General features: G+C 56.2%; 106 protein-coding genes, 1 tRNA gene and 2 pseudogenes (1 of these 109 only partly in view). 31 read left to right on the top strand and 78 right to left on the bottom strand.

The window, feature by feature from the left end; all coding sequences use genetic code 11:
- Positions 1–1436 carry the 5' portion of a DNA topoisomerase (ATP-hydrolyzing) subunit A gene (gyrA, locus tag F0319_RS05815; protein ID WP_111965289.1) on the bottom strand. It extends 1201 nt beyond the left edge of the window, so only the first 1436 of its 2637 coding nucleotides appear in the window; it begins with the start codon at positions 1434–1436; its stop codon lies off the left edge, out of view.
- A 146-nt stretch (positions 1437–1582) separates the two neighbouring features.
- Between gyrA and ubiG the strand changes: the two genes are divergently transcribed.
- The 4 genes from ubiG to yfaE all read left to right on the top strand — a co-directional run bounded on the left by ubiG (position 1583) and on the right by yfaE (position 6378).
- Positions 1583–2311, top strand: coding sequence for a bifunctional 2-polyprenyl-6-hydroxyphenol methylase/3-demethylubiquinol 3-O-methyltransferase UbiG (ubiG, locus tag F0319_RS05810; protein WP_021241539.1), 729 nt, complete (start codon positions 1583–1585; stop codon positions 2309–2311).
- A 347-nt stretch (positions 2312–2658) separates the two neighbouring features.
- Complete coding sequence (gene nrdA / locus F0319_RS05805; RefSeq protein WP_149366454.1) at positions 2659–4944, top strand: class 1a ribonucleoside-diphosphate reductase subunit alpha; 2286 nt, start codon at positions 2659–2661, stop codon at positions 4942–4944.
- A 49-nt stretch (positions 4945–4993) separates the two neighbouring features.
- A complete protein-coding gene (nrdB, locus tag F0319_RS05800) occupies positions 4994–6124 on the top strand; it encodes a class Ia ribonucleoside-diphosphate reductase subunit beta (RefSeq protein ID WP_047074992.1) in 1131 nt (376 codons plus the stop codon).
- Positions 6124–6378, top strand: a complete 255-nt coding sequence (gene yfaE, locus F0319_RS05795; protein WP_008500234.1) for a class I ribonucleotide reductase maintenance protein YfaE — start codon at positions 6124–6126, stop codon at positions 6376–6378. The genes nrdB and yfaE overlap by 1 nt, the downstream gene beginning before the upstream one ends.
- A gap of 24 nt (positions 6379–6402) precedes the next feature.
- Here the strand turns inward: yfaE and glpQ are convergent, their stop codons facing one another.
- Positions 6403–7455 (bottom strand): glycerophosphodiester phosphodiesterase, encoded by a 1053-nt coding sequence (gene glpQ / locus F0319_RS05790; protein ID WP_149366453.1) that lies wholly within the window; start codon positions 7453–7455, stop codon positions 6403–6405.
- A gap of 11 nt (positions 7456–7466) precedes the next feature.
- Positions 7467–8819 carry a glycerol-3-phosphate transporter gene (gene glpT / locus F0319_RS05785; protein ID WP_045354273.1) on the bottom strand — a complete coding sequence of 451 codons (1353 nt, stop codon included), beginning with the start codon at positions 8817–8819 and terminating at the stop codon, positions 7467–7469.
- 251 nt (positions 8820–9070) lie between these two features.
- Between glpT and glpA the strand changes: the two genes are divergently transcribed.
- Genes glpA through glpC form a run of 3 tightly spaced genes read left to right on the top strand, consistent with a single transcriptional unit; the run spans position 9071 to position 13093 of the window.
- Positions 9071–10699 (top strand): anaerobic glycerol-3-phosphate dehydrogenase subunit A, encoded by a 1629-nt coding sequence (gene glpA / locus F0319_RS05780; RefSeq protein WP_149366452.1) that lies wholly within the window; start codon positions 9071–9073, stop codon positions 10697–10699.
- The gene (gene glpB, locus F0319_RS05775; protein WP_149366451.1) at positions 10689–11906 is read left to right on the top strand and encodes a glycerol-3-phosphate dehydrogenase subunit GlpB; all 1218 of its coding nucleotides are present in this window, start codon (positions 10689–10691) and stop codon (positions 11904–11906) included. Before glpA ends, glpB begins: the two co-directional genes overlap by 11 nt.
- The gene (glpC, locus tag F0319_RS05770; protein WP_149366450.1) at positions 11903–13093 is read left to right on the top strand and encodes an anaerobic glycerol-3-phosphate dehydrogenase subunit GlpC; all 1191 of its coding nucleotides are present in this window, start codon (positions 11903–11905) and stop codon (positions 13091–13093) included. Before glpB ends, glpC begins: the two co-directional genes overlap by 4 nt.
- Positions 13094–13126: 33 nt before the next feature.
- On the opposite strand, the gene F0319_RS05765 is transcribed toward glpC, so the two are convergent.
- From F0319_RS05765 to F0319_RS05720, 10 genes are all read right to left on the bottom strand, one after another.
- On the bottom strand, positions 13127–14326 hold the full coding sequence (locus tag F0319_RS05765) for a nicotinamide mononucleotide deamidase-related protein YfaY (RefSeq protein WP_111965283.1): 1200 nt from the start codon (positions 14324–14326) through the stop codon (positions 13127–13129).
- 93 nt (positions 14327–14419) lie between these two features.
- The gene (locus F0319_RS05760) at positions 14420–14959 is read right to left on the bottom strand and encodes a YfaZ family outer membrane protein (RefSeq protein ID WP_111965282.1); all 540 of its coding nucleotides are present in this window, start codon (positions 14957–14959) and stop codon (positions 14420–14422) included.
- Positions 14960–15083: 124 nt separating this feature from the next.
- Positions 15084–16445: an o-succinylbenzoate--CoA ligase gene (gene menE, locus F0319_RS05755; protein WP_149366449.1), complete on the bottom strand. Its 1362-nt coding sequence runs from the start codon at positions 16443–16445 to the stop codon at positions 15084–15086.
- Positions 16442–17407: an o-succinylbenzoate synthase gene (menC, locus tag F0319_RS05750; RefSeq protein ID WP_149366448.1), complete on the bottom strand. Its 966-nt coding sequence runs from the start codon at positions 17405–17407 to the stop codon at positions 16442–16444. Before menC ends, menE begins: the two co-directional genes overlap by 4 nt.
- A complete protein-coding gene (gene menB / locus F0319_RS05745) occupies positions 17407–18264 on the bottom strand; it encodes a 1,4-dihydroxy-2-naphthoyl-CoA synthase (protein WP_045402731.1) in 858 nt (285 codons plus the stop codon). Before menB ends, menC begins: the two co-directional genes overlap by 1 nt.
- The gene (gene menH, locus F0319_RS05740) at positions 18261–19037 is read right to left on the bottom strand and encodes a 2-succinyl-6-hydroxy-2,4-cyclohexadiene-1-carboxylate synthase (RefSeq protein ID WP_149366447.1); all 777 of its coding nucleotides are present in this window, start codon (positions 19035–19037) and stop codon (positions 18261–18263) included. Before menH ends, menB begins: the two co-directional genes overlap by 4 nt.
- Positions 19034–20704, bottom strand: coding sequence for a 2-succinyl-5-enolpyruvyl-6-hydroxy-3-cyclohexene-1-carboxylic-acid synthase (gene menD / locus F0319_RS05735; protein ID WP_111965278.1), 1671 nt, complete (start codon positions 20702–20704; stop codon positions 19034–19036). The genes menH and menD overlap by 4 nt, the downstream gene beginning before the upstream one ends.
- Positions 20705–20792: 88 nt before the next feature.
- Positions 20793–22088 carry an isochorismate synthase MenF gene (menF, locus tag F0319_RS05730; protein WP_149366446.1) on the bottom strand — a complete coding sequence of 432 codons (1296 nt, stop codon included), beginning with the start codon at positions 22086–22088 and terminating at the stop codon, positions 20793–20795.
- Positions 22089–22174: 86 nt separating this feature from the next.
- Positions 22175–22480: a stress response protein ElaB gene (elaB, locus tag F0319_RS05725; protein WP_008500219.1), complete on the bottom strand. Its 306-nt coding sequence runs from the start codon at positions 22478–22480 to the stop codon at positions 22175–22177.
- Positions 22481–22533: 53 nt separating this feature from the next.
- Positions 22534–22995 carry a GNAT family N-acetyltransferase gene (locus F0319_RS05720; protein ID WP_111965276.1) on the bottom strand — a complete coding sequence of 154 codons (462 nt, stop codon included), beginning with the start codon at positions 22993–22995 and terminating at the stop codon, positions 22534–22536.
- 71 nt (positions 22996–23066) lie between these two features.
- On the opposite strand from F0319_RS05720, the gene rbn reads away from it, so the two are divergent.
- Positions 23067–23984 carry a ribonuclease BN gene (gene rbn / locus F0319_RS05715; protein WP_149366445.1) on the top strand — a complete coding sequence of 306 codons (918 nt, stop codon included), beginning with the start codon at positions 23067–23069 and terminating at the stop codon, positions 23982–23984.
- A gap of 64 nt (positions 23985–24048) precedes the next feature.
- Positions 24049–25053 (top strand): chemotaxis protein, encoded by a 1005-nt coding sequence (locus tag F0319_RS05710; RefSeq protein ID WP_023312530.1) that lies wholly within the window; start codon positions 24049–24051, stop codon positions 25051–25053.
- Between the two features lie 103 nt (positions 25054–25156).
- Here the strand turns inward: F0319_RS05710 and nuoN are convergent, their stop codons facing one another.
- The 14 genes from nuoN to lrhA all read right to left on the bottom strand — a co-directional run bounded on the left by nuoN (position 25157) and on the right by lrhA (position 41666).
- A complete protein-coding gene (nuoN, locus tag F0319_RS05705) occupies positions 25157–26614 on the bottom strand; it encodes an NADH-quinone oxidoreductase subunit NuoN (RefSeq protein ID WP_023312531.1) in 1458 nt (485 codons plus the stop codon).
- 6 nt (positions 26615–26620) lie between these two features.
- A complete protein-coding gene (gene nuoM, locus F0319_RS05700; RefSeq protein ID WP_149366444.1) occupies positions 26621–28150 on the bottom strand; it encodes an NADH-quinone oxidoreductase subunit M in 1530 nt (509 codons plus the stop codon).
- A 76-nt stretch (positions 28151–28226) separates the two neighbouring features.
- A complete protein-coding gene (gene nuoL / locus F0319_RS05695) occupies positions 28227–30068 on the bottom strand; it encodes an NADH-quinone oxidoreductase subunit L (protein WP_023325763.1) in 1842 nt (613 codons plus the stop codon).
- Positions 30065–30367 (bottom strand): NADH-quinone oxidoreductase subunit NuoK, encoded by a 303-nt coding sequence (gene nuoK / locus F0319_RS05690; protein ID WP_003861496.1) that lies wholly within the window; start codon positions 30365–30367, stop codon positions 30065–30067. The genes nuoL and nuoK overlap by 4 nt, the downstream gene beginning before the upstream one ends.
- Positions 30364–30918: an NADH-quinone oxidoreductase subunit J gene (gene nuoJ, locus F0319_RS05685; RefSeq protein WP_008500212.1), complete on the bottom strand. Its 555-nt coding sequence runs from the start codon at positions 30916–30918 to the stop codon at positions 30364–30366. Before nuoJ ends, nuoK begins: the two co-directional genes overlap by 4 nt.
- Positions 30919–30928: 10 nt before the next feature.
- Positions 30929–31471, bottom strand: coding sequence for an NADH-quinone oxidoreductase subunit NuoI (gene nuoI / locus F0319_RS05680; protein ID WP_003861491.1), 543 nt, complete (start codon positions 31469–31471; stop codon positions 30929–30931).
- 13 nt (positions 31472–31484) lie between these two features.
- Positions 31485–32462, bottom strand: a complete 978-nt coding sequence (gene nuoH / locus F0319_RS05675) for an NADH-quinone oxidoreductase subunit NuoH (protein WP_008500211.1) — start codon at positions 32460–32462, stop codon at positions 31485–31487.
- A complete protein-coding gene (gene nuoG, locus F0319_RS05670; RefSeq protein ID WP_149366443.1) occupies positions 32459–35182 on the bottom strand; it encodes an NADH-quinone oxidoreductase subunit NuoG in 2724 nt (907 codons plus the stop codon). Before nuoG ends, nuoH begins: the two co-directional genes overlap by 4 nt.
- Positions 35183–35237: 55 nt before the next feature.
- On the bottom strand, positions 35238–36575 hold the full coding sequence (nuoF, locus tag F0319_RS05665; protein ID WP_023312536.1) for an NADH-quinone oxidoreductase subunit NuoF: 1338 nt from the start codon (positions 36573–36575) through the stop codon (positions 35238–35240).
- Positions 36572–37072 carry an NADH-quinone oxidoreductase subunit NuoE gene (nuoE, locus tag F0319_RS05660; RefSeq protein WP_006176513.1) on the bottom strand — a complete coding sequence of 167 codons (501 nt, stop codon included), beginning with the start codon at positions 37070–37072 and terminating at the stop codon, positions 36572–36574. Before nuoE ends, nuoF begins: the two co-directional genes overlap by 4 nt.
- Positions 37073–37074: 2 nt before the next feature.
- The gene (gene nuoC, locus F0319_RS05655) at positions 37075–38877 is read right to left on the bottom strand and encodes an NADH-quinone oxidoreductase subunit C/D (RefSeq protein WP_149366442.1); all 1803 of its coding nucleotides are present in this window, start codon (positions 38875–38877) and stop codon (positions 37075–37077) included.
- Positions 38878–38966: 89 nt separating this feature from the next.
- A complete protein-coding gene (nuoB, locus tag F0319_RS05650; RefSeq protein ID WP_003861482.1) occupies positions 38967–39641 on the bottom strand; it encodes an NADH-quinone oxidoreductase subunit NuoB in 675 nt (224 codons plus the stop codon).
- Positions 39642–39656: 15 nt separating this feature from the next.
- The gene (gene nuoA / locus F0319_RS05645) at positions 39657–40097 is read right to left on the bottom strand and encodes an NADH-quinone oxidoreductase subunit NuoA (protein WP_014171000.1); all 441 of its coding nucleotides are present in this window, start codon (positions 40095–40097) and stop codon (positions 39657–39659) included.
- Between the two features lie 630 nt (positions 40098–40727).
- A complete protein-coding gene (gene lrhA / locus F0319_RS05640) occupies positions 40728–41666 on the bottom strand; it encodes a transcriptional regulator LrhA (RefSeq protein ID WP_111965271.1) in 939 nt (312 codons plus the stop codon).
- Between the two features lie 937 nt (positions 41667–42603).
- Here lrhA and alaA point away from each other — a divergent pair.
- Together alaA and yfbR are read left to right on the top strand one after the other, a co-directional pair.
- Positions 42604–43818: an alanine transaminase AlaA gene (alaA, locus tag F0319_RS05635; protein WP_008500204.1), complete on the top strand. Its 1215-nt coding sequence runs from the start codon at positions 42604–42606 to the stop codon at positions 43816–43818.
- 94 nt (positions 43819–43912) lie between these two features.
- A complete protein-coding gene (yfbR, locus tag F0319_RS05630) occupies positions 43913–44512 on the top strand; it encodes a 5'-deoxynucleotidase (protein WP_010433329.1) in 600 nt (199 codons plus the stop codon).
- 54 nt (positions 44513–44566) lie between these two features.
- Here yfbR and F0319_RS05625 read toward each other — a convergent pair whose 3' ends face one another.
- The 4 genes from F0319_RS05625 to yfbV form a co-directional block, all read right to left on the bottom strand.
- The gene (locus F0319_RS05625) at positions 44567–46399 is read right to left on the bottom strand and encodes an SLC13 family permease (RefSeq protein ID WP_149366441.1); all 1833 of its coding nucleotides are present in this window, start codon (positions 46397–46399) and stop codon (positions 44567–44569) included.
- Between the two features lie 75 nt (positions 46400–46474).
- On the bottom strand, positions 46475–47134 hold the full coding sequence (locus F0319_RS05620) for a sugar phosphatase (protein ID WP_115875897.1): 660 nt from the start codon (positions 47132–47134) through the stop codon (positions 46475–46477).
- 11 nt (positions 47135–47145) lie between these two features.
- On the bottom strand, positions 47146–47640 hold the full coding sequence (locus F0319_RS05615; protein ID WP_023617380.1) for a YfbU family protein: 495 nt from the start codon (positions 47638–47640) through the stop codon (positions 47146–47148).
- A 91-nt stretch (positions 47641–47731) separates the two neighbouring features.
- Positions 47732–48187, bottom strand: a complete 456-nt coding sequence (gene yfbV / locus F0319_RS05610; protein ID WP_023312543.1) for a terminus macrodomain insulation protein YfbV — start codon at positions 48185–48187, stop codon at positions 47732–47734.
- Positions 48188–48524: 337 nt separating this feature from the next.
- Between yfbV and ackA the strand changes: the two genes are divergently transcribed.
- Both ackA and pta read left to right on the top strand, forming a co-directional pair.
- On the top strand, positions 48525–49727 hold the full coding sequence (ackA, locus tag F0319_RS05605) for an acetate kinase (RefSeq protein WP_063145415.1): 1203 nt from the start codon (positions 48525–48527) through the stop codon (positions 49725–49727).
- Positions 49728–49803: 76 nt separating this feature from the next.
- A complete protein-coding gene (pta, locus tag F0319_RS05600; protein WP_047174245.1) occupies positions 49804–51945 on the top strand; it encodes a phosphate acetyltransferase in 2142 nt (713 codons plus the stop codon).
- Positions 51946–52017: 72 nt separating this feature from the next.
- Here the strand turns inward: pta and F0319_RS05595 are convergent, their stop codons facing one another.
- The 5 genes from F0319_RS05595 to F0319_RS05575 form a co-directional block, all read right to left on the bottom strand.
- Positions 52018–52971, bottom strand: coding sequence for a transketolase family protein (locus F0319_RS05595; RefSeq protein WP_149366440.1), 954 nt, complete (start codon positions 52969–52971; stop codon positions 52018–52020).
- Positions 52964–53794 (bottom strand): transketolase, encoded by an 831-nt coding sequence (locus F0319_RS05590; RefSeq protein WP_111965266.1) that lies wholly within the window; start codon positions 53792–53794, stop codon positions 52964–52966. The genes F0319_RS05595 and F0319_RS05590 overlap by 8 nt, the downstream gene beginning before the upstream one ends.
- Complete coding sequence (locus F0319_RS05585) at positions 53791–55182, bottom strand: PTS ascorbate transporter subunit IIC (protein ID WP_149366439.1); 1392 nt, start codon at positions 55180–55182, stop codon at positions 53791–53793. Before F0319_RS05585 ends, F0319_RS05590 begins: the two co-directional genes overlap by 4 nt.
- A 21-nt stretch (positions 55183–55203) precedes the next feature.
- On the bottom strand, positions 55204–55476 hold the full coding sequence (locus F0319_RS05580) for a PTS sugar transporter subunit IIB (protein ID WP_003861447.1): 273 nt from the start codon (positions 55474–55476) through the stop codon (positions 55204–55206).
- Between the two features lie 80 nt (positions 55477–55556).
- Positions 55557–56000: a PTS sugar transporter subunit IIA gene (locus tag F0319_RS05575; RefSeq protein WP_111965265.1), complete on the bottom strand. Its 444-nt coding sequence runs from the start codon at positions 55998–56000 to the stop codon at positions 55557–55559.
- A gap of 234 nt (positions 56001–56234) precedes the next feature.
- Here F0319_RS05575 and F0319_RS05570 point away from each other — a divergent pair, with 234 nt between their 5' ends.
- Positions 56235–57254, top strand: coding sequence for a LacI family DNA-binding transcriptional regulator (locus F0319_RS05570; protein WP_029741925.1), 1020 nt, complete (start codon positions 56235–56237; stop codon positions 57252–57254).
- A gap of 3 nt (positions 57255–57257) precedes the next feature.
- Here F0319_RS05570 and yfcD read toward each other — a convergent pair whose 3' ends face one another.
- The 3 genes from yfcD to yfcF are packed head-to-tail and all read right to left on the bottom strand — an operon-like array spanning position 57258 to position 59120.
- Complete coding sequence (gene yfcD / locus F0319_RS05565; protein ID WP_032641987.1) at positions 57258–57812, bottom strand: NUDIX hydrolase YfcD; 555 nt, start codon at positions 57810–57812, stop codon at positions 57258–57260.
- 55 nt (positions 57813–57867) lie between these two features.
- Positions 57868–58419, bottom strand: a complete 552-nt coding sequence (yfcE, locus tag F0319_RS05560) for a phosphodiesterase (protein WP_149366438.1) — start codon at positions 58417–58419, stop codon at positions 57868–57870.
- A gap of 56 nt (positions 58420–58475) precedes the next feature.
- The gene (gene yfcF / locus F0319_RS05555; protein WP_149366437.1) at positions 58476–59120 is read right to left on the bottom strand and encodes a glutathione transferase; all 645 of its coding nucleotides are present in this window, start codon (positions 59118–59120) and stop codon (positions 58476–58478) included.
- 141 nt (positions 59121–59261) lie between these two features.
- Here yfcF and yfcG point away from each other — a divergent pair, with 141 nt between their 5' ends.
- From yfcG to F0319_RS05535, 4 genes are all read left to right on the top strand, one after another.
- On the top strand, positions 59262–59891 hold the full coding sequence (gene yfcG / locus F0319_RS05550; protein ID WP_023312554.1) for a GSH-dependent disulfide bond oxidoreductase: 630 nt from the start codon (positions 59262–59264) through the stop codon (positions 59889–59891).
- Between the two features lie 75 nt (positions 59892–59966).
- Positions 59967–60335, top strand: coding sequence for a dihydroneopterin triphosphate 2'-epimerase (folX, locus tag F0319_RS05545; protein ID WP_023312555.1), 369 nt, complete (start codon positions 59967–59969; stop codon positions 60333–60335).
- Positions 60336–60348: 13 nt separating this feature from the next.
- Positions 60349–61242: a TIGR01777 family oxidoreductase gene (locus F0319_RS05540; RefSeq protein ID WP_149366436.1), complete on the top strand. Its 894-nt coding sequence runs from the start codon at positions 60349–60351 to the stop codon at positions 61240–61242.
- 44 nt (positions 61243–61286) lie between these two features.
- On the top strand, positions 61287–61796 hold the full coding sequence (locus F0319_RS05535) for a GNAT family N-acetyltransferase (protein ID WP_149366435.1): 510 nt from the start codon (positions 61287–61289) through the stop codon (positions 61794–61796).
- Positions 61797–61843: 47 nt separating this feature from the next.
- On the opposite strand, the gene hisP is transcribed toward F0319_RS05535, so the two are convergent.
- The 15 genes from hisP to pdxB all read right to left on the bottom strand — a co-directional run bounded on the left by hisP (position 61844) and on the right by pdxB (position 75865).
- Entirely contained in the window at positions 61844–62617 is a 774-nt protein-coding gene (gene hisP, locus F0319_RS05530) for a histidine ABC transporter ATP-binding protein HisP (RefSeq protein WP_149366520.1), read from the bottom strand.
- Between the two features lie 8 nt (positions 62618–62625).
- Entirely contained in the window at positions 62626–63342 is a 717-nt protein-coding gene (locus tag F0319_RS05525; RefSeq protein WP_008502590.1) for an ABC transporter permease, read from the bottom strand.
- A complete protein-coding gene (locus F0319_RS05520; RefSeq protein WP_014832782.1) occupies positions 63339–64025 on the bottom strand; it encodes a histidine ABC transporter permease HisQ in 687 nt (228 codons plus the stop codon). The genes F0319_RS05525 and F0319_RS05520 overlap by 4 nt, the downstream gene beginning before the upstream one ends.
- Before the next feature lie 88 nt (positions 64026–64113).
- Positions 64114–64896 carry a histidine ABC transporter substrate-binding protein HisJ gene (hisJ, locus tag F0319_RS05515; RefSeq protein ID WP_023336423.1) on the bottom strand — a complete coding sequence of 261 codons (783 nt, stop codon included), beginning with the start codon at positions 64894–64896 and terminating at the stop codon, positions 64114–64116.
- Positions 64897–65122: 226 nt separating this feature from the next.
- A complete protein-coding gene (gene argT / locus F0319_RS05510) occupies positions 65123–65905 on the bottom strand; it encodes a lysine/arginine/ornithine ABC transporter substrate-binding protein ArgT (protein WP_023616063.1) in 783 nt (260 codons plus the stop codon).
- Positions 65906–66196: 291 nt separating this feature from the next.
- Complete coding sequence (locus tag F0319_RS05505; RefSeq protein ID WP_149366434.1) at positions 66197–66766, bottom strand: UbiX family flavin prenyltransferase; 570 nt, start codon at positions 66764–66766, stop codon at positions 66197–66199.
- An 89-nt stretch (positions 66767–66855) separates the two neighbouring features.
- Entirely contained in the window at positions 66856–68373 is a 1518-nt protein-coding gene (gene purF, locus F0319_RS05500) for an amidophosphoribosyltransferase (protein ID WP_021241570.1), read from the bottom strand.
- Between the two features lie 33 nt (positions 68374–68406).
- The gene (cvpA, locus tag F0319_RS05495) at positions 68407–68895 is read right to left on the bottom strand and encodes a colicin V production protein (protein ID WP_000262116.1); all 489 of its coding nucleotides are present in this window, start codon (positions 68893–68895) and stop codon (positions 68407–68409) included.
- 165 nt (positions 68896–69060) lie between these two features.
- Positions 69061–69759, bottom strand: coding sequence for a cell division protein DedD (gene dedD / locus F0319_RS05490; RefSeq protein ID WP_149366433.1), 699 nt, complete (start codon positions 69757–69759; stop codon positions 69061–69063).
- Complete coding sequence (gene folC, locus F0319_RS05485) at positions 69749–71017, bottom strand: bifunctional tetrahydrofolate synthase/dihydrofolate synthase (RefSeq protein WP_149366432.1); 1269 nt, start codon at positions 71015–71017, stop codon at positions 69749–69751. Before folC ends, dedD begins: the two co-directional genes overlap by 11 nt.
- 70 nt (positions 71018–71087) lie before the next feature.
- The gene (accD, locus tag F0319_RS05480; protein ID WP_111965256.1) at positions 71088–71993 is read right to left on the bottom strand and encodes an acetyl-CoA carboxylase, carboxyltransferase subunit beta; all 906 of its coding nucleotides are present in this window, start codon (positions 71991–71993) and stop codon (positions 71088–71090) included.
- A 154-nt stretch (positions 71994–72147) separates the two neighbouring features.
- A complete protein-coding gene (locus tag F0319_RS05475; RefSeq protein ID WP_008502599.1) occupies positions 72148–72807 on the bottom strand; it encodes a DedA family protein in 660 nt (219 codons plus the stop codon).
- Between the two features lie 28 nt (positions 72808–72835).
- A complete protein-coding gene (gene truA / locus F0319_RS05470; RefSeq protein WP_115875908.1) occupies positions 72836–73648 on the bottom strand; it encodes a tRNA pseudouridine(38-40) synthase TruA in 813 nt (270 codons plus the stop codon).
- Positions 73648–74661 (bottom strand): aspartate-semialdehyde dehydrogenase, encoded by a 1014-nt coding sequence (locus F0319_RS05465; RefSeq protein WP_024908943.1) that lies wholly within the window; start codon positions 74659–74661, stop codon positions 73648–73650. The genes truA and F0319_RS05465 overlap by 1 nt, the downstream gene beginning before the upstream one ends.
- Positions 74662–74728: 67 nt before the next feature.
- Positions 74729–75865 carry a 4-phosphoerythronate dehydrogenase PdxB gene (gene pdxB / locus F0319_RS05460; RefSeq protein WP_149366431.1) on the bottom strand — a complete coding sequence of 379 codons (1137 nt, stop codon included), beginning with the start codon at positions 75863–75865 and terminating at the stop codon, positions 74729–74731.
- Positions 75866–75978: 113 nt separating this feature from the next.
- Between pdxB and flk the strand changes: the two genes are divergently transcribed.
- Positions 75979–76983 carry a flagella biosynthesis regulator Flk gene (gene flk, locus F0319_RS05455; RefSeq protein ID WP_111965252.1) on the top strand — a complete coding sequence of 335 codons (1005 nt, stop codon included), beginning with the start codon at positions 75979–75981 and terminating at the stop codon, positions 76981–76983.
- Positions 76984–77025: 42 nt separating this feature from the next.
- On the opposite strand, the gene F0319_RS05450 is transcribed toward flk, so the two are convergent.
- Entirely contained in the window at positions 77026–78204 is a 1179-nt protein-coding gene (locus tag F0319_RS05450; protein WP_111965251.1) for an MFS transporter, read from the bottom strand.
- Positions 78205–78411: 207 nt separating this feature from the next.
- Positions 78412–79629 (bottom strand): beta-ketoacyl-ACP synthase I, encoded by a 1218-nt coding sequence (fabB, locus tag F0319_RS05445; protein ID WP_014832795.1) that lies wholly within the window; start codon positions 79627–79629, stop codon positions 78412–78414.
- 158 nt (positions 79630–79787) lie between these two features.
- On the opposite strand from fabB, the gene mnmC reads away from it, so the two are divergent.
- Positions 79788–81785 (top strand): bifunctional tRNA (5-methylaminomethyl-2-thiouridine)(34)-methyltransferase MnmC2/FAD-dependent 5-carboxymethylaminomethyl-2-thiouridine(34) oxidoreductase MnmC1, encoded by a 1998-nt coding sequence (mnmC, locus tag F0319_RS05440; protein WP_149366430.1) that lies wholly within the window; start codon positions 79788–79790, stop codon positions 81783–81785.
- A 58-nt stretch (positions 81786–81843) separates the two neighbouring features.
- Here mnmC and F0319_RS05435 read toward each other — a convergent pair whose 3' ends face one another.
- Genes F0319_RS05435 through prmB form a run of 6 tightly spaced genes read right to left on the bottom strand, consistent with a single transcriptional unit; the run spans position 81844 to position 86395 of the window.
- The gene (locus F0319_RS05435) at positions 81844–82122 is read right to left on the bottom strand and encodes a YfcL family protein (RefSeq protein WP_048029667.1); all 279 of its coding nucleotides are present in this window, start codon (positions 82120–82122) and stop codon (positions 81844–81846) included.
- A gap of 13 nt (positions 82123–82135) precedes the next feature.
- Positions 82136–82681, bottom strand: coding sequence for an elongation factor P hydroxylase (locus tag F0319_RS05430; protein ID WP_149366429.1), 546 nt, complete (start codon positions 82679–82681; stop codon positions 82136–82138).
- Positions 82681–83490: a sulfite exporter TauE/SafE family protein gene (locus F0319_RS05425; protein WP_045908744.1), complete on the bottom strand. Its 810-nt coding sequence runs from the start codon at positions 83488–83490 to the stop codon at positions 82681–82683. Before F0319_RS05425 ends, F0319_RS05430 begins: the two co-directional genes overlap by 1 nt.
- Entirely contained in the window at positions 83490–84314 is an 825-nt protein-coding gene (gene mepA / locus F0319_RS05420) for a penicillin-insensitive murein endopeptidase (RefSeq protein ID WP_111965247.1), read from the bottom strand. The genes F0319_RS05425 and mepA overlap by 1 nt, the downstream gene beginning before the upstream one ends.
- Positions 84315–84316: 2 nt before the next feature.
- Positions 84317–85402 carry a chorismate synthase gene (gene aroC, locus F0319_RS05415; RefSeq protein ID WP_149366428.1) on the bottom strand — a complete coding sequence of 362 codons (1086 nt, stop codon included), beginning with the start codon at positions 85400–85402 and terminating at the stop codon, positions 84317–84319.
- Positions 85403–85462: 60 nt separating this feature from the next.
- Positions 85463–86395, bottom strand: a complete 933-nt coding sequence (gene prmB, locus F0319_RS05410) for a 50S ribosomal protein L3 N(5)-glutamine methyltransferase (protein WP_008502612.1) — start codon at positions 86393–86395, stop codon at positions 85463–85465.
- A 145-nt stretch (positions 86396–86540) separates the two neighbouring features.
- Here prmB and smrB point away from each other — a divergent pair, with 145 nt between their 5' ends.
- Positions 86541–87092, top strand: a complete 552-nt coding sequence (gene smrB, locus F0319_RS05405; RefSeq protein ID WP_149366427.1) for an endonuclease SmrB — start codon at positions 86541–86543, stop codon at positions 87090–87092.
- 46 nt (positions 87093–87138) lie between these two features.
- On the opposite strand, the gene sixA is transcribed toward smrB, so the two are convergent.
- From sixA to F0319_RS05385, 4 genes are all read right to left on the bottom strand, one after another.
- The gene (sixA, locus tag F0319_RS05400; protein ID WP_045330962.1) at positions 87139–87624 is read right to left on the bottom strand and encodes a phosphohistidine phosphatase SixA; all 486 of its coding nucleotides are present in this window, start codon (positions 87622–87624) and stop codon (positions 87139–87141) included.
- A 209-nt stretch (positions 87625–87833) separates the two neighbouring features.
- Complete coding sequence (gene fadJ / locus F0319_RS05395; RefSeq protein WP_149366426.1) at positions 87834–89981, bottom strand: fatty acid oxidation complex subunit alpha FadJ; 2148 nt, start codon at positions 89979–89981, stop codon at positions 87834–87836.
- Positions 89981–91291 (bottom strand): acetyl-CoA C-acyltransferase FadI, encoded by a 1311-nt coding sequence (fadI, locus tag F0319_RS05390; protein WP_149366425.1) that lies wholly within the window; start codon positions 91289–91291, stop codon positions 89981–89983. The genes fadJ and fadI overlap by 1 nt, the downstream gene beginning before the upstream one ends.
- A gap of 278 nt (positions 91292–91569) precedes the next feature.
- Entirely contained in the window at positions 91570–91854 is a 285-nt protein-coding gene (locus F0319_RS05385) for a YfcZ/YiiS family protein (protein WP_149366424.1), read from the bottom strand.
- A gap of 372 nt (positions 91855–92226) precedes the next feature.
- On the opposite strand from F0319_RS05385, the gene fadL reads away from it, so the two are divergent.
- Positions 92227–93510: a long-chain fatty acid transporter FadL gene (gene fadL / locus F0319_RS05380; RefSeq protein WP_115875916.1), complete on the top strand. Its 1284-nt coding sequence runs from the start codon at positions 92227–92229 to the stop codon at positions 93508–93510.
- 44 nt (positions 93511–93554) lie between these two features.
- On the opposite strand, the gene mlaA is transcribed toward fadL, so the two are convergent.
- Positions 93555–94307 (bottom strand): phospholipid-binding lipoprotein MlaA, encoded by a 753-nt coding sequence (gene mlaA, locus F0319_RS05375; RefSeq protein ID WP_023336447.1) that lies wholly within the window; start codon positions 94305–94307, stop codon positions 93555–93557.
- A gap of 313 nt (positions 94308–94620) precedes the next feature.
- Between mlaA and F0319_RS05370 the strand changes: the two genes are divergently transcribed.
- On the top strand, positions 94621–95550 hold the full coding sequence (locus F0319_RS05370) for a formate/nitrite transporter family protein (RefSeq protein ID WP_149366423.1): 930 nt from the start codon (positions 94621–94623) through the stop codon (positions 95548–95550).
- A gap of 75 nt (positions 95551–95625) precedes the next feature.
- Positions 95626–95697: transfer RNA gene (locus F0319_RS05365), tRNA-Arg, on the top strand.
- A gap of 48 nt (positions 95698–95745) precedes the next feature.
- Here the strand turns inward: F0319_RS05365 and F0319_RS22325 are convergent.
- From F0319_RS22325 to F0319_RS22230, 7 genes and pseudogenes are all read right to left on the bottom strand, one after another.
- Positions 95746–96189 (bottom strand): annotated as a pseudogene (locus F0319_RS22325) (VasL domain-containing protein); the annotation flags it as partial.
- A gap of 81 nt (positions 96190–96270) precedes the next feature.
- Positions 96271–97899, bottom strand: a pseudogene (locus F0319_RS05360) (OmpA family protein); the annotation flags it as partial.
- Positions 97896–98585, bottom strand: a complete 690-nt coding sequence (tssL, locus tag F0319_RS05355; RefSeq protein WP_149366422.1) for a type VI secretion system protein TssL, short form — start codon at positions 98583–98585, stop codon at positions 97896–97898. The gene tssL and the pseudogene F0319_RS05360, both read right to left, overlap by 4 nt.
- Positions 98582–99922 (bottom strand): type VI secretion system baseplate subunit TssK, encoded by a 1341-nt coding sequence (gene tssK / locus F0319_RS05350; protein ID WP_149366421.1) that lies wholly within the window; start codon positions 99920–99922, stop codon positions 98582–98584. The genes tssL and tssK overlap by 4 nt, the downstream gene beginning before the upstream one ends.
- Positions 99923–99939: 17 nt before the next feature.
- Positions 99940–101484 carry a type VI secretion system contractile sheath large subunit gene (gene tssC / locus F0319_RS05345; RefSeq protein WP_127731863.1) on the bottom strand — a complete coding sequence of 515 codons (1545 nt, stop codon included), beginning with the start codon at positions 101482–101484 and terminating at the stop codon, positions 99940–99942.
- A 32-nt stretch (positions 101485–101516) separates the two neighbouring features.
- On the bottom strand, positions 101517–102014 hold the full coding sequence (tssB, locus tag F0319_RS05340; protein ID WP_111965220.1) for a type VI secretion system contractile sheath small subunit: 498 nt from the start codon (positions 102012–102014) through the stop codon (positions 101517–101519).
- Positions 102015–102653: 639 nt separating this feature from the next.
- Positions 102654–102791, bottom strand: coding sequence for a hypothetical protein (locus F0319_RS22230; RefSeq protein WP_159427010.1), 138 nt, complete (start codon positions 102789–102791; stop codon positions 102654–102656).
- A 12-nt stretch (positions 102792–102803) separates the two neighbouring features.
- Here F0319_RS22230 and lpxP point away from each other — a divergent pair, with 12 nt between their 5' ends.
- Complete coding sequence (gene lpxP / locus F0319_RS05335; RefSeq protein WP_024907634.1) at positions 102804–103724, top strand: kdo(2)-lipid IV(A) palmitoleoyltransferase; 921 nt, start codon at positions 102804–102806, stop codon at positions 103722–103724.
- Between the two features lie 358 nt (positions 103725–104082).
- Entirely contained in the window at positions 104083–104154 is a 72-nt protein-coding gene (gene ypdK / locus F0319_RS05330; protein ID WP_099458937.1) for a membrane protein YpdK, read from the top strand.
- Between the two features lie 52 nt (positions 104155–104206).
- Here ypdK and alaC read toward each other — a convergent pair whose 3' ends face one another.
- On the bottom strand, positions 104207–105445 hold the full coding sequence (gene alaC, locus F0319_RS05325; RefSeq protein ID WP_023308710.1) for an alanine transaminase: 1239 nt from the start codon (positions 105443–105445) through the stop codon (positions 104207–104209).
- A gap of 386 nt (positions 105446–105831) precedes the next feature.
- On the opposite strand from alaC, the gene F0319_RS05320 reads away from it, so the two are divergent.
- Positions 105832–107538, top strand: coding sequence for a sensor histidine kinase (locus F0319_RS05320; RefSeq protein WP_115875940.1), 1707 nt, complete (start codon positions 105832–105834; stop codon positions 107536–107538).
- A gap of 3 nt (positions 107539–107541) precedes the next feature.
- The gene (locus tag F0319_RS05315) at positions 107542–108273 is read left to right on the top strand and encodes a LytR/AlgR family response regulator transcription factor (protein WP_149366420.1); all 732 of its coding nucleotides are present in this window, start codon (positions 107542–107544) and stop codon (positions 108271–108273) included.
- Positions 108274–108308: 35 nt separating this feature from the next.
- Here the strand turns inward: F0319_RS05315 and glk are convergent, their stop codons facing one another.
- Positions 108309–109274, bottom strand: coding sequence for a glucokinase (gene glk / locus F0319_RS05310; RefSeq protein WP_149366419.1), 966 nt, complete (start codon positions 109272–109274; stop codon positions 108309–108311).
- A gap of 205 nt (positions 109275–109479) precedes the next feature.
- Between glk and F0319_RS05305 the strand changes: the two genes are divergently transcribed.
- A complete protein-coding gene (locus F0319_RS05305) occupies positions 109480–110715 on the top strand; it encodes an ion channel protein (protein WP_127731869.1) in 1236 nt (411 codons plus the stop codon).
- On the opposite strand, the gene ipdC is transcribed toward F0319_RS05305, so the two are convergent.
- On the bottom strand, positions 110716–112374 hold the full coding sequence (gene ipdC, locus F0319_RS05300; RefSeq protein WP_111965215.1) for an indolepyruvate decarboxylase: 1659 nt from the start codon (positions 112372–112374) through the stop codon (positions 110716–110718).
- Between the two features lie 185 nt (positions 112375–112559).
- Here ipdC and mgrA point away from each other — a divergent pair, with 185 nt between their 5' ends.
- Positions 112560–113558, top strand: coding sequence for an L-glyceraldehyde 3-phosphate reductase (gene mgrA / locus F0319_RS05295; RefSeq protein WP_149366418.1), 999 nt, complete (start codon positions 112560–112562; stop codon positions 113556–113558).
- A 128-nt stretch (positions 113559–113686) separates the two neighbouring features.
- Positions 113687–114028, top strand: coding sequence for a DUF2502 domain-containing protein (locus tag F0319_RS05290; RefSeq protein ID WP_111965213.1), 342 nt, complete (start codon positions 113687–113689; stop codon positions 114026–114028).
- A 33-nt stretch (positions 114029–114061) separates the two neighbouring features.
- On the opposite strand, the gene F0319_RS05285 is transcribed toward F0319_RS05290, so the two are convergent.
- Positions 114062–115300: an Nramp family divalent metal transporter gene (locus F0319_RS05285; RefSeq protein WP_149366417.1), complete on the bottom strand. Its 1239-nt coding sequence runs from the start codon at positions 115298–115300 to the stop codon at positions 114062–114064.
- Between the last annotated feature and the right edge of the window lie 43 nt (positions 115301–115343).

Genomic DNA, 115343 nt, shown 5'->3' with positions numbered 1-115343 from the left:
TTGTATTCGTCGAGCAGTTTTTCATGCTCAAGGCCGGTCAGTTTCTGCAGACGCAGATCCAGAATCGCCTGGGCCTGCTGTTCAGTCAGGTAGTACTGACCGTCACGTACGCCGAATTCAGGTTCCAGCCACTCAGGACGCGCTGCGTCATCGCCCGCACGTTCCAGCATCGCAGCGACGTTGCCCAGATCCCACGGACGGGAAATCAGCGCAGTTTTCGCTTCTGCCGGGGTTGGCGCACGACGGATCAGTTCGATAATCGGGTCGATGTTGGCCAGCGCAACCGCCAGCGCTTCAAGGATGTGCGCACGATCGCGCGCTTTGCGCAGTTCGAAGATGGTACGACGGGTCACCACTTCACGACGGTGACGAACGAACGCGCTCAGGATCTCTTTCAGGTTCATGATCTTCGGCTGACCATGGTGCAGCGCAACCATGTTGATACCGAAGGAGACCTGAAGCTGAGTCTGGGAGTACAGGTTGTTCAGCACAACCTCACCCACCGCGTCGCGTTTGATCTCAATCACGATGCGCATACCGTCTTTGTCAGACTCGTCACGCAGCGCGCTGATGCCTTCAACACGTTTTTCTTTTACCAGCTCGGCGATTTTTTCAATCAGACGCGCTTTGTTCACCTGATACGGGATCTCGTGAACAATAATGGTTTCACGGCCGGTTTTGGCGTCCGCTTCCACTTCGGCGCGGGCACGGATGTAAATCTTGCCGCGGCCGGTACGGTACGCTTCTTCAATACCGCGACGACCATTGATGATCGCCGCCGTCGGGAAGTCCGGGCCCGGAATGTGTGTCATCAGCCCTTCAATGCTGATGTCTTCATCGTCGATATAGGCCAGGCAGCCGTTGATCACTTCCGTGATGTTGTGCGGCGGAATGTTGGTTGCCATACCGACCGCGATACCGGAAGAACCGTTAACCAACAGGTTCGGGATCTTGGTTGGCATCACATCTGGGATGCGCTCGGTGCCGTCGTAGTTATCGACGAAATCAACGGTCTCTTTTTCCAGGTCGGCCATCAGCTCATGAGCGATTTTCGACATACGGATTTCCGTATAACGCATCGCCGCAGCGGAGTCGCCGTCGACTGAACCAAAGTTACCCTGACCATCTACCAGCATGTAGCGCAAGGAGAATGGCTGCGCCATACGAACGATGGTGTCATAAACGGCGGTATCACCATGCGGGTGATATTTACCGATGACGTCACCGACGACGCGGGCAGATTTTTTATAGGCTTTATTCCAGTCATTGCCCAATACGTTCATGGCGTATAGTACGCGACGGTGTACCGGCTTCAGGCCATCGCGGACGTCCGGCAGCGCACGGCCAACAATGACCGACATCGCATAGTCCAGATAGGAGCTCTTCAGCTCTTCCTCGATGTTAACCGGTGTAATTTCTCTCGCAAGGTCGCTCATCTAACCGCTATCCCTCTACTGTATCCCGGATTCAAAGGTCGCAAATTATAACACAGCCGAGGTGATTGAGGTAAACCTATACGCTTTATTCACGGGGATTGCCTGATATACTCCTTTGTCTTGCTAAATAAGGAGTAAAAGCGCCCATGAATGCCGAAAAATCCCCGGTGGCTCACAACGTCGACCACGAAGAGATTGCCAAATTTGAAGCGGTGGCGTCCCGCTGGTGGGATCTCGAAGGTGAGTTCAAACCGCTGCATCGCATTAATCCGCTGCGTCTGGGCTATATCGCGGAGCGTTCCGGCGGCCTGTTCGGTAAGAAAGTGCTCGACGTCGGCTGCGGCGGCGGCATCCTCGCGGAAAGCATGGCGCGCGAAGGGGCGAACGTCACGGGCCTGGATATGGGCTTTGAACCTCTGCAGGTTGCCCGTCTTCATGCGCTGGAGTCTGGCATACAGGTAGACTACGTGCAGGAAACCGTGGAAGAACACGCGGCAAAACACGCCCATCAGTACGATGTGGTGACCTGCATGGAGATGCTGGAGCACGTACCCGATCCGCAGTCGGTGGTACATGCCTGTGCAAAACTGGTGAAGCCGGGCGGCCAGGTCTTCTTCTCAACCATCAACCGTAACGGTAAAGCGTGGCTGATGGCCGTCGTTGGCGCGGAGTATGTACTGCGCATGGTGCCGAAAGGGACGCACGACGTGAAGAAATTCATCAAGCCTGCGGAGCTGTTAAGCTGGGTTGACCAGACGTGGCTCAAAGAGCAGCACATCACCGGCCTGCACTACAATCCGCTAACCAATAAATTCAAACTCGCACCGGGCGTTGATGTTAACTATATGTTGCACACAACCGCCAAAAACGACTAACGTCATTCGTTATTCTTATAAAGATTGCGCGACATCATGTTGCGCAATTCTGACCTCCCGTTGAAGAAATCAGCACTCGATCAAATTTTGAATTTTTTTTCTTAATTATTGACATGTCTTCCAGGCCTTACGGTACGAGGACTTAGCCTTTTTTACCCTTTCACAACCTCAATTTAACGCCAAAATCAACCCTTGTGCTGAAAAGATTCGATACTAGAATACTCACCATATAGCGTTTTTCTTATCGCAAACCCCCTACATGTAGTATTTATCCACAGAGTTAGTCACAAGACGGATCTGTGGATAAACGGGGGATATTTTTTATTTCACGGACAGGTAAAACCCACATGAATCAGAGTCTGCTGGTGACAAAGCGCGACGGTACTACCGAGCGTATCAATCTGGACAAAATCCATCGAGTTCTCGACTGGGCAGCAGAAGGACTGAACAACGTATCTATCTCCCAGGTTGAACTGCGCTCCCACATTCAGTTCTACGACGGCATCAAAACGTCTGATATCCACGAAACGATCATTAAAGCAGCGGCAGACCTCATCTCCCGCGAAGCACCGGATTATCAGTACCTCGCTGCACGTCTGGCGATTTTCCACCTGCGTAAAAAAGCCTACGGCCAGTTTGAGCCGCCGAAGCTTTACGATCACGTGGTGAAAATGGTTGAGCTGGGCAAATACGACACGCATCTGCTGGAAGACTATACGGAAGAAGAGTTCGAGCAGATGAACGGGTTTATCGATCACTGGCGCGACATGAACTTCTCCTACGCGGCGGTGAAGCAGCTCGAAGGCAAATACCTGGTTCAGAACCGTGTAACCGGTGAGATCTACGAAAGCGCCCAGTTCCTCTACATTCTGGTGGCAGCCTGCCTGTTCTCTAACTACCCGCGTGACACCCGTCTGGATTACGTGAAGCGTTTCTACGATGCGGTATCCACGTTCAAGATTTCTCTGCCGACGCCGATCATGTCTGGCGTGCGTACCCCAACCCGTCAGTTCAGCTCCTGCGTACTGATCGAGTGTGGTGACAGCCTGGATTCAATCAACGCCACCTCCAGCGCCATCGTGAAATACGTCTCCCAGCGTGCCGGTATCGGCATCAACGCCGGTCGCATCCGTGCGCTGGGCAGCCCGATTCGCGGCGGTGAAGCGTTCCACACCGGCTGTATCCCGTTCTATAAACACTTCCAGACGGCCGTAAAATCCTGCTCACAGGGCGGCGTGCGCGGCGGTGCTGCGACCCTGTTCTACCCGATGTGGCACCTGGAAGTGGAAAGCCTGCTGGTTCTGAAAAACAACCGAGGCGTGGAAGGCAACCGCGTGCGTCACATGGACTACGGCGTGCAGATCAACAAGCTGATGTACACCCGTCTGCTGAAAGGCGAAGACATCACCCTGTTCAGCCCGTCCGACGTCCCGGGCCTGTATGACGCGTTCTTTGCCGATCAGGACGAGTTCGAGTGTCTGTACACCAAATACGAAAAAGACGACAGCATCCGTAAGCAGCGCGTGAAGGCGGTAGACCTGTTCTCCCTGATGATGCAGGAACGTGCCTCTACCGGCCGTATCTACATCCAGAACGTTGACCACTGCAACACCCACAGCCCGTTTGATCCGGTGGTTGCGCCAGTGCGCCAGTCTAACCTGTGCCTGGAGATCGCCCTGCCGACCAAACCGCTGGAAGACGTGAACGACGAAAACGGCGAAATCGCGCTGTGTACGCTGTCCGCGTTCAACCTGGGCGCGATTAAGAGCCTGGACGAGCTGGAAGAGCTGGCCGTGCTGGCGGTTCGTGCGCTCGACGCCCTTCTGGACTACCAGGATTACCCAATCCCGGCCGCTAAACGCGGTGCGATGGGCCGCCGTACCCTGGGTATCGGCGTGATCAACTTCGCCTACTGGCTGGCGAAAAACGGCAAGCGTTACTCTGACGGCAGCGCCAACAACCTGACGCACCAGACGTTCGAAGCGATTCAGTACTACCTGATGAAAGCGTCCAACGAGCTGGCGAAAGAGCAAGGCGCGTGCCCGTGGTTCAACGAAACCACCTACGCGAAAGGCATTCTGCCAATCGACACCTACAAGAAAGACCTGGATGCGATTGTCAGCGAGCCGCTGCACCTCGACTGGGAAGGCCTGCGCGAGTCCATCAAGACTCACGGCCTGCGTAACTCCACGCTCTCTGCCCTGATGCCGTCTGAGACCTCTTCGCAGATCTCTAACGCCACCAACGGTATTGAGCCACCGCGCGGCCACGTCAGCATTAAAGCGTCGAAAGACGGCGTGCTGCGTCAGGTGGTACCGGATTACGAGACGCTGGGTGACAACTACGAGCTGCTGTGGGAAATGCCAAACAACGACGGCTACCTGCAGCTGGTGGGTATCATGCAGAAGTTTATCGACCAGTCGATCTCTGCCAATACAAACTATGACCCGACGCGCTTCCCGTCAGGCAAGGTCCCGATGCAGCAACTGCTGAAAGACCTGCTCACCGCCTACAAATTTGGCGTGAAAACCCTGTACTATCACAACACCCGTGATGGTGCGGAAGACGCGCAGGACGACCTGGTACCGTCAATTCAGGACGATGGCTGCGAAAGCGGCGCATGTAAGATCTAATGAAGGGCGGGGATATCCCCGCCTTTATTTCGTAAGACAGGACACACTCATGGCATATACCACCTTTTCACAGACGAAAAACGACCAGCTCAAAGAACCGATGTTCTTCGGCCAGCCGGTCAACGTGGCACGCTACGATCAGCAAAAATATGACATCTTCGAAAAGCTGATTGAAAAGCAACTCTCCTTCTTCTGGCGTCCGGAAGAAGTGGACGTATCCCGCGACCGTATTGACTACCAGTCGCTGCCGGATCACGAAAAACATATCTTCATCAGCAACCTGAAGTACCAGACGCTGCTGGACTCCATTCAGGGACGTAGCCCTAACGTGGCGCTGCTGCCGCTGATCTCGATTCCTGAGCTGGAGACCTGGGTGGAAACCTGGGCATTCTCCGAGACCATTCACTCCCGCTCTTACACGCACATTATCCGCAACATCGTGAACGATCCGGCGGTTGTGTTTGACGATATCGTCACCAACGAGCAGATCCAGAAGCGCGCGGAAGGCATTGCTCACTACTACGACGAGCTGATCGAGATGACCAGCTACTGGCACCTGCTGGGCGAAGGCACCCACCACGTGAACGGTAAAACCATCACCGTGAACCTGCGCGCGCTGAAAAAGCAGCTGTACCTGTGCCTGATGAGCGTCAACGCGCTGGAAGCGATCCGCTTCTATGTCAGCTTCGCCTGCTCCTTCGCCTTTGCCGAGCGCAAGCTGATGGAAGGCAACGCCAAAATCATCCGTCTGATTGCCCGTGATGAAGCCCTGCACCTGACCGGCACCCAGCACATGCTGAACCTGCTGCGCAGCGGTACGGACGATCCGGAGATGGCGGAAATCGCTGAAGAGTGCAAGCAGGAGTGCTACGACCTGTTCGTGCTGGCCGCTCAGCAGGAGAAAGAGTGGGCAGACTACCTGTTCCGCGACGGCTCCATGATTGGCCTGAACAAAGACATCCTGTGCCAGTACGTTGAGTACATCACCAACATCCGCATGCAGGCTGTTGGTCTCGACCTTCCGTTCCAGACGCGCTCTAACCCGATTCCGTGGATCAACACCTGGCTGGTGTCCGATAACGTGCAGGTTGCGCCGCAGGAAGTGGAAGTCAGCTCTTATCTGGTCGGTCAGATTGATTCTGAAGTCAACACCGACGACCTGAGCAACTTCCAGCTCTGATGTCACGCGTCACGTTAAGTCTTTCCGGCACTGAGGTACTGTGTCGGGAGGAGCACCCTTCTCTGCTGGTGGCGCTTGAGGCGCATCAGGTAGAAGTAGAGTACCAGTGTCGTTCCGGCTACTGCGGCTCCTGCCGTTGCCGTCTGGTCGCCGGCCAGGTGGACTGGCTGACCGAGCCGCTGGCCTTTATCAACGAAGGGGAAATTTTGCCCTGCTGCTGCCGGGCAAAAGGCGATATAGAGATCGAGATGTAAAAAAGGGCCTTACGGCCCTTTTTTCTATTTTAAGAACGTCACCGCTTTATCCGGGAAATCCGTAAACAGTCCGTCCACGCCCGCCTGCTTATACAACACTTCATAAAGCTGATTCACGTCCGTGGCATATTCCGGCAGCTGGTCTGCACGCACGGTATACGGGTGCACCTGCATCCTGCTGGCGTGCGCCTCTTTCACCATCGCAGTCAGCTTCACGTGACCCGGCGTTGAACCTTCCGCCACCAGCATGTGGTAATCCGGCCCGATGCCGTCGGCGTACTGCGCAATCTGCTTCATCGCGCCCGGCTTAAACATCCAGTCGTAGCTGTAGTTAACCCACTTCCCGTCCGGCTGCTTCTCCTGGGTTTCATTCCAGTCGGTATAGGCAATCAGCTGCACCAGATTGAGATCCATCCCCATCTTCGGCTCCAGCTCGGTTTTGATGCGTTTCAGCTCGGCGGCATCAAAACACTGCAGGTAGACCTTGTCCTTCTTGCCGGTGTAGCCGTACTGCTTCAGCACCTCGAGCGTCTTCGCGGCAATATCTTTTCCTTCCTGATGGTGGAACCACGGCGCTTTGATTTCCGGATAGATGCCGATGTTTTTACCGGTTGAGTGGTTCAGCCCCTGAACAAACTCAATCTCTTCCTGGAAGGTATGAATGCGAAAGTCAGATTTGCCCATCGGGAAACGTCCCGGATAGACCTGCACCTTCTTGCCGTTTTCAATCTCAAAGCCCTCGGTAAACTTCAGGGAACGGATCTCCGCCAGCGTGAAGTCGATGGCATAGAAGCGGCCATCTTTGCGCGCGCGGTCCGGGAAACGATCCGCCACGTCCGTCACGCGGTCAAGATAGTGATCGTGCAGGACGACCAGCTGGTCGTCCTTCGTCATCACCAGATCCTGCTCCAGGTAATCCGCACCCTGGGCATAGGCCATCGCTTTCGCCGGGAGCGTATGCTCCGGCAGATAGCCGCTGGCGCCGCGGTGGGCAATAACAATTTTATCCGCCGCCAGCGCGGAGCCTGTCATCAGGCCCGCCAGCAGCAGGCCGGTTGTTACGTAAGATAATTTCATCGCAATGCTCCTTATTGACGACGCGCCAGCACTTCCGCGTGGTGACGTTTCTCACCGATCATCACAACAATCAGCAGCAGTACCGCCAGCACGCTACCGCCGATCATCACCATAAAGCCGCCGTCCCAGCCGAAGAAGTCAACGGTGTAGCCCACGATGGCGCTCGCCGCGACCGAACCGCCCAGGTAGCCGAACAGGCCGGTAAAGCCCGCCGCCGTGCCCGCCGCTTTTTTCGGCGCCAGCTCCAGGGCATGCAGACCGATCAGCATCACCGGACCGTAAATCAGGAAGCCGATGACGATCATGCAGGCCATATCTACTGATGGGTTGCCCGGCGGGTTGAGCCAGTACACCACGGTAGCAATGGTCACCAGGGTCATAAAGAAGACGCCCGTCGCGCCGCGGTTGCCTTTAAACACCTTATCTGACATCCAGCCGCAAAGCAGCGTGCCCGGGATCCCGGCATATTCATACAGGAAGTACGCCCAGGAGGATTTATCCAGCGCGAAGTGCTTCACCTCTTTCAGGTAGGTTGGCGACCAGTCGAGGATGCCGTAGCGCAGCAGGTAAACGAACACGTTCGCCACCGCGATGTACCACAGCAGCTTGTTCGGCAGCACGTACTTCATGAAGATCTGTTTAGCGGTCAGCTCTTCTTCGTGCTCCTTGCTGTAATCATCCGGATAGTCGTTTTTGTACTCTTCAATCGGCGGCAGGCCGCAGGACTGCGGCGTGTCGCGCATCAGGGCGAAGGCAATAATCGCCACCAGAATGGCGCCAAAGGCAGGCATATAGAGCGCCGCATGCCAGTCGTTGAACCAGGCCATCCCCAGCAGGAACAGCAGAGGCGGAATACCGCCGCCCACGTTATGCGCGCAGTTCCACACCGACACGATGCCGCCGCGTTCCTTCTGCGACCACCAGTGCACCATGGTACGCCCGCACGGCGGCCACCCCATCCCCTGGAACCAGCCGCAGAGGAACAGCAGCACGAACATGATGGCAATGCTGGAGGTAGCCCACGGCACAAAGCCCATGAACAGCATGACCGCAGCCGCCAGGATCAGACCGGCGGGCAGGAACACGCGCGGATTCGAGCGATCCGACACGGAACCCATGATGAATTTGGAAAAACCGTAGGCGATGGAGATCCCCGACAGCGCGAACCCCAGATCGCCACGGGAAAAGCCCTGCTCCACCAGATACGGCATGGCGAGCGCGAAGTTTTTACGTACAAGGTAGTACGCCGCGTACCCGAAGAAGATCCCCAGGAAGATTTGCCAACGCAGACGGCGATAGAGCGGATCTATTTCTGCCTCTGGCAGACGCGCCCTGTGCGGCGCAGGTTTGAAGATACTGAGCATAACAGCCTCCGTGGCCTTGAAATGAATGAGCAGGTGGCTCGCACCTGAATTCCAGAGGCGGGGATGTTAAGAAATCACGGTGATTGTTACTGTGAATCAACGCACAGATTGTTACAGAAATATGACAGAATGCGCAAAAAAGCGCATGAAATCACGTTTCACTTTCGAATTCCGCGCGTTTATGTTCGAAATCAAACAAACCACAAAATTAATATGGCTAAATGATAAAAAACGAACATAGAGGGTAAACAATGACCAGTCACGATCCTCGTTATAGTGATGTGATAATCATTGGTGGTGGCGCGACCGGCGCCGGGATCGCGCGCGATTGCGCCCTTCGCGGCTTAAGCGTCACGCTTCTGGAACGCCATGATATCGCCACGGGCGCAACCGGACGTAACCACGGCCTGCTGCACAGCGGCGCCCGGTATGCAGTCACCGACGCTGAATCCGCGCGCGAATGTATTGCTGAAAACCAGATCCTCAAGCGTATCGCCCGCCACTGCATTGAGCCGACTGACGGCCTGTTTATCACTCTTCCCGAAGATGACCTCACCTTTCAGGACACCTTTATTACCGCCTGCTGTGCAGCGGGCATTCAGGCTGAGGCCATGGATCCGGCTCTGGCGCGGCGGCTGGAACCGTCGGTTAACCCGGCGCTTATCGGCGCGGTCAAAGTGCCTGACGGCACCGTTGACCCCTTCCGCCTGACTGCCGCCAACATGCTGGACGCCCGCGAACATGGCGCTCACATCCTGACCGGACACGAAGTGACCGGGCTTATCCGCGAGGGAAACCGCATCTGCGGCGTACGGATCGTTGATACGCAATATAACGAACACAGCGAGCTGTATGCCGCCGTGGTGGTTAACGCGGCGGGGATATGGGGGCAGCGCATCGCGGAATACGCGGACCTGTCGGTGCGCATGTTCCCGGCGAAAGGCTCGCTGCTGATCCTCGACCACCGCATCAATAACCACGTAATTAACCGCTGCCGCAAACCGTCAGATGCCGATATTCTGGTGCCGGGTGACACCATCTCATTAATCGGTACGACCTCAACCCACGTGGACTATAGCGAGATTGACTACAACCACGTTACCGCTGAAGAGGTCGATGTCCTGCTGCGCGAAGGGGAAAAACTGGCCCCGGTGATGGCGCAGACGCGTATTCTGCGCGCCTACGCAGGCGTGCGTCCGCTGGTCGCCAGCGATAACGATCCGAGCGGGCGTAACGTCAGCCGGGGCATTGTGCTGCTCGATCACGCCGAGCGTGACGGGCTGGACGGGTTTATCACCATCACCGGCGGCAAGCTGATGACCTACCGCCTGATGGCCGAGTGGGCGACCGATGCCGTCGCCCGCAAGCTGGGCAATACCGAACGGTGCGTGACGGCAGAACAACCCCTGCCCGGCTCGCGTCAGTCCACCGAAAAAACGCTGCAAAAAATCATCTCCCTGCCCGCGCCACTGCGCGGATCCGCTATTTACCGCCACGGCGACAGAACGCCGCAGTGGCTCGGTGAAGGGCGCCTGAGCCGCAGCCTGGTGTGCGAGTGCGAAGCCGTCACCGCCGGTGAGGTGCAGTACGCGGTGGAAAGTCTGACGGTTAACAGCCTGCTCGATCTTCGCCGCCGCACCCGCGTCGGAATGGGGACCTGTCAGGGCGAGCTGTGCGCCTGTCGTGCCGCCGGACTGCTGCAGCGCTTCCATACCACCACCGCCACCCAGTCGCTCGATCAGCTCAGCGCGTTTTTAAACGAGCGCTGGAAAGGCATTCAGCCTGTCGCCTGGGGCGATGCCCTGCGCGAAAGCGAATTTACCCGCTGGGTCTACCAGGGGCTTTGCGGTCTTGAGAAGGAGCAACGCGATGAAATTTGATACCGTAATCGTCGGCGGCGGGCTGGCAGGCCTGCTCTGCGGCATCAGGCTCACCAGGCAGGGGCTGCGCTGCGCCATTATCACACGGGGCCAGAGCGCCCTGCACTTCTCGTCGGGCTCGCTGGATCTGGTGGACGAAACGTACCGCGATAAGATGCCGCCGGAGCACCCCTATCACCTGATTGGCGCGCACAACGTTGACCGCTTTGCGCTGGAAACCGAAGCGCTGCTGGCGGACTGCGGCGCGCGTCTGAAGGGGAGCGCCCGGCTCAATCACCAGCGCGTCACGCCGCTCGGTACCTTACGCTCTGCCTGGCTCAGCCCGGAGGAGGTGCCCGTTGCCCCCTTCAATGCCGCGCGCGTTCGGGTCGTGGGTATTAGTGGTTTTCTGGATTTTCAGCCCCATCTCGCGGCGGCGTCGCTTTGCCGCCAGGGGATCAATGCCGAAACGGCAGAGATAGAGCTACCTGAGCTTGATGTCCTGCGCGATAACCCGAGCGAGTTTCGCGCGGTGAATATCGCCCGATTTCTGGATAACGAGGACAAATGGCCGCTGCTGTATGACGCGCTCAGGCCCCTCAGCGACAGCTGTGACGCCCTGCTGATGCCCGCCTGCTTTGGCTTACGCGACAACCGGCTCTGGCGCTGGCTATCGGATCGTCTGCCCTGCTCGCTCGGCCTGCTGCCAACGCTGCCTCCGTCCGTACCCGGCATTCGTCTGCATACCCAGCTCCAGCGCCAGTTTGTCGCGCAGGGCGGCGTGTGGATGGCGGGTGATGAGGTGAAAAAAATCACTCTGACCGGCGGCGCGGTGAGCGAAATCTGGACGCGCAACCACGACGATATTCCGCTTCGTGCGCGCTATACGGTGCTGGCAAGCGGCAGCTTCTTCAGCAACGGGCTCCTGAGCAGCCGGGAGGGTATCCGGGAAGCTATTATGGGACTGGATGTTCGCCAGCATGCCTCCCGCGCGGACTGGTATCAAAGTGATTTCTTCTCGCCGCAGCCCTGGCAGCAGTTCGGCGTGATTGTCGATAACCGGTTACACCCGCAGCTTGCCGGTAAACCTGTCAGTAATCTCTTTGCCATCGGCTCGCTGCTGGGCGGGTACGATCCTATTGCTCAGGGGTGCGGTGGCGGAGTCTGCGCCGTCACGGCGCTGTATGTGGCAGAGCAGATTAGCCAGCGCACGGAGGCTGAACAATGAACGATACCCGTTTTGAAAGCTGCATCAAATGCACGGTGTGTACCACCGTCTGCCCGGTCAGCGGCGTGAACCCACGCTATCCCGGACCAAAGCAGGCCGGACCGGACGGCGAGCGTCTGCGGCTGAAGGACGGCAAGCTGTACGACGAGGCGCTAAAATACTGCATCAACTGCAAACGCTGCGAAGTCGCCTGCCCGTCTGATGTGAAAATTGGCGACATTATCCAGCGCGCCCGGGCACGCTACAGCGCGCAAAAGCCGTCGCTGCGTGACGCGATCCTGAGCCATACCGATCTGATGGGCAGCGTCTCTACGCCGTTTGCCCCGCTGGTGAATGCCGCGACCTCCCTCAAACCGGTGCGCCAGCTGCTGGATGCCACGCTGAAGATAGACCATCACCGCAGCCTGCCGAAATATTCTCACGGTACGTTCCGCCGCTGGTATAAATCCGTCGCGGCGAAACAGGCGCAGTACGCCGAGCAGGTGGCCTTTTTCCACGGCTGCTACGTGAATTACAACCACCCGCAGCTGGGTAAAGACCTGCTGAAGGTGCTGAACGCCATGGGAACGGGCGTTCAGCTACTGAATAAAGAGAAGTGCTGCGGCGTACCGCTGATCGCCAACGGGTTTACCGATAAAGCGCGCAGGCAGGCTCAGAGCAATGTCACGTCACTGCGCGAAGCGATTGTTGATAAAGGTATTCCGGTGCTGGCGACCTCGTCCACCTGTACCTTTACCCTGCGCGATGAGTACCCGCATCTACTGGACGTGGACAACACCGGACTGCGCGAGCACATCGAGCTGGCGACACGTTTCCTGTGGCGCAAGCTGGATAGCGGGCAGACGTTGCCGCTGAGGGAATTATCCCTGAAGGTGGTGTATCACACACCTTGTCATATGGAGAAGATGGGCTGGTCGCTCTATACGCTGGAGCTGCTGCGGCTAATCCCGGGGCTGGAGCTGACGGTGCTGGACTCGCGCTGCTGCGGGATTGCGGGAACCTACGGCTTTAAGCGTGAAAACTACGAAACGTCACAGGCGATTGGCGCCCCGCTGTTTCGTCAGATTGAGGAGAGCGGCGCAGATATCGTAGTAACGGACTGCGAAACCTGCAAATGGCAGATTGAGATGTCCACCAGCAAGCGCTGCGAACATCCGATTACGCTGCTGGCAAAGGCGCTCGGCTGAACATGGCCGGGGCGAAAGGCCCCGGCGCAGGTGTTACTCCACGAACAACGACTCAACCACGTTAATCCAGCCGTGCTCGCTGGCCACCTCTTTGCCATTCAGCCAGCGGCGCAGCATATTCAACGCCATCATGGCGCACACCTCCTGACGCACCGCCAGGCTGTGGCGGGTAATGCTCATTTTTACCCGCAGGGCGTGGGTGCCCTCGGGCGTCGCCAGCGCGAAGTTGAGATGTTCTTCATCCAACCCGCCGACAAACAACGCCAGACCGGCAAAATGCTTCACCCTTCTCTCGGACGCCCAGCGGGCGGTCTGCGCCAGGGTCTCCTGCTGGAACGGCACAACTTCGCTGGCCAGCAGCGGCGCGTTGACGCGCGACAGCTGCAGCGCCAGCAGGCCACCGGTGAACTGCTCGCTTAAGGTCACGCTGAGCTGACGCGCCTGCAGATGCTTCGCAATCTGCGCGGGCAACCCTTCCGTACCTTCAAAGATCAGGCTTTCACCAGCCACGCGCTGCACCTCGGGCCACAACGCCAGCATCGCCTCTTTCTGCTCGGCCGGGCCTGTCAGCTTAAGTTCAATGATCGGCATGGAGGAGCGATAGCCCATGGACACGCCAGGCGGCAGCGGAAGGTGATCGAGGCTCTGGGCCAGATCGCTTTCCGAGCGGCCAAAGGTGGTCAGACGCAGGCACAGCGGCGGTTCCGGCAGGGTAAAACGCTGGCGAAGGCGCGGCAGGATCTGCTGCTCGACCATCACTTTAAATTCTGAGGGCACGCCCGGCGTGAAGAACATCAGGCAGCGGTTCAGCTGCATGGCAAATCCACACGCGGTACCCACCGGGTTATCGACCAGCTCGGCGCTGGCGGGAATTTCAGCCTGTTTGCGATTGCTGGGGGCCATGACGCGGCCACGTTCGGAGAAAAAGCGCTCCATCTGCGAGAGCCACGCCTCATGCAGCACCAGCCCTTCGCCTTTTGCGGTCGCGGCGGCCAGCGCGCTGAGATCGTCACTGGTAGGGCCGAGCCCACCGTTCACAATCAGCACGTCACAGTGCTCACTGCGTTCACGCAGAATAGCGACCAGTGACTCAAGATTGTCGCCCACCGTATTGCGGCGCGTTAACGGTAATCCTTGCTCAAAGAAAAGATCGGCAAGCCAGGCAGCATTGGTATCAATAATTTGTCCATGCAGCACTTCGTCGCCGGTGGATAACATCTCCACGTTAATCATTATGTTCTCCCGCTTATTTGGTCAAAACACTATAACGCAAACGCGGGGTGGATAAGAGAGAAACTGGCGCGACAGATTGCCGCGCCGGAGTGATTAAAAGCCTGCGCTGACGCCCACGTACGGGCCGTCGGCCAGCGCGTTGTCGCGGTTGCCGTCTTTACCGGCCAGGTTCAGATAGCGATAGCCCGCTTCGATGGTAATCGGACGCATGATGGTCCAGCGCGCGCCGGCGTTAGCCTCTTCATAGCTTTCGATACCGCTTGAGAGGGAGTCCGGCGAATAGTAGTACTCACCAAACAGGCCGAAGCTGTCGCCAATTTTCCACTGCAGGCCGCCGCCCACTGCCGCCGCGTACCCTTCGTCACCGTCATTTGGGTTGGTATAGATACCTTTACCGCCGACGGTGGCCAGGAACGGGCCAAGAGGAACGTTGAGACCCAGGCCGAGGCTGGCCGCGTCGCCGTCATCATCGTTATGCGTCCAGCCGCCGGTCATCGCCAGACCCGAAGTCTCGGTACCCATGCCAAAGCCAAGGTGGGTATAATCCTGACCCGCCGATCCGTTAATGCTGATGGCGTTAGCCGCCGCAGATACAACCATCAGGCCTAAGCCCACTAATGCCACTTTTTTCATTGTCGTGATCCCGCACAATTATTATAAAGAAGTCCCAAAACCGCGAGATTTTAACCGGAGTCTCCCGGGGATCAAGCACTCTGCGTGCGGCAGGTCATTAGATTGTAACTATTTGAAACGGCTATTATCCCTTCAGCGATGCGTTCACCCATTGCTGCAACGCGCGGCGCGAGACTTTAATACCGCCATTTTTGAGTTCGGTCGGCAACAGCAGCCAGCGGACGGGTTGCTCAAAACGCGCCACCTTATCCCTCACCCAGTCAGGTAAACAGGTGATATCCGTTCCCGGCTCACACTCCACCACCGCCACCGGACGCTGCCCAAACTCGGCGTCGTCCAGCGGAACAATAAATACCTGGTTAACCTGCGGGTGCGTGGCGATAACGCGTTCCAGCGATTCCGGCTGGATCCCTTCTCCGCCGCTAAAAAAGAGGTTGTCCATGCGGCCCAGGATCGTCAGACGTCCGTTATGCCATTCGCCGCTATCGCGTGTGGCGAACCATCCCTGCGCGTTGGTCAGCGGAATCAGTTCGCCATCCCGCCAGTAGCCAGAGGCCATGCTTTGCGCCCTGATCCAGACTTCCCCGTTAACCACCTGAACCTCTCTGCCCGGCAGCGCATAGCCCACGTCCGGCTCGCCGTCCGCCTCTTTCGCGCAGACGGTAGAGGCAAACTCGGTCAGGCCGTAGCCGCAGAAGGTGCGAATATCCTGCTCTCTCGCCTGTTCGGTCAATTCAACAGGGATGGCCGCCCCACCCAGCAGCACCGCTTTCAGTGCAAAATGCTGGTGTGCATTAAGCAGACGCCAGAGCTGGGTTGGCACCAGCGAGGCGTGGGTGCAGCCGCACAGCGCCTCCGCCAGCGGCTGTTTCTCGCGCACGGTTAACCGCGCGCCGGCCTGCAGCCAGCGCCATAAAATCCCCTGGCCGGAAACGTGAAACAGCGGCAGCGAAAGCAGCCAGTCGTCGTCTTCACCGTAGGGGATCAGCGACAAAACGCCGCGCGCGCTGGCAAGATGGGCCTCGCAGGTATGGACCGCCGCTTTCGGCAGCCCGGTGGAGCCGGAGGTCAGCGTCATGGACGCCAGCCGCGCCGGTTGCCACGCAGCGCTATACGCATCGGTGGTCTCGCGCATGCACAGGGCAGGAAGAGCGTCGTAGCTGCCGTCCAGCACCAGCGCAAAGCGCAACGTCATCTGCGGGAGCAGCACGTCCAGCAGCGGGCGCGGCAGCTGCGGATTCACGGGAAGAATACGCGCCCCGCACTGGAGCAGCGCCAGCCACGCCAGCAGGGTGTGCGGATGATTATGGGCCAGCAGCAGCACGCCGTCGCCCTCCTCCACGCCCTGACGGTGAAAGCCCGCCGCAAGGCGGTCAATGCGCGCGCACAGCTGTTGCCAGCTGAGCACCTCGTCGTTCAGACTCAGGGCCGGTTTATCGGCAAACTGCGCACACCAGTGCCGCCACGGCCAGTCGGTAAAACTCATTGCAGCGGCTCCAGCGCCGTAACGTCGAGGCACGGCAGCGCGCTGTCCGGCCACGGGCGGAGAAGCTGAGCCTGCATCAGGTTCAGCGTGTCGAGACCAGGGACCGTGTCAGGCGTTAACCAGGCGGCAATGCGCGCCAGCTGGGTTAACCCAAGGCTGGACTCAATCGACGAGCTGATGACCGCCGTCAGCCCTGAGGCGTGCGCCGCCGCGACCTGCTCGCGCACTTTCGCCAGGCTGCCGGTCAGCGTCGGTTTAATCACCACCGCGCTGACGCCGGGTTCGGCGACAAATTCAAAATCGGCCTCGCGCAGGCTTTCATCCCAGGCGATGGCAATTCCCGTTTCGCGGGCAAACGCGCGCGAATCCTCCCGCGTCTTGCACGGTTCTTCGAGGAAGGCAATGCGGCTGCGGTACGCCGGATTGACGTACTTCGCAAACTGCTGCGCCTTAAGCGGCGTCCAGGCGCGGTTGGCGTCCAGACGCAGATGAAGGTCGGGGATCGCTTCCAGCAGCAGGTTGGCGACCATGCCGTCGCGCACCGCCTCATAGAGCCCAACTTTGATTTTCGCGACCTTCTCGCCCGGCATAGCGGAGAGCAGCGCGAAGAGTTCGTCCGGATCGCCCGTGCAGAGCGGTGCCGCGCGGTAATTTCCCGCTTCCGGCAGGCTGCCGTCCAGCTCCGCGAGCGCGCAGCTGATACCAAAAGCCGCGGAAGGCACATCCGGCAATGCCGGATCCGCGCCCTCACGCCACGCATCTGCCCAGGTCAGCAATACTGACTGCGCGTCTTCCAGCGACTCGAGGCTAAAGCCCGGCAGCGGTGAAATCTCGCCCCAGCCTTCCCGCTCGTCCTGCTGCAGATGCACGAAGAAGCCGTCACGGGTTTTTAACCGCCGTTCACGCAGCACCACGCCCGCGTCCATCGGTATCTGCCAGCGGTAAACCTGCGCGCGACGCATTACGGGTTCCGTTTGTATTTGCTGAAGTCCGGCTGGCGTTTTTCGTTAAACGCGTTGCGCCCTTCCTGACCCTCTTCGGTCATGTAGAACAGCATGGTGGCGTTGCCCGCCAGCTCCTGCAGACCCGCCTGACCGTCACAGTCGGCGTTAAGTGCCGCTTTCAGGCAGCGCAGCGCCATCGGGCTGTTTTGCAGCATTTCACGGCACCAGCGCACGGTCTCTTTTTCGAGATCGGCAAGCGGCACCACGGTGTTCACCAGGCCCATATCCAGCGCTTCCTGCGCGTTGTACTGGCGGCACAGGAACCAGATTTCGCGGGCCTTTTTCTGCCCGACGATGCGCGCCATGTAGGAGGCACCCCAGCCGCCGTCGAAGGATCCCACTTTCGGGCCCGTCTGGCCGAAGATGGCATTCTCGGCGGCAATAGTCAGGTCACACATCATGTGCAGCACGTGGCCGCCGCCGATGGAGTAGCCCGCCACCATCGCCACCACCGGTTTTGGACAGGTGCGGATCTGACGCTGGAAATCGAGGACGTTCAGGTGATGCGTACCCGCGTCGTCCTGGTATCCGCCGTAGTCACCGCGCACTTTCTGATCGCCGCCGGAGCAGAACGCTTTATCGCCTTCGCCGGTCAGGACAATCACGCCGATGTTATCGTCGTAGCGCGCATCCGCCAGGGCCTGAATCATCTCTTTCACGGTCAGCGGACGGAAGGCATTACGCACCTGCGGACGGTTAATGGTGATTTTAGCAATACCGTCGGTGGACTTGTGGTAACGAATGTCGGTGTAGCCTTCGGAGCAGTCTTGCCATTCAACCGGTGCATAGAGCATGTTTTCATCAGGGTAGATCATAGAGTGTCCTTTATGCGAAGACGCAGTATCTGAGCCAGACTTGCGGTAACCGCATCGGGATTTTCCCGGTGGGCGTTGTGTCCGGCGTTGGGAATTGCATGGCGAACGGCGTTCAGCTCAGCGGCCAGGGCCGCAAACTTCTCATCACGTTCGCCATAGAGATAATCAAAAGAGAAATCGCGCGCGCTCAGGGCAGCACGCAGGTCGGGCTGCACGGCCAGCGACGTTGCCTCGAGCATCATCGCCAGCGTCGCGCCGCTGTTCTGGCTGCGCAGGGTAATCAGCGCATCGCGCTGGGTGTCCGTAAGGGAGGCGAAAACGGGCTGTTGGTACCAGTCAGCGAATACTTTCTCCAGCGGTTCGGTACGAAAACGCGTTGCCCAGCGGCGGTCGGATGCCAGCCGCGCATTTCGCGCATCGGCATCCTGCAGGCCCGGATGCCCTCCCTCCACCAGCACGCCATGCAGCCCCTTCGGCTGCTGGCAGGCATGGAACATCGCAATGCGGCCGCCGAGGGAGTACCCGACAAGCCAGAATTTAAGTATGTTGTAACTAAGCAGGGTTCGGGTGAGCAACGCGCTCATCTCGTCAAACCCCTTCACACCCAGATTCCGGGATCCACCGTGCCCCGGCAGATCCAGATATAGCCTGGGATAATCGCTAAGTCCTTCACCGACCCTCTGCCACTCGCGACAGTCACCCGAAAAACCGTGCAAAAAGACCAGCCAGGGATAGCCTGGTTTTCCGGCCTGCAGCACACCCGAGAGGATCACAGCTGGCTCACCTGCGCCAGCAGGCTTTGCAGGGCCTGCGCACCGTCAGCATCGTTCACCACAAGCTCAATCAGCGTCGCGCCCGGCTGTTTCCATGCGCTGTTTAACGCCGCGTCCAGCTGTTCCCAACTTTCCGGGCGATGGTATTTCAGGCTAAACATCGCCGCGGCGTGTTCGAACTGCACGTTCTGCGGCATCAGATAGAAACGCTCGCGCTCGCTCTGCGGCGTAGGCAGCAGGGAGAAAATCTGCCCACCGTTGTTGTTGACCACAATCAGCACAAACGGGGCTGACGCCTGACGCAGCAGCGCCAGCGCGTTGAGATCGTAGAGAGCGGAGAGATCGCCCACGATCGCCAGCGTCGATTTCGCGCTGGCGCGCTGCACGCCCGCCGCCGTGGAGATCAGCCCGTCGATGCCGCTGGCACCACGGTTGCTGTACACCGGGTAGCCCGCGGGCAGCTTCGAAAAAGCATCAATCAGCCGCACGACCAGGCTGTTGCCGACAAACAGCTGCCCCTGCTCGGGCAGGTACTGGCGAATACGGTGCGCCAGCCCGGCTTCGCTAAACGCTTCACAGTGCGCTTTGGTTAATTCCCACGCCTGGCGCGAAAGGTCCGGAATGGCCACCGCCCAGGGCTTGCGTTTCTCAGCCGGATGAAGCGTCAGCCAGGCGTCGATACTGCTCACCAGACGACGGCCGCGGTGGTGCGCCGGGTCAAGCCGCCCTTCCAGCGCGTCCACCAGCCAGTACTCGTCCGGTGTGCAGGTCGCCTGCCACTGCAGTAACCGTTTGCCGGTCAAGCTCGATCCAAGCTGGACCACAATCTGCGCCTGCGCCAGTTCGGTGACCGCTTTGGCATTACCCAGCCAGAGATCGGCGCACGGCAGCGGCTGACCGGTCTGGGAAAGCACGTCGCCTATCAGCGGCCAGCCCAGGGTTTGCGCCCATTCGGCAACCAGCTTGCCTTCAGAGGCGCTCATGCGCCCGGCGATAACCACGCCGCGCTTCTGCCGCCAGAAGAACCAGTCGCGCTGCTTCGCGCTCTCAAGATGCGTCTGCTCGCGCAGCCACGGTTTTTCACTCTCCCACCAGTCGCCGAGGGTCTGCTGCCAGTCAAGACCCGTGTCGTCCAGCTCACCGTACAGCGGCTCGGCAAACGGGCAGTTGATATGCAACGATCCGCTACGCAACGTCTCCATGGCGTGATCGACGGTGGAGACCAGCCAGCTCGCCGGAATATCCTGGGTGGGACGGGGCAGCGAAATCGTCTGCGAAGGATGCGAAGAAAAGAGTCCCGGCTGGCGAATGGCCTGATTGGCGCCGCAGTCGATAAGCTCAGGGGGACGATCGGCCGTCAGCAGAATCAGTTTTTCACCGGTTAACCCGGCTTCAATCAGCGCCGGATAGAGGTTCGCCACGGCGGTACCGGAAGTGACAATCACCGCCACGGGTTCTTTGCTGACCTTCGCCAGACCCAGCGCAAGATGGCCGAGGCCGCGCTCATCAAAGTGGGTGTGGTGAATTAACGCCCGGTTTTCGGCGGCCGCCAGCGTCAGCGGCGTTGAGCGAGAACCCGGTGCAATACACACGTGCCTGACGCCATGGCGCGTCAGGGCTTCAAGGATCACCGCCGCCCAGCGTCGGTTAAAAGAACTTACTGACATGAGATTGTCCGGTATCAAGAATGCGACACAGTATAAATAATAGAAAAAAATGGAATTTTGATATGAATCGGGATTGCGCGAATCAGTATTAATCCCTAAGGAGCAGAGAGCGCAATCCGGCCGCTTTGTTTTCGATCTCCTGCCACTCCTGTTCCGGGTCAGACCCGCTGACGATACCGGCGCCGGCGTAGAGCCGCAGGGAGTCCTCCTGAACGCGCGCGGAGCGCAGCGCCACGCAGAACTCACTCTGCTCGGGGGATAAATACCCGGCCGAACCGGCGTACCATTCGCGGTTAAAGGGTTCAACCTTCTGAATAAACTCGCGCGCAGGCTGTCGGGGTAATCCGGCAACGGCCGCGGTCGGCTGCAACATGAGCAGACACTGCTCGTCATCAGCCTGTTTAAGCTCGGTCCAGATACAGCGGCGCAAATGCTGCACTTTACGCAGGCGTACCACCTGGGGGGGCAGTACCTCGAGCGTCTGCGTAGAGTGCTGAAGACGCTGACAGATATCCTCCACAACCAGCATATTTTCACGCTGGTTTTTATCATCGTTCAGCAGCCACTCGCCGAGACGCTGCGCCTGGCTATCATCGCTATGGCTGGCGACGGTGCCCGCCAGCGCTTCCGTGCGCAGCAGCTTGCCTCGCCGCCGCCACAGACGCTCGGGGGTCGAGCCGAGAAACGCGTTGCTGGCGTCGAAAATCATGCAGAAATGGTAGCAATGTAAATTCAGGGCCCGGCTGGCTGCCATCAGCGCGACGGGGTTTACGCGCTGTGTAAAACGAATATCGGTTGCCCGGGCGAGAACCACTTTTTCAAATTCACCGCACGCAATGGTCTCTGTCGCCCTGCGGATAAGCGTCAGCCATTCGGCCTGCTGCGGCAGATGGGTTTCGTGCTCTACCTGAACGGACAGCGGGCGGATAGGCCTTGCAGGACGGAGCTGCTGTAAAAAATCCAGCGCGGCGCGGGCATCTTCCTGAAGAGAATAATTGCTCCACAACTGCAGGCGCAGCGTGGCGTTGCCGGCGGTACGTCGCCAGAGCAGCCGCGGTAAAAAGAGGCTCCCCTGCTCCGGATTAAAAGCGTTCAGGCCGCAGATACGGGTATCTTGTGCCGCATTTTGCTCGCGCAAAAACTGCGTGGCTAACGCCAGAGAGGAAAATTGGGTAACCGCCCCCAGCGCAGCCAGCTCTTCATCGCCGTTACGCTGTTGCCAGTAAAACTGCGGATAGCACTGCTGAGCCCCAAGCCAGGCGAGAGGGTCGAAGGCGTCGTTTAACGGGAAAGAGACGTCGAAATGACGTAAGCCGGGTGTTGCGGGTAACGCTTGCGAAAGCTGGGTACGCAATTGCTCCAGCGCGAGGAAAATCGAATTCACGCGAACCTCTCCCTGTTAAAACCTCGTATTATACGGGGTACTGACGATAAATAGCAGTACCCACGTATAGGGAGTGGTTAAGCGGTTTAGCGACGGGCCAGCAGCAGCCCCAGTACCAGCCCTACGGCAGCCCCCACGCCAATACCCTGCCATGGTTTTTCATGCACGTAATCATCGGCACGATACACTGCTTTTTTGGCCCGGTAGTAGTAGGTATCAGACGCATGGCTGACGCGGTTTTTCACTTCATGTAGCGCCTGCTCGGCGCGGGCTTTTAGCTCAATATATTTCTGATCGGCAGGGTCGCCCGAGGAACGTAACACCTCTTCCAGCGTTTCGCTCAGTAAAGCCAGGTCGTCGTCGATACGGGTATCCCAGGATTGAAATGACATATTTTTCTCCATGTTAGTACACCAGTCCGCTAACTATAGCCAACGACTCGCTATTACGCCTGCTTCGCTTCTCGCGCCATGCCGACGTGGGGAATGCCATCTTCATCGTACACATCGGTGACCGGCACGAAACCAAAGTGGCCGTAGAAGGACTGCAGGTGTGCCTGCGCGCCCAGGTATAACGCCTTGTCAGGCCACTGTTTCCGGCACGCCTCCAGCGTTTTTTCCATCAGCTGATAGCCCAGCTTTTCGCCGCGCGCTTTGCCGCTGATGATGACGCGGCCAATGACGACAGGCTCAAAATCGTCTTCGCTTTTCAGAATCCTCGCATACGCCACCAGCTCGTTATCCCGCCAGCCAAGAATATGGCGGTTCTCGCCGACAAGATCGTCGCCGTCGATGTCCTGATACGGGCAGGTCTGTTCAACCACAAACACTTCGCAGCGCAGTTTCAGCAGGGCGTAAAGTGAATGAACGGTGAGGTCACTATGGTGTAAATCTTGCCACTGGATCATGTCAGTCTCCTTCCTGGGGTTCATCACGTTATACTAAACCCCTCCCCGTTCGGCAAAGGGCTGATTGCGTTATGGAACTGATTTTTCTGGGTACGTCCGCTGGCGTGCCAACCCGCTCACGGAACGTGACGGCGATCCTTCTGGATCTTAAACATCCCACCCGCGGCGGGCTGTGGCTATTTGACTGTGGTGAAGGGACGCAGCATCAGCTGTTACACACTGCTTATCACCCCGGCAAGCTGGATAAAATTTTTATCACCCATCTGCATGGCGACCACCTGTTTGGCCTTCCCGGCCTGCTGTGCAGCCGCTCGATGGCCGGTAACGCCAACCCGCTGACGATTTACGGGCCTGCGGGTATTCGTGAATTTGTTGAAACCACGCTGCGCCTTAGCGGGTCATGGACGGATTATCCGCTGGAGGTCGTTGAAATTAGCGAAGGCCTGGTTTTCGATGACGGCGAATATAAGGTGAGCGCTCAGCCGCTCAGTCACCCTGTCGAGTGCTATGGATACCGCATTGACGCGCATGACAAACCCGGCGCGCTGGACGCCGCCGCGCTGATGGCCGATGGCGTAAAACCCGGACCGCTGTTCCAGCGCCTGAAGCACGGTGAGACCGTCACGCTGGAGGATGGGCGCGTCATCAACGGCCAGGATTATCTCGCCGCACCGCAGCCCGGCAAAAAGCTGGCGATATTTGGCGACACGGCCCCGTGCCCGGCAGCGCTTCAGCTTGCCCAGGGCGTGGATGTGATGGTGCATGAAGCAACGCTTGAAACAGCGATGGAAGAAAAAGCCAACGGCCGGGGCCATAGCTCTACGCGTCAGGCGGCGCAGCTTGCCCGTGACGCTGGCGTCGGGAGACTCATCGTCACCCATGTCAGCTCGCGCTACGACGCGCGGGGCTGTGAAAAGCTGCTGGCAGAGTGCCGCGCGCTGTTCCCGGAATGTGAGCTGGCCGAAGATTTCGCTCAGGTCAGCGTTTAGTCCTTCATTTTTCCCTCAGGATGCCGATAACGATTAAAAGGTCAGCATTTCTCTCGAGGGTAGAATGGATAATTTCCAGAAAGATATTGATGACAGGGCGAATCTGACCCTGTCGAACCGTTTTGAACTGTTGCTGTTCCGTCTTGGCACTTCTCTTAACGAAAATAAATCTGAGCTGTTTGGCATTAACGTTTTTAAGCTGCGTGAAATTGTGCCGATGCCGGAGTTCACGAAACCTGCCGGGATGAAATCACCGCTGATGGGAATGGTGAATATTCGCGATCAGGTGATCCCGGTGATCGACCTGGCCGCCGTGGCGGGCTGTAAGCCCACCACCGGGCTGAATATCCTGCTGATCACCGAATACGCGCGCAGCGTGCAGGCGTTTGCCGTGGAGTCGGTTGAGAACATCATGCGTCTGGACTGGAAGCAGGTGCACGCGGCGGAAACCGCCGTCAGCGGTCGCTACATCACCAGCATCGCCTGCCTGGATGAGAAAACGGATACCAACGATCTGGCGATGGTGCTGGACGTTGAGCAGATCCTGTACGACATCACTCCGGCCAATCACGATCTGCACGCCACGAATCTGAAGACCACCAAATTCCATATTAAGCCGGGCGCTGTCGCCATCGTTGCGGAAGATTCCAAGGTGGCGCGCTCGATGCTGGAGAAAGGTCTGCAGGCGATGGAGATCCCCGCGCAGCTGCATATCACCGGCAAAGATGCGTGGGAGAAAATTGGCGTACTGGCCGCTCAGGCGCAGGCTGAGGGAGTTCCCATCACCGATAAGATCGCGCTTGTGCTGACCGATCTTGAAATGCCGGAGATGGACGGCTTTACGCTGACGCGCAAAATCAAAACCGACCCGGTATTAAAGGACATTCCGGTGGTGATCCACTCTTCCCTTTCCGGTAACGCCAACGAAGATCATATTCGTAAGGTGAAGGCGGACGGTTACGTGGCGAAGTTTGAGCTGAACGAGCTGTCGTCGGTGATTGAGGAAGTGCTGGACCGCTCGATGAAGAAGATTGACGGGCCGCTTATAAGCAGGAAGCAGCTGGCTTAGTCGGGTGGCGCTTCGCTTACCCGACCTACAAAAATCGTAGGCCCTGCAAGCGTAGCGCCGCTGGGCAAACCATAAAAAAACCCGCCGAGGCGGGTTTTTTGTTTTACATCAGCGGCATCGCTCGCTGCACGATATCAATCAGCGGCTGCGGATAGATACCGAAGATCAGCACCAGCAGCGCCGAGATAAGCACTACGATACCACCGGCGCTGTACTGCCAGTTGGTTGGGGCATCACGGTTGAGCTGCTGAGGCGCACTCAGGTACAGGCTCACGGCCACGCGCAGGTAGTAGTAGAGACCAATCGCGGAACCGATCACCACGCCCGCGGTCAGCCACCACAGGTGCGCCTGCACACCGACGGCCAGCACGTAGAATTTACCGATAAAGCCAAGCGTCATCGGGATACCTGCCAGAGAGAGCATCATCACGGTCATCACCGCAGACAGGATCGGACGGTGCCAGAACAGGCCACGGTAGGAGAACAGTGAATCGGCATCCGGACCACGGTACGGGCTGGACATCAGGCTCACCACGCCGAAGGCGCCGAGGCTGCTGAACAGATAACCGGCCAGATACACGCCCACGGTTTCCATCGACATCTCGCCACTCTGCAGCGCAATCAGTGCCACCATCAGGTAGCCCAGATGAGAGATAGACGAGTAGCCCAGCAGACGCTTGATGTTGGTCTGGCTCAGCGCCATCAGGTTACCGAAGATGATGGAGACGAACGCGATAATGCCCAGCACCACGCGAACCGCTTCGCTGTCACCTACCGGCGCGTACAGGAACAGACGCATGACCACACCGAAGATAGCGATTTTGCTCGCCGTCGCCAGGAAGGTCGACACCGGAGCCGGAGCGCCCTGGTATACGTCTGGCGTCCACAGGTGGAACGGCACCAGAGAGAGTTTGAAGCCGAGGCCAACAATCATCATGCCCAGACCCGCCAGCAGCAGCGGCTCATGCAGCATGCCGTCGCCTAGGCTCTTGCCGAGCGCCATGAAGGAGAGATTACCGGACTGTGCGTACAGCAGCGCAATACCAAACAGCAGGAACGAGGATGCAGCAGCAGACAGAATAGTGTACTTGATGCTTGCTTCCAGGGAGCGCTTCTGACGGAAGGCGTAACCAATCAGGCCGAACAGCGGCAGAGATATCAGCTCAATGCCGAGGAACAGCGCGGCCAGGTGGTTCGCATTCGCCAGCAGAATGCCGCCCAGCGCGGCAATCAGAACCAGCAGGTAAAACTCTTCTTTATTGTCGTTGTAGCCTTCGAGCCACGGATACGCAAAGGTACAGGTTGCCAGGCTTGCCAGCAGCACCAGTCCGGTATACAGCATGGCGTAACCGTCAACGCGCATCAGCGGGGTGACGTCCATCGCCCCACCCTGACCAACAAACCAGAGAGAGACTAACGCGGCGTTCAGGCCGATGACCGACAGCGTGGCATTCAGGAAGTGATTGCGTCGCCACGCAATGGAGAGCATCACAACCACCACCGTCAATCCGACGATCAGCAGCGGTAGCAGCGCGATCAGTTGTTGTGGAGTTATTGTCATGGCGAATTACGGCCTTGTAGTAGAAGCAGAATTAACAAACCACTGCTGGATGTTATCCATCGCGCTGTGCGAGGTATCCAGAATTGGCTGCGGGAAGAAGCCCAGCAGCACCAGCAGTACGACCAGCAGCAGGATGATGAACAGCTCACGCAGCGACATCCCCGGCAGTTCTTGTGCAGCAATTTCGCTCTTCGCTTTACCGAAGTAAGCGCGGTGCAGCATCGCCAGCGAGTATACGGAAGCGAACACCAGACCAAACGTGGAGATCACGGTAATCACCGGTACCACTTTGAAGCTGCCGAACAGAATCATAAATTCGCCGACGAAGTTACCGGTACCCGGCATCCCCAAAGTAGCCACCGCGAAGAACATGGACAGCGCTGGCAACCACTTAATTTTGCTCCACAGACCGCCCATCATACGCATGTCGCGGGTATGCAGACGTTCGTACAGCTGGCCGCACAGAATGAAGAGACCGGCTGCGGACAGACCGTGCGCAATCATCTGGATCACCGCGCCCTGGTACGCCAGCTGGCTGCCGGTGTAGATAGCGATCAGCACGAAGCCCATGTGGGAAACGGAGGTGTAGGCAATCAGTCGCTTGATGTCGTACTGCGTGAAGGCCATCCAGGCACCGTAGAAGATACCGATCACACCCAGCCACATGGCAATCGGTGCGAACTCTGCGGAGGCGTTCGGGAACAGCGGCAGAGCGAAACGCAGCAGACCGTAGGCCGCCGTTTTCAGCAAGATGCCCGCCAGGTCAACGGAACCCGCCGTTGGTGCCTGAGAGTGCGCGTCTGGCAGCCAGCCGTGCAGCGGAACGACCGGCATTTTCACCGCGAACGCGATGAAGAAGCCCAGCATCAGCAGATATTCAACGCCGTGCGACATTGGGGTCTTCAGCAGGTCTTCGTAGTTAAAGGTCCAGGTGCCGGTCGCGTTGTGGTGAACAAACACCAGCGCCAGAATGGCAATCAACATCACCAGACCACTCGCCTGGGTATAGATGAAGAACTTGGTTGCCGCCGTGATACGCGTTTTACCGTCGGACGCCTTGTGGCCCCACAGCGCGATCAGGAAGTACATCGGCACCAGCATCATCTCCCAGAAGAAGAAGAACAGGAACATGTCGATGGCAAGGAACACGCCGATTACGCCGCCCAGGATCCACATCAGGTTCAGGTGGAAGAAGCCCTGGTATTTTTCGATTTCTCGCCAGGAGCAGAGTACCGCCAGAACGCCGAGCAGACCGGTCAGCACCACCATCAGGAGAGACAGACCGTCAATCGCCAGGTGGATCGTAATGCCGAAACGTGGGATCCACGGCAGGATGAACTCAGACTGCCACTGCGGAATGCCCGCAGACTGGGTCAGTGAGTAACCGCCCTGCAACCACAGTTGCAGGCCAAGCGCGAGCGTCAATCCCATGGTGATCAGCGCGATCCAGCGCGGCATCTTCACGCCAAAGCGTTCAGTCTGCCAGCACAGGAAGCCGCCGATGAAGGGAATTAATATTAGCCAGGGTAGTAACATGGCGATTTACATTCCTTTTTAAGGCCCCCAGCAGGGGCCTGATTTTCAACGAATTCGAATAAAATTCACTTAACGATCAACGCAACACCATCAGCAGCGCCAGCACGACAACCGCACCGATGCTCATGGACGCCACATACCAGCGCAGGTAACCGTTCTCGCTGTACAGCAGGCCTTTACCTGCAAAGCGGGAAAGGATCGCCGGGATGTTCATCAGGCTGTTCAGCGGGTCGCGCTTCAGCAGCCACGCGATGCCCAGGAACGGCTTAACGAAGATCATGTCGTACAGCCAGTCGAAGCCCCACGCGTTGTACCACCAGGTGCCCAGCAGGCGGCCCGGCGCACTGTTGGCCACGGCAGTGACCAGCGTACGTTTGCCCAGCCACAGCCATGCAGCGATCAGGATGCCCGCGATAGCGACCACACCGGAGGTGATTTCAAGCGTCAGAACGCGACCGTGCTCAAGCTCGGTGGTGTCTGGCAATACGCCCTGCAGCGGTGGCACAATCATCGCGCCAACGAAGGTGGACAGTACCAGCAGCACAATCAGCGGCAGGTGATGGGTAATCCCCTTCCCTGCGTGAGCGTGAATTTGTTCTTTACCGTGGAATACGATGAAAATCATACGGAAGGTATACAGGGAGGTCATGAACGCACCGACCAGACCTGCAACCATCAGATTGATATGACCATTCGCCATGGCACCCGCAAGGATTTCGTCCTTACTGAAGAAGCCCGCGGTGATCAGCGGCAGTGCCGCCAGCGCCGCGCCGCCCACCAGGAAGCAGACATAAACCAGCGGAATGGACTTACGCAGTCCGCCCATCTTGAAGATGTTCTGCTCGTGGTGGCAGGCCAGAATCACGGAACCGGATGAGAGGAACAGCAGCGCTTTAAAGAACGCGTGCGTCATCAGGTGGAAAATGGCCGCGTCCCACGCCTGAACGCCCAGCGCCAGGAACATGTAACCAATCTGGCTCATGGTGGAATACGCGAGAACGCGCTTGATGTCGGTCTGCACCAGCGCGGCAAAGCCTGCCAGCACCAGCGTGACCGCACCGACGATACCCACCAGATGCAGAATTTCCGGGGTCATCAGGAACAGGCCATGGGTACGCGCAATCAGGTAAACACCGGCAGTTACCATGGTCGCAGCGTGGATCAGCGCGGAGACAGGGGTTGGACCCGCCATCGCGTCGGCCAGCCACGTCTGCAACGGCAGCTGCGCGGATTTACCCACGGCACCACCCAGCAGCATCAGAGTTGCCCACCACAGCATGTTGTTGCCTGCCGCGAAGTGCGCCGGCGCCAGTTCCACCATTTCGCGGAAGTTCAGCGTGCCCAGTTCGTTATAAAGAATGAACAGCGCGAAAGCGAGGAAGACGTCACCCACGCGGGTCACGACGAACGCTTTCATGGCCGCTGCGCCATTCTTCGGATCGGTATAGTAGAAACCGATCAGCAGGTAAGAACACAGACCTACACCTTCCCAGCCCAGATACATCAGCAGCAGGTTATCGGCCAGCACCAGAACCACCATGCTGGCGATAAACAGGTTGGTGTAGGCGAAGAAGCGGGAGTAACCCTCTTCACCGCGCATATACCAGGAGGCGAACATGTGGATCAGAAAGCCGACGCCGGTGACCACGGAGAGCATGGTCAGCGAGAGGCCGTCCAGCACCAGGTTGAAGCCGATGTTAAAATCACCGACCGACATCCAGGTCCACAGCGGTACGCTGAAAGGCTGACGCCCGTTGTTAAAGAAGTCGATACCCGCATACGCTGTCACCAGCGCGGCCAGGCCAACAGAGCCCATGCCGACGGTCGCAGACAGATTCTCAGACCAGCGGCCGCGAGAAAACGCCAGCAGCACGAAGCCAATCAGCGGAAAAATAATGGTTAAGGCAAGCATGTTCATCCACGCAACTCACTTACTGAATCGATGTTCAGATTCTGGCGGCGACGATGGAGCTGCAGCAACAGCGCCAGGCCAATACTCGCTTCGGCAGCCGCGAGGCTGATGGCGAGAATGTACATCACCTGACCATCGGTCTGGCCCCAGTAGCTTCCGGCGACCACGAAGGCCAGCGCGGAGGCGTTAATCATGATTTCCAGCCCGATCAGCATAAACAGCAGATTGCGGCGGATAACCAGACCGGTCAGACCCAGAACGAATAAAATCGCAGCGAGGATCAGTCCATGTGTTAAGGGGATCATGCGCGCTCCTCCGTTTTTCTTTTCGCGCGGTCGTCAGTGCGGTTGCTCAGCACCTCGCCAGCACGCTCTTCGCGGCCAACGTGGAAAGCAACAACCAGACCTGCCAGCAGCAGCATTGAGGCCAGTTCAACCGCCAGAACGTATGGGCCAAAGAGCGTGATACCTACCTCTTTCGCGCCAATTGGCGTGCCGTCGATGCCCTGATCGTTAACACCCAGAATGGCGTACACGATCACCACCAGCATGATGGCCGACAAAATTGCCGGGCCGATCCACACCTGCGGTTTTAACCACTGACGTTCCTGCTCAATTTCAGAGCCGCCCAGGTTCAGCATCATCACCACGAACACGAAGAGCACCATGATGGCCCCGGCGTAGACGATGATTTCCAGCGCACCGGCGAAGTGCGCGCCCAGTGCGAAGAACACCCCGGAAATGGCCAGCAGCGAGATGATTAAGTACAGCAGCGCATGCACCGGATTGGTGTGCGTAATCACTCGCAGCGTAGCCAGGATGGCGATAAGGCCACAGATATAAAAAGCGAATTCCATTGCCCTCTCCTTACGGTAACAGGCTCTTGACGTCGATAGGCTTAGCTTCGTTCTCTGCTTCACCCTTATCTTTGCCGTCGATTGCCATACCCGCCATCCGGTAGAAGTTATATTCCGGGTATTTGCCCGGACCGGAAATCAGCAGATCCTCTTTCTCGTACACCAGGTCCTGACGCTTGTACTCACCCAGCTCGAAGTCTGGAGTCAGCTGAATCGCCGTGGTTGGGCACGCTTCTTCACACAGACCGCAGAAGATGCAGCGCGAGAAGTTGATGCGGAAGAACTCAGGGTACCAGCGGCCGTCTACCGTCTCGGCTTTCTGCAGAGAGATACAGCCTACCGGACACGCTACCGCACACAGGTTACAGGCAACGCAGCGCTCGGAACCGTCCGGGTCGCGCGTCAGCACGATACGGCCACGGTAGCGCGGCGGCAGATATACCGGCTCTTCCGGGTACATCCGGGTTTCGCGTTTGGCAAACGCGTGCAGGCCGATCATCCAGATACTGCGTACCTGGGTACCGAAGCCTACCAGTAATTCTTTTAAGGTCATGGTCTATAGCCCCTTATGGCTGCTGCCAGAGAATGACAGCCGCCGTTACCAACAAGTTGACGAGCGTCAGCGGCAGGCACACTTTCCAGCCGAAGGACATTACCTGGTCATAACGCGGACGCGGTAACGCTGCGCGAATCAAAATGAACATCATCATGAAGAACGCGGTTTTCAGCGCGAACCAGATGAACGGCGGTAAGAACGGGCCATGCCAGCCACCGAAGAACAGCGTTACCATCAACGCGGAAATGGTGACGATACCGATGTACTCGCCCACAAAGAACAGACCGAATTTCATACCGGAATATTCGATGTGGTAACCGTCGGCCAGTTCCTGTTCAGCTTCTGGCTGGTCAAACGGGTGACGGTGACACACTGCCACGCCCGCGATGGCAAAGGTAATAAACCCAAAGAACTGCGGAATAACGTTCCAGATGTCGGCCTGGTTATTGACGATGTCGGTCATGTTGAATGAACCGGCCTGCGCCACCACGCCCATCAGGGAAAGCCCCAGGAACACTTCGTAACTCAGGGTCTGCGCGGAAGCACGCATCGCCCCCAGCAGCGAGTATTTGTTGTTACTGGACCAGCCTGCGAACAGGACCGCGTAAACCGCGAGGCCTGCCATCATCAGGAAGAACAGAATGCCGATGTTCAGGTCAGCGACCACCCAGGTCGGGCTGACCGGAACGATAGCAAACGCCAGCAGCAGCGAGGTGAAGGCGATCATCGGTGCCAGAGTAAAGATCACGCGGTCCGAGAAGCGCGGGATCCAGTCCTCTTTAAAGAACATCTTGATCATATCCGCGACCAGCTGGAGTGAACCACCCCAGCCCACGCGGTTCGGTCCGTAACGGTTCTGGAACAAACCGAGCAGACGACGTTCACCAAAGCTCATGAACGCGCCGCAGGTGACCACCACCAGCAGGATTACAATCGCTTTCAGAATGCTCAGCAGGATGTCGATAAGATCCGGCGTTAACCAACTCATGCTTTTGCCTCCTGCAGATTATCAAGACGCGCACCCGCCAGAACCGGCGCGATGCCAGGCATACCCATCGGCAGACCCACCTGCCCTGCTGTCAGACTTTCAGAAATAATCAGCGGCAGGCTGATGGTCTGGCCGTCATAGCTAAAGGCGATGTTTGCACCCGCGTTAACGCCAAGCTTCGCGGCATCAGCCGGGTTAAGCTTGATGTACGGCTGCGGCATACGGGTCTGGAAGACCGGTGAACGCTGGGACAGCTCGTCGCTACCGAACAGGTGGTAGTACGGGGCAATACGCCAGCTACCGTCCTGCGCCTGGAAGCTCGCCGGTACGGTGGTGAAGAAGTCCAGACCGGTTTCGGAGGCTTCAATCAGACGTACGCCCGGATCGCCGTGGCGCAGGGAGCCGCCCACTTCAGCCTGGAACTTGTTCCATGCCTGCGGGGAGTTCCAGCCCGGTGCCCATGCGAACGGGATTTGCGAACGCGGCGCAGACGGCTGGTTGTTCCCTTCCATAGAGAAAGCGAACATGGTGTCTTTATCCTGCGGCTGGCGCGGTTCGTGCACGCTAATGTTGGCACGCATCGCAGTACGGCCACTGTAACGGTGCGGTTCACGCGCCAGTTTCTGGCCGCGAATGCGGAAGCTTGCTTCAGGCGCGGCATCTTTAATGCCTGCCAGCTGAGGCAGTTTTTCGACTACCGCGTCGATAACGTGGTCGAGCTGCGTCCAGTCCACTTCACGGCTCTGCACGGTGCTGTGCAGGGAGTGCAGCCAGCGCCAGCTTTCCAGCATCACGGTGTTGCTGTCGTAGTACGCCGGGTCATAAACCTGGAAGAAACGCTGTGCGCGGCCTTCGTTGTTGATAACGGTACCGTCGCTTTCTGCGAAGCTTGCCGCAGAGAGCACCAGGTGCGCTTTGTCCATAATCGCGGTGCGCTGATGGTCAATGACCATCACCAGCGGGGCTTTGGAGAGCGCGGCGTCTACGCGAGCGGCAGAAGCATGACGATGCAGGTCGTTTTCCAGCACCACCACGGCGTCAGCGGCACCGGATTCCAGTTCGCTTAAGGCTTCTTCCAGCGAGCCGCCGCCAATCATGCCCAGACCAATGCTGTTCACCGCACGGGCAATCATGGTCACGCCGACGTCCGCACCACGGCCTTTCAGAGCTTTGGCCACGTTGGCTGCCGCCTGAATGATCTCCGCGCTACCGGCGTTGGTACCGGAAATAATCAGCGGCTTCTTCGCACCTGCCAGGGCCTGAACAATCACGTCGACCTTGTTTTGCAGGTCGCGATCCAGCTCAACGGCCGGTGAGCTGTTGTCCAGCGCGTGGGCAATCGCAAAGCCGAGGCGCGCCTGATCTTCAACCGGTGCGCAGTAGGTCCACGCGGCGATATCGTCCAGACGGGTGTTGTCGACGTTGGTCACAAACAGAGGATGCTTCGCGCGCTGGCCGATGTTCAGGATTGCCGCAATCTGCCAGTCAGCCACTTTCTGCGCCGCTGCCATTTCACGTGCTTTACCCTTCACCGCCTGGCGAACCGCCAGAGCCGCGCGTGCGCCGGTCTGCGTCAGGTCTTCACCCAGCACCAGGACCGCATCATAGGATTCGATTTCGCGCAGCGCAGGGGTATGGACACCGCCTTCACGCAGCACTTTCAGTACCAGCTGCAGACGTTCCTGCTCGCCCTGGGCGATACCGGTATAGAAGTTTTCCGCCCCAACCAGCTCGCGCAGGGCGAAGTTGCTTTCGATGCTGGCGCGCGGAGAGCCGATACCGATCACTTTCTTCGACTGACGCAGAATATCTGCCGCGCCCTGCATCGCCTGTTCAGCGTTCAGGGTAATGAAGTCATCTCCACGGCGCTGAACCGGCTGACGCGGACGGTCCTTCAGGTTCACATAGCCATAGCCGAAACGACCGCGGTCGCACAGGAAGTAGTGGTTAACGGTACCGTTGTAACGGTTTTCGATACGACGCAGTTCGCCGTAGCGCTCACCCGGGCTGGTGTTGCAGCCGAGGGAACACTGCTGGCAGATGCTTGGCGCAAACTGCATGTCCCATTTACGGTTGTAACGCTCGGAGTGGGTTTTATCCGTGAATACGCCGGTCGGGCAGATTTCTACCAGGTTACCGGAGAATTCGCTTTCAAGCGTACCGTCTTCCGGACGACCGAAGTAGACGTTGTCATGCGCGCCATACACGCCCAGATCCTGACCGTCTGCATAGTCTTTGTAGTAACGCACGCAGCGGTAGCAGGCGATGCAGCGGTTCATTTCGTGAGAGATGAACGGCCCCAGATCCTGGTTACGGTGAGTACGCTTGGTAAAGCGATAGCGACGGAAGCTGTGACCGGTCATCACGGTCATATCCTGAAGGTGGCAGTTACCGCCCTCTTCACAGACCGGACAGTCGTGCGGGTGGTTGGTCATCAACCACTCCACCACGCTCTCGCGGAACTGTTTGGCTTCTTCGTCGTCAATCGAAATAAAAGTGCCTTCGGTGGCTGGCGTCATACAGGACATCACCAGGCGACCACGCGTGTCTTCCGCGTTTTGATATTGCTTCACCGCACACTGGCGGCAAGCACCGACGCTGCCCAGCGCCGGATGCCAGCAAAAGTACGGAATATCGAGGCCAAGAGACAGACAAGCTTCCAGCAGGTTGTCCGCTCCGTTGACTTCGTATTCTTTGCCGTCTACATGAATCGTAGCCATTAGCATGCTTCCAGTTGGCTCGGTCGAAACCGAGCGTTAATCAAAATTCTTGTCGTTACCAGCGCGCTTTAAGCAGGTTCGGCTGAATCCCATTGATTGCATGGGTATTGCTGAACGGCTGCTTGATGCCTGCTTCGAACTCGTCGCGGAAATATTTGATCGCGCTCTGCAGAGGTTCGACGGCACCAGGTGCGTGGGCACAGAAGGTTTTACCCGGGCCTAAGAATCGACACAGTTGCTCAAGCGTCTCGATATCGCCAGGCTGGCCTTCGCCACGTTCGATTGCACGCAGGATCTTCACGCTCCACGGCAGACCATCACGGCACGGTGTGCACCAGCCGCAGGACTCGCGGGCGAAGAACTCTTCCAGGTTACGCACCAGCGAGACCATGCCGATCTCGTGGTCGACGGCCATCGCCAGCGCCGTACCCAGACGGCTGCCTGCTTTACCAATGCTTTCGAATTCCATCGGCAGGTCAAGGTGGGCTTCGGTCAGGAAGTCTGTCCCTGCCCCACCCGGCTGCCAGGCTTTGAATTTCAGGCCATCGCGCATGCCGCCAGCGTAGTCTTCAAGAATTTCACGTGCGGTGGTACCGAACGGCAGCTCCCAGACGCCAGGATTTTTAACGCGACCGGAGAAGCCCATCAGCTTGGTACCGGCATCTTTGCTTGAGGAGATGCCCTGATACCACTCCACGCCGTTGGCGAGGATAGCCGGAACGTTACACAGGGTTTCGACGTTGTTTACGCAGGTCGGTTTACCCCATACGCCGGAGCTTGCCGGGAACGGTGGCTTGGAACGCGGGTTCGCGCGGCGGCCTTCCAGGGAGTTAATCAGCGCGGTTTCTTCACCGCAGATATAACGCCCGGCGCCGGTGTGCACGAACAGTTCGAAGTCAAACCCGGTGCCCAGGATGTTTTTACCCAACAGGCCCGCTTCGGTGGCTTCGGCAATCGCGCGACGCAGGTTTTCCGCCGCTTCGATGTACTCACCGCGCAGGAAGATATAGCCGCGGTACGCTTTCAGCGCGAACGCGGAAATCAGCATGCCTTCCACCAGCAGGTGCGGCAGCTGCTCCATCAGCAGACGGTCTTTATAGGTGCCCGGCTCCATTTCATCGGCGTTACACAGCAGGTAACGGATGTTCATGGATTCGTCTTTCGGCATCAGGCTCCACTTCAGACCGGTGGAGAAGCCCGCACCGCCGCGCCCTTTCAGGCCGGAATCTTTTACCGCGTTAACGATGTCGTCCGGCGCCATGCCGCCAAGGGCTTTACGCGCGCCGGCATAGCCGTTTTTGCTCTGGTATTCGTCGAGCCATACCGGCTGTTTGTCATCGCGCAGACGCCAGGTCAGCGGATGCGTCTCAGCAGTACGAATTACAGTTTTCATTTGTACTGCTCCAGCAGGTCAGGAATCGCTTCCGGCGTCAGATGGCTGTGAGTGTCCTCATCAATCATCATGGTCGGCCCCTTGTCGCAGTTACCCAGGCAGCAGGTTGGCAGCAGAGTAAAGCGTCCATCGAACGTGGTCTGGCCCGGCTTGATATTGAGCTTCTTCTCAATCGCAGCCTGAATGCCCTGATAACCGGTGATGTGGCAGACAACGCTGTCACAGTAGCGGATCACATGGCGGCCAACCGGTTGACGAAAGATCTGGCTGTAGAACGTGGCTACGCCTTCTACGTCACTTGCCGGAATACCCAGCACTTTCGCGATCTCATAGATCGCCCCGTCCGGCACCCAACCACGCTGTTTCTGTACGATTTTCAGCGCTTCAATGGACGCCGCACGCGGGTCTTCGTAGTGGTGCATCTCATGCTCAATGGCGGCACGTTCTGCTTCACTCAGCTCAAAAGCCTCGGTTTGTGGTTGTTGATTCTCGTGCATAATTAGCGGTCCACATCTGACATAACAAAATCGATACTACCCAGATACACAATCAGGTCGGAGACCAGACTGCCGCGGATGGCGGACGGGATCTGCTGCAGGTGCGCAAAGCTCGGCGTACGCACGCGGGTACGGTAGCTCATGGTGCTGCCGTCACTGGTCAGGTAGTAACTGTTAATACCCTTGGTCGCTTCAATCATCTGGAAGGATTCTTGCGCCGGCATGACCGGACCCCAGGAAACCTGCAGGAAGTGGGTGATCAGGGTTTCGATATGTTGCAGCGTGCGCTCTTTCGGCGGCGGCGTCGTCAGCGGGTGATCCGCCTTGAACGGGCCTTCCGGCATGTTGTTGAGGCACTGCTCAAGGATGCGCAGACTCTGGCGCAGCTCTTCCACTTTAAGCATCACGCGGGTGTAGCAGTCGGAAACACCGCCGCCCACCGGGACTTCAAAGTCGAAGTTCTCGTAGCCAGAGTAAGGACGGGCTTTACGCACGTCGAAATCAATACCGGTCGCACGCAGACCTGCACCTGTTGTCCCCCACTCCAGCGCTTCTTTCGCGCCGTAGGCAGCAACGCCCTGGGAACGGCCTTTCAGGATGGTGTTACGCAGCGCGGCTTTCTCGTAAGACGCCAGACGTTTTGGCATCCAGTCGAGGAACTCACGCAGCAAACGGTCCCAGCCGCGCGGCAGATCGTGCGCCACACCGCCGATGCGGAACCAGGCCGGGTGCATACGGAAACCGGTAATCGCTTCCACCAGATCGTAGATTTTCTGACGGTCGGTAAAGGCGAAGAAGACCGGGGTCATCGCGCCGACGTCCTGAATGAACGTGGAGATGTACAGCAGGTGGCTGTTGATACGGAACAGTTCTGACAGCATGACGCGAATCACGTTAACGCGATCCGGCGTAACGATACCCGCCAGTTTCTCAACGGCCAGCACGTATGGCATCTCGTTGACGCAGCCGCCGAGGTACTCGATACGGTCGGTATACGGAATGTAGCTGTGCCAGGACTGACGCTCGCCCATCTTCTCAGCACCACGGTGGTGGTAACCAATGTCAGGCACGCAGTCGACAATCTCTTCGCCATCGAGCTGAAGAATAATACGGAATGCACCGTGCGCAGACGGGTGGTTCGGACCGAGGTTGAGGAACATGAAGTCCTCGTTGTCGGTTCCGCGCTTCATGCCCCAGTCTTCCGGTTTGAAGGTCAGCGCCTCCATCTCCAGATCCTGCTTGGCTTTAGTCAGCTCAAACGGATCGAATTCGGTTGCACGTGCCGGGTAGTCTTTACGCAGCGGGTGGCCGGTCCAGGTCTGCGGCATCATGATGCGCGTCAGGTGCGGATGGCCGTCGAAGGTCATGCCGAACATTTCCCAGGTTTCACGCTCATACCAGTTGGCGTTCGGGAAAAGTTTGGTGATCGTCGGCAAATGCATGTCGTTTTCAGACAATGCCACCTTGAGCATGATATCCGTATTACGGTCTATTGAGATCAGGTGGTAGAAAACGGAAAAGTCCGCAGCAGGGAGCCCCTGGCGGTGGGTACGCAGACGTTCATCCATGCCGTGTAAGTCAAACAGCATGACGTACGGTTTTGGCAATTTCTTGAGGAAATCGACAACTTCCAGCAATTGCTCACGCTTCACCCAAACAACGGGTACCCCGGTGCGGGTAGCCTGAACAGTAAAGGCATCCGGCCCAAAACGGTTGCGCAGTTCGCCAATGACTGGGTCATCCAGATGATCCCGGGTCTGCCAGGTGGCTTCTTGCGCGGTTAAGTCGGTCATATTGTTCACCATTGCAAATGGTCCGTGGTGACTGTTGAGCCTGGCTTCGCGCTATTTGAGTAGTGATATGCGAAGGTGTTCTCCAGGCCTACAGGCGCAATTTAAATTTCGTCAGGCGTACGCAGATTGGTGACGGCAATACGTTCACCACGTTTACGCTCGCGCTCAGACTGCATGTTCGCGCGATACACACCCTGATCGCCAACAACCCACGACAGTGGGCGACGTTCTTTACCGATAGACTCCTGCAGCAGCATCAATGCCTGCATGTAAGCTTCCGGACGTGGCGGGCAACCCGGGATGTACACATCTACTGGGATAAATTTATCTACGCCCTGTACGACGGAATAGATGTCGTACATACCGCCAGAGTTAGCACATGCCCCCATGGAGATAACCCATTTAGGCTCCAGCATCTGGTCATAAAGACGCTGAATAACAGGTGCCATTTTGGTAAAGCACGTACCGGCTACCACCATCAGGTCAGCCTGACGTGGGGAAGCACGCAGTACCTCTGCCCCAAAACGCGCAACGTCATGCACCGCAGTGAATGACGTCACCATTTCAACGTAGCAGCAAGAAAGGCCAAAGTTATAAGGCCAGATGGAGTTCTTACGACCCCAGTTGACCATATCGTGCATGGCATGTTCGAGCTTGCCCATGTACACGCTTTTATTGACTTCTTGCTCCAGGGGGTCGGTTACGATCTCCTGTTTTTGCAGGGGGTAACGGTCATTCTCACCGTTAGGATCTATGCGGGTGAGCGTATAATCCATCTTATTGCCTCGCTGTTACTGCTGACGATTAGAGATACTGTTTTCCGGGTTGATGTGTTCACGACGTGAACGCGCAGGCGTCCAGTCAAGCGCGCCAATACGCACCAGATAAACCAGACCGGCCAGTAGCACTAAAATGAAAATTGCGGCCTCGACAAAGCCCACCCAACCACTTTCGCGGATGGACGTTGACCATGCGAAAAGGTAAAGCGCTTCCACGTCGAAGATGACGAAGAACATGGCTACCAGATAGAACTTGGCAGACAGGCGTAAGCGAGCGGAACCTACTGAATCAATACCTGATTCGAAAGGTGTGTTTTTGTGCCTTGCACGGGCGCGACCGCCCAGGAACCAGCCGCCGACTAACATCAGGCAGCACAGGCCAATGGCTACAATAAGAAAGATTGCGAATGCCCAGTGATGAGCGATGACTTCTGTGGATGTTGACATACTCATTGCTTACTCATCAAAAGTGATACCAACGACACTGCTCTTGCTGGCAGATGGGCATCACATCGATTCATGGGGAGGAACAAATAACCTTACACTAACTGTCAGAAATGAGACGTAGACAGCAAAATGATGGGGTTTTTTACTCCTTTCTATAACCTATTGTCAACTTTAACAAAGGTTTCTTCACATTAAATTACATCGAGCGATTCTCATTAACATTTGGTGCCCTTTAACCCTGGTGGGTGCATGACTTTCCGTCAAATGTATGTTGTTGAATCGTGTCCGTTTCGGAAGTAAAAAAAATAACCCTCCTATTTTGACAGGATTTGCCAACGATTCCTCCCCCCAAATAGGAGTATTTTCTTGATCTGTGACACGCTTTTGTTAATTTAACCAGGAAAACGGCAACATATTTCCTGTTTTTTTAACATGAGAGGGATATGGATGAAGTTAGAACGGAAAACGGACAATATGTAAGCAAAATCATTTAGCTGATTGATAAATAGAGAGTATCCTGAAAATCCATATGCTATAAGCGGATATTATTGCTAAAAAAAAGCCACTGCATGCGAAAATCACACGAGTGGCTTTTTTTTACACTTACATTTTGTTACCAGAATTTTGAGCTGGCGATCACTCAAAATCCCCTTCAACGATCAGGGAATCATCCCCCCCTTCGGAGGTAACGCGCTCGAACTGCCACGGGTTATGGTAGTTTTCCATCGCGTCGAACACCACCTTTGCCAGCTCGTTATGGCTGGACGAATTGTGGCAGAGCAGATATTCCGTATCCGGCAGCGCAGGCAGGCCATCGGATTTTCCCAGAACGCGCAGATCGGGGCTCATCATCTCTACCGGACGCGCCGTTACACCCAGACCGGCCTTCACGGCTGCACGGACCGCTGGCAACGTGGAAGCCACATACGCCAGACGCCACGGAATGTTGGCCTCATTCAGCGCCGTGAGCACCATATCGCGGAACGGGCTCGGGTCATCCAGTAAGACCAGTGGCACCGGTTCCCCTTTTTGCAGCACGTATTCGGCTGCGCAATACCAGTGCGTAGGCGATGTACGCAGCGTCAGGCAATCAAACTGCCCGGGACGATGCGTAGTCACCACCAGGTCGACTTTATTCTCATTTAACATCTCAACCATAAAAGCATTACGCTTTACGCTAACGTCCAGTGCAAGCTTCGGATAAACCGAACTGATACGATTGAGAAGAAACGGCAATATTGTATCCGCTGACTCATCAGATGCGCCTAACGTTAGCACCCCTTGTAGGTTGCTAAACATTAATGACATACATGCTTCATCATTAAAGCGAAGAATTTTCCTGGCATAACCCAGAAGCTGAATACCGTGTTCCGTTAAGAGCTTATTACGCCCATGACGCGCAAAAAGCTCTTTACCAACCAGTTGCTCCAGCCGCTGCATTTGCTGGCTGACGGCGGACTGAGTTCGGCAAACGGCGGCAGCAGCTGCTGCAAAAGTGTTGAGATCGGCGACCGCAACAAACGTTCTCAGCAGATCGAGGTCGAGATTCATTATCGGACGATTTGCATTTATCATATCTATTCACTTTCAGGTTGCTCGTGCGGAGCTGCCCGGGTTGAAGCTGTGTGTAACAGTTAAGCAATTCCCTCTGAAGGTTTTCCCTCGCATCCCGGCCCGGCAGACTGCCTGACAGATAGTTATTGTGCTGCTTTATATCAACAGTCAGAAAGCACGTTTCATGACGTTATTTTTATTCTCTTAAACGTTCAGGATATTTAGATGTTCGCAGGTTTATGTAAATTACATTAAAGGTATAACACCTTTTCTGCCATCTTTATCGCAGCGCTGTCAACGTAGCAGGAGATGTTCGACACATTCCAGCCAGAGATAACTCCAACAATAACAATCAATTAATTCGGAAAATCAGTTACAGATATACAAAAGCCGTGTATCTGCCCCCTGCTTTCCTGTAAGACATCTTAACCCAAATCCACTTTATTTATAAGTCTTATTGCAATATTGAGGATTAAAGAAGAATGTTAAGCTTCTAAACTAATTTTATTAAAATTAACTAAAGTTGCATTTTATAGGTTAATAATAAATAAATTTTAATTTAGATTAAGACCATTCATTAATGGCACTTAACATTAATTTCACATGAGTAACTTTTAGCCACATTATGCTTTTACAGGAACATTCCTCAAGCATTCAGGATTTACGAAAAGTCACTCAGGGTGATTGCTACCGTCGTCCGGCTCACCACTTATTTTATTCAGCACAATATACAGGATTTTGACAAATTAATAGCACATTCGACCCATCCTGGCACCGTAAGTGCAACTTTAAGCCAGTATAAAAGCGAATGTGCAGCGAAAAAGATTTATCATTTTTTTGCTGCCGGCACAAAATCTTCTACTGCACACCCTTCAAAACGAAGCGAGGGGGGAGTACATTATTCCGTGCTGACTTCCACGGCAGGGAGCGGCAATAATAGCGAAAAGGTTAAAGGTTCATGTCCCCTATCGAAAAATCCAGCAAGCTAGATAACGTCTGTTATGACATCCGCGGCCCGGTTCTGAAAGAGGCAAAACGCCTTGAAGAAGAGGGCAACAAGGTTCTGAAACTCAACATTGGTAACCCTGCGCCATTTGGTTTTGAAGCGCCGGATGAAATTCTGGTTGATGTGATCCGCAACCTTCCTACTGCACAAGGCTATTGCGATTCAAAAGGACTTTACTCCGCACGTAAAGCCATCATGCAGCATTACCAGGCACGCGGCATGCGTGATGTTACCGTTGAAGATATTTATATTGGCAACGGCGTCTCCGAACTGATCGTGCAGGCGATGCAGGCACTGCTGAACAGCGGGGACGAAATGCTGGTTCCCGCACCGGACTATCCGCTGTGGACGGCTGCAGTATCCCTGTCCAGCGGTAAGGCCGTGCACTATCTTTGCGACGAGTCCTCCGACTGGTTCCCGGACCTCGATGATATTCGCGCAAAAATCACGCCCCGCACGCGCGGCATCGTGATCATTAACCCGAACAATCCAACGGGCGCGGTATACTCAAAAGAGCTGCTGATGGAGATAGTCGAGCTCGCCCGCCAGCACAACCTGATCATCTTTGCCGACGAAATTTACGACAAGATCCTGTACGACGCGGCACAGCACCACTCAATCGCAGCGCTGGCCCCGGATCTGCTGACCGTCACCTTTAACGGCCTGTCTAAAACCTACCGCGTGGCCGGTTTCCGTCAGGGCTGGATGGTATTAAACGGTCCGAAAAAGCACGCCAAAGGCTATATTGAAGGGCTGGAGATGCTGGCCTCCATGCGTTTATGTGCCAACGTTCCGGCGCAGCACGCAATCCAGACGGCGCTGGGTGGTTATCAGAGCATTAGCGAGTTCATCGTGCCCGGTGGACGCCTTTACGAACAGCGTAACCGCGCGTGGGAGCTGATCAACGATATTCCGGGGGTTTCCTGCGTGAAGCCGAACGGGGCGCTCTATATGTTCCCGAAAATTGACGCGAAGCGCTTCAATATTCACGATGATCAGAAAATGGTGCTTGATTTCCTGCTGCAGGAAAAAGTGCTGCTGGTCCAGGGCACGGCGTTTAACTGGCCGTGGCCGGATCATGTGCGCATCGTGACGCTGCCGCGCGAAGATGACCTCGAAATGGCCATCAGCCGCTTTGGTCGCTTCCTCTCTGGTTACCATCAGTAATCTTAAAATCAGGCTACTTCGGTAGCCTGATTTGCATCTTCCCTCCCCTCCCCGCACAATGAACGCCTGTCGCAGTGAAGACAAAAGGTATCCTATGAGTCAGAGTCATTTCTTTGCCCACCTCTCCCGCCTGAAACTCATCAACCGCTGGCCGCTGATGCGCAACGTGCGCACAGAGAACGTGTCAGAGCACAGCCTGCAGGTTGCCATGGTCGCTCACGCGCTGGCCGCCATTAAAAACCGCAAATTCAACGGTCAGGTTAATGCAGAGCGCATCGCCCTGCTGGCGATGTACCACGATGCGTCAGAAGTGCTGACCGGCGACCTGCCTACTCCGGTGAAATATTTCAACTCGCAAATTGCGCAGGAATATAAGGCCATCGAGAAGATTGCCCAGCAGAAGCTGATCGACATGGTGCCGGATGAGTTGCGCGACATCTTTGAGCCGCTCATCGATGAGCATCAGTACACGGAAGATGAAAAGTCGCTGGTCAAACAGGCCGACGCGCTCTGCGCCTATCTGAAGTGTCTCGAAGAGTTGTCCGCAGGGAATAACGAATTTTTACTGGCAAAAACGCGCCTGGAAAAAACGCTGGAATCCCGCCGCAGCGAAGAGATGGATTATTTTATGCAGGTGTTCGTACCGAGCTTCCATTTATCGTTGGATGAGATCAGCCAGGATTCGCCGTTGTAATTTTTCGCCGGGTGGCGGCTTCGCCTTACCCGGCCTACGTTTCTGCGCTCACGCTTAAAACGGGAACAGGACAGGTATCAATACCACGCACACCACCATCACCAGCACGGTGAACGGCACGCCCAGCTTCACGAAATCGCTGAACTTATAGTTCCCGGGCCCGAGCACCAGCGTGTTCACCGGTGAAGAGACCGGCGTCATAAATGCCGCGGAAGCAGCCATTGCGACCATCATCGCAAACGGGTACGGCGATACGCCCATGGACTTTGCCATCGCCAGCGCGATAGGCGCCATCAGTACCGCCGTCGCGGTGTTGGAGATAAACAGACCGATGGTGGCGCACATGATAAACAGGCAGACCATCATCATGTACGGCCCATACCCGCCGCCGACGTCCATTAAGCCTTTAACGATCAGATCCACGCCACCGGTTTTTTGCAACGCCAGGGCGAAAGGCATCATCCCGACGATGAGAATAATGCTCGGCCAGTGAATGGCTTTATAAGCGCTTTCGGCGTCAATGCAGCGGAATTTGCCCATCAACAGGCAGGCGATAATTGCGGCGACCGGATTGGGGATCTCATCGGTCAGCATCAGCGCCACCATCAGCACCAGACAAAAAATCGCGTGGGGCGCCTGGCTGTGCGCAGGCGACGCGTCGCTCTCCTCAACAGGCATGTTGAGCACCACAAAATCGCGTCCTTTTTGCCCTAGCTGGCTAATCAGCTTCCAGTTACCGACAACCAGGAAGATATCGCCCAGCAGGATCGGCTCATCCACCACCGCCCCTTCTATCGCTACGCCATCGCGCTTCAGCCCCACGACGTTCAGGCCATAGCGGGTTCGGAACCCCATTTCCCGCACGGTTTTGCCCAACAGCTCCGATTCAGGGATGAGCGATACTTCGGCCATGCCGACATCCAGCGCCTGATCGGAGAAATACTCCCCGCGCAGCACCATCGGCTCCAGCAGCTGTTCGCTGCAGAACTCGCGCAGGTCCACATCGGCGGTGGACATATCAATCAGCAGGACGTCCCGCGCGCGGAATTCCGACACCCCGTTGACGTTGACGATCACCCGACGAAAACGACGCCAGCGCTCTACGCCGATCACGTTCGCGCCATACCGCTCACGCAGCTTCAGGTCATCCAGCCGCTGTCCCACCATCGGCGAGCCGGGGCGAATAGCCAGACGGCGCGCGCGCCCGGCAAGGCGGTACTCTTTAATCAAATCGCGGAAGGTGCGTCGCTTCCATCCTTCTTTATTTTTGTCCTGTCTTTCACCTTTAAGGGCAAAACGGGTCAGCAGCATGTAGACCACGCCCATTACAAGAATAACCAGCCCAAGCGGGGTGACGCTGAAAAAACTGAAGCCCTCAAATCCTTCCCGGATCAGCTCGCTGTTGACGACCAGGTTCGGCGGCGTTGCCACCAGCGTCATCATTCCGCTGATCAAACCGGCGAAACTCAGGGGCATCATCAGGCGCGACGGCGAGCTCTGCATCCGCATGGAAACGCTCAGCACCACCGGGATAAAGATGGCGACCACGCCCGTGGAGCTCATAAACGCTCCCAGCCCGGCGACGGTCACCATCAGGTAGATTAACATTTTGGTTTCGCTGCTGCCCGCCACTTTCACTAGCCACGACCCCACAATGGTCGCCACGCCGGTGCGCACCAGCCCATCACCAATAATAAACAGGGCTGCAATCAGGATAACGTTGGGATCGCTAAACCCAGAGAAGGCTTCCGGCAGCGTGAGCGTACCGCTCAGCACAAACGCGACGATGACAAACAGGGCGACGGCGTCCATGCGTACCTTGCCCGTTGCAAAAAGAAGGATGGCGATTAAAAGCAGGCTCAGGACCCAAATCAGTTCACCGTTCACAACATGTCCTTGTCAGTGGGAGATGAGAAATTTTGCCATAAAAAAGCCCCATCAGCGTGGGGCTATATCATGGGTTTACATTTTTAGCGAGACGGTTACAACACCATCAGAGGCTTTCGAAACAGCCAGTGCCGTCAGTGAATCGAGCACCAAATCTGCCTCCTCCAGGCGGGGAGATCCCGCCGGAACGTTAACAGCGATGACGTGGCTCCCTGCGTTCAGCCCGGCCAGTACGCCAGCCGCCGCATCTTCCACCACCACGCACTCTGCCGGGTCGAGGCCCAGCAGTTCAGCGCCCAGTAAAAATGCATCAGGCTCCGGTTTACCCCGCTTCACGCGCTCCGCCGTAATAAACACGTCAGGCGTCGGCAACCCTGCCGCCTTGTGTCGGGCGTGGGCAACCGGTACGGAACCGGAGGTGACGATAGCCCACGGGATCTGCGCCTCGTTCAAATGCTCAAGCAGTTCGCGCGCGCCCGGTAATGCGGTGATACCGTCAGTATCGGTGGCTTCAATATGCTCCAGGTATTTGAACTCCGCCTGAATTTCGTCCTCAGTGCGTCCGGCCAGGAAGTGCCGTAGCGAGGTAATGGCCTGTTTGCCATGGATAAAATTCAACACGTCCTGATGGTCGATGCCATGTCTGTCAGCCCAATGGCACCATGAACGCTCCACAACCGGCAGCGAGTCCACCAGCGTACCGTCCAGATCAAACAGAAAACCTCTACACTGCACACGCACCTCCGTCAGGCATTAATGATTTGTTGAATTTCGTTGCTGCTTAAATGGTACTGACGCGGACAGGCATGCCACGCGCTCAGCATGCGCTGATACTTATCCCACATCGGGGTCTGCGCGTTGAAGCCGTGGGTGCCCGCGTCAAAGTGGGTATAACGCCCTTCCGTATTCACCATAAAACGAACATAGCTCAGATAACGCGCTTCCGTTGCGGCATCAAAGCCTAAAAAGGTCACGCGGCGCTCGTCAATCGACTGCCGATCTTTGAGATTCGTCCATGACACGTGCAGAGCGTGATACATCTCCATAATGTCGATCACGATGCGGCAGGTTTCTTCTTTCAGCTCGCCAAACTCGCGGTCCAGTTCACGCATTTGCAAACCAAAGCCGCGTTCGACGATGGTTTGCAGGCGGCTGTAGCGCGCAGCGTTATCGGGATCAAGCATAGTCATCATCTTGTACTGGTTAGACAAAATCAGACGTTGAGCATGGGTCATTTCCATCTTTCGACTCCTGTAGCGCATTGCACTTAAAAAAAAGACACGGTAACTGATTGTTACTGTGCCTTCTTTTCGTCGTCGTTTCGATGATCAATCACAAATCATCGAGGAATGTTTTATCCAGTTGCTTAAAAGCACGCTTTAACGTGTCCGCCAGCGCCTGGTAATCCGGCTTGCCTTCAACCGGGGCGAGCGCCTGACCGGCCTCTTCCAGCTTACCGCGCACTTCATAAAACCAGTGTAAAATAGAAGGTGGAAGTGGCGTGATGGACCGTTTACCTAACCACCACAGGCCTTGCATCGGCAGGCTTAATGCGAAGAGCGCCGTGGCGACGGCAGGTCCAAGCTGCCCACCCAGCGCAATCTGCCAGCACAGCGTAAAGACAGCGACAGGCGGCATAAAGCGAATCGCATAACGCGTGGCGCGGATGGTGCGATTCTCAATAAACATCGGCGCAAGGCGCTTTTCCATTGGCCACGTCTTTGCGTAATGCTGTCCCCGACGAAACAGACTGAAGAAATTTACGGACGGGTTCTCTGGTGTCGACATGGCTGTACCTCAACTTCACATATAAAAATTAAAATTTTCGTGCAAAACCACAACAAGCTATGACAACGTTCAAAATATTTTGTCATCTCTACCCCGTATCGGGTATCCTGTGCCAGCCTGATAGGGCCATAGACGAGAATCATTAGCTCGTCAAATTATTGCATATTATGCCATTGGCTGAAAATTGTGCAAAATGGCATAAAATCATAGTTATTTCTTCCATCATGCCACAATGTTCGTTTGGCATGATGTTAATCATAAATGTCCGAGTCATCATGCGTTACGCTGTTAGACTCACTGACGTTTTTTTAGCCACGTATCAATAATAGGTACTTCCATGTCGAGTAAGTTAGTACTGGTTCTGAACTGCGGTAGCTCCTCACTGAAATTCGCCATCATCGATGCGCTCAACGGTGACGAATACCTCTCTGGTTTGGCCGAATGTTTCCATCTGCCTGAAGCACGTATCAAGTGGAAGATGGACGGCAGCAAACAAGAAGCGGCTTTAGGTGCAGGCGCCGCTCACAGTGAAGCGCTGAACTTTATCGTTAACACTATTCTGGCACAAAAACCAGAACTGTCTGCTCAGCTGACTGCGATTGGTCACCGTATCGTCCACGGCGGCGAAAAATACACCAGCTCCGTGGTGATCGACGAATCTGTGATCCAGGGCATCAAGGACTCTGCGTCCTTCGCACCGCTGCACAACCCGGCTCACCTGATCGGTATCGCTGAAGCACTGAAATCCTTCCCGAATCTGAAAGACAAAAACGTGGCCGTGTTCGACACCGCGTTCCATCAGACCATGCCGGAAGAGTCTTACCTCTATGCCCTGCCATACAGCCTCTACAAAGAACACGGCGTACGTCGTTACGGCGCGCACGGCACCAGCCACTTCTATGTGACTCAGGAAGCCGCAAAAGTCCTGAACAAGCCGGTTGAAGAACTGAACATCATCACCTGCCACCTGGGCAACGGTGGTTCTGTTTCGGCTATCCGCAACGGTAAATGTGTTGATACTTCCATGGGTCTGACCCCGCTGGAAGGTCTGGTGATGGGTACCCGTTCCGGTGACATCGACCCGGCAATCATCTTCCACCTGCATGACACCCTGGGCATGAGCGTTGACCAGATCAACAAAATGCTGACCAAAGAGTCTGGCCTGCTGGGTCTGACCGAAGTCACCAGCGACTGCCGTTACGTTGAAGACAACTACGCAGAGAAAGAAGACGCTAAACGTGCAATGGACGTTTACTGCCACCGTCTGGCGAAGTACATCGGCTCTTACACTGCGCTGATGGAAGGCCGTCTGGACGCGGTTATCTTCACTGGTGGTATCGGTGAGAACGCGGCAATGGTTCGTGAACTGTCCCTGGGCAAACTGGGCGTTCTGGGCTTTGAGGTTGATCACGAGCGTAACCTGGCTGCCCGCTTCGGCAAGTCTGGCTTCATCAACAAAGAAGGCACCCGCCCTGCTCTCGTAATCCCAACTAACGAAGAGCTGGTCATCGCGCAAGACGCGCACCGCCTGACTGCCTGATTCCACACCGCCAGCAATGCTGGCGGTGCTGTTTTGTAACCCGCCCAATTGCGGCGGGAACGAAAGAGGATAAACCGTGTCCCGTACTATTATGCTGATCCCTACCGGAACCAGCGTCGGCCTGACCAGCGTCAGCCTTGGCGTTATCCGTGCTATGGAACGCAAAGGCGTTCGTCTGAGCGTCTTTAAGCCAATCGCCCAGCCACGTGCCGGTGGCGATGCGCCAGACCAGACCACCACCATCGTGCGCAAAAATTCCAATCTGCCAGCGGCCGAACCGCTGAAGATGAGCCACGTTGAATCTCTCCTCTCCAGCAACCAGAAAGATGTGCTGATGGAAGAGATCATCGCCAACTACCATGCTAACGCGCAAGACGCGGAAGTGGTGCTGGTAGAAGGTCTGGTTCCAACCCGCAAACATCAGTTTGCTCAGTCTCTGAACTTTGAAATTGCGAAAACCCTGAACGCAGAGATCGTTTTCGTGATGTCTCAGGGCACCGACACCCCAGAGCAGCTGAACGAGCGTATCGAGCTGACGCGCAGCAGCTTCGGCGGCGCGAAAAACACCAACATCACCGGCGTGATCGTCAACAAGCTGAACGCGCCAGTGGATGAGCAGGGCCGTACTCGCCCTGACCTGTCCGAGATCTTCGACGACTCTTCCAAAGCGAAAGTCATCAAAGTTGACCCGGCTAAGCTGCAGGAATCCAGCCCGCTTCCAGTTCTGGGCGCGGTGCCATGGAGCTTCGATCTGATTGCCACCCGTGCAATCGACATGGCGCGTCACCTGAACGCCACCATCGTTAACGAAGGCGACATCAACACCCGCCGCGTGAAGTCCGTGACCTTCTGTGCGCGTAGCATTCCGCACATGCTGGAACACTTCCGCGCAGGTTCCCTGCTGGTGACCTCCGCAGACCGTCCTGACGTGCTGGTTGCAGCCTGCCTGGCTGCGATGAACGGTGTGGAAATCGGTGCGATCCTGCTGACCGGTGCCTACGAGATGGACCCGCGCGTCAGCAAGCTGTGCGAACGCGCGTTCGCTACCGGCCTGCCGGTCTTCATGGTGAACACCAACACCTGGCAGACCTCCCTGAGCCTGCAGAGCTTCAACCTGGAAGTGCCGGTTGATGACCACGAGCGTATCGAGAAAGTTCAGGAATACGTTGCGGGCTACATCAACGCAGACTGGATCGAATCCCTGACTGCGACCTCCGAGCGCAGCCGTCGTCTGTCTCCTCCAGCATTCCGTTACCAGCTGACCGAGCTGGCGCGCAAAGCGGGCAAACGCGTTGTTCTGCCAGAAGGCGATGAACCACGTACCGTTAAAGCAGCGGCTATCTGTGCAGAGCGCGGCATCGCGACCTGTGTGCTGCTGGGTAACCCGGATGAGATCAACCGCGTGGCGGCCTCTCAGGGCGTTGAGCTGGGCGCAGGCATTGAAATCGTTGACCCGGAAGTGGTTCGCGAAAGCTACGTTGCCCGTCTGGTAGAGCTGCGTAAGAGCAAAGGCATGACCGAAGCCGTTGCGCGCGAGCAGCTGGAAGACAACGTTGTGCTGGGCACGCTGATGCTGGAGCAGGACGAAGTTGACGGTCTGGTTTCCGGTGCGGTTCACACCACGGCGAACACCATCCGTCCACCGCTGCAGCTGATCAAAACCGCGCCAGGCAGCTCTCTGGTTTCTTCCGTGTTCTTCATGCTGCTGCCTGAACAGGTTTACGTTTACGGCGACTGCGCGATCAATCCGGATCCAACCGCAGAACAGCTGGCAGAAATCGCTATCCAGTCCGCGGACTCCGCGATTGCCTTCGGTATCGAACCGCGCGTGGCGATGCTCTCCTACTCCACCGGTACCTCTGGTGCAGGTAGCGACGTAGAGAAAGTGCGTGAAGCGACCCGTCTGGCACAGGAAAAACGTCCTGACCTGATGATCGACGGCCCGCTGCAGTACGACGCCGCCGTAATGGCTGACGTTGCGAAATCTAAAGCGCCGAACTCGCCGGTTGCAGGCCGCGCTACCGTGTTCATCTTCCCGGATCTGAACACCGGTAACACCACCTACAAAGCGGTGCAGCGTTCTGCCGACCTGATCTCCATCGGGCCGATGCTGCAGGGCATGCGCAAACCTGTGAACGACCTGTCTCGTGGCGCACTGGTAGACGATATCGTTTACACCATCGCGCTGACGGCTATCCAGTCTTCGCAGCAGCAGTAATGTTAAAAAGCCCGGTGGCGCTAGCGCTTACCGGGCAAGAAAGGCGACCACTTAACCGGTCGCCTTTTTTATTTACAGCAGCTCGCGCGCCGCCGATACAATGTCATGTGCCGTCAGGCCATACTCTTTCTGCAGAAAATCCTGCGTCCCCACCTGGCCATAACGCTCCTTAACGCCCACCCGCCGCATCGGCACCGGGCAGGTTTCCGCCAGCACTTCCGCCACCGCCGACCCGAGGCCGTTGTGAATGCTGTGGTTTTCACAGGTGACGATGCGCCCGGTTTTCTCGGCGTAGTTTTTCACCAGCATCCGGTCAATGGGCTTCAGGGTAAACATGTCGATGACCGCCGCGCTGACGCCCTCCTGCTCAAGCTGGCGCGCGGCTTCCAGCGCTTCCGACACCATGATGCCGTTGGCAATCAGGGTAATATCGGTTCCTTCGCGCAGCACGTTGCCTTTGCCAATGGTGAAGGTTGAGCCAGGCGCATACACGCTCGGTGCCTGCTTACGGATGGTCCGCACCCAGTAGAAACCGTCGAGATCGATAAGCTGTCGCAACACGTCCTCGAACATCACCGCGTCGGTCATCTCCAGCACCACCGAATGCGCCAGACCGCGCACGATGCCCATATCCTCAAACGACATATGCGTTCCGCCGTTGTGGCAGGCCGTCACGCCCGCGTCTGAAGCAATCACCTTCACGTTGTTTCGCTGATAGTCCAGAGACATAAACAGCTGGTCAAAACAGCGGCGGCTGGCAAAGGCGGTGAAGGTGTGAACGAACGGCTTGCGTCCGGTAAGCGACAGCCCCGCCGCCGTGCCGATGACGTTGGCCTCCATAATGCCGCAGTTAATCACGTGCTGCGGATAATCGCGCGCTACGCCGTCCATCGCCATCGAGCTCATCAGATCTGCTTCGAGCGCAATGATGTCACTTCCGGCCTCAATCTGTTTTGCCACGAAGCCAGCGTAGACCTTACGCATCTCAACGGCGTCTTTCTGTCCTGCCGGTGCAACCTTAATCATGTGAAGCCTCCAGTTGGCGAATCGTCTCGTTGAGGGCCGCTTTGCTCTCCGCGGTCAATCGCAGGTGGTGCGAATTGCTGAGCTGCTCCAGATACGGCACCCCCTGGCCTTTGATGCTGTCGAGGATCACCACCCGCGGGCGAGCGTCCGCGGCAGGCACCCGGGACGTCACCTCCAGCAGCGCAGGAATGTCGTCCCCCTTCACCGTCACCACGTCAAAGCCAAAGGCGCGGAATTTGCCCTCCAGGTCGAACGCGCTGATGATCTCGTCCAGCTCGCCGTCGAGCTGCTGTTTGTTCCAGTCGACAAATACCGTCAGGTTGTTCAGGCGATGGTGGGCAATAAACTGGAATGCTTCCCAGCACTGCCCCTCGTTCAGCTCGCCGTCGCCGACGATACAGAAGACCCGATTCGGTCGCCCGGCCAGCCTGTGCGACAGCGCCATACCGCCGGCGATGGAAATCCCCTGTCCCAGCGAACCGGTAGTAGCATCTACGCCACGCGTTTTCAGGCGGTCCGGGTGGCTCGGCAGGCGCGTGCCGTTCTGGTTCAGCGTGCTTAGCTCTTCCACCGGGAAATAGCCCTTGATTGCCAGCGTGCTGTAGAGCGCCGGGCCCGCATGGCCTTTCGACAGGACAAAATAGTCTCGCTCCGGCCAGTCCGGATCCGCCGGGTCGATTTTCATCACCGCGCCGTAGAGTACGGCCAGCGTTTCAACCACCGACATGCTGCCGCCGTAGTGGCCAAAGCCCAGCTGCGTCAGCGACTTCAGCGTCTCAAGGCGGATCTGACGCGCGAGTTCGGTTATCTCTTTCTCATTCATGATTTGGCTCCGGTGTTTTCCTGCGCGTTACCGCCCGCAGGTTTGTTTTTCGCGAAGACGTTGTACGCCACCAGCAGCGCGAACAGCGCCACGACCAGCCCGGTGATGGCCAGCGGCGACAGGAAGCGCGCCAGGTTGCCGAGGACAATCCCGACCGCGCCGAAGTCGGCGTCCGAGAAGGTGGTGTTGGCAAAACCAATGGCGCCCAGTACCGGCAGCAATAGGACCGGCAGGAAGGTAATCAGCAGACCGTTGGCAAACGCACCAATCATCGCCCCGCGACGTCCGCCGGTGGCATTACCGAACACGCCAGCGGTTGCGCCGGTGAAGAAGTGCGGCACCACGCCCGGGAGGATTAGCACCCAGCTGAACTGACCGCAGATGAACAACCCCACAATCCCGCCGAGGAAGCTAAACAGGAAACCAATCAGCACCGCGTTTGGCGCATAGGGGTACACCACCGGGCAGTCCAGCGCAGGACGCGCGTTCGGCACCAGTTTCTCCGAGAAGCCGGTAAAGGCCGGGACGATTTCTGCCAGAATCAGGCGTACGCCCTGCAGGATAATGAACCCCCCCGCCGCAAAGGTGATTGCCATGATGATGGCGTAGACGAGGTAGTTCTGGCCGGCGCTGAAGGTAGCCTCGACGTACTCGCGCCCGGCGCTCACAGCCATGATCAGGTAGATAATCATCATGGTCAGGGAGATGGAGATCGAACTGTCGCGCAGGAAGCTCAGATTCTTCGGCAGGTTCATCTCTTCGGTTGAGCGGGAGCCTTTGCCGACCTTGCTGCCAATCCAGCCTGAAAGCACGTAGCCCAGCGTGCCGAAGTGGCCGAAGGCAATCTCATCGTTGCCGGTAATGCGCTTCATGTAGCGCTGCGCAATCGCCGGGAAGAAAGCCATGATCAGGCCGAGGATCAGCGAGCCTGTAAAGACCAGTCCTACGCCTTCAAAGCCCGCCACCGTCAGGATCACGCCAATCATGCACGCCATGTAAAACGTGTGGTGCCCGGTCAGGAAGATGTACTTCAGGCGAGTAAAGCGCGCGACGATAATATTCGCCACCATGCCGAAGGCCATAATCAGCGCGGTCGCTGCACCGTATTTTTCCAGCGCAATGGAGACAATCGCTTCATTGTTTGGAATAATGCCCTGAATCGTAAAGGCGTGTTCGAACATACCGCCTAGCGGATTTAATGACCCGACCAGCACAGTGGCGCCGCCGCCCAGCACAATAAAGCCCAGAATAGTTTTAATGGTTCCTTTCACCACGTCCGAAAACGCTTTTTTCTGCGCAACCAGACCAATAAGCGCAATTAAACCGACCAGCACCGAAGGGACTTTTAAAATATCAACAACGAAATTCAGCGTTTCAAGGATAAACATATCCACCTCGCCTTATCAGGGTTATTGTCTTTCGAACCAGGCGCGCAGCTGCGCTTCAAGTTCGTTGATGTCGATGATGTTGTTGATCACCACCAGCTGGCTTTCCGGCACGCTGGCGCTGGCCGCAATGTCTTTTGCCATCACGAACAGGTCGGCCGCGCCTGGCGTGGCCGAGGAGAGATCGGAATGTTCAACCTCAGCCTCAATCTCCAGCTTTTTGAGCACCTTTTTTATATTCATTTCGACCATAAAACTGCTGCCCAGGCCAGAACCGCAAATAGCCATGATTTTCATTGTTATCCCCTTATTTTGAGTAGAGTACGCCCCATCACGCTGACGCGTAATGTTGTGAAAAACCGGATTACAGAATTAAATCAGAAGCGGTTAATAATTGTTTTAATTTCCTCCCGCGTATTCGCCTGATGCAGTTTCTCCATATCCTCGTCGCTGGAAAATAATTCCGCGAGTGCGGATATCATTTCAATATGGCTATGTTTGTCCGGTGCCGCGAGCATGATAATCACATCGACAGGGTCAAACTCACCGGCACCAAACGAGACGCCCTGTTTTAGTTTTAATAACGACAACCCCAGTCCTTTGGCACCTTCCTCCGGCCGCGCATGCGGCATCGCCAGCCCTGGTGCCAGCACATAATAAGGTCCTAACGTGTGGTGCTGCTGAATGATGGCCGTGACGTATTCAGGCTCAATCACCTGCAAATCCAGCAGCGGCTTCGCGCACAGCTCCAGCGCCTGCGGCCAGTTTTCCACGCTATCCTGCAGCGTGATGGTTGTATCATATATCCATTTTTTGAGCACTTTTCACTCCCGCTACACGCTAAAGATGAGCAAACTTTATTCAACACATCGCTGGATGACTGCGATCGCGATCACAAAGATAGCGCTACCAATAGTTAACATGCAAAAATGTGATAGCGCTATCAAATTGCAATCACGGTGCTAAATCACAGCAAAAAAAGGGATTTAAGGCGTATACTGCCTGTCACGTGAAGCGAAGGAAAATAAGAACGCGTCTGGTCAGCAGGAAGGTGTATGTCTCTAACCCGAAAACGGCGCAGTACTGGTAAAGTGACACTTGCCGATGTCGCACAGCTTGCCGGTGTGGGCACGATGACCGTGTCCCGTGCGCTTCGCACGCCCGAACAGGTTTCCGATAAACTACGAGAAAAAATTGAAGCTGCCGTGCAGGAGCTGGGTTATATGCCTAATCTTGCCGCCAGTGCCCTTGCCTCGGCGTCGTCATGGACGATAGCCATGGTGGTGCCCAACCTCTCCGAAGCCGGCTGCTCGGAGATGTTCGCCGGGCTACAGCAGGTGCTGCAGCCTGCCGGATATCAGATCATGCTGGCAGAATCCCAGCATCGCCTTGAGCAGGAGGAGAAACTGCTGGAGACGCTGCTGGCGTCGAACATTGCCGCCGCTATCCTGCTCAGCGTTGAACATACCGATACTGTTCGCCACTGGCTGAAAAATGCCTCTATTCCGGTGATGGAGATGGGCGCCATGCGCGCCGATCCGATTGATATGAATATCGGGATTGATAACGTGGCGGCCATGTATGAACTCACGGAAATGGTGATTAAGCGCGGCTATCAAAATATTGGCCTGCTGTGCGCCAACCAGGAGCAGTGGATTTTCCAGCAGCACCTTCAGGGCTGGTACAAAGCCATGCTTCGCCACCATATGTCGCCGAACCGGGTCATTAACGCGGCGATGCCGCCTAGCTTCTCGACCGGCGCGGCGCAGCTGCCCGAGTTCCTGCTGGCCTGGCCGGAGCTGGATGCGCTGGTATGCGTCTCTGACGAGCTGGCCTGCGGCGCGCTATATGAGTGCCAGCGCAGGCGAATCAAGGTGCCGGACGATCTGGCAGTGGTAGGCTTTGGCGATAGCGACGTGAGCCGCGTCTGTCAGCCGCCGCTGACGACGATGGCGGTGCCGCATCGTAAGATTGGAATTGAAGCCGGGAAAGCGTTGCTGGAGCGTCTGAATGACGGTGACTGGCGCGATCAAAAGCCCATCGCGTCCAGTCTGTGTCTGAGAGAGAGTTGCTGAAGCTTACTCAGCCTCTTCCTCTTTCTCTGATTTGGTCGATTCGTTTTTGGCGTTGCGGGTCATCCACAGCGCCAGCGCTTTTAACGAATCCGGCGTAAACTCGTCGCAACGCGCGGTAATTTCTTCCGGCGTCATCCAGCAGACTTCACTCACCTCTTCTTCCTGCAGGGCAAACGGGCCGTGAGAAACGCAGCTAAACAGCCCGCCCCAGACGCGACAGTTTTCGTCTTCGAAATAGAACTGACCGTGCTCGGCAAACGGCACACCGGCGATACCTAGCTCTTCTTCTGCTTCTCGACGCGCGGAATCCAGCAGCACTTCATCTGCCTGGACAACCCCGCCTGCAGTGGCATCCAGCATCCCTGGGAGAAAATCTTTGGTGTCCGTACGGCGCTGGACCAGAATTTTGCCCATACCGTCATGCACAACGATGTACGTTGCACGGTGACGCAGACGCTCCGCACGCATTTGTTCGCGACTGGCCTGCGCGATCACTTCATTCTCTTCGCTGACAATGTCAACCCACTCTGTACTTGCCAAATGACTCTGCTCCACCATCGGGAAACCTTCTCTTCTAAGCGCTCTTTCGGCGCGTTTGCAGTTGAGGTGTAACTTACGGATTAATCGCTACCTGCGCAATAACTTGCTGATCATTAAGTGCGATAACGCTCAGGGTATTTCCTTCCAGCATGCCGTAGCTCGCAGGATATCCGCCTTTTGGGATGCTAACCGAGCCCGGATTAAAGTGATAAATCTCACCGCGTTTTTCCGCAACCGGAATATGAGTATGACCGTAAACCAGGACATCGCCAGCCGCGAGAGCCGGGAGATTATCCGGGCTGAAAAGATGTCCGTGGGTCAGGAACAGGCGGTGTTGTTCGAGCAGCACCTGCTGCCACGGCGCGGTAATGGGAAAATGCAGCAGCATCTGGTCCACTTCGCTGTCACAGTTGCCGTGAACGGCGATGATGCGCGAGGCATACGGGTTGAGTTTTTCCACGACCCGCGCAGGGTCATAGCCCTCCGGCAGCGCGTTGCGAGGGCCATGATTCAGCACGTCGCCCAAAATAATCAGCCACTGCGCACCGCTTTGTGCAAACAGGGAAAGGACACGCTCGGTTGCGGGCAGCGATCCATGGATATCCGACGCAAACATCAGTTTCATCAGTCACTCCTCGGGAAAACAGACTGCCCCCATCATACCTTAAGCGTCTGGGCTTATCAGCCCGCGCGCTTAGCCGAGAGTGCCACATAGCGCTGCACGGAGGCACGCTGCCACTGAAACGCAGCATAATCCACCAGCAGCTGCGGCACCTCATCACCGTTGAGGATCAGGCGGTTTAACATCAACGCCAGATCGGCGTCGGCAATGCACCACTCGCCAAAAAGATTCGGGTTGCCATGGGCAAGCAGCGTGGTGGCGGTTTCAATCAGTTTCTTCGCGCTTTCTACACCTTCTGCGCTCAGCGCCGGCTTTTTCACCCCGGCAAACACGACGTCCGTCGAGCGTTCGACGCGAATCGGCACCAGATCGCTACGCAGCCACGCCTGGATCTGCCGCGCCCGCGCGCGCTTTTGCAGATCGTGAGGATAGATACGTTCCCACTCCGGGGGGGCGAACCGATCTTCCAGATACTCATCGATCGCCGACGATTCGCTCAGGGCAAATCCATCAATCTCCAGCACCGGCACGCGTCGGGTCAGGTCGTAACCCTGCCACTGTGGTTTGAGATGTTCACCGCCGTCGAGATCAACGGTCTTCAGCGTAAAGGTGAGTCCTTTTTCGGCCAGCGCAACGTATACGCTCATAACATAGGGAGAAAAGAAATTCGCATCGGACCACAACGTGATTACGGGCTGGTTCATAACATCCTCATCGGCTGATCGGGTTTTTACTCAACATATAATCTCTTTGCGTCGCTGTCACTTGATGAAAACTCACGATTTACAACAAACACCTATACTCATTTGTCATGGCACCACTATTCGCATGGACAGGAGTTGAGAATGATCGACCTTTATTACGCCCCTACCCCAAACGGCCATAAGATCACCCTCTTTCTTGAAGAAGCCGAGCTGGATTACAGGATCATTCGCGTGGATATCAGCAAAGGCGAACAGTTCAGCCCTCTCTTTCTGGCTATCTCGCCGAATAATAAAATCCCGGCCATCATTGATAACCAGCCGGCGGACGGGGGCAGACCATTGAGCCTGTTTGAATCCGGTGAAATTTTGCTCTATCTGGCGGAGAAAACCGGCAAGCTGCTGAGCGGCGAACTGCGCGAGCGTCACCATACCCTGCAATGGCTTTTCTGGCAGGCAAGCGGGCTGGGCCCCATGCTGGGACAAAATCATCATTTTACCGCTTACGCCCCGCAGCCTATTCCTTACGCGATAGAACGCTATCAGGTTGAGACTCAACGGCTCTATGACGTTCTGAACCGTCGGCTGAAGAAAACGCCGTGGCTCGGGGGCGATCATTACAGTATTGCCGATATCGCCTGCTGGCCGTGGGTGAATACGCATGAAAAACACCGCATTGACCTGGCCGCTTACCCGGCGGTGAACAACTGGTTTGAGCGCATCCGGACCCGCCCGGCGACCGAGCGGGCGATGCAAAAAATCCAGCAAATTTAACCCGGTATGAGGCTGGGTGCCTGTGAAGCTCTCATGTATTATGGGCAGGAAATACTGACACGGAGAAGACCTGCAATGTCACAGCCAGACGCTATTATTCGCATAAAAAATTTACGCCTGCGTACCTTCATCGGCATCAAAGAGGAAGAGATCGCCAACCGTCAGGATATTGTCATTAACGTGGTAATTCACTACCCCGCAGACAAAGCGCGGGCCAGCGAAGACATCAACGACGCGCTGAACTACCGCACAATAACCAAAAACATCATCCAGTACGTTGAGAATAACCGCTTCTCTCTGCTGGAAAAATTAACTCAGGATGTGCTCGATATCGCACGCGAACATCACTGGGTCACTTATGCTGAAGTTGAGATCGATAAACTTCACGCCCTGCGCTATGCCGACTCCGTCTCCATGACGTTAAGCTGGCGGCGCCAGGCGTAAACCTGGAGGTTGTATGAAGATTTTGCTGACCGGCGGTACAGGCCTTATTGGTCGTCACCTCATTGCGCGTCTGCAGGCCATGCACCATGACATCACCGTGGTCACGCGCAGCCCGGAGAAAGCGCGCCAGGTGCTGGGGGCAGGTGTTGATATCTGGAAAAATCTGGCCGAGCAGCAAAATCTGGACGGCTTCGACGCCGTCATTAACCTCGCGGGTGAACCCATCGCCGATAAGCGCTGGACGGAAGAGCAAAAACAGCTGTTATGCAGCAGCCGGTGGAACATCACCGAAAAGCTGGTCGAGCTGATCCGCAATAGCCACACCCCGCCTTCGGTGCTGATTTCGGGTTCAGCGGTGGGCTATTACGGCGATCTTGGCGAGGTGGTTGTAACCGAGGAAGAGCCGCCCCATAACGAGTTTACCCATAAGCTCTGCGCCCAGTGGGAGCGTATCGCCTGCGCGGCGCAGAGCGAGCGGACCCGCGTCTGCCTGCTACGGACCGGTGTCGTGCTCGCGCCGAAAGGCGGCATTCTGGCGAAAATGCTTCCCCCTTTCCGGCTCGGACTCGGTGGCCCCATCGGTAATGGTCGTCAGTACCTGGCCTGGATCCATATCGACGATATGGTCAACGGGATTCTGTGGCTGCTGGATAACGATCTGCGCGGGCCGTTCAATATGGTTGCGCCGTATCCGGTGCGCAATGAACAGTTTGCCCACGCGCTGGGGCATGCCCTGCACCGTCCGGCAATTTTGCGCGTGCCTGCCACGGTCATTCGTCTGCTGATGGGTGAAGCGTCTGTTCTGGTACTGGGCGGACAGAGAGCGCTGCCAAAACGGCTGGAAGCGGCCGGGTTTGCGTTCCGCTGGTTTGAATTAGAAGAAGCGCTGGGGGATGTGGTGCGGTGAATATGGTACAGTGACAGGCCATGTTCCGAAGATATGGCGTAACAATGGCAACCATCACCACACACCGGCTTTACCTCACCCCTTTCGAACCCACTGACTGGGCCTTCTTCCGCTCGCTACGAGAAGATCGCAGTATCATGCGCTACATGGCCGCCATCGCGCCGGAAAAAGAGACCCGACGCGTGTTTGCCGCGCGACTCGCTGCTGCTCATGTGTTTGTCATTCGCTCCCGGAATGATGATACGCCGCTGGGCGATATCGGCCTGCAAATCAGCCCTGAGAATCGTGAAGAGGCGGATATTGGCTATACGGTTGTGCCTGCTGCGCAGGGCAAAGGTATCGCCAGCGAAGCGCTGCGCGCGATGTGTGATTATGCGTTCAACCAGACCGGCGTGAAAGCGATTAACGCGTACGTACTGGCGGACAACGGCGGGTCGGTGCGGGTGCTGGAGAAAGTCGGGTTCGTGCGTATGCAGGTGCTGGAAAAGGCGTATGAGATTGACGGCGTGCGCTATGACGACTGGGTGTACAGGTTGGAGTGCGGTGCGGCCTGATGCCCTCACCTCGCCCCTCTCCCATAGGGAGAGGGGAAAGACAAAATCTACTTCAACGACCCCTTCAGGAACTGCTGTAAACGCGGGCTTTGCGGGTTCGCCAGCACTTCGTCCGGGTGCCCCTGCTCTTCAATTTTCCCCTGATGCAGGAAGATAACGTGGTTCGAGACGTTACGGGCGAAGCCCATCTCGTGCGTCACCACCACCATCGTTTTGCCCTCTTCGGCCAGCTTCTGCATGATGCGCAGCACTTCGCCAACGAGTTCAGGGTCCAGCGCGGAAGTCGGTTCGTCGAACAGCAGCACCTCAGGCTCCATAGCCAGCGCGCGGGCGATGGAGACACGCTGCTGCTGACCGCCGGAGAGATGCACCGGGTATTTTATCTGCTGGCGCTCGTCGATGCCCACTTTCGCCAGGTATTTCACCGCGCGCTCGCGAGCTTCATGCTTGCTCAGGCCCAGCACCTGAACCGGCGCTTCCATCACGTTCTCCAGCACCGTCATGTGGCTCCAGAGGTTGAAGTGCTGGAACACCATCGTCAGGCGGGTACGCAGCAGGCGCAGCTGATTTTTATCCGCAACCTTCAGCTGGCCGTCTTTATCACGGACCAGGTTAATATTCTGCCCGCTCACCACAATCGAGCCTTCACTCGGCTTTTCGAGGAAGTTAATGCAGCGCAGGAAGGTACTTTTCCCCGAGCCGGATGAGCCGATGATACTGATTACGTCGCCAGCATTTGCCTGCAGCGACACCCCTTTCAGCACTTCATGTTCGCCGTAGCGTTTGTGCAAATCAATTACGTTTAATTTGTTCTCAGCCATCATCTTTCTCAGTGCGTCGAAGAAGGTTTTATATGCTGCAACCAGCGTTTTTCAGCCTTACGGAACAGGCTAATCAGAACATAAGAGATAATTAAATAGAGTACCGCCGCAATGCCAAACGCGGTAAACGGCTGATAGGTCGCGGAGTTAATATCGCGCGCGATTTTGAGCAGATCCGGCACCGTCGCGGTAAAGGCGAGCGCGGTGGAGTGCAGCATCAAAATCACTTCATTACTGTACGCCGGTAACGCAATACGCAGGGCCGACGGCAAAATGATGCAGCGGTAGAGTTTGACCGACGAGAAACCGTAGGCCCGCGCAGCTTCTATCTCACCGTATGGAACCGAACGAATCGCCCCCGCGAAAATCTCGGTGGTGTAGGCGCAGGTGTTGAGCGTCAACGCCAGCACCGTACAGTTCAGACCGCTGCGGAAGAACGCATTCAGCATCTCAGTGCCTTTTACGATCTCAAGCGTATACATTCCCGAATAGAACACCAGCAGCTGCACGTACAGCGGCGTACCGCGAAATACGTAGGTGAACAGCCAGATCGGGAACTGGATGAATTTATTGTTCGACACGCGGCCAATGGCGAGAAACACCGCCAGAATACCGCCCATCACCACGGAGGAGATCAGCAGCCAGAGGGTAATCGCCACGCCGGTAAAGCGGTAGCCATCTGTCCACAGCAGCGATTTCCAGTATTCCTGAATAATCTCAATCACAGGTCAGCCCTCTTCACACCCACGGAGTAGCGACGCTCGAGAAGAAGCAGCACACCATTGGAGACGGTCGTAAAGACCAGATAGATCACGCCGCAGACCACCGCAAAGTAGAACGGCTCCCAGGTGCTCTTGCCCGCCAGCTGAGTCGCTTTCACGACGTCTTCCAGACCGAGCAGCGAGACCAGCGCCGTGGCTTTAAGGATAACCTGCCAGTTGTTGCCGATGCCCGGAAGCGCATAGCGCATCATGGCTGGGAACATAATCCGACGAAACGTTTGTGAAGAGGTAAAACCAAATGCGGTTGCCGCCTCAATGTGGCCTTTCGGCACGGCCATGTAGGCGCCGCGGAAGGTTTCGGTGAAGTAGGCGCCGTAGATAAAACCGAGGGTAATAATACCGGCCACCATTGGATCGATATCAATTTGTCCCATGCCCATCGCGTCCGTTACGCTGTTCAGCGCAATCTGCAGACCGTAAAAGATAAGCAGCATCAGCACCAGATCGGGAACGCCGCGAATAAGCGTGGTGTAGCCTTCAAAAATCAGCGCCAGCGGTTTGTTCGCCGAAAGCTTCGCCCCTGCGCCTGCCAGACCTATCAGCACCGCCAGCACCACGGAGCTGATAGCCAGCTCAAGGGTGACAAGCGCGCCCTGTAAAATAACGCCAGAAAATCCGTACAGCATACCGCGAGCCCTGTCGTATCGTGAGTGGTGGAACCGTGTCTTTTCCCCTCCCGCAGCGGGAGGGGCCGCACGTTATTTGACGGGGCGATTAGCCGCCGTAAACATTAAAATCAAAGTACTTTTTCGCCAGCTTGTCGTAGGTACCGTCAGCACGCATTTCAGCGAACGCTTTGTTCAGCGCCTCACGCAGCTCGTTGTCTTCTTTGCGCAGGCCCATACCGGTGCCCACACCAAACAACTTCACGTCCTTAATGGACGGGCCGCCAAACTTGTAATCTTTACCCACCGGCGTTTTCAGGAAGCCTTCGCTTGCCGCGACTTCGTCCTGGAATGCCGCATCAATTCGGCCTGCCGTCAGGTCAGCGTAGATATTTTCCTGGCCCTGATAGGAGACGATTTCAATCCCCTTCGGCGCCCAGTGTTCGTTGCCGTAGGTTTCCTGCGTGGTGCCCTGCAGCACGCCGACGCGTTTGCCTTTTAGCGACTCCAGCGTTGGCTGAATGTCAGAAGCTTTAGCTACCACCAGACGTGAATCGGCCGCATAGAGTTTGTCGGTGAAGGCAATCTCCTGCTGGCGTTTTTCGGTGATGGAGAGCGAGGACATGATTACGTCGATTTTTTTCGCTTTCAGGGACGGGATCAGCGCATCCAGCGGGTTCTCAACGTAGGTACACTGTGCTTTGATGCGTTTGCACAGCTCGTTGGCCAGATCGATGTCAAAACCGACCAGTTCACCCTTTGAATTCTTCGATTCGAACGGCGCATAGGTTGGATCGGTACCAATTCGGATTTTCTGCGGAATGGCTGCGAATGCCGCGGTGGCGCTGGAAAAGGCCAGTACCAGAGATAGTGACAACACGAGTTTTTTCATATTTATCCTCAACAAACTGTCTTCATACGGGATTTTTACGACGACGGGGTGGTGCTAATGTGCCATTAATCCCCTCTGCCAGGCAAAGACTAATGCCCTTCAGGCGGGAATTTTTGCATTATAAATGCGTAAGTATGCACAAAGCGATCCAATACAGTGCATTTAACGCACTGTATTGGGTCAACCGCTCCCGCAACGCACCTCTCCGGTGCGTTACCGCCAGGTGTTATTCACCGTATACGTTGAAGTCGAAGTATTTCTTCGCCAGTTTGTCGTAAGTACCGTCTTTACGCAGCTCTGCAAAGGCTTTGTCGAAGGCGGCTTTCAGCTCGGTATCATCCTTACGCAGGCCAATACCGGTGCCGTCACCAAAATACTTTTTGTCTTTTACAGACGGGCCAGCAAACGCGAATTCTTTGCCCGCAGGCTGCTTCAGGAAGCCTTCACTCGCGGCGACTTCATCCTGGAATGCAGCATCCAGACGGCCTGCCGCCAGGTCAGAGTAAATCAGATCCTGGTTCTGGTAAGCCACCACGTCTACGCCCTTCTCACGCCAGTTAGCATTGGCATAGCCTTCCTGCGTCGAGCCCTGAAGCACGCCGACGTGTTTGCCCTTCAGAGAGTCTATGGTGGGCTTAATCGGGGAGCCTTTCGGCGCAATCAGGCGAGAATCCGCGGCGTAGAGCTTGTCAGAGAAGGCAATCTCCTGCTGACGTTTTTCGGTGATGGAGAGAGAAGAGATAATGGCGTCAATTTTCTTGGCTTTCAGCGACGGGATTAACGCGTCGAAGTCGCTGCCCACCCATGTGCATTTCACCGCAATGCGCTTGCACATTTCATTACCCAGATCGATATCAAACCCCACGAAATCGCCTTTCGCATCCTTGGAAGAGAATGGCGCGTAGGTTGCGTCTGTACCGATACGAACCGTCTGTGGAAGCGCTGCGTAGCTACCTGCTGCCGCACTTAACCCCACGAGCAAAGACAGAGCCAGAACCGTCTTCTTCATACATTTACCCTCAAGTACCGTGATTTTATTATGTATTGTGTTGTGTGTTGTGTTGCAGGCTTCATCTTGCAGGTCTTATGCCACATTGCCGTCTGGTCAAAACTTCGACGTTAAATATGTTAATAAAACGTTGCGATATTGCCTTAATGGTGAAAGATAGCAGGTCTGCCGAACGAACCGGAAAGAGAAAAAGGGAAAAAACGAATTAAATGTCGAGGATATGATCGCCGTTGCATAATTGCCCTGAAACAGGGCAACTTGTCTTTTCATGCACCTGGTTTGTGCTCAGATTTAGGCACCCTGCCAGCGGCTGAAGAGATCTTCGGGCAGGTCGATGTCAAACTGATCCAGCACGCGGTTAACGGTCTGATTAATCACGTCATCCAGCGAGGTCGGGCGATGATAGAACGCGGGTACCGGCGGCATGATGACAGCGCCCAGCTCCGCAGCCTGCGTCATTAAGCGCAGATGGCCCAGGTGCAGCGGCGTTTCCCGCACGCAGAGCACAAGAGGGCGACGCTCCTTCAGCACCACATCAGCCGCGCGCGTTACCAGGGTGTCGGTATAGCTGTTCACAATGCCGGAGAGCGTTTTAATTGAACAGGGCAGGATAACCATGCCGGCCGTTTTAAACGAGCCCGAGGAGATGCTGGCGGCGATATCACGGGCATCGTGAACCACGTCCGCCAGTGCCTGAACATCGCGCAGGGAGAGATCGGTTTCCAGAGAGAGGGTCTGCCGCGCCGCCTGGCTCATCACCAGATGGGTTTCGACGTCCGCCACGCTACGCAGAACCTGTAACAAACGTACGCCGTAAATCGCGCCGCTGGCGCCGCTGAGCCCAACAATGAGTCGTTTCATGATTTTCGCCCTTACTGATTTCAGGGCAGACTGTGCAGGATTTTGCGGGGAGTTGCAAGTGAGGGCATTCGCCCTCACTTGCCGGAGCATCAACCTTCGTTGTGCATCTCTAAGCTTTCGAGATCGTTCTGCAGCTGGACGGCTTTGGCGTCGTCGTTGCGCAGTGAATCAAGATAGTCGAGGTACTGCTGGTCAACGTCTTTGGTCACGTAAATACCGTTAAACACGGAGCATTCAAACTGCTGAATTTCCGGATTCTCGGCACGCACCGCGTCGATAAGATCGTTCAGATCCTGGAAAATCAGGCCGTCGGCACCGATGATCTGACGAATTTCATCCACTTCACGACCGTGAGCGATCAGCTCGTTGGCGGTTGGCATATCAATACCATACACGTTCGGGAAGCGAATCTCCGGCGCAGCAGAGGCCAGGTAGACTTTCTTCGCACCCGCTTCACGCGCCATCTCGATAATCTGCTCAGAGGTGGTGCCGCGAACGATGGAGTCATCCACCAGCAGAACGTTCTTGTCGCGGAACTCCGCGCGGTTGGCGTTCAGCTTGCGGCGCACGGACTTACGGCGCAGATGCTGCCCCGGCATGATAAACGTGCGGCCAACGTAGCGGTTCTTCACGAAGCCCTGACGGTATGGCTTATCCAGAATGCGGGCGATCTCCAGCGCGATATCGCAGGAGGTTTCCGGGATAGGAATAACCACGTCGATGTCGAGATCATCCCACTCGCGGGCAATCTTCTCGCCCAGCTTGGTGCCCATGTTGACGCGCGCGCTGTAGACGGAAATCTTGTCGATGAAGGAATCCGGACGGGCAAAGTAAACGTATTCAAACAGGCACGGGTTACTGACCGGGTTATCGGCACACTGGCGGGTAAACAGCTGCCCCTTCTCGGTGATGTAGACCGCTTCGCCCGGCGCAACGTCGCGCAGGAATTCGAAGCCCAGGGTATCCAGCGCCACGCTTTCAGAGGCAACCATATATTCAGTACGGCCATCGCCAAGGTCGCGCTTACCGAGCACCAGCGGACGAATGCCGTTTGGATCGCGGAAGGCGACCATACCGTGACCGATGATCATCGCAACGCAGGCGTACGCGCCGCGGATCTGACGGTTTGTCGCGGCAATCGCGGCAAAGATGTTGTCTGCTTCCAGCGGATAGTGACGGAAGTTATCCAGCTCGCTGGCGAACACATTGAGCAGGATTTCAGAATCAGAGGTGGTGTTAATGTGGCGACGTTTCTCTTCGAACAGCTTTTTACGCAGCTCATGTGCGTTCGTCAGGTTGCCGTTATGGGCAAGGGTGATGCCGTACGGTGAGTTGACGTAGAAAGGCTGTGCCTCGGAGGCGCTGGAACTGCCAGCAGTAGGATAACGAACGTGACCGATCCCCATATTACCTTGCAGACGCTGCATATGGCGGGCTTCAAACACATCGTTTACCAGGCCATTCGCCTTGCGTAAACGGAAGCAGTTGTTTGCATCAATGGTGATGATACCCGCAGCATCCTGCCCACGGTGCTGAAGCACCGTTAACGCGTCATAAATCGACTGGTTTACCGGCATGAAACCGGCGATACCGACAATACCGCACATTCGTCTTTTCCTCGTTAAGCCACATCTCAGGGTTTATGCCCTGGGCAAAAAACTCGACGAGCTTTGCAGATAGTCAAAGAACCATCTGATGATGAAGCTGAACTCTGGAATGAGCTGCGATTTCTGCCAGTCTTCGCTTTTGGAGAACCCGGTGAAGGTATCCAGGAAGAACAGGATCGCGGCCACAATCAGCACGCCTCGCAACGCTCCGAAACAGATCCCGAGCACCCTGTCCGTTCCTGACAGACCGGTTTTCTCGACCAGCTGACCTATCACGTAATTCACGATAGCGCCGACAATCAGCGTTGCGATAAACAGCACCGCGATGGCAATTCCGTTTCGGACCAGTTCATCTTCAAAGCCCGTGAACCAGACAGACAGGTAAGTGTAGTAATGACTGGCGACAAAGAAAGCACAACCCCAAGTCACCAGCGATAACGCTTCACGAACAAAGCCACGGATCAGGCTAACCAGACAGGAAAAACCAATCACCGCAATGATGGCGTAATCAATCCAGACCATATGTGTCCCACGATTTAACGCCCTGTCATCCAGTTCGGGGCGAATTCTAACAGAAAAAGAAAACGTTTGCGTAGGGATTTCCTTCCCGCGCGTAAATAAAAAAGGCGCTGAAAAAATGTTCAACGCCGGGGCCTATCGCCTCTCTCTTAAAGGAGCAGGTCGTACTTAGTTTGCGCTGTAGCCCATCACCACACCGCTCAGGCCGGAGATCTGCTTCAGCTCACCCAGCGACCCTTTAAGCTTGTCTTTAGACGCTTCTGGCCCCACGAGGATACGGGTAATTTTACCCTGCACCGGCGTGGAAGGTGAAGTGTAAACACGATATCCCGCACTGCGCAGTTTGCTTACGACCTCGTTGACTTTATCGGCATTTTTCAGCGCACCGAGCTGCACCACGTAGGCTTTACCCGTTGGGGCAGCAGCGTCCTGCTGCGCCGGTTTTGCTGGCGGTGGGGGTTCTGACGCCGCGGCGAGCTGTTCTGCCGTTTTATCCCGCTGCGGTTTCGGCTGCGGCTTCTCAACCGGCTTCGGTTTTTCAACTGGTTTAGGCTGCTCTACCGGCACCGGATCGATATCGCTGCTGCTCGCTGCCGCCAGGCGAGACGGATCGAGCGAAGGTGCTGCTGCATCGCCCGCGCGCACCTCTTCCGCCGCCCCTTCCGGTGGCTGAGCAGGGAGCGCCTGCGTCGCCGCGGGCAGCATATCCGGCTCATCGCGGTCACCCGGTTTAGGCACCAGCGGAATAGCGGCAAACTCATCCTGATAATGCTTTTTCTGCCCGTCGAGCAGCCCGGGAAGAATAATCACCCCGAGCGCGACCAGCACAATGGTTCCTGTTAAACGGTTCTGAAACTTACTCGCCACCGGTTCTCCCCGCGTCCATCACTTCCATGACATGTGCCACCGTGTGGAATGAACCACACACCAGCACGGTATCTTCTGGTTTAGCATCCGCCATCGCGGCATGCCAGGCCTGAGCCACGCTACTGTAGATTGCGCCTTTGCCGAGATGTTCCATCAGCTGCTCGGCCGTCGCGCCGCGCGGCCCTTCCAGAGGAGCACAATACCAGCTATCGACCACACTCTCCATGCAGGCCAGCGTCCCGTCGATATCTTTATCATGAAGCATACCGATAACCGCCAGCACGCGCCCGGTTTTTGGTAACGATTTGAGACGTCCCGCGAGATACGCCGCCGCATGCGGGTTATGCGCCACGTCCAGAATCAGGCGCGGTGACTCGCTGACAATCTGGAAACGCCCGGGCAAAATTGCGCTCTGAATGCCGTCGCGAATTGCCTGCTCGCTCACCACCAATCCGCTGGCGCGCAGTGCCGCCAACGCGGTGGCCGCGTTTGGCTGCGGGACCTGCGGCAGCGGCAAGTTATCCAGTGCCCCCTGAGCGTCGCTAAAGCGCCAGCCGTTGTCCTGAACCTCATACTGCCAGTCAACGCCGCGGCGCAGCAGCTGCGCGCCCTTCTCGTTTGCCACGTCAGCAATGGTGTGCGGCATATCCGGTTCGCCGACCACGGCGGGTTTATTTGCGCGGAAAATACCGGCCTTCTCGCGGCCAATGCTTTCACGATCCGGACCCAGCCAGTCGATATGATCCAGCGCGATGCTGGTAACCACCGCCACATCTGCATTCACGATATTGGTTGCATCAAGACGTCCGCCGAGGCCAACCTCAAGGATCACCACATCCAGCTGCGCCTGTTTAAACAGCCACAGGGCCGACAGGGTGCCGTATTCAAAATAGGTTAATGAGATCTCACCGCGCGCGGCTTCAATTTCTGCGAACGACGCCGTATGCGCGGATTCCGGCAGTTCGCGATTTTGCACGCGAACCCGCTCGGTGTAGCGGACCAGGTGTGGAGAGCTGTAAACGCCTACCGTGTAACCGGCCGCCATCAGGACGGACTCCAGCGTGCGGCAGGTCGTGCCTTTACCGTTGGTCCCTGCGACGGTGAACACGAAAGGTGCCGGTTTGAGCACATCAAGACGCGCGGCAACCTGGCTCACCCGTTCAAGCCCCATATCGATGGTTTTACTGTGCAGGTTTTCCAGATAAGAAAGCCACGCGGCCAGGGGCGACGTGGCTTGGGGAATGCTTTTATTTTCCATAATGCCCGGTTGTCATTAACAGATTAGAAAGCAAAAGGGCAGCGCCAACCGGCCCTACCCTTTTCAGTTATCAGGCCTCGGGTTCCTGATCCGGTACCACCACGCCTTCGCGCGGCTCATCCGGGTTTGGCGCTGGCAGATTCATCAGCTTCGCCAGGATGCTCGCCAGCTTCAGGCGCATTTCCGGACGGCGGACGATCATATCGATGGCGCCTTTCTCGATGAGGAACTCACTGCGCTGGAAGCCCGGCGGCAGTTTTTCACGAACGGTCTGCTCGATAACGCGAGGACCCGCAAAGCCGATCAGCGCTTTTGGCTCAGCGACGTTCAGGTCGCCCAGCATCGCGAAGCTCGCGGAGACGCCGCCCATGGTTGGGTCGGTCAGCACGGAGATGTACGGCAGACCGCGCTCCTGCATCTTCGCCAGCGCTGCAGAGGTTTTAGCCATCTGCATCAGGGACATCAGCGCTTCCTGCATACGTGCACCGCCGGAGGCAGAGAAACAGATCAGCGGACAGTTGTCTTCCAGCGCCTGCTCAACGGCACGCACGAAGCGCGCACCGACCACGGAGCCCATTGAGCCGCCCATAAAGGAGAACTCAAACGCAGCGGCAACAACCGGCATCCCATGCAGGGTGCCTTTCATGACGACCAGCGCGTCTTTCTCGCCGGTCTCTTTCTGTGCGGAGGCCAGACGATCTTTATATTTCTTGGAATCGCGGAACTTCAGCACGTCTTTTGGCTCAAGCTCGCTGCCCAGTTCTACCAGAGAACCTTCGTCCAGCAGGCTATGCAGGCGGTTGCGCGCCGACATACGCATATGGTGGTCACACTTCGGACACACCTCAAGGTTGCGTTCCAGCTCTGCGCGATACAGAACCTGACCGCAGCTATCACACTTCGTCCATACCCCTTCAGGAATGCTCGCTTTGCGCGTTGGGGTAATGTTGCTTTTAATTCGTTCAATCCAGCTCATTGATAACCTTTCTGCCTGAACCTGGTCGTATGCCAGTTTTGCTATAAGAGGCGAATAATGCCATTTTTGCCTCCAACAGACCATGAATGTTGCACATTAAAACATAACAGCCCGAAACTTTGGATAAAAAAGTGGTCGAACCGCCAGCGTGCATTTACTTCGCTTGTTTTGCCGCCGCACGTTTGTGACGAATAATTTCGATAACGCCAGGCAGTACGGAAAGCACAATAATCGCTACAATCAGTAACTTAAGGTTTTCCTGAACAACTGGGAGATCGCCAAACAGGTAACCCGCATAGGTAAACAGCAGTACCCACAGCAGCGCCCCCACGACGTTATACATGGCAAAATGACGATAGGACATATGTCCCATTCCCGCCACAAAGGGTGCAAATGTACGCACAATAGGCACAAAACGCGCAAGGATAATGGTTTTACCGCCATGGCGTTCATAAAACGCATGGGTTTTATCTAAATAGCTGCGACGGAAAATTTTCGAATCCGGATTGCTGAAAAGCCGCTCACCGAATACGCGACCAATCGTATAGTTGACCGCATCACCGACAATGGCGGCAATTACCATCAGCACAACCATAAGATGCACGTTCAGGTCATTGGTGGGTAACGCCGATAACGCCCCGGCAACGAACAGCAGTGAATCCCCTGGCAGGAATGGGGTAACGACCAGACCGGTTTCACAAAACAGAATGAGGAACAGAATGGCGTAAACCCAGACGCCGTACTGCGCGACCAGCTCCGCCAGGTGAACATCAATATGCAGAATGAAATCAATCAGAAAACGTATTACGTCCATATTGTCTAAGCCCTTATTGCACCTTTGTTTAGTCCGCTAAAAACAGCGGGCCCATTGGCGGTTTCGGCAGGTCAAATCGTTCCGGATAGTCTACTGAGACCAGATACAATCCTTCCGCTTTCGCCGTGGCTGCCGCAAGCGTTCTGTCCTTCGCTGCCAGCAGGTCTGCAATCCAGCTCTCCGGCTGGTGTCCGGCACCTACTTCCATCAGGCTGCCCACAATATTCCGAACCATATGATGTACAAAGGCATTGGCTTTGATATCCACCACCACATACGCGCCAAAACGGCTGACGTTGATGTGCATGACATTGCGCCACGGCGTACGGGATTGACACTGAACCGCACGAAACGAGGTAAAGTCATTTTCACCAATCAGACACTGCGCCGCGCGATGCATACGTTCTGCGTCGAGCGGTTCATAAAAATGCGTCACGCCCTGGCTTAACACAGCCGGACGCAGGCGCTGGTTGTAGATGACGTAGCGGTAACGGCGCGCCGTGGCGCTAAAGCGCGCGTGAAAATCATCCGGCACAGCTTTCACCCAGCGCACCGCAATGTCACCAGGTAAATTCGCATTTACACCCAGCGTCCAGGCGGCATCCTTACGCACGGCGGTGGTTTCAAAGTGAACCACCTGCCCCGTGCCGTGAACGCCGGCATCCGTACGGCCTGCGCACAGGACGTTAATCGGCTCGTTTGCCACCTGAGAGAGCGCTTTCTCCAGCTTCTCCTGAACGCTGCGCACCTCATTCTGACGCTGCCAGCCATAATATTTACTGCCATCGTACTCAATACCGAGGGCAATTTTATGAACCGGCTTTTGTTCCACGTCTGACATCAGTACAGGTACTCCTGCACCAGTTTTTCAGCGATCTTGACCGCCATCAGCGCGCCGCCGAAACGAACGTTGTCGGCAACGGACCAGAACTGGACCTGCTCCGGCATACCGTAGTCGTTACGCACGCAGCCAACGGAAAGATGCGCGCTACCGGTAGCATCGCCCACCTGGGTCGGGAACTCGCTCTCTTCAGAGAGGACGATGTCTTCCCCGCGGCCAAACGCATCGCGCGCCTCTTCTGCCGCCAGCGGACGCAGCGCTTCAAAGCCGACCATCTGCGCATGACCGTAGAAGACCGGGGACTGTACGACGTTTGCGGAGATCATCAGGCCATCGTCCTGCAGAATTTTACGCACCTCATCGACGATACGGCGCTCTTCGCGCACGGAGCCCTCGCGATCCGGCAATAGCGGCAGCATGTTGAACGCCAGCTGGCGGCCAAAGAAATCATCTTCATCAATCGGAATGCCGTTCAGCAGCTTCGCGCTCTGCCCGGCCAGCGCGTCAACGGCCTTTTTGCCGTTTGCGGACGCCGACAGCAGGCTGGTGACGGTAATGCGCGACAGGCCGCCGTCGTCGATTAGCGGTTTCAGTGCAGTCAGCAGCTGGCTGGTCAGGCTGTTCGGCACCGCAATGACGTTACGGTTGCGGTAGTCAGCCAGCACAAACGGGTTCACGTCCGGCACCACCAGCGGCACATCCGGCTCCATGGAGAACAGGCCGCTCAGGTCAATCACCAGGCAGCCTGCGTTGGTCGCCTCTTCAACGTACGCCGCAGTGGCTTCAGCACCTGCAGCGAAAAACGCCAGCTGCGCCTGCGTCCAGTCGAACGCCGCCGCATCCTGAACCATGACGGATTTACTGTTAAAACGCAGATGCTCACCCGCGCTATCGGTACGCGCCAGCGCATAGATATCGCCCACCGGGAACTGACGCTCAGCAAGCGTTTCGAGCAGGGCTTCGCCCACGGCACCCGTGGCACCTAAAATGGCAATGTTCCAGCCTTCAGACATGGTGGTTTACTCCAGAAATAAAAAAGCGTCCCTGTCGGAGTATCCGACAGGGAGCATTAAGAAGACATTAATGCGCCGGGTGATGAACGGCGTTAAACCCCAGCTTGTGCAGCAGCATCGCCGCCGGGGCGTCGTCGCACATCACATACAGGGAAGACCACTCGCGGCGCTCAACGTAGTTCTTGCGCAGCTTATCAAACTCGCCCGGGATCCCCGCCACTTTACGCAGCAGCGCATCATCGCGGCGCACATCATACACCAAATGCACCAGCCTTTTCAGCGTTGCCTGATCGAGCGGGCCGTGGAGAGTAATGCGGCCAAATTCAGGCGCGGGGAGTAAGGTATCCAGCGCCACCTGCTGCGGATGGCCGATAAACGCGCTGTAGGCCTCGAAGACCTGCGTCGTGCCGCGGGCTTTCCCTTCAAGGGTATAACCGGCGATATGCGCGGTGCCCACGTCCACCTTGTTAAGCAGCTCAACGTTGAGGTCCGGCTCCGGCTCCCAGACGTCCAGCACCACGCGGAGGTCTTGTCCTTCGTTCAGACACGTCAGCAGCGCGGCGTTATCGACTACCGGACCACGACAGGCATTTATCAGAATAGTGCCAGCCTTCAGACGGCGAATGAGCGCCTCATCGGCAAGATGCAGCGACTTATACGGACCCTCTTTAAACAGCGGCGTGTGGAACGTCAGCACGTCACACTGTTCAACCAGCTCGTCCAGCGAGCGGAAATCCCCGTCCTCGCCGTTGTCTTTGCGCGGCGGATCGCACAGCAGAGTGCGGATCCCTAACGCTTCAAGGCGCTTTTGCAGGCGCCCGCCGACGTTACCCACGCCGACAATCCCCACGGTGCGGTCTTTCAGCGCAAAACCGTCGCGCTCGGCCAGCATCAGCAGAGAGGAGAAAACGTATTCCACGACGGCAATGGCGTTGCAGCCCGGTGCGGCGGAAAAACCGATTCCGGCCTGCTTCAGCCATTTATCATCCACATGATCGGTCCCTGCCGTTGCGGTCCCAACGAACTTAATCGCCTTACCGGCGAGCAACGCCTCATTTACCTTGGTCACCGAGCGCACCATCAGGGCGTCGGCATCGTCCAGTTCGTTGACCGGGATCGGGCGACCAGGAACAGCCTTAACGTTACCCAGGCGGCTAAACAGCTCACTGGCGTAAGGCATATTTTCATCAACGAGGATTTTCACGTCTGAGTACCTGTTTGAGAGGAAGAAAACCTGCCAAGTGTGCCATAATCTGGCCGCCAGGCATATACGTCTGCCAGGTTTACGCTGAGTTTTGACTTTAAGGATTTTTGACGATGCAGCCCATTTCAGGTACGCCGCCACGCCCTCCGGGTGAAGGCCCGGTCACGCCAAACGTTGCCGGTGAACAACCGCTATCCACGCAACAGCGCACCGTGCTGGAGCGACTGATCACGCGCCTGATTGCGCTGACTTCGCAGCAAAACGCGGAAGTCTGGGCCGGGGTGAAGCATGATTTAGGCGTGAGGAACGACGCACCGCTGCAGTCGCGCCATTTCCCGGCGGCCGAACAAAATCTGAACCAGCGTATTACGACCGCGCAGCAGAACCACACCACGCGCCAGATTGTTTCTCAGCTGACGGAGCTGCTGGGCCAGGGAAATAATCGCCAGGCGGTGAGTGATTTTATTCGCCAGCAGTATGGTCAGACCGCGCTGGGCCAGCTGACGCCCGACCAGCTCAAAACCGTGCTGACCCTGCTGCAGAATAACGAGCTGTCTATTCCGCAGCCACAGGTGCGCCCGGCGACCGAGCGTCCTCTGCTGCCCGCCGAGCACAATACGCTCAAGCAGATGGTGACGAAGCTGGCAGCGGCCACCGGTGAACCAACGAAGCTTATCTGGCAATCCATGCTGGAACTGTCCGGCGTGAAGGCGGGTGAGTTAATCCCAGCCAAACAGTTTACTCATCTGGTGACCTGGCTTCAGGCGCGCCAGACGCTCAGCACCCAGAGCGCCCCTACCCTGCATACCGTCCAGGCCGCGCTGAAACAGCCGCTTGAGCCGCACGAGTTCGAGGTGATTCGGGAATACGCTCAGCAAAACTGGCAGGCCACGCCGCAGACGGTACTGACCACCGCGCAGGTGCAGGATCTGCTCAACCAGATCTTCGTTCGCCGCGCAGAGCGTGAAGGCGGCGTGCCGGAGGTGAGAAACATTCAGCCGATCTACAGCCCGCTGTTTGCGCCGGTCGTGGAAACCTTCAGAACGCTCTCCGCGCGTCCGGGATTGATGTTTATTGCGCTACTGATTGCACTGGCGATTTTCTGGCTGGTTGTCTGAGGTTTGGCCCGGTGGCGCTGCGCTTACCGGGCCTACAACGGCTCAAGTCCTGCGAAACGCCACCAGCGTGACCACAATCCCAACCACCGCGGAAACCGCACCTGCCAGGAAGACGGACGGATAGCCAAACGAGGTGGCTAACACCCCGGCCAGCGGCCCGGTTACCCCGTATGAGATATCCTGAAACGCCGCATAGCCGCCCAGCGCCGTACCGCGTACCTGCGGGGCCACGCGCTTCACCACTTCAACACCCAGCGCCGGGAAGATCAGTGAACAGCCGCAGCCGGTCAGCGCCGCACCAAACAACGCAACGGAAGCCACGGGAGCATTCCACAGCAGCAGCAGACCGATGGTCTCAATCACCAGCGACGCCACCGCCACCTTCACGCCGCCAAAGCGATCCGGCATCCAGCCGAAGAAGACGCGCATTAGTACAAACGCGCCGCCAAAAGCGGTGAGCGTAAAACCGGCCATCGCCCAGCCACGGCTCATAAAATAGAGCGAAACGAACGTCCCAATCACCGCAAAACCCACGCCCTGCAGCGCCAGGCCAAGACCCGGCTGCCAGATTTGGCCTACCACGCTCCACAGGGAAGGTCGCTCGCCTTTGTGCGCGGGCACCTTACGCACCGAGCCGTTAAACGCCCACGCCAGCAGAGGTAAAACCATGGTGGTTGCGGCCAATGCCGCAAATCCAAACTGGCTATTGATAAGCAGCCCAAGCGGCGCACCGGCAGCCAGCGCGCCATAGATGGCCATACCGTTCCAGGACATCACCTTACCGGAACGAGCAGGCCCCACCAGCCCCATTCCCCAGGTCAGGGTGCCGGTCAGCAGCTGGCTTTCACCGAAGCCCAGGATTAAACGGCCCAGCACCAGCAGCGCAAATTTATACGCGGCATCGACCGGCAGTAGAGCCGCCAGCAGCCAAGCGCCGCCCGCCAGCCCGCAGGCAAACATGCCCTGCAGCGCCGAGCGCTTGGCACCGTGCTGATCCGCCAGACGTCCGGCGTAACCGCGGGTTAATACCGTGGCTAAAAACTGAATGCCCACGGCAATGCCGACCATGGTGTTGCCATAGCCCAGTTCCTGATGAACGAAAAGCGGGATCACCGGCAGCGGCAGGCCAACGGTCATATAGGTCAGGAATACCGCAAAGGCGATACGGAACAGCGAGACGTTCGCTGAAGGGGTTGTTTCTGTTTGAGTTACTGCAGTCATGCTTTACTCCGAAATGAAGAGTAAGGCGGGAAAATGCCACGCCCCCTCTACCTGGTTATCAGGATTAAGGCGCGTTGGTTGACGTTAAACGCTTACGCATTATCGTGAGGATAATGTTGAGGGGTGAAGTTTGCCTGTGAGATCAGCCGCTTGTCAATGCATAAAAAAGGGAGCCTTATGGCTCCCTTTCGGAATCAAACTTAAAGCTTATGCTTTCAGCTTACGCATAACCAGCGTGGCGTTGGTGCCACCGAAGCCGAAGCTGTTTGACATGACGGTAGTCAGCGTCGCTTCCGTTGGTTTGGTCACGATGTTCAGGCCGGCAGCCTGCTCGTCCATCTCTTCAATGTTGATGCTTGGCGCGATAAAGCCGTTTTCCAGCATCAGCAGAGAGTAGATCGCTTCCTGCACGCCAGCCGCACCCAGAGAGTGACCGGTCATGGCTTTAGTCGCGGAGATCGCCGGGCTGTTGTCGCCGAAGACTTCACGGATCGCACCCAGCTCTTTCACGTCGCCTACAGGAGTAGAGGTACCGTGGGAGTTCAGGTAGTCGATTGGGGTGTCAACGCCGTGCATCGCCATCTTCATGCAGCGCACCGCGCCTTCGCCGGATGGCGCAACCATGTCGGCACCGTCAGACGTCGCACCGTAGCCAACGATTTCAGCGTAGATGTGCGCGCCACGTGCCAGGGCGTGCTCCAGTTCTTCAACCACAACCATACCGCCGCCGCCCGCGATGACGAAACCGTCACGGTGCGCATCATAGGTACGGGAGGCTTTATCCGGGGTTTCATTGTACTTGGTGGACAGTGCGCCCATCGCGTCGAATTCACAGGCCATTTCCCAGCCCAGCTCTTCGCCGCCGCCAGCAAATACGATGTCCTGTTTACCCAGCTGGATCTGCTCAACAGCGTTACCGATACAGTGTGCGGAGGTCGCACACGCGGAGCTGATGGAGTAGTTCACACCGTGGATTTTGAACGGGGTCGCCAGGCACGCGGAAACCGCAGAACCCATGGCTTTAGTAACCACGTACGGACCTACCGCTTTCAGACCACGCGGGCTACGCATTGCGTCAGCACCGAATACCTGCGCTTTAGATGAGCCGCCGGAACCGGCAATCAGACCCACGCGCGGGTTGTTCTGATAAACCTCTTCGCTCAGGCCGGAATCTTTGATCGCTTCCTGCATGGAGAGATAAGCATAAATAGAGGCATCGTTCATGAAACGAACCACTTTGCGGTCGATCAAACCGGTGGTGTCCAGTTTGACGTTACCCCATACGTGGCTACGCATACCTGAATCTTTAAACTCTTCAGAGAAAGTGATCCCGGAGCGTCCTTCACGCAGAGATGCCAGGACTTCCTGCTGGTTATTACCGATGCTGGAAACAATGCCCAGGCCAGTAATCACTGCACGTTTCATTCAATACCTCTGTAAGTCGCACTATAGTAAGTTTCGAGTCGCACAATAGCGTACACTTGTACGCCGAACAAGTCCGATCAGACATTTTCTGCGGAAATTTGCACCGATGGACTCACATCGTTAAGATCGTGCCACTGCCTGTCAGACGAGTAACTTACGTGAAACAAAACGCTATACAACCCGCCAACCTCGAATTCAACGCTGAGGGTACACCTGTTTCCCGAGATTTTGATGACGTCTATTTTTCTAATGATAACGGACTCGAAGAAACTCGCTATGTTTTCCTCGATGGAAACCAGCTCAGCACCCGCTTCCCGGCGCACCCGCGGAGCCTGTTTGTGGTCGCGGAAAGTGGATTCGGCACCGGGCTGAATTTTTTAACCCTCTGGCAGGCGTTTAACCAGTTCCACGCTGCTTACCCCGAGGCTACGCTACAAAGATTACATTTCATCAGTTTCGAAAAATTCCCGCTCACCGCGCACGATCTGCGGCTTGCCCACCAGCGCTGGCCGGAGCTTGCGCCCTGGGCAGAACAGCTTCAGGCGCAGTGGCCGCCCCACATCGGCGGCTGTCATCGTCTGATGTTGGACGGTGGACGCGTCACGCTGGACTTATGGCTCGGCGACATCAACGACCTGACCGACAGGCTCGATGATTCGATGAATCAGAAGGTCGACGCGTGGTTCCTGGACGGTTTTGCCCCCGCCAAAAACCCGGACATGTGGAGCCAGCATCTGTTTAACGCGATGGCGCGGCTGGCGCGTCCTGACGCGACGCTTGCCACCTTCACCTCGGCAGGCTTTGTCCGCCGCGGACTGCAGGAGGCGGGCTTTACCATGCAGAAGACCAAAGGCTTTGGCCGCAAGCGCGACATGCTGGTCGGTAGGATGGAGCAGACGCTGGACATCCCCGCTCAGACGCCCTGGTTTGCGCGCCGCGCGAGCGCATCGCGCGACGTAGCGATCGTTGGCGGCGGGATCGCCAGCGCCCTGCTCTCGCTCGCCCTTCTCCAGCGCGGCTGGCAGGTCACGCTCTACTGTGCTGACGACGCGCCCGCCAGCGGCGCGTCCGGCAACCTTCAGGGGGCGCTCTATCCGCTTTTAAGCGCGCACGACCCGGCTCTGTTCCAGTTTTTCCCGGCAGCGTTTACCTTCGCTCGTCGCCTTTATGACGCGCTTCCGGTGGCCTTCGACCATGACTGGTGCGGCGTCACGCAGCTCGGCTGGGATGAGAAGAGCCAGCAGAAGATCGCGCAGATGCTGTCTCTGGGCCTGCCCGAAGAGATTGCCCGCGCGGTAAGTGCGCAAGAGGTGGAAGACACCTGTGGCGTGGAAACCGGGTGTGGGGGCATTCAGTATCCGCTCGGCGGCTGGCTGTGCCCGGCTGAACTGACCGCGGCGGTCATTACCCTGGCGCAGTCGCGCGGGCTGACGGTGCAGTATGCCTACAAGGTTGAATCGCTGAGCCGGACAGAATGCTGGGATCTGCGTTTTGCTAATGGCAAAGAGGCACGCCATGCCAGCGTTGTGCTGGCAAACGGACATCACATCAGCCAGTTTACCCAGACGGAGTCGTTGCCGGTTTATCCTGTTGGCGGCCAGGTAAGCCATATTCCCACCGCGCCTGAGCTCGGCAAACTGCGCCAGGTGCTGTGCTATGACGGCTATCTGACGCCGCAAAATCCGTCTAACGGCCATCACTGCATCGGGGCCAGCTATCATCGTGGCAAAACGGATAGGCGCTACAGCGAAGTGGATCAGGCGCAGAACCGCCAGCGTCTGATTGACTGCTTCCCGGATGCGGCGTGGGCGAAAGAAGTCGACGTCAGCGCCGCAGACGCGCGCTGCGGCGTGCGCTGCGCCACCCGCGATCATCTGCCGATGGCGGGCAATGTGCCGGACTATGAGGCAACGCTTGAGGTTTATCAGAACCTTGCTGATAACCGGGATAAAGCGGTGAGCGCTCCGTTTTATCCGGAACTGTATATACTCGGCGGGCTGGGTTCTCGCGGGCTGTGTTCTGCGCCGCTTCTGGCCGAAGTCTTAGCCTCGCAAATGAGCGGAGAGCCGATTCCGCTGGACAGAATTACGCTTGCGGGCCTGAATCCGAATCGATTGTGGGTGCGGAAACTGCTGAAGGGGAAGAAAATTAAATAGGGTGCGTTCCGGGGCCCTCACCCCGCCCCTCTCCCACAGGGAGAGGGTGGTGAAACACTTACTTCGCTTTTGCCTGCTGGAACAGGTTGTCCCACATGCCCAGCACCAGAGACTGGTCGCGCGGAGAGAGTTCCCCGGCCTGAATGGCTTTCTCCAGGCTGCGGGTCACTTCTTCGTGAACGGCGTCGGCAGAGTGATCGTCCCCCGCTTCAAGCTCGGCTACCGCGAGCGTCAGGTGACCACGCAGATAACCGCTGGCGAACAGCTCATCATCGCTGGCGTGTTCCACCATGTCATCAATTAACGCCAGAATGCGTGATTCAAATTCTGCGATCATCTTCTTTCCTCTGTTAAAGATCTTCCGGCCAAGGGAAGCATTCCGCCGCGATCGCCGGCGTGTGGTAATAATTCTGTAAGGCCTCGATCAGGCGCGCCGGACGTTCCGGGATGCCTTTCTCAAGATATTCCATCACCTGCGCATGCACGCGGCGCTGGAAGACGATACGGTCTGGCTCGAAGTCGCCTTCGAGGTTATCGCAGCTGACGTTGAACGGGAAACCCGCCGCGACGCAGAACAGCCATTCCAGCGCCTGCGGTTTGACTTCCACATCTTCAAACTGCCCCTGCGTCGCGGCGTCACGTCCGTCCGGGCAGTACCAGTAACCAAAGTCTACCAGCTCGCGCCGCGCTTTTCCGGCGATGCACCAGTGCGAAATCTCGTGCAAGCCGCTGGCGTAAAAGCCGTGGGCAAAGACGATGCGGTTATACGGAACCTCGTCATCTGCAGGAAGATAGATCGGTTCGTCGTCGCCTTTAATCAGACGGGTATTAAAATCGTCAGCAAAACAGCCGTCGAAAATCTCAATCAGCTGTTCGTATTTATGCGTACTGTACATTAGTGCATCCCCAACCAGGTGAGGATCTCCTGTCCATGGCTGTCATAAAGTAGTTTGGCGCTCATCACGGCCGAGACGATGACGATCATCGGGCGAATCAGTTTTTGCCCTTTGCTTAATACCAGGCGCGAGCCCGCGCGCGCGCCCAGGAACTGCCCTGCCATCATCACAAACCCGGTTGCCCAGATAACCTTGCCGCCAATGATAAACAGCAGCAGGCCGCCGAGGTTCGAGGTGGCGTTGAGCACTTTGGCATGGGCGGTCGACTTGGCGAGGTTAAACCCGGCTAGCGTCACGAACGCCAGCGCGTAAAACGAGCCTGCCCCCGGGCCGAAGAAACCGTCGTAAAAGCCGACGCAGCCCCCGGCAATCAGGGCAAACGGCAGGCCGTGAAGACGACGCTGGCGGTCTTCCTCGCCGAGTTTTGGCATCAGCAGGAAGTAGAGACCGATGCAGATAACCAGAACCGGCAGGATCTGGCGCAAAATATCCGACTGCACGTGCTGCACCAGCAGCGCGCCGGACGTGGAACCAATAAAGGTCATCAGGATATTGAGCTTCTGATCGGCCAGGCTCACCACCTTGCGGCGGATAAAATAGAGCGACGCCGAGAGCGAGCCGCCGCAGGCCTGAAGCTTGTTGGTGGCAAGCGCCTGCGCCGGGCTCATGCCCGCCGCCAGCAGCGCGGGTACGGTTAATAACCCGCCGCCGCCCGCAAGGGCATCAATAAAACCGGCCAGCATGGCCACAAAGAACAGCACCACCAGCAGCAGCGGTGACACCATAAACAGATCGACGAAATTATCCATTAAAGTACATGCTCATCCAGTAGCGCCTGGCAGGAAGGCGGCAGCGGAGGCGGTGTCTTCTTCTCAGGCTTAGAGGTTCCAGGTTTTGCCGGTTCAAACCAGCTTTGCAGTTCCGCACCGCAGCCATCGCCCGGCGGAGGTAGCGGCTGATCTTCACATTCCAGGCTATTCGCCGGGCAGCGCAGACGAACGTGCATGTGCGCACGATGCTGGAACCACGGCCGCACTTTGCGCAGCCAGTCACGATCGGTTCCGGCATCCAGGCAGAGCTGCTGCTTGATGGCCGGGTTAACGAAAATCCGCGTGACGTCGTTATCTTCTGCCGCCAGCTTGATCATGCTGGATACGTCCCGCGTCCACAGGGACGGCACAACGCGCTTGCCGTCGCTCGCCACCAGATCCAGCGCCTGCGGTTTCAGCAGTTGGGCGGCGGTCCAGCGGGCTTTCGGCAGCTGCAGGAAGATATCAACATCCAGTCCGGTCTGGTGACTGGCGTGTCCACCGTTAAAACGACCGCCGGCAGGCATCCCCATATCGCCGATCAGCATCGTGCCCAGCCCCAGGTTATGAACCTGGTTTCCCAGCCGCTGAATGAACAGCACCAGATCCGGGTGGCCGAAGTAACGACGCTGATCGGTACGCATCACCTGATAGGTATCCGATTGCAGCGGAAGTTCCTGCGCGCCCACGATACAGCCGTTGGAAAAGGCGCCGATCGACTGCGCGCTCCCCGCCACCGGATGGGTGATTTTTTGCCACGGTGTGGCGGCCAGACTGGCTCCACTGGCAAGCAGCGCCAGCAGAGCAATTGCGGTTTTTTTCATGTTTACCAGCGTGGAATGGTGGTCGTCACATCCGCATTCTGCGCGCGCTGGCGCAGGAAGTGATCCATCAGCACGATCGCCAGCATCGCCTCTGCGATCGGCACCGCGCGGATCCCCACGCACGGATCGTGACGTCCTTTGGTGATCATCTCAACTTCTTCGCCATCGCGGTTAATCGTGTGGCCCGGCACGGTAATGCTGGAGGTTGGCTTCAGCGCGATGTTGGCAACAATCTGCTGCCCGCTGCTGATCCCGCCCAGGATGCCGCCCGCGTGGTTGCTCTGGAAGCCCGCTTTCGTGATTTCGTCGCGGTTCTGGCTGCCGCGCAGGGATACCACGTCAAAACCGTCGCCAATCTCTACGCCCTTTACCGCGTTGATGCTCATCAGCGCGTGGGCGATGTCGGCGTCGAGACGGTCAAATACCGGTTCGCCCCAGCCTGGCGGAACGCCGTCGGCCACCACGGTCACTTTCGCCCCGATGGAGTCGCCCTCTTTTTTCAGGCCGCGCATCAGTTCGTCCAGCGCGTCCAGCTTGTCGGCATCGGCACAGAAGAACGGGTTTTGCTCGACCAGATCCCAGTCTTTGATCGCCAGCGGAATCTCGCCCATCTGGGTCAGACAGCCGCGGATAACGATGCCAAATTTCTGCTGCAGGTATTTTTTGGCAATGGCGCCAGCCGCCACGCGCATTGCGGTTTCACGGGCGGAAGAGCGTCCGCCGCCGCGATAGTCGCGGAACCCGTACTTTTGTTCGTAGGTATAGTCGGCATGGCCCGGACGGAACACGTCTTTGATGGCGCCGTAGTCCTGGGAGCGCTGATCGGTGTTTTCAATCAGCAGACCAATGCTGGTGCCGGTGGTGCGGCCTTCAAAGACGCCGGAGAGAATTTTGACCTGGTCCGGCTCGCGGCGCTGCGTGGTGTAGCGAGAGGTGCCCGGACGACGACGGTCGAGGTCGTGCTGTAAATCGGCTTCGGTCAGTTCGATGCCTGGCGGTACGCCATCAACGATACAGCCCAGCGCCAGCCCGTGTGACTCGCCAAAGGTGGTCACGCGGAATAACTGTCCAATAGTGTTTCCTGCCATCACGGCTCCGATGTTGTTGTTTGTGTTTGAGCGTTGTGAAACGGGCCGAAGCCCGCTGGATTAATCTTTATAGATGCTGAAGTGTTCGCGCGCGTCGAGCAGCTGCGCTTTGGTCAGCATAAAGACGCCGTCACCGCCGTTGTCGAACTCAAGCCAGGTGAACGGCACATCCGGGTACTGCTCTATCAGATGTACCATGCTGTTGCCCACTTCACAAATCAGAACGCCGTCGTCGGTCAGATAATCCGGCGCGCAGGCCAGAATGCGGCGGGTCAGCTTCAGGCCGTCAGAGCCAGACGCCAGACCCAGCTCCGGCTCGTGGCGGTATTCGTTCGGCAGATCGGACATGTCTTCCGCATCGACGTACGGCGGGTTGGTGACGATCAGATCGTACTGCAGCGTCGGCAGGTCGCGGAACAGATCGGAGCGAATTGGCGTAACGTGATGGATCAGGCCGTGCTCTTCGATGTTGTGCTCGGTCACGGCCAGCGCGTCGGTGGAGATATCAACCGCGTCCACTTCCGCTTCCGGGAAGGCGTAAGCGCAGGCAATCGCGATACAGCCGCTCCCGGTACACATATCGAGAATGTGCTGCGGCTGATGGCCGATCAGGCCTTCAAAGTGATTGTTAATCAGCTCGCCAATCGGGGAACGCGGCACCAGCACGCGTTCATCGACATAGAACTCGTGGCCGCAGAACCAGGCTTTGTTGGTCAGATAGGCGACCGGAATACGCTCGTTCACGCGGCGGATCACGCGCTCAACGATGCGGTGTTTTTCGCTGGAGGTCAGGCGCGCGGTGCGCATGTCTTCCGGGATATCCAGCGGCAGGTAGAGGGACGGCAGCACCAGCTGCACGGCTTCATCCCAAGGGTTATCGGTACCGTGACCGTACCAGATATTGGCGGCGCTGAAGCGGCTAACCGACCAGCGCAACATGTCCTGTATGGTATGCAGCTCGTTTACTGCTTCATCGACAAATATTTTATCCACTCTTTCCTCCAGGGCATGCTCGCATAATTTTCGGCGGCTAGTTTGCCATGAAGACGGCGATAAATCAGCAATGACGCGTACCGCTTGAGGTTAAAAAATGCGTTTAGTCGGGTACACTATCGGAAATACGAGATGAGAATGACGAATGAAAAAGAAAACATCGCTCAGTGAGGAGGATCAGGCGCTCTTCCGACAGCTGATGACCGGGACGCGTAAGATCGCGCAGGACACCATCGTTCATCGCCCGCAGCGTAAAAAAATCAGCGAAATACCGGTCAAACGCCTGCTGCAGGAGCAGGCCGATAACAGCCACTATTTTTCAGATGAATTTCAGCCGCTGCTTAATACGCAAGGGGCTGTTAAGCATGTACGCGAAGACGTCAGCCATTTTGAGCTGAAAAAATTACGCCGCGGGGATTATTCGCCGGAGCTGTTTCTCGATCTCCACGGCTTAACGCAGATGCAGGCGAAACAGGAGTTGGGGGCATTGATTGCCGCCTGCCGTCGCGAACATGTTTTTTGCGCCTGCGTAATGCATGGCCACGGTAAACATATTCTCAAGCAACAGACGCCCCTGTGGCTGGCGCAGCACCCGCACGTGATGGCTTTTCATCAGGCACCGAAAGAGTACGGCGGAGATGCCGCGTTGCTGGTGTTGATTGAAGTGGAAGAGTGGCAACCGCCAGAGTTGCCCTGACAGAATGGCGGGAAGCACATTGCACCCCGCCATATCGCACGTCACGTCAGATCGCTTTTGCCATCTTCAGGTTGCACGGACTCATTTGCCAGTTGAAGACACCTTTGCCCGTTTCGTCGAGAGAAACATTGGCAATAGCGGATGTCGTGAACATAGGCGGGGTCTCGCCAGGGCAAAGCTCAGATACCAGATAGCCAACCAGTGGCAGGTGGGAAATGACCAGTGCGGAAGCGACACCTTCATTGCACAGCGCCTGAAGATAAGCGCTGACAAGGCCTACATCGCCACACGGGGTGAGTTCAGGGAGAACATCCACGCTGGATGGTAGGTTCATACACTCCCCTACCACGTCCAGCGTCTGTTCTGCACGCAGGAACGGACTCACCAGAACGCGTTCGATGTCCACTTTTTGACCGTTAAGCCAGGTCGCCATCAGACGAGATTCGTCGCAGCCACAGACGGTCAAAGGACGTACTGAGTCACTGGCGGCATCGAGTGCCGCGTCGCCGTGACGCATGATAAAAACTTGCATATTGCACCGCTTTTGTTAACCAGAATCACCGGCGTTAACTACCCGCGATAAATGCTGTGAGGTAGAAAACCCGATGGCCGGGCATTGTGCCTGATCCATTCGGTGAATGAAACGCTGTTTTTTACCTCAATGGCGTAAGTATAGTCAATCTCTGTTTACAAAATCGCCAGAACAGGTTCCTTCACCTCAGGATTTACCCTTCTTTGACCTCAGCTTACGAGGACAGTTTCCCTTGCTGGCCAAAATGTCTGGCCCCGTTCCGCCATCTGCAATAATTGGTCACACGGTGTAAACCGTGGACCATACTGCGAAGCCAGACGTTGCAGGATTGCAACCACTTCACCCACGCCGAGCGTATCCATGTAACGGAACGGGCCGCCAAGGAACGGCGGGAAACCAATGCCAAATACCGCACCAATGTCGCCATCGCGCGCGCTCTTGATCGCCTGCTCACCAAAGCAGCGCGCCGCTTCATTGAGCATCATCATCACGCAGCGCTCAGCGCACTGAACGGCGGAGAGTTTTCCCTGACCAGAAGTCGTAATAAGTCCATAAACCGAAGGGTCGACCTGTTTCCTGCTTTTACGCCCTTTCGCGCCGTAAAGATAGAAACCGCGTTCATTTTTTCTGCCTTTGCGATCGTCCTTCAAAATCGCAGAAACAATATTTGCAGGTGGGCTGAAACGATCGCCATATGCGGCTTCCAGCACTGGTATAATTTTAGTGCCGGTGTCTATTCCCACCTCATCCAAAAGTTGGATTGGACCTACGGGGAAACCAAACTTTACCAGCGCCTCGTCGACGTGCTCGATCTTCTCGCCCTCCGTCAGCAACCGCATGGCTTCATTAATATAGGGAGCCAGAATGCGGTTGACGTAGAAGCCAGCTTTGTCCGCTACTACAATCGGGGTTTTGCCCTGTTTTTTCGCCAGCTTCACCACGGTGGCAACAGTTTGCGGGCTGGTCGTCGCGTGTGGAATGACTTCCACCAGCGGCATTTTTTCGACCGGGCTAAAGAAGTGCAGCCCAATCACCTGCTCCGGACGCGCGGCTTTCGCCGCGATATCGCCAATCGGTAATGACGACGTATTGGAGGCAAAAATGGTATGCGGAGCACAATGTTGCTCAACGTCTGCCACCATCTGCTGCTTAAGCGCCAGATCTTCAAACACGGCTTCAATCACCAGATCGCGGTGCGCAAAACCGCTGTAATCCGTCGTACCGGAGATCATCGCCAGGGTTTTATCACGCTCGCTTGCCTTGATATGGCGGCGTTTCACCTTTTGATCAAGGTTCTGCCAGCTGTACTGCAGCGCGTGGTTGATACCCTTCGGATTGATGTCTTTGATACGTACAGGTAATTTGCCTTTGCTGGCGGTAACAAAAGAGATACCGCCGCCCATGAGCCCCCCACCCAGTACGCCAATGGCACGCAGCGGTGCAGGCTCAGCCTCGCTGCCGGGATCTTTTTTCACGTCTGTGCTGGCGAAGAAGATGCTGCGCAGCGCCTGTGACTGCGGCGTCATCGCCAGTTCGCCGAAGGCTTTGGCCTCCGCGGCATAGCCGCTGCTGCTTCCCTGCGACAGCCCGGTTTCGATCACTTCCAGGATCCGCTTTGCCGCCGGGTAGTTGCCTTTGGTTTTTTGTTCCGTCTTTTTACCCACCATGTTGAACAGAAGCGTTCTCCCCAGCGGGCCAGCCAGCACGCGCTCGCGTACCGGCAAAGGACGTTTTGCCTGACGCCCTTTCAGCGCAAGCTCGACGGCGGCTTCCAGTAAAATAGACTGCGGCACGACGTCATCGACCAGACCGGCTTTTAGCGCCTGACGGGCGCGCAGCTGTTTACCGGTTAAGATCATCTCCAGCGCCGTGCTGACGCCCACGAGGCGCGGCAGTCGTTGCGTTCCACCAGAACCAGGCAGCAGACCCAGCTGCACTTCCGGCAGGCCCAGAATGGTTTTTGCATCGTCAGTACAAATCCGGCTGTGACATGCCAGCGCCAGCTCAAGCCCACCGCCCAGACAGGCGCCGTGGATCGCTGCGATAACCGGGATCGGCAGGCTGTTGATCTCCGACATTACCTGCTGGCCCTGACGCGCCAGTTCTTCGGCTTCCAGTGCGTTTTGCGCCCGGTCGATCATGTTGATATCCGCCCCGGCTATAAAGTTGTCGGGTTTGGCTGAGATAAACACCAGGCCGCGAATGGCTTTGTTTTCGCGGATCTGCTTTAGCATCGCGCGCACCTGAACACCAAATTCGGCCTTCAGTGTATTCATCTTTTCATCAGGCACATCAATAGTGATAACGGCCACGTTATCGAGGCGAACCGTCAGATTAAATGCAGATGGCATATCCATTATTCAGCCTCCAGAACCATTGCTGCGCCAAGGCCACCCGCCGCACAGGCGGTTACGAGGCCAAACCCGCCGCCGCGGCGACGGAGTTCATGTAATGTTTGCGTGATCATTCGCGCACCGGTGGCGGCAAACGGATGACCGTAGGCGATAGAACCACCCAGCACGTTGAACTTACTCTGATCCACTTCGCCTGTGGCATGGGCGCGGCCCAGCACATCGCGCGCGAAACGCTCGCTTGCCAGTAGCTGAACGTTTGCCAGAGTCTGCGCGGCAAACGCTTCATGCATATCAATCAGGGTTAAATCAGCCATCGTCAGCCCCGCGCGCTCCAGCGCCAGCGGCGTGGACCATGCCGGACCTAACAACATGTCCTGCCAGACATCAATGGCGGTGAAGGCATAGCTGCGTAAATAGCCCAGGGGAGTGATGCCCAGCTCTTTCGCGCGGGATTCGGTCATCAGGATCACGGCGGCGGCCCCGTCCGTCAGCGGCGTACTGTTCGCCGCCGTCACCGTGCCGTGCTTGCGGTCAAACGCCGGGCGCAGCTTTGCGTAATCCTCCAGCGTCGAGGTGCCGCGAATATTGTTATCTTCCGCAAGCGGTTCACGGTAGGGGGGAACATAGGCGGTCATGACCTCATCGGTCAGCTTGCCTTCCGACCAGGCTTTTGCCGCAAGCTGATGTGAACGATGCGCCAGCGCATCCTGCTGCTCACGGGTAATGCCGTAGGTTTTAGCCATCTGCTCGGCGGTATCGCCCATGCGCAGGCCAGTGGAGTATTCCGCGACGGCAGGGGGGACAGGCATGAGGTCGCGCAGACGTAAACGCGAGAAGAGTTTGAGTTTTTGACCCGTTGTACGGGCTTTGTTGGCATCGACCAGGATACGCGCCAGCTTTTTACTGACCCCAATCGGCAGCACCGAAGAAGAGTCTGCCCCACCTGCAATTCCGGCGCGAATAGTGCCCGCCATCAGGCTTTCGGCGACGTTAGCAACGGCCTGGAAACTGGTTGCGCAGGCGCGGCTGACGCTGTAGGCATCGGTATGCACGTTCATCCCGGTACCGAGTACGATTTCCCGCGCAATATTGGGAGCTTCAGGCATCTGCACAACCTGACCGAACACCAGCTGCTCGATGACCTCAGGCGGAATTTCACTGCGAGCCAGCATCTCCCCCACTACCATTTTCCCCAGGTCAACGGCCGGTATGCCATGAAACGCCGTTGCCTGACGCGCAAATGGCGTACGCAATCCACTAACTATGGCAATGCGATCGCCCTGACGGGTAATTAGCGGTAATGCCTGACTCATAACACTCCCCTGTAAAAAATTTTTCGCAAACATAAAGTGGTCTGACCTGATAATAGTCTTAACCATTTTTTTACATTCAGCCAATCGGGGAAACGAAAAAGTGCGAGCTAAAACACAGAGAAGAAAAAGAAAATGCCCCTGCATGGCAGGGGCATTTGTGCGGTTTGTTGCCGGGTGCGAAAGGTAAAAGCAAAACGGTAACCCGTCGGTTACCGTTTTTAATGTTTGCGCCCTCTCCCGTGGGAGAGGGTCGGGGTGAGGGCATCAGGCCGCAGAAATTAACGCAGACCCAGCTGGAAAATCAGCGTTTCTGCTTCGCAGGAGAAAACAAAGTCGATGTCCAGCTTCACGCCGCCTTCCACTTCGGTAAAGGTCGACTTGATTTCACACGGATCGGATTCAACATCACGCGCACGCTTGCTCAGCGCGGCCAGGGTCTCTTCCGCTTCGGCACGGTTAGTGAACACACGGCTGTAAGACGCGGTGCAATCGGAGTTGTCCATGATGGTCCCAACATCCATACAGCAGCAAACCGGGGTTTCATCAGCACTGCATTTACTCATAGCTCAATTTCCTCTGTATTCGCGCAGCGCGCGAGATAAACACGATGCTGATATTTTACGCCCCGGCGCGGGCTCTCTCCAGCCGTTAATGGCGCAAAAACGGATAAGTGACCAATATCACACTAAAAAATGATCCAGAACAAAAACCACCCTTTTGGGTGAGTCGCGATGGTCACAATTTTGCCAACCAGATCTCGTTTCGCGAAACATGTTTGAAAATATTAATAAACAAACTTGCAACATTCTGGCTGGTCAGACCTATACTCTGGCCACTGGTCTGATTTGTCTGTCATACCTCAGACCCTACACTTCGCGCTCCTGTTACGGTATGTAACAATTATTGAATAAAAATAACTCAATGAGGTTATGGTCATGAGCCAGAAAACCCTGTTCAACAAGACTGCGCTGGCAGTCGCAGTGGCACTCGTCTCCACTTCCGCCTGGTCAGCGGGCTTTCAGTTAAACGAATTTTCTTCCTCTGGCCTTGGCCGTGCGTATTCCGGGGAAGGCGCTATTGCTGATGATGCGGGTAACGCGAGTCGTAACCCCGCGTTGATCATGATGTTCGATCGTCCGACTTTCTCTGCCGGTGCGGTTTATATCGACCCTGATGTCAACGTTTCTGGCAAGTCGCCTTATACGGGTGCGAGCCTTAAAGCGGACAATATTGCCCCAACAGCATGGATCCCCAACCTGCACTTCGTTGCGCCTATTAACGAACAGTTTGGCTGGGGTGCATCCGTAACGTCTAACTACGGCCTGGCTACCGAGTTCAATAACAACTACCCGGCTGGTGAATACGGCGGTAAAACAGACCTTACTACGCTGAACCTCAACCTGAGCGGTGCGTATCGCCTGAACGATAACTGGAGCTTTGGTCTGGGCTTTGATGCCGTCTACGCCGATGCCAAAATCGAACGTTATTCCGGGGAACAGACTGCACGCCTGCCTAAAAACAGCAATAAAATTGCCAGTCTTGAAGGTGATGAATGGGGCTATGGCTGGAACGCCGGTATCCTGTACGAGCTGGACAAAAACAACCGTTGGGGCCTGACCTATCGTTCCGAAGTGAAAATTGACTTCGACGGCGATTACAAGAGCGGCATCCTGACGCCTGTGAACAACCTGGTTCCTGGTGCGGGTACAACCATTCCTTGGGGAACGTCCAACCAGACCGTTCCAGGTTCACTGTCACTGCATTTGCCAGAAATGTGGGAAGTGTCCGGTTACAACCGTGTTGCGCCGCAATGGGCTATCCACTATAGCCTGGCCTATACCAGCTGGAGCCAGTTCCAGGAGCTGAAAGCGACCGGAACCAATGGCCAGACGCTGTTCTATAAGGACGAAAGCTTCCACGACGCCTATCGTATTGCGTTGGGTACCACCTACTACTACGATAAAAACTGGACTTTCCGCTCCGGTATCGCATTTGACGACAGCCCGGTTCCGGCAGACAAACGTTCCATTTCCATTCCGGATCAGGACCGTTTCTGGTTAAGCGCGGGCGCGACGTATGCGTTCAACGAGAATGCATCCATCGATGCGGGCGTATCTTATATGCACGGTCAGAAAGTGACGTTCCAGGAAGGCCCTTACGAGTTTACCTCTGAAGGTAAAGCCTGGCTGTTCGGTACGAACTTCAACTACGCGTTCTAACCGCGACAGAATCAAAAAAGGTGAGCATTGCTCACCTTTTTTATTTACTCAGAATCGATATCTTTTAGTTCGTTTTCGATCGCCTTCGCGTTTGGATTCTCTTCCGGCTTCAGCTTACCGCCGTTGGCAATAAAGTCATGATTCTGGAAGTACGCTTCACGTACCATAATGTACGGGTCGGAAGACTGGCGCAGCAGGCCATCAGAGTCGAGCAATTGCGCGCGGGTTTCAATCCCTTCTACCGTCCATTTACCCACCGAAAGCGGCCAGGTCAGCCATGACAGAACCGGATACAGCGTATCGACCATATCACCGCCGTCATCACGCACGGTGAAGCTGCCATAGAACGGCAGATGAACGTAAGGGCCGTAACCGACACCATAATGCCCCAGCGTACTACCAAAACGGTGCGGCTGTTCACGCTGCAGTTTCGGGTTCGCCATGCCTGCGACGTCAATAAAGCCGCCCATCCCCAGAATGGAATTCAGGAAGAAGCGGGTAAAGTGGACCATCCCCTGATAAGGGTCGCCCTGCAGGAAATAGTTCACCATTACCGCCGGCTCTTCGAGGTTACTGGTAAAGTTACTTAACCCGTTACGCGCGGGCTGTGGAACATAATCGCGCCATGCCACTGCCACCGGGCGAACCACATACGGGTCCAGCACGTTGTAGTTGAAGCTATACATGGAGCGGTTAAATCCTTCGAGAGGATCGGAGCGGCCCGTTTGCTCCCCAGAGCTGGCGCAGCCCACAAGCATCGTCGCGCCCAGCGCAAGCGCCGACAGCCGAAGTTTCATAAATATCTCCCTGTTCAGTATGGCTATCGTTGATTGCCATCCGTAACGGAGCCTGATGCTCCGTCTGTAAACGTGCAAGCGATTGTAACAGCACGTTTACCGATGTCTATGAGCACAATTACGGGCAGTAACCACCGTGACTCTGATCTCAGCATAGCCTGGCTTTTAGAATTCGTTTCGCTGGCAATTTTATAATGTCTTTGAAAGAGATGTATCACCTTTGTTGTCATTGCTGCCAATTTAAGAGCATCCCCACAGGCATCCCGGCAAAAGCCGCTACGCTTAACAGAAAGATCAATCTCCGGGAGCATATATGAAAGAAGTGGGCGAAGAAAAAATTGGCGAGAGCAATGAGGAACTTGAAATTGAAAGCGAGGAGAAAGCGCGCGGCGAGAAAATAGAAATTGATGAAGATCGCCTCCCTTCCCGCGCGATGGCCATTCACGAGCATATCCGCCAGGACGGTGAAAAAGAGATGGAGCGCGACGCGATGGCTCTCTTCTGGTCAGCCATCGCTGCAGGGCTCTCAATGGGCGCATCTCTGCTTGCGAAAGGGATATTTCATGTGCAGCTGGAGGGCGTACCCGGCGGTTTTTTACTCGAGAACCTCGGTTATACCTTCGGCTTTATTATTGTCATCATGGCCCGCCAGCAGCTATTTACTGAAAACACGGTGACCGCGGTTCTGCCGGTGATGCAAAACCCCACACTCGGGAATTTCGGTTTATTGATTCGGCTCTGGGGCGTGGTCCTGCTGGGAAATATCATTGGCACGGGCATCGCGGCCTGGGCGTTTGAATATATGCCGATATTTGATGAACCCACACGGGATGCGTTTGTAAAAATCGGCATGGATGTAATGAAAAACACGCCGGTCGAGATGTTCTCGAATGCCATCATCTCCGGCTGGATTATCGCCACGATGGTGTGGATGTTCCCTTCAGCAGGCAGCGCCAAAATTGTCGTGATCGTACTGATGACCTGGCTGATTGCGCTGGCGGACACTACGCATATTGTGGTCGGTACCGTTGAAATCCTCTATCTGGTCTTCAACGGTACGCTTCACTGGAGCGATTTCTTCTGGCCGTTTGCCCTTCCGACGCTGGCGGGAAACATCTGCGGCGGGACGTTTATCTTCGCGCTGTTAAGCCATGCCCAAATCCGTAACGACATGTCAAACAAACGCAAAGCTGAGCTTAAGGCACGGGAAAATGATGATAAATCGACAAAAAAATCGACCTGAATGGTGACTCTTTGAGCAGTCAGGCGGCGATGCGCTTAACGCAAAGTGTAAATAAGGCTATACTCGTGCCGCCTCGTCCCCTTAGTTAAATGGATATAACGAGCCCCTCCTAAGGGCTAGTTGCAGGTTCGATTCCTGCAGGGGACACTTTACCCTCCCGCTTATTTCTGCACATCGTTTATCCACTACCCGCATTCACTGAGCAGAAAAATCCTGTTTGATTTGAGCATAACGCGTTGCCAGCTGTCTTAGACGCAACTCCAGCTGGGTCTTTTCGGCTTCAGGAAGCGCACTTTCAGCACTATGCTCTGACAGGCGCCGGAGTTGTTCTTCAGCCGGTATGGTTTGGTTAAAGGACTGTATTGTCGAAAAAACCACCGATTTAAGCTCACTCACCGTGATATATTTTCCTTTTTGCTCATCCAGACTACTCAGCCTATGGCTCAGTTGCTGAAGCTTCATCATTCCCAGATACCAGCTGTTCATGGAATCGACAGGCAACGCTGCCGCGTTAAATTTTTGCTTCCACTGCACGGTGAGCGACTTCGCTTCCTCCGGCTGCAATGTCTGGAGTTGCGCTAACAACTGAAGGCTGTAGGAAATATTCCAGTCTGGTGGCAGCTTATCCAGTCGGGCAAGCTGCTGCTGCGTGTCGGTGATAAACGTGGACGGAATGGTGCCTCGCTGCGCTAACGCGTCTTGCTGAACAGGTGTAAGCACTTCAGGTACCAGACTTATTTCGACACGGCGGTTAAGCGCACGCCCTTCCGGGGTGTCGTTGGTTGCGACAGGGCGACTTTCGCCATAGCCCTGCACCGCAAAACAGCTTTCGGGTACGTCGCCGGTGTCACGCATCCAGCCGCGCACCGCTTCGGCACGCTTCAGAGACAGCGTCTGGTTCAGTTGCGGATTGCCGGTGTTATCGGTATGCCCTGACACGACAATCAGCCAGCCCGGCTTCGCTTTAATGCCAACCAGTGAATTCACCAGCATTTTGGTAGAGCCGGCTTTCAGCACGAACTTGCCGGTATCGAACAGCGACATACTGTCCAGCCTTACTATTTTCGGAACCGGTTTTGGTGCTGGCTGCGGTTTAGGAGGCGGCGGCACATACGAGCGGATCGCGTCCAGAAGGGGCATCCGTAGACGTTCTCCCTGATAAAGCCCCAGACCCAACCGGGCCGGTACACCGTTACGTGCATAGTCGTCCAGCAGCGCCGCATTCTCGCGAAGGACCGCAACGGCGGTAGCCTTCGGGCCATAATCATCGATGGAGAGGCTGTCGTAACGGGCTATATCGAAGCTCACGCGATGCAGCAGCTGGCGATTGTTCCAGCCACTGCTGAGCAGCGCGGCGATGGCCGCCAGGGTGAAAAGACCAAGGGCGCAGCGCCAGATGCGGGTCCGGGGAGTAAGTCCACTTCCTTCCGGTAACAGCGGCAGGATGAAATCCGGGAAGGGTGATATCACCGTACTGTCCGTCCCTACCGGTTGCCAGCCGGCTACCTGCTGCATGGCAGTATGACGCGATAACCACGCCGTCCAGGCAGAGGACGCAAGGCTTCCGGCAAGAATCGGCCCCATTCCCCACAGCAACGCTGCAGGTGCAATGGCCGGAACATCAGGATTCTCATCGATGAATACCGCCTGGACATGCTGATGGAACCAACTCATCAGGCTATTCATCAGCACCTGCTGCTGCATCACAGGCGCACCACCAGTGGTGACCCACGCGGCGATCGAACAAGGCGCATTCGACTCACGCCAGACAGTGCACCCTTCATCCGGAATAGCGGCCTGCCAGAGCATGTCATCCGTCATCCCACTGCCGATCTGACCATTCAGAATCCATGGCACAGAATGTCCCGTTTCTTTACGCAACTGGCTGATTTGCCAGCGCAGAGCCAGCAGACGACTTGTCAGGGCTTCGCTGTCGACGTGTTTCTGCGGGCAGACACTGACCATCACCGACAGCTGACGCCCCCAGTCCGGACGCTGCCACAGAATCTGACGGGCTACATGTTCCAGATCCTGATGGTCCTCAACGCGGATCCAGCATCCCTGCGTGACCATCAGTACCGGTGACTGTTGCGGCCAGGTCAGAGGCATATCGCCACAAACCAGCACCACAGGTTGACGGTAAGTGGTTTCAGGAAGGTCATCCAGATGCAGGGTGACGTCATGCTCCCTACGAAATCTGGCGATATACCAGAACGCGACGATAACCCCGAACATCGCCAGCAAAACGAGCACTGAAGCCAGCCGGGATACCGGCAGAAAAGCCAGACAGACCACGGCACTCAGCAGGGCGGCCCACAGCGCAAGAACGCGCTGTTGTACAGGACTCATTTTGCGACTCCCGGCAACAGGGTCAGCAGCATCTGATCGAGCCAGCGATCCAGTCCCCACCAGAGTGCGGCAAGAACAATCACGCTCAGGCCTATGCGCGCGGGCCATGACGCCAGCCAGCCACCCGCCCCGCGCCCCGTGCGGCTTTCTGCCAGAACAGGGTGAGTCTGCGGATAGCTGAACGGCGTAACACGTTCATTGAGGGCGCTGACCAGCTTCTGGCGTTCTGGATCGTTCAGCGAGCGAAAGTTTCCCAGAAATCCGAGCATCATTACACGCTGAAAACAGGTCAGTACGGCATTGTCTGATGCAGGTTCACGAAGCACATCGCGCATCCTGTCACACAAAGTGTCACCCGCGTCCATTGTGCCGAGGAAGTGTCCCTGCAGAGGAATGTCATACCACTGCACACAGGCATCATCCTCTACACCGCGCCCTTTGACCGCCTCATCAAGCAATGCACATTGTGCAGTGATGATATGCTTACAGCTGGCTTCATCGAGTTCACTCGCTTTCAGTTCACGCTGAACGCGTTCCACATCAGCGATACAGCGTTCCCACAAGACCCGACCTTCGCCTTCCTGAAACTGCGGGCCATAGCGAAGGCTGATGACCTGAAGCCAGGTATCCTGCAGCAGTGCGTCAATATCAACAGACACGACCGCTCCGTGTTTACGTTCACTCATGTTCTCAATACCGCAAAGAGTTCAAGTTCAGGCTCGCCGAGCATGCCCGGGACGTAAAACATACATGTCCCACTCTGGAGCATTTCAGTCGCCAGAGGATGGGAGAGATCGAGACTGAAATACTGATTTTCCAGGCGAAGCGGAATGGCAGCCGGCACATGGCGCAGTGGCACCAGGGGCACCCCCACCCGTGATGAATTGACGATACTCCTGACATGGTCAGGGCTGCCGACCTTACACTGACGTGGGAACTGTTCCTGCAGCTGTGCCACCGGCATCGGTGAACGCACTGAGAGGTAATAATCCGCCCCTTCGCGCAGACGCGGGTCATGCAGGCGAGCCTGCCAGAAGTGCAGCCGTGGGTCATAGTCGAGTGCCAGGGCCACCACCCGTGACGGCAGGCTGGCTTCAAGCAGATCGCCAAGCAAGTCAAACAGCGGTGGAAACACTGCATTGAGTTGCTCATGATGCCAGGCCGGAATGGCGCTCACCTGATGCTCCAGGGAGAAGGTCAGCAGGCTCCCCGCCAGGCGAGAAAGTTCCGGATATAGACGCTCCGGTGGGCTTTGCGGGTATCGCTGAAACTGTCCGAGCACGGGCTCGGCGCTGTTCAGCGCATTTAGCAGCCAGAACAGTGATACATCAGCCACGGCGAAGTCTGCCATACGCTCATTGCTTTCACGCCGCATTGCCATCAGACGGCACAGTCGGGCCCGCAGTTGGGTCATCAGCTGTTCCAGCTGAGTTACCAGCCAACGGCTGCCCTGGAGGGTCAACAACGGAGGGAGAAACGTCTCATCCAGTAACCACATCCCCTGTGAGTCCTGCTGCAGGCGGGCGACCGGACAAGTCAGATAATCGCTGTTGTTCTGATGCGCAAAACGCAGCGTCAGTTCCGGCTGCATCACGGCAATCTGACGAGTGTCTTCCCCAAAGGTATTGCGTACATCCCGCCAGCGCTGACGATATCGCACCGGACGCTCGGCCACCTCATCGGGTTTCAGGCAGTTGCCGCCGTTCGCCCGCAGTAGCGGGAGCGCCAGCACCACCGTCACCTCCTGCGTTTCGCTTTCAAGCGACAGTACCGGTGGCAGCGAATCAGCATTGTTTGTATCAATCAGCGTACCGTCCTGAAAACGGACATGCAGATGACGGGCCTGCAGACGTCCAAGCCTGAGAGCTTCCGGCTCGAAGGTAGCATTTATAACCCCCCACGGGCAGGAGAGGCCCAGCCGGGCAATACACTCGGCAGACCAGGCCGCATAAGCGACCTGTTGCTGAAAATGCTGGGGAGCGACCATAATGCCCCTACCCCATAACGGTTGTTCCGTTTTCATCGGCTTCCTGCCTGTTATTACGATTTCGCTTTCGGCATCTGGGAAACCAGCGACAGGTTGACGTCCATCCCTTCCACCTGGAAGTGTGGAATCGCATACAATTTCACGCGGAAGAAGCCTGGGTTATCTTCAATATCTTCCACCACCACTTTTGCATCACGCAGTGGATGAGACGCCTGGAGTTCGTCGCCCGGGTCGGTCATTTCGGTCACCAGACTGCGGACCCAGGTGTTCAGTTCCAGCTCCAGTAGTCGACGATCCTTGGTGGTACCGATGTTCTCGCGCTGAATTAGCTTCAGGTAGTGGGCAATACGCGACAGCAGGAAGATGTACGGCAGACGCGCATTGATACGGCTGTTGGCCGTTGCATCAGCGGTGTCATACAGCGCCGGTTTCTGAGTGGAGTTTGCTGAGAAGAAGCAGGCGTAGTCGCGGTTTTTGTAGTAGGACAACGGAATAAAGCCCAGATTCGCGAATTCGAATTCACGCGTTTCAGGGATCATCACTTCGCTCGGTATTTTTACCTGATTGCCGGTACCCAGGTCATACAGATGGATAGGCAGATCCTGAACCGCACCGCCGGCCTGCGGGCCACGGATTTGGACACACCAGCCGTTATTAATAAAGCTACGCACCATGTTGGAAGCGAAGGCAAACGACGCATTCGTCCACAGGTATTTGTCGTGATCCGGACCTTTGACTTCTTCTACATAGTTGAAACTGCGAACCGGAACGGTATCCGGGCCATACGGTAAACGTCCCAGTACGCGCGGCATCACCAGACCGATGTAGCGAGCGTCGTCCGTATCGCGGAACGATTTCCACTTGATATACTCGGCGCGATCAAAATAGTTACCAATATCTTTAATCGCAGCGACGTCTTCCATTGATTCTTTGAGGAAGAATTTCGGGCCTGCCGAGCCGATAAATGGCATATGTGCAGCCGCAGATACTTTTGAGATGTTGCGCAGCAGAGCGACATCCTGCGCTGAAGCATCGAACTCATAAGCGGAAACCAACGCCGCAATCGGCTCGCCGCCTGGGGTATCATATTCATCAATGTAGGTGTGTTTATACAAACCACTCTGGATGACTTCCGGGCTGTCTTCAAAGTCCTGGCGCAGCTCTTCTTTAGACATGCTCAGAAGCTCGATTTTCACGTTCTGGCGAAAATCTGTTTTATCAATCAGCGACTTCACTCCGCGCCACAGGCTCTCAACCGACTGAAACTCTTCATGGTGCATAACGGCGTCCAGCTGGCGGCTTATCTGGTAGTCGAGCTCAGCGATATGGTGATCGATCAGGCTTTTATCCAGTTTTTCGACCTTCGAGCCTGCCTTGGTCAGGCATTCCAGAAAGACCTGCATACCTGCGGTCAGACGCTCGTCTGCGGTCGCATCCGACATTGCCTGCGCATCTTGCCAGATGTCCAGCGCGCTCAGCTCAGAGACAGGGTTCAGATTGATTTTCTCAAACAGTGAGGCGTACACCCCACCCACAGCAGGGCGTTCCAGCACCACGCTTTCCCCGCCAGCAGTATTATTTTGTACAGACATGAGCATTCCTTGATTAATCCGTTAAAACAGCATGATGATTAAGGTTTTTTTGAAGCCAGCGCGGATAACTCATTTCGCAACTCAGCACTAAGCGTCTGGTCAAGAACGATTTTCTCCAGCTCTTTTCGGAAAGTCTGGTTATCCAGCAGGTTGGCCTTCAGATCGCGGAGCAAGTTGCGCATTGCCAGCATCGCCTTCAGCTGTGGAATTTGGGCCGCCACCTGCTCTGGCGTGAAATCTTTCATGCTCTGGAAAGTCAGCTGAATGTTGTCCTCACCGCCATCTTCAGACAGCGTATTTTTAACGGCCAGATTAACTTTTGGGGAATATTCGGAAAGAACGCTATCAAAATTATTTTTGTTGATATTAACTTTTTCACGCTCCGATATTGGTGCAGATTCCTGTCCATTACTGAAATCACCTGTAACAAGCAATTTCAAGGGTAATTCCATTTTCTTGCTTGCTCCGCCAGTATGCAGGTCAAGCTTCAGGTTAATACGTGCCTTAGGCACCTCATTCTGAAAACTGTCAGCCATTTTATCATCCCTCTTTGTTTAGCTATGCCAACTTCACGGTATCGTTCTTGATGCGCAATAATAGAATAATGATCGAAACAAAATCAAATACACAGATCATTTATCCATGACAAGAATTTTCTTAAGAATTTTTCTCTAATACATTATCGCAAATTGCCTAATTAACTCAGAAAAAGAAACTGCTCTTTTCGCACAAATCGAATATTTGTATCGCAGAAGGGATTGCAGCCAGAGAGATGTTAATAAAAACATCTTGTTTTGATTTGCATCACAGCACCACGCCAAAAAACGCTAAAGAACTGCAATATCTTATTGCGGCACGATTAAAAGGGGAACGTAATCGAGGATAGAAGGCGACCACTCCATTGACAGCATGAATAATACTTAAGAATTTTCATAAAGAAAATTCTTAAGTATTATATGAAGGGGTAAATAAACGCGTAAATATTTAATTTGGCGAAAATCAACGACGCATTTTTTTCGTTACGCTTTCTTTCTGAACGCTAACGCTACTGCGTTCCGCTGAGGCAGGAAAGGCGCTTTCCATGTGAAAGTCGATAAAATCTGTAAAATCAAGGACCTCTCGGGCTGCCGCTTTTTTAATCAAAAACGAGTAATAGCACATATCGTATAACGGTGCTACATTACGCCGCCCGCCCAAATCAGCAGTGGCCAGGCAACGCCGTAAAGTTCGGTAAAGCCTGCAACCATCACCTTGAAGAACGGTCTTATCGGCACGTCGTATCGCAAACTCTGCGCTACCTTTACAGGCTTCATATAGGTTCTACTATTTTGTCTCAATCCAAATTTCAACGCGCGTTTTTACACCCGCGTTACTGGTTTACATGGTTTGGTCTTGGCGTACTCTGGCTGCTGGTTCAACTTCCATACCCGGTCCTGCGCTTGCTAGGGTCGAAACTGGGCAGCGCTTCCCGCGTTTTCCTGAAACGTCGCGAATCCATCGCGCGTAAAAATATTGAGCTTTGTTTTCCGCAGTACAATGCCGAAGAGCGCGAAAAACTCATTGCTGAAAACTTTAAGTCTATCGGCATGGCGCTGCTTGAAACGGGCATGGCCTGGTTCTGGCCGGATGAGCGTGTCCGCAAGTGGTTTGACGTGGAAGGACTGGATAATCTGAAACGCGCGCAGATGCAAAAACGCGGCGTGATGGTCGTCGGCGTTCACTTTATGTCGCTGGAGTTGGGTGGCCGCGTGATGGGGCTTTGTCAGCCAATGATGGCAACTTACAGACCGCACAACAGCGCTCTGATGGAGTGGGTGCAAACGCGTGGCCGCATGCGTTCCAATAAGGCGATGATCAGTCGTAATAACCTGCGCGGTATGGTCGGCGCTCTCAAGAAAGGAGAGGCCGTCTGGTTTGCACCCGATCAGGATTATGGACGTAAAGGCAGCAGCTTTGCCCCCTTCTTTGCGGTGAAAGACGTTGCGACGACTAACGGTACCTTTGTTATTTCTCGGTTATCGGGCGCCTCCATGCTGACCGTGACGATGGTGAGAAAAGCAGATAAATCAGGCTACCGTCTGCACATCTCCCCTGAAATGGCTAACTATCCGGAAAACGAGTGCGAAGCCGCAGCGTTTATCAATAAAGTCATCGAAACTGAAATCATGCGTGCTCCAGAGCAGTATCTGTGGATGCATCGTCGTTTCAAAACACGCCCTCTTGGCGAAGCCTCGCTCTATATTTAAGCTCTTCATGAAGGTTAGTTTCGCTAAGAAACTAACCTTTTCAATCACCTGTCTTCCCGCTGAAAACCCGTCACTCATTGCGTCGCTCAAAGTGAATTTATTGCGTTGTGAAATCAAACTGTCGCCGTTCCACGACACTCGTAAGTAGCGGAAATTATTTAAAAAAATCCCTCTTGTCACCCTTCATTTTTAGGCGTACATTAGCGCCGTCTGGCAACAGGAAAGCACAGAATTCTGAGCTGGAGTCGGCGGCGTAACGGGAAAATTCTCATTTTCGTTTTGACCGGATTTCAGCTCTCTATAATCAGGTGGACTCTGTTTTTAAATGCGTACCACAAGATACGCGGAGCGATGAAACGTGAAATATTTCTTTATGGGCATTTCGGTGATTGTTTTAGTCTGGGCCGGAACCTTTGCCCTGATGATTTAGTGAAGAACATGCAGTCAAAAAAACAGGAGCCATCGGCTCCTGTTTTTTTATGTCATGACGATGCGGGATGTTCTGCGACGCTCTTTGAGGTGAGAAGACCATCGGCACGGAACATACTCTTGATGCCCCTCACCGCCTGACGAATACGGTCGCTGTTTTCAATCAGGGCAAATCGCACATGGGTGTCGCCATAATCACCGAATCCAATGCCAGGCGAGACACACACTTTTGCATCCTGGAGCAGTTTTTTGGCAAACTCCAGCGATCCCATCGCCGCGTACGGTTCCGGAATTTTTGCCCAGACGTACATAGACGCCTTCGGCATTTCCACCATCCAGCCCGCTTCATGCAAGCCTTTTACCAGCACGTCACGGCGGCGCTTATACTGGGCGGCAATCTCGTGAACGCACTGCTGGTCGCCCTCCAGGGCAGCGATAGCCGCGACCTGCAGCGGCGTGAAGGTGCCGTAATCGTGGTAACTCTTAATGCGCGCCAGTGCGCTCACCAGCGTTTTGTTACCCACCATAAAGCCAATACGCCAGCCCGCCATGTTGTAGCTTTTCGACAGGGTAAAGAACTCTACCGCCACGTCACGCGCGCCCGGGACCTGCATAATCGACGGGGCTTTCCAGCCGTCATAGACGATGTCAGCATAGGCTAAATCGTGAACCACCAGCACGTCATAACGCTTAGCCAGCGCAACAACTTTCTCGAAGAAATCAAGCTCCACGCACTGCGCCGTTGGGTTCGACGGGAAGCCGAGGATCATCATCTTCGGTTTCGGATAACTTTCACGAATCGCACGTTCCAGTTCGTTAAAGAAATCGACACCTTCCACCAGCGGCACAGAGCGGACCTGGGCGCCGGCAATCACCGCGCCGTAGATATGGATCGGATAGCTTGGATTAGGCACCAGCACCGTATCGCCATGATCCAGCGTAGCCAGCATCAGGTGTGCCAGCCCCTCTTTCGAGCCGATGGTGACAATCGCTTCACTTTCCGGATCGATATCAACCTGATAGCGATCCTGATACCAGCGCGAGATCGCGCGACGTAACCTGGGAATACCGCGAGAGGTTGAGTAGCCGTGCGTATCCGGGCGCTGGGCAACCGTGCAGAGCTTCTCAACGATATGCGGTGGCGTTGGGCCGTCAGGGTTACCCATGCTGAAATCAATGATGTCTTCGCCGCGCCGACGCGCAGCCATTTTCAGTTCAGCTGTGATATTGAAAACATAAGGGGGGAGACGATCGATACGCGTAAAACGGCGTTCAGGACTGAATTCAGCCATAGATTCCTCAGATTAACGTTAGCGCCCGGACCGTCCGAGCGACGTTGCCACCGATGTGGCATGTTTAGAAAATAACCTGAAAAAAATCATGCTGTCGAGAGGGAAGTGAAAAAAAAGCAATCGCCTGAAAACCGGAACCCTGCTGTGACGAAAAGCGGAAGCCCCTGTTTCAGGGTTGGCTTTCTGATAGCCGTTATTTAACAGGATGATATCAAAACAGTTACCTGACGATACGCAGGCTATAAAAAATCAGGACGTGTCCGTTACCGACAGACAATCCCCTTTAGAAATTGTGGTTTTTCCTCATTTGATAAACCTGACGGATAGCTGGTCAATACGCGCCAGGTTTTTTATCATGGCTCTTTCCCGTTTTCCCAGGTCTACTCGTGCACGAAATATTCACTATGCTGCTGGCGGTTTTTGACCGTGCGGCATTAATGCTGATTTGCCTGTTCTTCCTCATTCGCATTCGCCTGTTTCGCGAGCTGTTGCACAAATCCGCACACTCGCCAAAAGAGCTGCTGGCCGTTACCGCTATCTTTTCCCTGTTCGCCCTGTTCAGCACCTGGTCAGGCGTGCCGGTAGAGGGTTCGCTGGTTAACGTGCGCATTATCGCGGTGATGTCCGGCGGAATTTTGTTTGGCCCGTGGGTGGGCGTCATCACCGGCGTGATTGCCGGAACCCATCGCTATCTGATTGATATCGGCGGCGTGACGGCGGTGCCCTGCTTTATCACCAGCATTATCGCCGGGGTGCTATCCGGCTGGATCAGCCGAAAAATCCCGAAAAAACAGCGCTGGCGCGCCGGGATCGTGGCGGGCATGGTGTGCGAAACGCTGACCATGATCCTGGTCGTTATCTGGGCCCCCACCACCGCGCTGGGGCTGGATATCGTCTCGAAAATCGGTATTCCGATGATTCTGGGCAGCGTGTGCATCGGCTTTATTGTGCTGCTGGTGCAAAGCGTTGAAGGCGAAAAAGAAGCAAGCGCCGCACGTCAGGCCAAGCTGGCGCTGGATATCGCCAACAAAACGCTGCCGCTCTTCCGTCACGTTAACGCGGAATCATTGCGTCAGGTCTGCGAGATCATTCGCCACGACATTCATGCTGACGCTGTCGCCATCACCAATATTGACCACGTGCTGGCCTACGTCGGCGTGGGGGAACACAACTATCGCGACAACGATGACACCATTAGCCCGACCACCAGACAGGCGATTAACTACGGTAAAATCATTATCAAAAACAATGATGAAGCCCACCGAACGCCGGAAATCCACTCCATGCTGGTGATCCCGCTGTGGGAGAAAGGCGTCGTGACGGGCACGCTGAAAATTTATTACTGCCACGCGCATCAGATCACCTCCACGCTGCAGGAGATGGCCATCGGCCTGTCGCAGATTATCTCGACTCAGCTGGAGGTTTCGCGGGCAGAACAGCTGCGTGAGATGGCAAATAAGGCAGAGCTTCGCGCGCTGCAGAGCAAAATCAATCCCCATTTTCTGTTTAACGCGCTGAACGCGATCTCCTCGTCCATTCGTCTTAATCCGGACACCGCGCGCCAGCTGATTTTTAATCTGTCGCGCTATCTGCGCTACAACATCGAGCTGAAAGATGACGAGCAGATCGACATCAAAAAAGAGCTGTATCAGATAAAAGACTACATCGCGATTGAGCAGGCGCGCTTTGGCGACAAGCTCACGGTCATTTACGATATTGATGAAGAGGTCAACTGCGTGATCCCGAGCCTGCTTATCCAGCCGCTGGTCGAAAACGCGATTGTTCACGGCATTCAACCCTGTAAAGGCAAAGGGGTGGTCACTATCAGCATCACCGAAAGCGGAAACCGGGTGAGGATTGCCGTGCGCGATACCGGCCACGGAATTGATCCTAAAGTCATTGAGCGCGTCGAGTCTAACGAGATGCCCGGAAATAAAATCGGCCTGCTGAACGTGCACCACCGGGTCAAGCTGCTTTACGGCGATGGACTGCACATTCAGCGTCTTGAACCGGGCACCGAAATTGCTTTTTACGTCCCGAATGAGCGCTCTCCGGTCCATTCGACAACATCACTGTTGCCCCAGGTGGAGTAACCCATGAAAGTTATTATTGTCGAAGATGAAATTCTGGCTCAACTGGAGCTAACCTGGCTTATCAACACCCACAGCCAGATGGACATTGTGGGTACGTTTGATGACGGTCTGGACGTGTTGAAGTTTTTGCAGCATAACCGGGTCGACGCCATTTTTCTGGATATCAATATTCCGTCGCTGGATGGCGTATTGCTGGCGCAAAACATCAATCAGTTTGCCCATAAGCCGTTTATTGTTTTCGTTACAGCCTGGAAAGAGCACGCCGTAGAGGCCTTCGAGCTGGAGGCGTTTGACTATATCCTTAAGCCTTACCAGGAATCGCGGATTGTCAGCATGCTGCAAAAGCTGGAGGCCGCATGGCAGCAGCAGACAGCCCCTGCTAACGCCAGCCCAACGGTAAGGGACAACGACACCATTAATCTGGTCAAAGATGAGCGCATCATCGTGACGCCGGTCAATGATATCTACTATGCCGAAGCCCATGAAAAGATGACCTTTGTCTATACGCGGCGGGAATCTTACGTGATGGCGATGAACATCACCGAGTTTTGCAGCAAGCTGCCTGCGTCGCACTTTTTCCGCTGCCACCGCTCGTTCTGCGTGAATTTAAACAAGATCCGCGAGATCGAACCGTGGTTTAACAATACCTATATATTGCGTCTGAAGGATCTGGATTTTCAGGTGCCGGTGAGCCGCAGCAAGGTGAAAGAGTTCCGCCAGCTCATGCACCTGTAACGAAAAAGCCCTCTCCCGCGGGAGAGGGCTATACGTCAGAGGATTTGACCGAGAACCTGACGCAGATGGGCCCCCGAACCCAGCAGACCCGGGTTATCATGCACGATCAGATAAACCGGGATGTCCTGCACGTAGCTTCTGAATCGCCCTTTATCCTCAAACCCGCCGCGGAAGCCGGAGGCTTTGAAGAACTCCAGGAAGCGCGGCACAATGCCGCCCGCGATATAAACGCCCCCGAAGGTACCCAGCGTCAACGCAAGGTTGCCGCCGAAGCGTCCCATAATCACGCAGAACAGCGACAGGGCACGACGGCAGTCAATGCAGCTGTCCGCCAGCGCGCGTTCGGTAACGTCTTTTGGCTGTAGATTCTCCGGCCGACGACCGTCTGATTTCACAATCGCCCGGTACAGGTTCACCAGTCCCGGACCTGAAAGGACGCGCTCGGCGGAGACGTGGCCGATCTCCGCGCGCAATTCTTCGAGGATAATGCCCTCTTCTTCGCTGTTAGGCGCAAAGTCCACGTGACCACCTTCACCCGGCAGGCTCACCCAGCGCTGAGCGACATGCACCAGATGTGAAACGCCCAGGCCGGTACCGGCCCCGTAGACCGCAATCGGCTTACCCTCGACCGGTTCAGCGCCGCCAAACTGGATCAGATGCTCAGGCTTCAGCATCGGGATCGCCATGGACACAGCGGTGAAGTCATTGATGATTTCAAGATGCGCAAAGCCGAGGTTTTTTCTCATTTCGGCGATGGAGAATGCCCAGGTATGGTTGGTCATGGCGACCCAGTCGCCGGTTATCGGGCAGGCAATTGCGATGCAGCCATCTTCAACGCTCACCTGATGTTCTTCCAGATAGACGCGGACAACGGCCTCAAGGCTTGGATAATCCAGCCCGGAATAGGTTTTCGCCCGGGAAATTTCACCGCTACTTACATCGCATAATGCGAGGCGCGCGTTCGTGCCGCCCACATCACCTACCAACGCATACTTTGTCATTCTTCAACTGCTCCGCTAAAGTCAAAATAAATCTTTGGGACACTGTAAATTCAAGGCGTGATAACAACAACGACCGGAAGGTGAATGCCCATGGATTATCGATCTTCGTCACAGAATAACTTTACCGTTTCAGCACCTTTTGCACTATTGCCATAAGGCTTAATGTGCAAAGTAACGTAATACCGTTTTGTACAAGGAAATCATCATGCTCCACCCGCGAGCCAGAACCATGCTATTGCTGGCCATTCCGGCGCTCATCATTGGCGTGGTTTCAAGTCTGGTGCTCATTGTCGTGATGAAAGTCGCGTCGGTGCTGCAAACACTATTATGGAACGCGCTTCCTGCAGGACTGGGCGTCCCCGCTGATTCTCCTGCCTGGATCGTTGGAATGCTGACGTTAACCGGTATAGCGGTGGGTCTGGTGATCCGTTTCAGTCCCGGCCATGCCGGCCCCGATCCGGCACAGGAACCGTTGATTGGTGCCCCGGTTGCGCCCTCGGCGTTGCCAGGGCTAATCATTGCGTTGATTCTGGGCCTTGCCGGCGGCGTCAGTCTGGGTCCTGAGCACCCGATTATGGCCGTGAATATTGGCCTGGCGGTTTTTCTCGGTTCACGCATTTTGCCTCGTGTCGGCGCGCTGGACTGGACCATTCTCGCCTCCGCAGGCACCATCGGGGCGCTTTTCGGCACGCCCGTTGCGGCAGCACTGATCTTTTCGCAGACGCTCAGTAGCAATAACGACGTCCCGCTGTGGGATAAGCTGTTTGCGCCGCTGATGGCCGCCGCAGCCGGGGCGTTGACCACCAGCCTGTTTTTCCATCCCCATTTTTCACTCTCCCTGCCCCACTACGGCCAGATGCAAATCGCTGATATTTTCAGCGGCGCCATCGTCGTCGCCATCGCCATTGCGCTGGGCATGGTGGCGGTATGGTGTCTTCCACGTCTGCACCGGCTAATGCACAGACTCAAACACCCGGTGTTGATTCTGGGAGCCGGCGGTTTGATCCTCGGTATCTTAGGGGCAATCGGTGGGCCGGTGACGTTGTTCAAAGGTCTGGACGAGATGCAGCAGCTGGCCTTCAGCCAGGTATTTAGCGTCTCCGACTATCTGCTGTTTGCCGTAATCAAGCTGGCAGCGCTGGTGGTGGCCGCCGCCTGTGGTTTCCGCGGTGGACGCATCTTCCCGGCGGTCTTTGTCGGCGTCGCGCTGGGGCTGATGCTGCACGAGCATGTCGATGCGGTCCCTGCGGCGATTACCGTCTCTTGTTCTATTCTGGGGCTGGTTCTGGTGGTCACGCGCGACGCCTGGCTAAGCCTGTTTATGGCGGCGGTAGTCGTACCGGATTCGACGCTTTTCCCTCTGCTTTGTATCGTGATGTTGCCCGCCTGGCTCCTGCTGGCGGGCAAACCGATGATGATGGCCTGGCGAAACGACAAATAATCAGGCGCTATTGCGCGCCTCCAGCGCTTTGGTAATCGCCCCCAGCAGCGGCGGGATATCCGCTTTCGGCAGCATCACCTCAATCAGCGAGAGCCGCTCGTGGTGCGCTACTTTTTCAAGGACGTCCGCCAGCTGCTCCGCTTCACTGACCCGCCAGCACTGGGCCTGAGGATCAAGGCTCAGAGCCTGCGGGATTTGCGTCCAGTTCCATAGCGCAATGTCGTTATACCGCTGCTCAGGCCCATGGATCGCTCTTTCCACCGTGTACCCTTCGTTGTTAAGAACCAGAATGATGGGGTGTTGTTTATCCCGCAGCATCGAGCCGAGCTCCTGGATGGTGAGCTGCGCCGCGCCATCCCCCGTCAGAACAATCACGCGCCGGTTCGGGCAGGCCGTCTGTGCGCCAAAGGCCGCCGCCAGCGTATAGCCAATCGATCCCCACAGCGGCTGGACGATAAAATTCACGTCCGCCGGCAGACGAAGGTCGATCGCGCCGAAGGCCGATGTGCCCTGATCCGCAAGAATGATGTCTCCCGGACGAATAAACGTCTGCAGCGTTTGCCAGAAATTCGCCTGCGTCAGCGAGCCATCCGGCTGCGGGTAGGCCATCAAGTTTTGAGAGGACGGTACGGGCGTACCGTGCACGTGCTGTTTACACAACTCCACCAGCGTTTCGATTGCCTGAAGCATGGGGATGCCGGTAAACCAGATATCACCAACGCGTGAAGCATGAGGCTGAACTTCTATCGTTTGTGCCGGGGTGAGCTGATGCGTGAAGCCGGCGGTAAGGGTATCGGTAAATCGCGTCCCGATGCACAGCACGATATCAGCCCCTTCAATCGCCTCTTTTACCGCGCCGGCGCTCGCCGAGCCGCTGTAGGTGCCGTAAAAACCAGCGTGACGTTCGTCAAATATTCCTTTGCCCATCAGCATGGTGGCATGTGCCATCGGCACGTCTTTAACCCATTTCTGTAGCGCATGCTTCAGGCCATGGCGCAGGACAAGGAAATCGGCCAGCAGCGCAGTACGCTTGCTTCTGGCAAGCTTGTTCTCAGCGGCCTCCCGGAACGCTTTCAGGCAGGCGCTATCGGCATGCGCATGGCGGAGCGTGAGAGCGCTTACAGGAGGCGTGGCGGCCTTTTTTGCCACGTCGGCAGGCAACATCAGATAGCCGGGGCGACGCTCCCGGAGCATAGTGGTTAACACCCGGTCGATTTCATAGCAGGCGTTTTGTTCGGTCAGGATCGCTTGTGCAGCAGTAATCGGCTCGCTCATATGATAAAAATGACGAAACTCACCGTCGCCCAGCGTGTGGTGCAGTAGCTCCCCTCTTTGCTGTGACGCCATACCCGGCGCCCCCACAATATGCAGTACCGGAACATGTTCGGCATAGCTGCCCGCAATGCCGTTCATGGCGCTTAACTCTCCTACGCCAAATGTCGTCAGCAGCGCGGCGAAGCCCTTACATCGGGCATATCCGTCCGCGGCATAAGAGGCGTTTAACTCGTTGGCACAGCCCACCCAGCAGATATCGGGGCTGTCTATCACGTGGTCGAGAAACTGCAGGTTATAGTCGCCCGGCACGCCAAACAGATGATCGGCTCCACAATCTGTAAGACGGTCCAGCAGGTAATCGGCGACGCAGTATGGGGTACGCATGAACAGGTATCCTTCTAATGTTGACCTCACCTTGAGTATTAAATAAGCGTGATGGCTGTCCAGAATTGGCGATAAGAAGGGCATGGAAAGAATGCTTTACAAAAAAGGCTGCGCTATGCTGCTTTTTTTCCTAAAAATGTAAACGCATACACTGATTTTTCACTTCAGCGCCAGAGGTTTCGAAAATGGGTTATCAGCCGGACAAAAACCGTTACAGGACAATCGAGTATCGCCGCTGTGGGCAGAGCGGGCTCAGGTTGCCCGCCATCTCGCTCGGGCTATGGCATAACTTTGGTGACACCACGCTTATCGAAAACAGCCGTCAACTTTTACAGCGTGCGTTCGATCTGGGCATTACGCATTTCGACCTTGCCAACAACTATGGCCCGCCACCGGGATCGGCCGAACGTAATTTCGGCCGTATTTTACAGGAGGACTTCCAGCCCTGGCGCGACGAGCTAATCATCTCTACCAAAGCGGGCTATACCATGTGGGAGGGTCCTTACGGCGACTGGGGGTCACGCAAATACCTGCTGGCAAGCCTCGATCAAAGCCTGAAGAGGATGGGGCTGGAGTATGTGGATATCTTCTATCATCACCGTCCTGACCCACAGACGCCGCTGCAGGAAACCATGAAAGCGCTTGACCATGCGGTGCGCCAGGGGAAGGCTCTGTATGTTGGATTATCCAACTACCCCGCTGAACTGGCCCGCAAGGCGATTGATATCCTTGACGATCTCGGTACGCCCTGCCTGATCCACCAGCCGAAATATTCCCTGTTTGAGCGTGCGCCGGAAGAGGGATTGCTGGACGTGCTGCAGGAAAAAGGAGTCGGCTGTATTCCCTTCTCGCCGCTGGCCGGTGGGCAACTGACCAACCGCTATCTGAACGGCATTCCCGCAGACTCACGCGCGGCAAGCGGCAGTCAGTTCCTTAACCCCGACCAGCTCACCGAAGAGAAGCTGGAGAAGATTAGAAAGCTGAACGCCATGGCGGAAGAGCGCGGCCAGAAGCTGTCCCAGATGGCGCTGGCCTGGGTATTACGTCATGAGAATGTGACCTCAGTGCTGATTGGGGCGAGTAAAGCGGCTCAAATTGATGACGCCGTGGGGATGCTGGCAAACCGCCATTTCTCTGTGGATGAGTTGGCCCGTATAGACGCGATCCTGAGCAGTTCAATATAAAACCGTTTTTAGCAAAAAGTGCTCTCCCCCCAGGAATTCGGAGTTGAGGCGATGATACGAAGCTTTACCAACTCGTAAAATTGCGTTAACAGGCCCACCAAAGGCCCCGATCGTGAAGGAGAAAGAGTATGTTCAGGTCACTGATTCTTGCAGCGGTATTACTGGCTTCGGCGCCGCTGATCGCCACTGCGGGCGAAATCACCCTGTTGCCATCAGTAAAATTACAAATTGGCGATCGTGACGACTACGGCAGATACTGGGACGGCGGCTACTGGCGCGACCGTGACTACTGGCACCGTCATTATGAATGGCGCGGCGATCGCTGGTGGAAACATGATAACGGCAGACACCGCGGCTGGTATAAAGACAACGCGTATGAGCGCGGCTACCGTGAAGGCTGGAACGATCGTGACGACCGTCGCGGCGGCTGGGGTCGCGGGAAAGGTCATGGTCACGGCCATCACCACTAACAAAAAAAGGAGCCATGGAGGCTCCTTTTTTTGTTAAAGACCCAGTGCGGTTCCCACCAACAACCACAGGTTCAGCGCAACGACCACCACCACGATGGCCCATCCTGTTCGTTTTACCAGCGTTGAGTTAACCAGCTCGCCCATCAGAGTTTTGTTGCTGGTAAAGATCAGCAGCGGCACCAGCGCCAGCGCGATACCAAAACTCAGCAGAACCTGGCTCATGACCAGAATTCGCGTTGGGTCGAGACCCATCAGAATCACCACAAATGACGGCAGCATGGTGACGGAGCGACGAACCCACAGCGGAATGTGGAAGCGGACAAACCCCTGCATCACAACCTGGCCTGCCAGCGTGCCCACCACCGTAGAAGAGAGGCCGGCAGCTACCAGGCTGAGACCAAATATCGTGGCGGCAGCATGGCTCAGCAACGGCTCCAGCGTGAGATACGCCTGGTCGAGATCGGCAATACCGGTATGACCGTTAAAGTGGAAAGCCGCGGCTGCAGTCGCCATCATCGCCAGGTTTACAAACCCCGCGATAGTCATAGCGATCGCGACGTCCCACTTGGTGGCGGAGTAACGTTCTTTACGCGTCCCACCGTGGAGATGCTGCGTCAGCGAGGAGTGCAAATAAATCACGTGCGGCATGATGGTCGCCCCTAGCACCCCGGCGGCCAGGAACACCGCTTCCGAGGTTGGCAGGCTTGGGATCGCCATCCCTTTACCGAGCTGTGCCAGATTCGGCTGTGAGAAAATCAGCTCGACAATGTAGGCCGCCGCCACAAACAGCAGCAGACCACCAATGACCTTTTCCAGCGGCTTTTGGCCCCGACGCTGCAGCATAAGGATGAGGAAAGTGGCAATCCCGGTCAGCACCGCCCCTTGCAACAGCGACACGCCCAGAATCAGCTTAAAGCCGATCGCTGCACCGATAAACTCAGCGAGGTCAGTGGCCATGGCGATGATTTCAGCCTGAACCCAGTAGAGCCAGACTGCGGGACGCGGGTAATAGTCGCGAATTTGCTCCGCCAGGTTTTTACCCGTCGCAATCCCCAGCTTTGCGGAGAGCATCTGAATCAGCATCGCCATCAGGTTAGCCCAGACCACCACCCACAGCAGCTTATAGCCGAAGCTGGCCCCGGCCTGAATATTGGTCGCAAAGTTTCCTGGATCGATATAGCCAATGGCAGCGATGAACGCAGGTCCCATTAATGCGAACCGCAACTTGCGCGCGGCTCTGCCACTGCTACCCTCTACGCGACTGTTTGTCATTTCTGCCTCTGAAATATAGCCTTTGCTATGTTTAATGCTATCA

The organism is Enterobacter vonholyi (genome assembly GCF_008364555.1).
In the GTDB taxonomy this organism is placed as follows: domain Bacteria; phylum Pseudomonadota; class Gammaproteobacteria; order Enterobacterales; family Enterobacteriaceae; genus Enterobacter; species Enterobacter vonholyi.
The sequence above is the reverse complement of the archived record's forward strand: the minus strand, read 5'-3'. Positions and strand labels throughout refer to the sequence as shown.

What these genes read in the sequence shown, in the direction of transcription:
- yfbV (WP_023312543.1), bottom strand. Translation starts at nt 48,187, where the DNA reads ATGTCGACACCAGAGAACCCGTCCGTAAATTTCTTCAGTCTGTTTCGT.
- fadL (WP_115875916.1), top strand. Translation starts at nt 92,227, where the DNA reads ATGAGCCAGAAAACCCTGTTCAACAAGACTGCGCTGGCAGTCGCAGTG.
- F0319_RS05590 (WP_111965266.1), bottom strand. Translation starts at nt 53,794, where the DNA reads ATGAATGAGAAAGAGATAACCGAACTCGCGCGTCAGATCCGCCTTGAG.
- menC (WP_149366448.1), bottom strand. Translation starts at nt 17,407, where the DNA reads ATGCGTCGCGCGCAGGTTTACCGCTGGCAGATACCGATGGACGCGGGC.
- glpQ (WP_149366453.1), bottom strand. Translation starts at nt 7,455, where the DNA reads ATGAAATTATCTTACGTAACAACCGGCCTGCTGCTGGCGGGCCTGATG.
- F0319_RS05430 (WP_149366429.1), bottom strand. Translation starts at nt 82,681, where the DNA reads ATGTACAGTACGCATAAATACGAACAGCTGATTGAGATTTTCGACGGC.
- F0319_RS05710 (WP_023312530.1), top strand. Translation starts at nt 24,049, where the DNA reads ATGGATAATTTCCAGAAAGATATTGATGACAGGGCGAATCTGACCCTG.
- yfaE (WP_008500234.1), top strand. Translation starts at nt 6,124, where the DNA reads ATGTCACGCGTCACGTTAAGTCTTTCCGGCACTGAGGTACTGTGTCGG.
- F0319_RS05315 (WP_149366420.1), top strand. Translation starts at nt 107,542, where the DNA reads ATGAAAGTTATTATTGTCGAAGATGAAATTCTGGCTCAACTGGAGCTA.
- F0319_RS05450 (WP_111965251.1), bottom strand. Translation starts at nt 78,204, where the DNA reads ATGACTGCAGTAACTCAAACAGAAACAACCCCTTCAGCGAACGTCTCG.
- yfcD (WP_032641987.1), bottom strand. Translation starts at nt 57,812, where the DNA reads ATGGTGGAGCAGAGTCATTTGGCAAGTACAGAGTGGGTTGACATTGTC.
- fadI (WP_149366425.1), bottom strand. Translation starts at nt 91,291, where the DNA reads ATGAGTCAGGCATTACCGCTAATTACCCGTCAGGGCGATCGCATTGCC.
- alaC (WP_023308710.1), bottom strand. Translation starts at nt 105,445, where the DNA reads ATGGCTGAATTCAGTCCTGAACGCCGTTTTACGCGTATCGATCGTCTC.
- ackA (WP_063145415.1), top strand. Translation starts at nt 48,525, where the DNA reads ATGTCGAGTAAGTTAGTACTGGTTCTGAACTGCGGTAGCTCCTCACTG.
- menD (WP_111965278.1), bottom strand. Translation starts at nt 20,704, where the DNA reads ATGTCAGTAAGTTCTTTTAACCGACGCTGGGCGGCGGTGATCCTTGAA.
- nuoM (WP_149366444.1), bottom strand. Translation starts at nt 28,150, where the DNA reads ATGTTACTACCCTGGCTAATATTAATTCCCTTCATCGGCGGCTTCCTG.
- nuoH (WP_008500211.1), bottom strand. Translation starts at nt 32,462, where the DNA reads ATGAGTTGGTTAACGCCGGATCTTATCGACATCCTGCTGAGCATTCTG.
- glpT (WP_045354273.1), bottom strand. Translation starts at nt 8,819, where the DNA reads ATGCTCAGTATCTTCAAACCTGCGCCGCACAGGGCGCGTCTGCCAGAG.
- nuoG (WP_149366443.1), bottom strand. Translation starts at nt 35,182, where the DNA reads ATGGCTACGATTCATGTAGACGGCAAAGAATACGAAGTCAACGGAGCG.
- yfcE (WP_149366438.1), bottom strand. Translation starts at nt 58,419, where the DNA reads ATGAAACTGATGTTTGCGTCGGATATCCATGGATCGCTGCCCGCAACC.
- F0319_RS05585 (WP_149366439.1), bottom strand. Translation starts at nt 55,182, where the DNA reads ATGTTTATCCTTGAAACGCTGAATTTCGTTGTTGATATTTTAAAAGTC.
- hisJ (WP_023336423.1), bottom strand. Translation starts at nt 64,896, where the DNA reads ATGAAAAAACTCGTGTTGTCACTATCTCTGGTACTGGCCTTTTCCAGC.
- fadJ (WP_149366426.1), bottom strand. Translation starts at nt 89,981, where the DNA reads ATGGATATGCCATCTGCATTTAATCTGACGGTTCGCCTCGATAACGTG.
- glpA (WP_149366452.1), top strand. Translation starts at nt 9,071, where the DNA reads ATGACCAGTCACGATCCTCGTTATAGTGATGTGATAATCATTGGTGGT.
- menE (WP_149366449.1), bottom strand. Translation starts at nt 16,445, where the DNA reads ATGAGTTTTACCGACTGGCCGTGGCGGCACTGGTGTGCGCAGTTTGCC.
- F0319_RS05520 (WP_014832782.1), bottom strand. Translation starts at nt 64,025, where the DNA reads ATGCTGTACGGATTTTCTGGCGTTATTTTACAGGGCGCGCTTGTCACC.
- nuoE (WP_006176513.1), bottom strand. Translation starts at nt 37,072, where the DNA reads ATGCACGAGAATCAACAACCACAAACCGAGGCTTTTGAGCTGAGTGAA.
- F0319_RS05425 (WP_045908744.1), bottom strand. Translation starts at nt 83,490, where the DNA reads ATGGATAATTTCGTCGATCTGTTTATGGTGTCACCGCTGCTGCTGGTG.
- mlaA (WP_023336447.1), bottom strand. Translation starts at nt 94,307, where the DNA reads ATGAAACTTCGGCTGTCGGCGCTTGCGCTGGGCGCGACGATGCTTGTG.
- nuoL (WP_023325763.1), bottom strand. Translation starts at nt 30,068, where the DNA reads ATGAACATGCTTGCCTTAACCATTATTTTTCCGCTGATTGGCTTCGTG.
- mgrA (WP_149366418.1), top strand. Translation starts at nt 112,560, where the DNA reads ATGGGTTATCAGCCGGACAAAAACCGTTACAGGACAATCGAGTATCGC.
- accD (WP_111965256.1), bottom strand. Translation starts at nt 71,993, where the DNA reads ATGAGCTGGATTGAACGAATTAAAAGCAACATTACCCCAACGCGCAAA.
- nrdB (WP_047074992.1), top strand. Translation starts at nt 4,994, where the DNA reads ATGGCATATACCACCTTTTCACAGACGAAAAACGACCAGCTCAAAGAA.
- argT (WP_023616063.1), bottom strand. Translation starts at nt 65,905, where the DNA reads ATGAAGAAGACGGTTCTGGCTCTGTCTTTGCTCGTGGGGTTAAGTGCG.
- F0319_RS05595 (WP_149366440.1), bottom strand. Translation starts at nt 52,971, where the DNA reads ATGATTAAGGTTGCACCGGCAGGACAGAAAGACGCCGTTGAGATGCGT.
- folC (WP_149366432.1), bottom strand. Translation starts at nt 71,017, where the DNA reads ATGGAAAATAAAAGCATTCCCCAAGCCACGTCGCCCCTGGCCGCGTGG.
- ipdC (WP_111965215.1), bottom strand. Translation starts at nt 112,374, where the DNA reads ATGCGTACCCCATACTGCGTCGCCGATTACCTGCTGGACCGTCTTACA.
- tssB (WP_111965220.1), bottom strand. Translation starts at nt 102,014, where the DNA reads ATGGCTGACAGTTTTCAGAATGAGGTGCCTAAGGCACGTATTAACCTG.
- F0319_RS05615 (WP_023617380.1), bottom strand. Translation starts at nt 47,640, where the DNA reads ATGGAAATGACCCATGCTCAACGTCTGATTTTGTCTAACCAGTACAAG.
- menB (WP_045402731.1), bottom strand. Translation starts at nt 18,264, where the DNA reads ATGATCTACCCTGATGAAAACATGCTCTATGCACCGGTTGAATGGCAA.
- F0319_RS05765 (WP_111965283.1), bottom strand. Translation starts at nt 14,326, where the DNA reads ATGATTAACGTGGAGATGTTATCCACCGGCGACGAAGTGCTGCATGGA.
- ubiG (WP_021241539.1), top strand. Translation starts at nt 1,583, where the DNA reads ATGAATGCCGAAAAATCCCCGGTGGCTCACAACGTCGACCACGAAGAG.
- smrB (WP_149366427.1), top strand. Translation starts at nt 86,541, where the DNA reads ATGAAAAAGAAAACATCGCTCAGTGAGGAGGATCAGGCGCTCTTCCGA.
- nuoF (WP_023312536.1), bottom strand. Translation starts at nt 36,575, where the DNA reads ATGAAAACTGTAATTCGTACTGCTGAGACGCATCCGCTGACCTGGCGT.
- yfcF (WP_149366437.1), bottom strand. Translation starts at nt 59,120, where the DNA reads ATGAACCAGCCCGTAATCACGTTGTGGTCCGATGCGAATTTCTTTTCT.
- F0319_RS05370 (WP_149366423.1), top strand. Translation starts at nt 94,621, where the DNA reads ATGAAAGAAGTGGGCGAAGAAAAAATTGGCGAGAGCAATGAGGAACTT.
- tssK (WP_149366421.1), bottom strand. Translation starts at nt 99,922, where the DNA reads ATGAAAACGGAACAACCGTTATGGGGTAGGGGCATTATGGTCGCTCCC.
- F0319_RS05760 (WP_111965282.1), bottom strand. Translation starts at nt 14,959, where the DNA reads ATGAAAAAAGTGGCATTAGTGGGCTTAGGCCTGATGGTTGTATCTGCG.
- alaA (WP_008500204.1), top strand. Translation starts at nt 42,604, where the DNA reads ATGTCCCCTATCGAAAAATCCAGCAAGCTAGATAACGTCTGTTATGAC.
- F0319_RS05720 (WP_111965276.1), bottom strand. Translation starts at nt 22,995, where the DNA reads ATGATCCAGTGGCAAGATTTACACCATAGTGACCTCACCGTTCATTCA.
- F0319_RS05385 (WP_149366424.1), bottom strand. Translation starts at nt 91,854, where the DNA reads ATGAGTAAATGCAGTGCTGATGAAACCCCGGTTTGCTGCTGTATGGAT.
- hisP (WP_149366520.1), bottom strand. Translation starts at nt 62,617, where the DNA reads ATGGCTGAGAACAAATTAAACGTAATTGATTTGCACAAACGCTACGGC.
- F0319_RS05505 (WP_149366434.1), bottom strand. Translation starts at nt 66,766, where the DNA reads ATGAAACGACTCATTGTTGGGCTCAGCGGCGCCAGCGGCGCGATTTAC.
- nuoB (WP_003861482.1), bottom strand. Translation starts at nt 39,641, where the DNA reads ATGGATTATACGCTCACCCGCATAGATCCTAACGGTGAGAATGACCGT.
- nuoN (WP_023312531.1), bottom strand. Translation starts at nt 26,614, where the DNA reads ATGACAATAACTCCACAACAACTGATCGCGCTGCTACCGCTGCTGATC.
- elaB (WP_008500219.1), bottom strand. Translation starts at nt 22,480, where the DNA reads ATGTCATTTCAATCCTGGGATACCCGTATCGACGACGACCTGGCTTTA.
- sixA (WP_045330962.1), bottom strand. Translation starts at nt 87,624, where the DNA reads ATGCAAGTTTTTATCATGCGTCACGGCGACGCGGCACTCGATGCCGCC.
- F0319_RS05475 (WP_008502599.1), bottom strand. Translation starts at nt 72,807, where the DNA reads ATGGACGTAATACGTTTTCTGATTGATTTCATTCTGCATATTGATGTT.
- nuoJ (WP_008500212.1), bottom strand. Translation starts at nt 30,918, where the DNA reads ATGGAATTCGCTTTTTATATCTGTGGCCTTATCGCCATCCTGGCTACG.
- folX (WP_023312555.1), top strand. Translation starts at nt 59,967, where the DNA reads ATGTCACAGCCAGACGCTATTATTCGCATAAAAAATTTACGCCTGCGT.
- F0319_RS05540 (WP_149366436.1), top strand. Translation starts at nt 60,349, where the DNA reads ATGAAGATTTTGCTGACCGGCGGTACAGGCCTTATTGGTCGTCACCTC.
- F0319_RS05535 (WP_149366435.1), top strand. Translation starts at nt 61,287, where the DNA reads ATGGCAACCATCACCACACACCGGCTTTACCTCACCCCTTTCGAACCC.
- tssC (WP_127731863.1), bottom strand. Translation starts at nt 101,484, where the DNA reads ATGCTCATGTCTGTACAAAATAATACTGCTGGCGGGGAAAGCGTGGTG.
- nrdA (WP_149366454.1), top strand. Translation starts at nt 2,659, where the DNA reads ATGAATCAGAGTCTGCTGGTGACAAAGCGCGACGGTACTACCGAGCGT.
- truA (WP_115875908.1), bottom strand. Translation starts at nt 73,648, where the DNA reads ATGTCAGACGTGGAACAAAAGCCGGTTCATAAAATTGCCCTCGGTATT.
- aroC (WP_149366428.1), bottom strand. Translation starts at nt 85,402, where the DNA reads ATGGCAGGAAACACTATTGGACAGTTATTCCGCGTGACCACCTTTGGC.
- mepA (WP_111965247.1), bottom strand. Translation starts at nt 84,314, where the DNA reads ATGAAAAAAACCGCAATTGCTCTGCTGGCGCTGCTTGCCAGTGGAGCC.
- fabB (WP_014832795.1), bottom strand. Translation starts at nt 79,629, where the DNA reads ATGAAACGTGCAGTGATTACTGGCCTGGGCATTGTTTCCAGCATCGGT.
- lrhA (WP_111965271.1), bottom strand. Translation starts at nt 41,666, where the DNA reads ATGATAAATGCAAATCGTCCGATAATGAATCTCGACCTCGATCTGCTG.
- tssL (WP_149366422.1), bottom strand. Translation starts at nt 98,585, where the DNA reads ATGAGTGAACGTAAACACGGAGCGGTCGTGTCTGTTGATATTGACGCA.
- purF (WP_021241570.1), bottom strand. Translation starts at nt 68,373, where the DNA reads ATGTGCGGTATTGTCGGTATCGCCGGTTTCATGCCGGTAAACCAGTCG.
- nuoA (WP_014171000.1), bottom strand. Translation starts at nt 40,097, where the DNA reads ATGAGTATGTCAACATCCACAGAAGTCATCGCTCATCACTGGGCATTC.
- F0319_RS05580 (WP_003861447.1), bottom strand. Translation starts at nt 55,476, where the DNA reads ATGAAAATCATGGCTATTTGCGGTTCTGGCCTGGGCAGCAGTTTTATG.
- glpB (WP_149366451.1), top strand. Translation starts at nt 10,689, where the DNA reads ATGAAATTTGATACCGTAATCGTCGGCGGCGGGCTGGCAGGCCTGCTC.
- yfcG (WP_023312554.1), top strand. Translation starts at nt 59,262, where the DNA reads ATGATCGACCTTTATTACGCCCCTACCCCAAACGGCCATAAGATCACC.
- cvpA (WP_000262116.1), bottom strand. Translation starts at nt 68,895, where the DNA reads ATGGTCTGGATTGATTACGCCATCATTGCGGTGATTGGTTTTTCCTGT.
- F0319_RS05435 (WP_048029667.1), bottom strand. Translation starts at nt 82,122, where the DNA reads ATGATCGCAGAATTTGAATCACGCATTCTGGCGTTAATTGATGACATG.
- glk (WP_149366419.1), bottom strand. Translation starts at nt 109,274, where the DNA reads ATGACAAAGTATGCGTTGGTAGGTGATGTGGGCGGCACGAACGCGCGC.
- F0319_RS05570 (WP_029741925.1), top strand. Translation starts at nt 56,235, where the DNA reads ATGTCTCTAACCCGAAAACGGCGCAGTACTGGTAAAGTGACACTTGCC.
- F0319_RS05285 (WP_149366417.1), bottom strand. Translation starts at nt 115,300, where the DNA reads ATGACAAACAGTCGCGTAGAGGGTAGCAGTGGCAGAGCCGCGCGCAAG.
- nuoI (WP_003861491.1), bottom strand. Translation starts at nt 31,471, where the DNA reads ATGACCTTAAAAGAATTACTGGTAGGCTTCGGTACCCAGGTACGCAGT.
- F0319_RS22230 (WP_159427010.1), bottom strand. Translation starts at nt 102,791, where the DNA reads ATGAAGCCTGTAAAGGTAGCGCAGAGTTTGCGATACGACGTGCCGATA.
- yfbR (WP_010433329.1), top strand. Translation starts at nt 43,913, where the DNA reads ATGAGTCAGAGTCATTTCTTTGCCCACCTCTCCCGCCTGAAACTCATC.
- nuoC (WP_149366442.1), bottom strand. Translation starts at nt 38,877, where the DNA reads ATGGTGAACAATATGACCGACTTAACCGCGCAAGAAGCCACCTGGCAG.
- F0319_RS05465 (WP_024908943.1), bottom strand. Translation starts at nt 74,661, where the DNA reads ATGTCTGAAGGCTGGAACATTGCCATTTTAGGTGCCACGGGTGCCGTG.
- flk (WP_111965252.1), top strand. Translation starts at nt 75,979, where the DNA reads ATGCAGCCCATTTCAGGTACGCCGCCACGCCCTCCGGGTGAAGGCCCG.
- F0319_RS05290 (WP_111965213.1), top strand. Translation starts at nt 113,687, where the DNA reads ATGTTCAGGTCACTGATTCTTGCAGCGGTATTACTGGCTTCGGCGCCG.
- nuoK (WP_003861496.1), bottom strand. Translation starts at nt 30,367, where the DNA reads ATGATCCCCTTAACACATGGACTGATCCTCGCTGCGATTTTATTCGTT.
- F0319_RS05305 (WP_127731869.1), top strand. Translation starts at nt 109,480, where the DNA reads ATGCTCCACCCGCGAGCCAGAACCATGCTATTGCTGGCCATTCCGGCG.
- rbn (WP_149366445.1), top strand. Translation starts at nt 23,067, where the DNA reads ATGGAACTGATTTTTCTGGGTACGTCCGCTGGCGTGCCAACCCGCTCA.
- glpC (WP_149366450.1), top strand. Translation starts at nt 11,903, where the DNA reads ATGAACGATACCCGTTTTGAAAGCTGCATCAAATGCACGGTGTGTACC.